Below are 115,343 nucleotides of genomic sequence, written 5' to 3'. Positions count from 1 at the left end.
ATGCTGATCAATAATATAGAATTTCTCCCCGTATTCCACCAGCCAGTAGGTATCGAAGAGCTGTCCCACCAGTCTGTGGCGGTCTCTGGCCTTTGGGGTCAGTAAAGGGCTGTCAAACAGTTCCATCTGCTTTTCTTCCGGCTTTGGATCCGGCGCCTTCGGACTTTCCATCCGGGGTTTCTCCCCGATCTCCTGCCTGACCGGATAAGAGGGTTCTTCTCTTAGCAGGGAAACCTTTCCGGCAGAAACATTCTGATTCAGAGCTTCCTTTCGTTTTGTCTCAAAAGGTTCCGGAACTTCCCCACGGGTCAGTCTCACCGGGGGAGCCTCTTCTTTTTTCTTCTGCAGCCGTTCTTCTTTTGTATCCAGATTCACTTCCGGAATCATCTCCCGTTCTTTTAAAGCACGGGTTACGGTTTCAAAGATTATCCGGTAAACTTCCGGCCCTCTGGCGAAGCGCACCTCCCGTTTGGAGGGATGTACATTCACGTCCAGATCGTTTCCCTCCATGGTAATCTGAAGAGAGACAAAAGGAAACTGATGCTGCATCAGAAAGCCTTTGTAAGCGTCCTCAATGGCTTTGGTTATGATCTTGTCCTTTACGTAACGGCCATTGATATAATAATTTTCAAAGTAGCGGTTTCCTCTGGAAATACCGGGCTTTCCAATATAGCCCTGGATTTTCATAAACTCATTTTCTTCCTGTACCTCCAGAAGTTCTTTAGCCACTTCCCGGCCGTAAATGTGAAAGATCACATCTTTTACCTGATAGTTTCCCGTAGTATGCAGCTTAACCTGGCCGTTCTGAATATATTTAAAGGAAATCTCCGGATGGGATAAGGCCAGTTGTTCCATCAGACTGCTGATATAACCGGCCTCGGTGGTATCACTTTTTAAAAACTTGCTTCTGGCAGGGGTATTGAAAAATAAATTGCGTACCAGCAGGGTAGTTCCGTCCGGGGCACCGATTTCTTCCAGAGATTTCTCCAGTCCGCCCTCAATGAGATAACGGACGCCGCTGATGGCCGTATGGGTTTTCGTAATCAGTTCCACCTGAGATACGGCTGCAATACTGGAGAGAGCCTCTCCCCGAAACCCCAGGGAAGCGATATGTTCCAGATCTTCCACCTGTTTAATTTTACTTGTGGCATGGCGGTAAAAAGCAAGGGGCACCTGTTCCTTTTCCAGTCCGGTTCCATTATCTGTAATCCGGATTAATTTCTTGCCCCCTTCTTTAATTTCCACAGTAATGGCAGTGGCGTCGGCGTCTATGGCGTTTTCCACAAGTTCTTTGACCACAGAAGAAGGGCGTTCCACCACTTCTCCCGCGGCGATTTTATCAATGGTATTCTGATCCAGAACTGCAATCTTTCTCACGGTCTTCACCACCTGTTCTTAATCTTGTTCTGAAGCTGGTATAAAATGTTCAGCGCCTCCATGGGCGTTAAGTTGCTTACGTCCAGCTCTTTGATTTCTTCTATAATATCATTATCCTGTACCGTGTCAAACAGGGACATCTGTGCCATGTCCACGGAATCATAGGTAATTTTCGTTTTCTTTTTGGGTGCGGTTAAATCTTTTACCGCTGCCGTAATATCTGCATCGCTGAGCTCTTCCACCAGTTCTCTGGCTCTGGAGAGAACCGTCTCCGGAACGCCGGCCAGTTTCGCCACCTGGATTCCGTAGCTTTTATCTGCGCCGCCTTTTACGATCTTTCGCAGAAAGACAATGTCGTCCCCCTTTTCCTTTACGGCGATACAGTAGTTGTGAACCCCGGGGATTTTCCCTTCCAGTTCCGTCAGCTCATGATAGTGGGTGGCAAACAGGGTTTTCGCCCCCAGAAGTTTCGTATTACTGATGTGTTCTATCACCGCCCAGGCGATGGACAGGCCGTCGAAGGTACTGGTGCCTCTGCCGATTTCATCCAGAATCAGCAGACTTTTATTGGTGGCGTTTCTGAGAATATTGGCCACCTCTGTCATTTCCACCATGAAAGTACTCTGTCCGCTGGCCAGATCATCGGAGGCTCCCACACGGGTGAAAATCCGATCCACAATTCCGATGTTGGCTTTTTTCGCCGGAACGAAGCTTCCAATCTGGGCCATAAGCACAATCAGCGCCGTCTGGCGCATATAGGTGGATTTTCCTGCCATATTGGGGCCTGTAATAATGGAGACTCTCTGCTTTTGATTGTCCAGATAGGTGTCATTGGAAATAAACATATCGTTTTCAATCATCTGCTCCACCACCGGATGGCGGCCCTCCTTAATATCCAGGACGCCGCTCTGATTGATGGAGGGCCGGACATAATGGTTTCGCTGTGCCACCACAGACAGAGAAGCCAGCACGTCCAGAGCCGCCACGGCCTTGGCTGTCTTCTGAATCCGGAGCACCTGATCTCCCACCCTTTTGCGGACGTCGCAGAACAGTTCGTATTCCAGAGCATAGAGTTTATCTTCCGCTCCTAAAATCATATCTTCCAGATTTTTCAGCTCCTGGGTAATATATCGTTCCGCATTGGTCAGGGTCTGTTTCCTTACGTATTCTTCCGGCACCAGATCCTTAAAGGAGTTGGTCACTTCCAGAGAATAGCCGAAAACCCGGTTGAATTTAATCCGCAGGGTCTTAATCCCGGTGCGTTCCCTCTCCCGGGCTTCCAGATCCGAAAGCCATTTCTTTCCGTTGGATTTGGATTCCCGGTAATTGTCCACGTCTTCGTGGTATCCCTCTTTAATGATCCCCCCGTCCCGCATGGACAGAGGCGGTTCCTCAATGATGGCCCGGTGAATTAAGTCGGTAACATCCTCCAGAGCATCCATATCCTCATAGATTTCCTTAAGAAGAGGACTCTCAAATTCTTTTAACAGCAGGCGGATATGGGGAAGCATGGCCAGAGAACCGGAAAAAGATACCATATCCCTGGGATTGGCGGTCTGATAGCTGATCCGGCTGATGAGACGTTCCAAATCGTAAATGGGAGAAAGATATTCCCGAATCTCCTCCCGAAGCATGGCTTTGTCGTTGAGTTCTTCTATAGCTTCCAGTCTCCGGTTAATCTCCTCTTTGTCAATCAGGGGCTGTTCCACCTGACTTCTCAGCATTCTGGCGCCCATGGCTGTTTTGGTCTTATCCAGCACCCATAAAAGAGAGCCCCTCTTCTGCTTTTCCCGGAGGGTTTCCACCAGTTCCAGGTTCCGTCTGCTGGAGCTGTCAATGAGCATAAACTTCTCCGTCAGATAAGGGGTAATGGAGGTCATATGGGTCATGGCCGATTTCTGGGTTTCCATTAAATACTGAAACAGCGCGCCTGCCGCAATGACTCCGCTGTCATAATCTCCCAGACCGAGCCCTTCCAGAGCTCCCACCTGGAAATGCTCCCGCAGGGTCTGGCGGCAGCGGTCGTCGTCGAAGTACCAGGCGTCCAGAGTATAGATACAGATTTTCAGACGGTGGCGCAGATCTTCCGCGTCAATTCCACTCATTAAAAAGGCGTCGTTGCAGATGATTTCCGCAGGGACGAATTTATTAATTTCGTCCAGGAGATTCTGGGGCTTTTCCAGCTCTGTCAGATAACAGTCTCCGGTGGTAATATCTGCAATGGCACAGCCAAAGCCGTTTTCCACAGAGACAATGGACATCAGATAATTATTCTTCGTCTCGTCCAGCGCCATTACGTCCAGGGTAGTTCCGGGCGTAACCACCCGCACCACTTCCCGTTTTACCAGGCCTTTGGCCTTCTTGGGATCTTCCACCTGTTCGCAGATGGCAACTTTGTATCCTTTTTCAATCAGACGGTTAATATAATTTTCCACAGCATGAAAAGGCACGCCACACATGGGCGCACGCTCTTCTAAACCACAGTCTTTTCCTGTCAGAGTGATTTCCAGTTCCCTGGATGCAGTCAGTGCATCCTCGAAAAACATTTCATAGAAATCCCCCAGACGGTACAGTAAAATACAGTCCCTGTATTCGTCCTTGGTTTTTAAATATTCCCGCATCATTGGTGATAAAGCCATTATTCCTGTTCTCCTATATAATAAAAACCTTTACATTCTTTTAATTTTACCCGTACGGTTTTACCCACCAGGCTTTCCTCTCCCGGGAAATGCACCAACAGATTCTGCATCATCCTGCCCGTTACATAGCCTTTCTGGGAAGACTGCTTTTCTTCCACTAAAACTTCCTGAACCGTATTTAAGAAACGGGAGGAACGTTCTCTTCCTATTTCCTGTACCAGAGCCAGCAGGCGGTCAAACCGGTCTTTCACCACTTCCTGGGGAACCTGGTCTTCCATGGCGGCGGCAGGAGTTCCGCTTCTCTTGGAATAGATAAAAGTAAAGGCCGTGTCATACTGCGCCTTTCTCACCACGTCCAGAGTCTCCTGAAAGTCTTCCTCCGTCTCCCCGGGGAATCCCACAATAATATCTGTAGTCAGGGAAATATCGTCGATTTTCTCCCGGATTTTCTCAACCAGGGACAGATACTTTTCCTTGTCGTACCGGCGGTTCATTTCTTTTAACACCCGGCTGCTTCCCGACTGTAAGGGAAGGTGCAGATGGTGACAGATTTTCCGGCTCTTTGCCATTACCTGAATCAGCTCGTCGGATAAATCCTTGGGGTGAGAGGTCATAAAACGGATTCTTTCGATGCCGTCAATCTTCTCCACCTCTTTTAAAAGCTGTGCGAAGGTAATGGGATTTTTCAGGGTCTTGCCGTAAGAGTTTACGTTCTGTCCCAGAAGCATCACCTCCACAACGCCGTCAGCGGCAAGGCTTCGGATTTCTTTTAAGATGGCTTCCGGTTCCCGGCTTCTCTCCCGGCCCCTTACATAGGGAACAATGCAGTAACTGCAGAAATTGTTGCAGCCGAACATGATATTTACACCGGATTTAAAGAAGTATTTCCGCTCGCTGGGCAGATCTTCCACAATCTGATCCGTATCTTTCCAGATGTCAATAATCATCCGTTTCTCCCCGCGGACTTCCAGGGCATGGGAAACCAGTTCCGGAAGTTTATAAATGTTATGGGTTCCGAAAATCAGATCCACAAAGGAATAACTGGTCTTTAATTTCTCTACCACCTGGGGTTCCTGCATCATACAGCCGCAAAGAGCGATCATCATCTGAGGATTTTTCTTCTTCAGACTATGAAGATACCCCAGTCTTCCGTAGACACGCAGATTGGCGTTCTCCCGTACCGTGCAGGTATTATAGATGACGAAATCCGCCTCCTCGGTATCAATCAGGGTGTATCCCATCTCTTCCAGGATACCCTGCAGCTTCTCAGAATCTTTAAAATTCATCTGGCAGCCGAAGGTTTCAATATGAGCGGTTAAGGGTCTGCTTAACTCCTTTTTCAACTCTTCGGTCCGGGTTCTGGCCAGAGCCATAAAATAATACTGGCGCTCCGGTTCTTCTGCAGGAGCGGCCGCTGTGAGATCGATCTGACTTAAATCTATTTCGTTGAACATATTTTTTCCCCTATTCCATGTTTATCCATATGATTGTAACTGAATCGAAAAAAAAAGTAAAGCCATAAAAGAGAGGATGCCTTATCTGACATCCTGCTCTTTTCGATTCCTGTTCTGTTTTTAGTTGCTTCCTGAAGGAAAATAGGGACGAAGCACACCGGCCACATTGGAAAGAGGCATGGTCTGCAGCCAGATGTTTCCGGGGCCTGTTACAATGGTATTAAAGACGCCCTCTCCTCCGAAGAGCATATTTTTCACTCCGGGTACTGTTACCACGTCAATCTGACAGCTTGCAGACATGGCTGCCAGATACCCGGTATCAACCACCATCTGCTGTCCCGGCTGAAGCTGATACTCTACAATATGGCCGTCAAATTCTGCGAATACCAGTCCGTTTCCGGATACCTTCTGCATGATGAATCCCTCGCCTCCGAAAAATCCGGATCCGAGCTTCTTCTGGAAGAAAACACTCAGATCCACACTGGCCTCAGAAGCCAGGAAGGCGCTTTTCTGAAGGACGTACTCCTGTCCCGGTCCAATCTGGAATACTTTAATGGAACCGGGAAAGCTGGATGCATAAGCAATCAGCCCGTTACCGTTTCTGGCCGTATAAATATTGCGGAACATGGCCTCGCCGGAAAACAGCCGTCCAAAGGCTTTTCCAATGCCTCCGGTATTGGTCTCCATCTCCATGTTGGGAGACATCCAGGCCATGGCTCCTTTTTCCGTTATCATAGATTCCCCGTCTTCCAGTTCACAGATTACTACCGGTAAGGTTTCCCCTTCTATTTTATATCTCATATGTTTCCCCTTTCTGCTGTGTTTTTCGATCCTTTTATATGCAACATTTTAACACAGCAGGAAAAAGTATTTCAACAAAATCGGGAAAATTTCTGATTTAGTCAGAAATTGGAAGTTCCATCTCAATGGTGTGCAAATCCGGACAGATCCGAAAATTCCCGCCGCAGGAGACCACAATCTGTTTGGCCAGATGCAGTCCCATGACATGCACCTTGCCGGGATCGTTTGTCTCTCCCTGAATAAACCGGTAAACCTCTCCGGGAATTCCCACTCCGTCGTCCCGAATCTGAATCTGAAACCTCTCTTCCTTTCTTGTGGCGTTTATCCAGATTCGGCATCCCTGAGGATTGTGGCTGATGGAATTATTCAGAAGATTCTCCACTGCCCGTTCCAGAAGCGACACATCCCCCCGGGCCTGGCAGCTCTCCAGCCGGGGATCAATTTCCAGAAGCAGTTGGTATTTCTCCTCTTCCATCTGATTCAGATAGGAAGTCAGAATTTTTCGGATAAAGGCGCTGGGACGGTAGGTCTGTTTTCTCAGAGGCTGCATCTGATAAGTGAGCCGGGAAGTCAGATTCAAATCCTCGATCAGCTTTTTGATTTTCAGGCTCTGTTCTTTAATCATCCCTGCCTGTCTCTGACTTTCTGCCGGCAGTGACTCGTCGGATTCCAGACTGTCTGCATATCCCATAATCACAGACAGAGGGGTGCGAATATCATGGGAGACCCCGGAAATCCACTCGGTGCGGGCGTTATCCCGGCGTTCAATCTCCTTTCGCTGCTTTTGCAGAAGACGGGAGGTCTGGTTTAATTTTTCCACCAGGTCTTTTAAGGCTCCTTTTGCGTTCAGATGGATGGCTTTTCCCCTGGTAAGATCCTCGATACCGTTGCTTACCGGCAGCAGAGAACGGTAAAACCGTCTTCCCAGAAACAGAAGAATTAAAAGAAATAAAAACAGATTCCACAGCAGGAACAGGGGAATTGCATTCATCAGGGTGGTTAAGTCCTGCATGGAATAAACCATATTATAGCGGGCAACGCTTCCCTTTTCCTTACCTGCCACCAGCAGTCCGTCTTCGGTACTCCAGACATAGACCGGATAATCCATCAGGTACCAGCGGGAAAAAGAAGCCACGTCAGACAGAGAATAGGTTTTCGCAAGCTCCTTAGGAAGATTCCAGGAATAGAGAATCTCTCCCTCCTCTGACAGCAGCATAAGGAATCTGCTCTGATTGCTCTCTACAAACTGTACGCCCTGCGCACTGAGTTTCCAGGCATCTCCATCCCGCTCCAAAATCTCATCCGCCACATTGCGAAAAAAGATTTTTCCGGCTGAATACTCCCCGTCTTTCTCCAGATGGTAAAAGGCGTATCCCATAAAAGCAGTAAAATTTACCACCAGAATTAAAAGAAAGATCAGCAGTGCAGTGACCATATAATTTCGATATATTTTCAGTAATCCTTTCATCCCTGCTCTCCTATTTCGCCAGTTTGTAGCCAAGTCCCCTTACCGTCAGCAGATACCTGGGCGACGAAGGGTTTTCTTCAATTTTCTCCCGGAGACGACGGATATGAACCATCAGAGTATTTTCATATCCATAGTAATTATCTCCCCACAGGGTTTCGCATAAGGCGTCAAAAGTGACAATATTTCCCCGGTTGTCAGCCAGTTTCTGTAAAATCAGCAGTTCCTTGGCCGTCAGGGCTGTCTCCTTCCCCGCCTGCTCCACGGTCCCGCCGGCAAAGTCCACGGTCTTCTCTCCCAGGTGAATCTTTGTCTGCTCCTCCTTCTGCACAAAGGGCTGGTAGGTCCGTTTCAGCACATTGGCCACCCGCAGCACCAGCTCCCTGGGAAGGAAGGGCTTCGTAATATAATCATCCGCTCCCAGCCCCAGTCCCAGAAGACGATCCGCATCCTGATCCCTGGCGGAAAGAAACAGAACCGGACAGCCGGAGACAGCCCGCAGCTCCTGCAGGAACGTAAAACCATCCCCGTCCGGCAGATTCACATCCAGCAGCCAGAGATCGGGAAGGGCAGTGTTCAGTATGTTCCTGGCTTCTTTCAGATTATAGACGCAGCGGGTGTTTTTATATCCCGCTTTCTTTAATATTTCCATGACCATCCGGCAAAGCTCCGGCTGGTCATCTACCAGCAGAATCCGGCTTTCATACAGATCTTTCATAAACTCGTTCCTCCTTATATAAGAATTATAAAGACATTTTCTCAAATCCGCTACCGTTCTTTCTGAAAAGTAAGGTAAAAGTAAGGATGGCTTCATGGGTCTGTAAGGAGAAGGCTCTATAGTAGTTCTTACAGAAACGAAAAAGAAAGGATGAAAACAATGACCTACGCAATTGAAACCAGCGGATTAACCAAATCCTATCAGAAAACTCTCTGTGTCAACCACATTCATTTAAAAGTTCCCTTCCAGAGTATTTACGGCTTTTTAGGGCCAAACGGCGCCGGAAAAAGCACCACCATGAAAATGCTTCTGGGTCTGGTAAAACCTACCCAGGGTTCCGTTTCTATCTTAGGAAAGCCTCTGAATTCCAGAAACCGGCTCTCCATTTTAAAGTCTACCGGTTCTCTGATTGAATCTCCTTCGTATTACGCCCACCTGACCGGAAGAGAAAACCTGGCTCTGGTCTGCATGATGAAAAATGTGCCGGAATCCGACATCGACCGGGTCCTGGCCATTGTCCGTATGGAAAAACAGCAGAATAAGAAGGCCGGGCACTATTCTCTGGGAATGAAACAGCGGCTGGGTCTGGCAGCGGCCTTAATCGGGCAGCCGGATCTGCTCTTACTGGATGAGCCTACCAACGGACTGGATCCTGCGGGAATCCAGGAAATGCGGGAACTCATCTGTTCCCTTCCGGAAAAATACGGGATTACCGTGATGGTATCCAGCCATCTGCTCAGTGAAATCCAGCAGATGACCACCCATACCGGAATCATTCACAAAGGCTCGCTGATTTTCCAGGGAACCATGGAAGAACTGAAAAAACACAGCCAGAGACAGCTCAAACTGAAAACTGACAACAATCCGGCCGCCCTGCACCTGTTGGAGAGCATGGGTCTGACCTGCCAGTCTCAGGAAGGGTATCTGCTGCTTCCGGAGACCAACGACAGAAATACTGCACAACTGGCCGCCTATCTGGTGGAAAACAAAGTGGGACTTTTACGGCTGGAAGAAAAGGAGAAATCCCTGGAAGAAATCTTCCTCTCTCTTACAGGAAGGCAGGTGAGCCTGTGATGATCCACTTTTTTGCAGAATGGAAAAAAATACACCGCAGAAAACTGTGGCTGCTCTATGTGGTGGCCATCCTGATTATCCTTCTCTGGAATACAGCCACCCTGCTGAGAAATCCTTTCTCAGAGCAGGAAACCCTGACCGGATACAATTATCTGATCCTTTCCCTGAGTCTGGTAAACCAGATGTTTCTGCCGGTGATTCTGGCCGCCTGCGCCAGCAGAATCTGTGATATAGAGGCAAAAGGCGATACCTGGAAACTGCTGTTTACTATGCAGAGCAGATCCAGCCTCTTTAAAAACAAAATCTTTATCAATGTCACTTATATTCTGGCAATGAACCTCATTCAGTATACCTTTGTTCTGGTAATCGGCCAGATTATACATGTGACACAGCCTGTACCCTGGAGCTCCTTAAACTTTATGTTTCTTGGATTCTTCTGCATTGATACGGCCCTTTATATTCTTCAGCAATCTTTGTCTCTGCTGATGAAAAATCCGCTGATGCCGCTGTTTATCGGGCTGTTCGGAACCTTTATCGGAATTTTCACTGCTTTTTTCCCGGATCTGCCTTTGCGTTTTCTCTTTCCCTGGGGATACTACATCACCCTGTGTCCGGTGAATTTGCATTACGATAAAGCTTCTGAAACCGCCCTTTACTACCTCATTGACCTGCCCTGGCCATGGCTGGCAATCCTTATGGTCTTTGGAATTGCAGTCTATCTGACAGGAAAACATCTGTTTCTGAAAAAGGAGGTTTAATCTATGCTTACAGTATGTATCAAGGCAGAACATTTGAAATTAAAACGCTCGTTTATCTGGATCGCTTTTTTCCTCTTGCCCCTGATTCCGGCATTGATGGGAAGCCAGAATTATCTGAACAATTTGGGAGTCCTTTCGGCTGAGTGGTACAGTCTGTGGACCCAGGAATCCCTGTTTTACTCCAACTTTTTCTTCGCGCCCATGATTGCCATTTACTGCGGTTATTTATGGAGAGTGGAGAATTTCGGCCACAACCGAAATGCCCTGCTGACTTACCCGGTTCCTGTGCGAAACATCTTTTTAGGGAAAATGGCTGCCGCCTTTTCTGTATCTATTTTGACTCAGGTCTGGATGTTCTTTCTCTTTCTTGTTACCGGAAAGGCCGTGGGACTTACAGGGCTTCCTCCTGCCCCCATCTTTTTCTGGATGCTGCGGGGAACCTTAGCCGCTTTAGCCATCACCGCCCTGCAGACCCTTCTGGCTATGGTTATCCGAAGCTTCGCCCTGCCTGTGGGGCTGTCGGCTGTGGGCAGTATCCTGGGGCTTGTGGCGGTAAATTCCCAAAAAGCCTTCTTATATCCCTATTCTCTGCTGATTTTGGGAATGAACGCCAACCGGGATAAGGATATGGTGGATTCCGGTATATTGTTTTTCGCCAGCAGTCTGTTCTATCTGATACTCTTTGCCTTTCTGGGAATCTGGATCTTAAAAAAATCCGATGTCAAAGCATAACAAAAGGTCAAAATAAAAATGACAGGGGACTCCGCACACAGGGAGCGCTCCTGTCATTTTTGATTTGTGCACATTCTTTATCCGCCGAAAATAGAGAAAGATCCAATGGCATCCTTTACGGTATTTAGGGTATTCTGGAGATCCTGCAGGCTTCCCAGGGCGTCTGCGAGCTGTTCCAGATCCACATCTTCCGTCAGTTTCTGAAGTTCTTCCAGCTGCTGCCGGCTTTCGCTCATTTCTTCTATCAGACCCTGGATTTTCATTCCCGCATAGGTACATCCGCCGCCGATTGCCAGGGCAAGAACCAGCAGCAGGGCGCAGAGTATCCGCAGCAGTTTCTGTTGTTTCTGTACTAATTCCATCAGTTTTTCTTCCTGTTTATTTTCCAACTTTTTCGCCTTCTTTCTTTATTTTTCTTTCTGATAAAACCAGACCAAATAAGGTTAAAAGGGTTCCCAGTCCCGTCATAAAGGTAAACGGCTCATGAAGAATGGGGACTGCCGCCAGAATCGTAATGACCGGAACCAGATAGATGTAGATACTTGTTTTCACCGCCCCCAGAGCTTTCACAGCGAAATTCCAGGTCACAAAACAGGCGGCGGAAGCGCCCAGTCCCAGAAATGCAATCTGAAAAAGATACACCGGATTTCTGAAGCGTTCCAGTTGAAGATGGAAATCCGAAAAATACAGGGCCGGCAGCATAAAAATCAGCCCGTAAACGAAAATCCGCCTGGTGGAAGGAATGGTATCATATCCTTAGGTTCCTATTTTTTTCACAAAATAAGAATAAAAGGCCCAGACTACGGCCGCCAGAATGGCCAGTAAATCTCCCAGGGGATTCATCTGCACTTCCTGTCCGCCCTGGAAACTGATGACTGCAATTCCAGCCATGGCGACCACAAATCCCAGCCAGAAATTCCAGTGGAGTTTTTCCTCTTTGCAAAAAACGGCAATCACAATTCCTGTAAACAGCGGCGCACTGGATAGGATGACGCTGATATTGGATGCAGTTGTATAGGTCAGAGCAATGTTCTCCAGTAAATAATATAAGGTCACTCCGCAGATTCCCGCCCCGGCAAAGACCAGTTCCTGTTTCTTCTCCTTTAAGACCAGCCTGTGCGGGTAAACCAGATACAGGGCAAGAATCCCCAGAAAGAAACGGAAAAATAAAATTTCCACCGGCTGAAAATCCTGTAAAAGAATTTTGGTAGAAATAAAAGTCGTTCCCCAGATTAAAATTGTAAACACAGCGGCAATGGTTCCTGCCCGTCTCGTTCTCTCCATGGTCTCCTCCTGCTGTTCTTCCTTCTTACATGGAAAAAGAACTATCATAGAAATGGTAGTTCTGTAATAGTTCTTTTCCCTTGCTATTCCTTAATTTTCTCTTTAATTTTCAGATTTTTTTCTTCTGCGTACTAACACATATCCACCCGTAGCCAGAGACGCCATACAGAGAACAGTCAGCGGAAGAATCGGAGATTCATCGCCGGTCTTGGTGTTGCTGGCTTTCTTGGTATTGCTCTTGCTTCCCTTAGAGGTTATAGTAGGTTTCTTGGTGACTTTTTTCGTTGGTGTTGCAGTAGGTGCTTTTGTAATCTTAATGGGTTTGGATATTGTATCTGTAGAATCAGCTACTTCTACCCACACACCATTTTCAAATGTTTCTTCCTGGAAAACCACATAAAGTTCATATTCACTATTAACTTTAAAACTGCTGGTTTTTGTGGATATACTTTTACTATAATCTTTTTCTTTATGCTCATCTTCTGTAAATTCTTTTTCGTCAATTCCCTCCACACCCCAGCGTATGGGCTTCCAACGGTTACTTCCTTCAACTAATTTTTTTTCATCAGCATCCATTCCTGCACCGATAGCTTCAAATTTAATGGGCGTATTTTTCGGTACATCCTTTTTCTCAACATCCACTTCATTATCGGAAGCTTTATGAATTGTGGCGCCTGCAGGTGTAGAAGAGGAGTCTCCTTTGGCTAAAGTAATCGGATCCTGAACAGACTGTTTTTCTGAACCAGTGACCCACTCGCCATTTTGATAAGTCTGCTTAATAAAGGTAATTGTAATATTGATAATTATGTATTCATCATCGCCAAACTCTGTATCCTTTGGTGCTTGATAACCACTTATGATATATTGGTTAAGTCCATCGGCCCACACTTTTTCGCTGCTGACGGTGAAACTGTATGGTTTCCAACGGACATCATCTTCTCCAGGTTCTGTATTGTCAAATCCGGCACCAACTACTTCATATTTGATAGATTCCCCAGGTTTATACTCGCTCTTTTTATCAGGAGTAGTGTAATCATTTACATCTGCTACAACAGGAATTCTCTTTATCTGTACACGACCGTCTGTGCCGAGAACAACATCCGCTCTTCCTTCATAGGACAGTTTATTTTCATTGACTGCCGTTTTAATCCAATTGGGCTTATTCGTTGTCTGAACAACGGTATCATCGGCTGATACATCACCGTCAATATGGAACGCCACATTCGCTCCCGCTGTCAATTTTCCCTCTAAACAGAGGACGCTTCCCTTCTTGAGCACTATATTATCTTTTGTTTTATTATCTCTTTTTTGATTATTATATATTTTTGCAGAACCAGAAATATAAATTGTTTTTTCTGAATAGATTGCTCCGCCGTTACCGGAGGTGTTATCTTTAATAACCCCGCCGTTTATATGAAGGGAACCGGTATTATAGATTGCTCCGCCTTTTACCTTTTCAGAAGTTTTATTTCCTGATAAAGTAACGTTATTCTTCATAGTAAGGGAACCGGAAACATTTAAGATAGAACCGTCTGCTTCTCCCTCTTTCAGGGATCCGTTAATAATCAAAACAGGATCTGCGTTATTATCGGTGCCGACAGTTAAACTGCCTTTCACATCAAACATTGCGCCTTTAAATCCTGCAGCTCTTGACAGAGTCACCTGTTTTTCTTTAGCTGCTAACGTTACGGTCACTCCTGCCGGAACGGTAATCGTACTGTCCAGTGCAAAATCTGCATTCACCCGGATTTCTCCGGTTTTATTGGCGGCGGAAGCCAATTTATTAATCTCTTCCTGTAAGCTTTTCGCTGAATTTACTACAGGAACTTGGTCTGCATCTGTATCAGCCTGTTCGGCAGGGACATTTGCCCCTGGTGAATTATTTATACTATTCTCTGCTCCGACATCTTCCGGGTTTGCAGATGGATTGTCAGCCTCGTTTCCGTCTGTCTCTGAAGTGTCTTCTTCCGTAGGTTCTTCCTCTTCAGGATTTCCAGTTTCCTCCTCTTCGGGATTCTCTGAATCCGCAGCCTCTTCCTGGTCACCAGAACTATCTTCCACTCCGGTAGGATCTGCCTCAGCCGCAAAAACTGCCGGTGCAGAGCTTACTGCCAATATACCTGCTAATGCTAAAGCAAATAACTTCTCTTTTCGCATTTTGTGCCTCCTGTTAAACTAATAAAAAATACTAAGTCATAAATCAATACTCTTTCACAGTATACCACACATCTTTTGGAAAATCCATTAAGATTGTATAAACTATTCGTAAAACAGCAGCTATTCTCTGATTTGTCCGTTTCCGTAGATGATATATTTGGTGGTGGTCAGTGCAAGGAGTCCCATGGGGCCTCTGGCATGGAGCTTCTGGGTGCTGATTCCGATTTCCGCTCCGTATCCGAACTCAAATCCGTCTGTGAAACGTGTGGAAGCATTTACATAGACAGCCGCTGCATCCACCTCATCCAGGAATTTCTGTGCATGATCGTAGTGGTTGGTGATAATCGCCTCGGAATGTCCCGTATTATAGCGGTTAATATGTTCAATGGCCTCCTCCACGGAAGATACGGTTTTAATGGAAAGAATATAGTCCAGATATTCTGTTCCCCAGTCTTCTTCTGTGGCTTTCTTTGCTCCCGGAAGGATCCGGCATACTTCTTCGTCGCCCCGGATCTCCACCCTTTTTTCTGCTAACTGCTGTGCCAGAACAGGAAGGAAATCCCCTTTCACGCTTTCATGTACCAACAGAGATTCACAGGCATTGCAGACCCCCACTCTCTGGGTTTTGGCATTGATGACAATGGCTGCCGCCGCTTCCAGATCCGCGCTTTCGTCCACATAAATATGACAGTTTCCTGTCCCTGTTTCAATGACAGGAATGGTGCTCTGATTAACAACCGCTTTAATCAGACCGCGGCCTCCCCGGGGAATCAGAACGTCCACATATTCATTCATTTTCATAAATGCTCCGGTCGTCTCCCGGTCAGTGGAAGTAATTAACTGGATGGCGTCTTCCTCCACCTGGAATTTTCTCAGGGTCCGGCGGATACAGGAGACGATTTCCATATTGGAATGAATGGCGTCGCTTCCGCCCTTTAAAATCACAACGTTTCCTGTTTTAAAGCACAGGCCGAAGGCGTCCGCCGTTACGTTGGGACGGGCCTCATAGATGATGCCGATAACCCCCAGGGGAACTCTCTTCTGTCCGATGAGAAGGCCGTTAGGCCGTTTCTTCATACCTAAAACTTCTCCCACAGGATCTTCCAGATCCGCTAACTGACGAAGTCCTTCTGCCATGCCGGCAATTCTCTCTTCGGTCAGAAGCAGACGATCCAGCAGTCCTTCCGGCATCTGATTCTGCCTTCCGGCTTCCATATCCTTTTCATTGGCCTTTAAAATGTCCTCTGCATGTTTTTCCAGATCTGCGGCGGCCTGTCTCAGAACCTGATTTTTCACACTGGTCTGCAGATTCCGTATGTATTCTTCCGCTTTTTTCGCATTTTTCCCAATCAATGTCAGTTCCTGCATCATGCTAACCCTCCTTAATCAATACTCTCTTCTCCGTTACAACCCAGTCCGGAAAGATGTCCGTAGCTTCATAAGGCACTTCGGGCATTATCTGGCATTCAAAAGCCAGGGCCGCCTTAAGAACCTTCGGATGTTTTTCCAGAAAACGATCGTAAAATCCGCCCCCGTAGCCAACCCGGTGATTCATCGGGTCGAAAGCCACTCCCGGCATTACCATAAAAGCTTCCTCCCAGGTGACAATCTCGCCGTCCTCAGGTTCGGGAATTCCGAAATAACCGGGTTTTAACTGGGCAAAGTCTTTCAGTTTATAAAAGACCATCGCCTCTCCCACCACTTTGGGAACCGCCACCTCTTTTCCCAGGCTCCAGGCTTTCTCTATGAGATACCGGGTAATAACTTCGTGATTATAGTCTGCATAAATATAAATATGCCCGGATTTCTGAAATGCCTCCAGCTGCGCCACTTTTTCAGTAATGGCCTGGCTGAATGTTTCCAGTTCCTCAAGGGTAATCTGCTTTCTCCTGGAAAAGATTTCCTTTCGGATTGCTTTTTTCTGTGTTTTAATGCTTTCTTCCTTTGTCATATTTTTCTCCTAAATTCACGATGGTTCCATCCTTCTCCTGAATGTCAATCTGATCCAACTGGCACCGGAGATTCATCCGGATGGCTGCTATGTATTCGCTTCTTAATTTCGCCTGTTCCTGTTTCTCTTCGGAAGTCAGGCCTTCTTTTTTTGCTTTCCTTGCCAGCACGTTAATCCGGTCGATTTTTGCTTTTTCCATTTATATAAATACTCCTTACAGTAACTTTTCTATGTAATCTACTAAATAAAACTCTTCTTTGGGATTGGCCAGGAACAAAGTTCCCGTCTCTTTTCCATCCATAATTCTGTGAATGTTATGGAAATCCGCTCCGTTGGCTATCACCATGTCGGCTCCTGCCGAGGTGGCGATTTCGGCCGCCCGCAGTTTCGTTGCCATTCCTCCGGTTCCCACCTTGCTGCCGGTGGAGGATTTGCCCATCTCTTTCAGATGTTCATCCAGATGCTCCACAAGGCCGATAAACTGTGCTCTGGAATTTCGATGGGGATCGTCTGTATACAATCCGTCAATATCGGAAAGGAGGATTAATAAATCCGCTTTAATCAGAGAAGCCACTACGGCCGATAAGGTATCGTTGTCTCCGAATTCAATTTCATATGTAGAAATAGAGTCATTTTCATTTACAATGGGTACCACGCCCATTCTCATTAACGCCTGGAAGGTATTTCTGGCGTTTCTCCGGTTCAGATTGTCCACCATGGTATTTTTCGTCATCAGGATCTGTCCTGCCTGGTGTCCGTATTCAGAAAATAACTTCTGATAAATCATCATTAGTTTCGCCTGTCCCACTGCAGCACAGGCCTGTTTCTCCGCCAGGGTCTGGGGTTTATGAGGAAAACCCAGTGCGGTGCATCCTACGCCGATGGCGCCGGAGGATACAAGAACCACTTCTTTTCCCTGATTGCAGAGATCGCTTAATTCTCTTACCAGGACTTCCATCTTTAACAGGTTCAGACGTCCGGACGCAAGATGGGTCAGAGAAGAAGTTCCGATTTTAATGACGATTCGTTTTTTATCTTTCAGTAATTCACGGTAGTTCACGTTACTCGTCCTTTCAATGTATACTCTTCCTTATCTTACAACATTTTTCTGCTTCCGTCCAGACGGAACCTGTGCTTTTGCCGATTCCGGCAGCTTCTAGCTGGAATAGTTCTCCAGGAAGCTGTAGAGTTCTTCCTGGGATTCTACATATTTTCCATTTTGTATTTCTTCCTGCAAATCCTCCGGCAAATCTTTGGTCTGGATCTGAGTGGGTTCGTACAGGGTCTTTCGGTCTCCTTTATAGACCTGAACGACGCCGTTTTCATCTACCAGATAATAAGTTTCATATTCTGTGCGGCTTTGCCGGATGACCACATGTTCCGGAGAAAAGGCTACCAGAGAGTATTGATAATACATGGTCTGGCTTTTCTTTAAAAAGTTCTCCAGTTCTGTCCGATCCATGCCCAGAAGGTTATCTGCCGCCATGGTGGTTTCTTCCTTTAAATTTCCGGAATACCGATCGTATTCTTCAATGGTACACCGGGTATCTTTGGTAATCAGTTTTTCTGCATATTGTGTTTCCCGGGTTTCTTTTTCATCCAGCGCTTCTTCCAGATGAGTCATCTTCATTTTCATATCGGAGATCTTGTATGAACTATAAAAACCCACGGATAGAACACACAAAAACGCAAAAATGCCGATACTAAACAGTACTTTACGCATGGTCCTTTTGCTCCTTTTTCTTTTAGTATCGGCATTTTTTCAGGTTTTATGCAATTGTAATCTGTGAGGTTTTGTCATTGAGAATGATGCAGACCCAGGTTTTTCCTGTATTTAACTGGATTTCCTGACCGTTCCCATCGTAATAGCGGGTAACGCCCCACTCGGAATCCTTCCTCCAGGAAATGTCCTCTGCCTGTCCCCGGGTAATAAATTTCCCCTGGCCGCCGGAGGTGGTATCTATATTTAAGTAGCCGTTTTCATCATAGGGCTGGTAGGAAGCATATTCCAGAATGATATTGTCATACTGAAGCTGCTGTCCGGTCAGCTCGTCAATCTGGGCTTCGCCGTACTGGAACCGGTTGTATTTTCCGGAAGCGGCATCATATTCAAACCAAGGATGGTTGACGCTGTAACAGTCCAGTTTCACTGTCTGGGCCGGGGATGGGTTTGTAAGTGTTACTTCTTCTCCCGGTACGGCAAACTGATAATGCCCCTGATAGTCTGCGCCGTAATTCTGATCGTATCCCAAAAGGCCGATGCCTGTCTGAATCCCCTGGTAGCTGGTATAGGCATTATGAGGCGCTTTCCGGTCAGAGGTACGGTAAAAGACCTGATCCCCAACGGAAGAGATGCCGTTTATATTATGAATGAAGTCCTGTTCCAGATAGGGAAGGGCGTAAACAGCCTGTCCGTAGTGCACGTAAATGGAATCAAATTCCTGGGCATAATGAATGTAGTAATCCCGGCAGCTTCTCATGGAACCAATCTTCTCTAACTGATCATAATCTTCGAAGATTCCCATTAATCGGGTAATATCCCCTTCTGTGGGCGCTTCATAAACCACTCCCGCATTGGCGATTCCACTCTGGGGACAGCCTTCTTTGGCATTGTTCAGCATAACGGCAATGGGCCGCCGTCTCCCAATGGCTTCCGGCACATATTCTCCGGTAAGATAGCTGACCACTTGTCCCGCTTCCGGCTGCGGCTCCTGGCTTTCTTCCTCCTGTCCGCTTTCCTCCCCCTGAGATGTTTCAATCTGTATCTTAGCCTCATCAATCCCCTTGTCCGGCTGTGCATCCTCTTTTTCTTTTCCACATCCGGCCAGCAGTATGGCTGTCAGACAGAAACAAAGCAATCCGAATTTTTTCATAGTACCCCTCCTTTTTCTGCTACCTTGTAATTCCCAGTTCCTCCAGGGCTTTCCTCTGTTTCCCCTCCATAATTTCGGCTTCTTCTTTTTCCATATGATCGTATCCCAGAAGATGGAGAACACTGTGGGCGATCAGAAAGGAAAATTCCCGTTTTACGCTGTGTCCGTATTCTTTTGCCTGCTGAAAAACTCTGGGAACAGAAATCATAATGTCTCCCAGAATTAATTCTCCCGTATCCATGTTAAAGAAGGAATCCTCCTCTTCTGCCAGTTTATAATCCGCCGGCTCTTCAAAGGGAATACTGGGGAAAGACAAAACATCCGTAGGCGCGTCAATGCCCCGGAATTCCTTATTGATCCTCTGTATCTCTTCATTGTCTGTAAGAACCAGGTTCACTTCCGCCTCATAGGGACACTGTTCGTCTTCCAGAACCCGGGAAACCACTTTTTCTGCCAGCTCTCTGTAAGGTATATTCAGCATTTCCTGTGCTTCATACTCAATCTGTACGGTCATTGCAATCCCCCTTTAAGCTTTTGTCTTACGGCGAAAGGAAGTCTTGGAAGTCTTTCCTTTCTCCTGTCTCATCTGTTTTTTCTGTTCTTCTTTTTCAAAGGCTTTGACAATGTCTTTGACGATTTTATTTCGTACCACATCCCGGTTATTCAGCCGCGTAATGGAAATCCCCTCAATTCCGTTCAGTATTTCGGCGCATTTTTCCAGTCCCGAATCCTGGGTTTTCGGTAAATCAATCTGGGTAACGTCACCGGTCAGTACCATTTTCGATCCTTCTCCCAGACGGGTCAGCGCCATTTTCAGGGTGGGAAGAGACGCGTTCTGACTTTCGTCAATGATGACTCTGGCATGGTTGAGGGTTCTTCCTCTCATATATGCCAGGGGCGCAATCTCAATAATTCGTCTCTCTCTTAGTTTTTCTGCTTTATCTGCGCCGAAAATATCATGAAGGGCGTCGTACAGAGGCCGAAGGTAGGGATCCACCTTCTGGGCCAGATCTCCGGGCAGAAATCCCAGTCTCTCTTCTCCTGCCTCGATGGCCGGACGGCTCATGATAATCCGTTCAATATCTCCGTTTTTCAGTTCTCTGGCCGCCTGTGCCACTGCCAGATAAGTCTTTCCGGTTCCGGCAGGACCGATACAGATGGTTACCACATGATCCTGAAGGGCTTTCACATAATTTTTCTGCCCGAAGGTTTTGCACTTAATGGGCGCCCCTTTCTGGGTAATGGTCACCACACTGTCCATGGCTTTGCAGGTTTCATCCAGATTTCCCTCTGCTGCTTCTTCCAGCAGACGGTACACGATACCTTCCTTTAAATTTTCTCCTCTTTTATATAATGTTAATAGAGAATCCATCACTTCTGCGGCGATTTTTGTATTCCGGCCGGGTTCTCCCTTTATTTCCGCTCTGGAATCCCGCAGGCTGATGGAGACGTTTAATTCTTTCTCAATGATTTTTGCAAATTGATCCTGCATTCCAAAGACTGCCTGCTGCTGATCCACGGTGTCAAATTCGATCTGTTCTGTCTGCAACGATTGTTCCCTCTCTTTCCATCTAATGTAAAACGGACAGATTTTGATTCTGTTTTTTCTATTATAGTAAACCTAAGTATCTTTTTCAAGTATCGGGAATCTCCATTTTCTCCACCGGCACAGAGTACCCGGCCTTTTCGATTACCTGCAGGGTTCCTTTGGCAGTACAGAAGCTTCCGTCTGTCTGAATCTCAATATTATTCTGGCAGATTTCCACCCCTTTATCCAGCAATTTTTCCAGGTAGATCTGTATGTTTTCCTGTGCTTTCTTTCGGGCCTCCTCTTCCGTATAGGTGACCTTTTCCATGACGTATTCTTTTTGCACGATGGTTCCATAGGAGAACGGAAGCACAAAGTTTTCCGTTAAATAAAGGTTCCTGGTCTGTGTGACGGTATCTTCCTTTTCATACTGTTTCTTCCTGCTTCCTCCTTCGGCTCTCAGGGAGAAAATCTGGAAGAAAGGCCGGGATTTCTCATTTCCTGTAAAACTCTTTTTTTCATAGGATAATGGAAAGCTGTCGTAATAGGAACAGGTGTGCCGGATATAAATATCCGCGTCGGAGGTTACATAGTCATAACGGATCACTTCCTGGCTGTCGTTTTTTATATCCAGTCTTCCCAGAACCAGAAGATCGCCTTTTTCACAGAAATCCCCCGCCTGAACCTGAGGAGCGCCCTGTCGCGTAATCATTTTTACAATGGTTCCCTCCAGATTGGAGACAATGCTGGACGGAGCTTCTTCCTGTCCGGAATCGGAGGAAGCAGGATTTTCGTTTTCCTGGATGGTTATGGAAAGATTAGTCCCGGAGAGCCGGGCAGACACCCAGGTAATATCGGGAAACTGTTCCCGGATCATAGCGGAAATAAGAGCACAGTTAATCTCTTTTTTGGGAATTCCGTGCCGGACGTCTTTTTCTTCCAGAAATTTTAAAATCTCCTGGGTGGTATTATAGTAGTTTCCCTCTACCTGGATTCTCCATACAAACTGGGACAGAAATATCACCAGGGCAAAACACAGGAAAATCCCAATAAAAAAGGCCTTTCTTTTTTTATTTCTGTAAAAAAAGAAGGGCAGTCCCCAGCGTTTTACCACATGAATTCTGGAATGGGTTTTCTTACATACAGGCTTTAGCCGAAAGAAATCTTTCAGACTTATCTGCATTTCCCAGGTTTCTCCTGCCGGACGGATTTGAGACAGCAGGATCCCCTGCCGGGAACACAGGTTGAGAAACCGTTCGGGTTTGGGACTTATGAGGCGGATTTTCACGTATCCGTTTTTATACTGCAAGAGCTTTTCTATCAAATTCTCTCCCCCTGCCTAAATTTCAAAGATTACCTGACTGATAAAGCCTGTGACTGTCATCTCATTTTCCATATAAAACTGAATTTCCAGATCTTTTCCCAGAATTTTCACCTTGCCCTGATTCAGGGTTACTACGGTCTGCTGACTGCTGAAAATCTGGATGCCCTTATAATTTTCGATGGTTAGCTGTTTCCTGCCGGTGATTCGGATAATGGATTCCCGGTACGCCAAATCCCTTGGGATTTCCATGGAAGATACCAGATGTTCTTTCCATTTTCTTCGCTTTTTCCCCATAAGAAACTCCCGGCCTTTATTTTTCAATTTATGCCGGGAGACTCTTATTTATGTATTATTCTTCCTCTTTCTGGAGAGGACGAAACAAAATCAGTGAAAACCAGAGAATACTGTTTCCTCCAAGGGAATATTCCATCTGCTGCTGTTCCGTCAGTTCCATTACCACCACCCCGTGGCTTTCCAGACAGGGATGCATTTTTTCCGGATAGCGGCAGGGGCTGTCCGGATAGGTGCAGGTGGGACAAATGTCACAGGATTCGGTTGAGAGGATGAAGCAGTCCAGTCCCTGCTTTTTCATATAATCCTGAATCTCTTCCGTAAGCTTTTCATGCTCTTTTCGGGTACTTAACATCTCTTCCATGTTAAACAGATCGGAGACTTCCGCCACGCTGGAAAAGAACAGGCCATGACGGTAGGAATGGATTCGCTCCTGGCATTCCCCCAGGCTCCCGGTTCCGGGAGGACAGGCCCAGGTGGTGCCGTAACGTTCGCATTCCTTCTCACAGACGATCCGTACCCTCTCCTGCACAGAAATCTCACTTGTCTCTAAAATCCGGTATTCAAATACAGGATACTGTGTAATAAATTCATCGAAACCCGGTATCTGCATGTAATTCCTCCTAACTTTCCTTCCCCGTCATCTGCGATTCATAGTACAGGGGAACATTCTGAAATAAATCGTTTACCGCCTCTTCGTATTTTCTGAGGGTTTCCGCTTTTTTAATCCGTTTGATCTGTTTCTTTCCTTCCGGAAACATCTCCCGGAAATAAAACCAGAGTTCTTTCATTTTAAACAGTACGTTTCTCTCCCCGCAGGACACTTCCTGGTAATTTTCATAGATTTCTCTGTGAAAACAGGAAAATGTCTCTCTGTCCATGGGCGTTTTGTTATGCACTTCCTGTAAAAGTCCGGGATTGGCCAGCAGCCCTCTTCCCAGCATGACATGGGTACATGCGGGGTAAGACCCGCAGAACGTCTGATAGTCTTCTTTTGTAAACAGATTTCCATTATAACATACTTTTGCCCGGCTGTGTTCCAGTCCGTAAGAAAAGGCCTCCATCCGGGGCGTATTTTTATAAAAATCTTTCTGAATCCTGGGATGGATAATCAGTTCCTTTAAGGGATACTGGTTATAAATCTCCAAAAGCTTTGTAAATTCTTCCGGATCTTCCAGACCAATCCTGGTTTTAACGGAGATGTCCAAAGAGGTGCCCTGGAAAATTTCCTCCAGAAATTCTCTGAGTTTCTCCGGTTCCCCTAAGAACCCGGCGCCCTTTTTCTTGGTCACGACGGTGGGCGAGGGACAGCCCAGGTTCAGGTTGATTTCCTGATAGCCCAGTTCTTCCAGGGCTTCTGCCAGCTTCAGGAAATCCCCGGCCCGGTTGGTCAGAATCTGAGGAACTAAATGCAGTCCCTCATTGTGATCGGGCCGGATGTCTTCGTATTCTCTGTGGTTAAAACATTTCTTTGTATTGGTTTTGGGCGCCAGAAACGGAGAAAAATATTTTTCCATTTTCCAGCCGTATTTCTGAAAGGCATTCCGGTAAATGTATCCTGTAATCCCCTCCATGGGGGCAAAATATTCATTCATCTTCTGTTTTCTCCAAATAATTCCTGTAATCGTTCCCCGGCGGTCATCTCATACAGGCCTTCCGGATCTTCCAACCCTCCGGGGCCCCGGCGCCAGGTAAACCGTCCGGTTCCTTCTTTCTTCGTATCGGTGTATTGTTCATAAGGCTTTAAGACAACTCGGTATCTTTTGCTCCATCCGGGAAAATATTTCCTCATATAAGAATCCGCAAGCTGATAAGCCATACAGCTTTTGTTTTCTCCCAGGGCGCTTATCTGTACCCCTCCGCCCGGATAGTTCCAGATGCTCTCAGAAGGGGTGGAATGCAGCAAAACCACACTTTCATCCTGGCAGACGCCGAGACAGATCCACACGTGGCCGGGGATACTGATAATGTCTCCGGGAGCGAAAACGTTCCCATCAGGTATCCTCCTTTGAAAGGTTCCCCATCCGAATACCTCCCCGTAAATCCGGGCCATGGTCTCAGCCGGAAATACATATCCCTTTTTTCCGCTCTCTGTTTCCATGAAGTTATAGACACACCAGCCCACATAACCGCTGCAGTCGGCGCCCCAGTCCCGGCAGAGATTCTGCCCGTCCCGGGTGCGAAGGGTCCGGTAGTCATAATAAGGAGTACGGCACTGGAAGAATTTCTTCCATTTGTACGGCACTCCTATGGTACAGGCAGGTCTTCCTGCCCCGGTATCCTGCGGATTCCAGCCGCCCCCGTAGATATAGAGGGTCTGCCCTGCGGGAGCTAAGGCTGTGGTAAGAAATCTCTTTAAAGTGAGTCTGTTTTCCATCAACGGAAACCACTTCCTGCTTTGCCTGTTCTTTCACACTATGCAGATTTTCTTCCTTTTGTTCATAAGTTATTACCGTTTTCCATATAAATAAAAGAAAGCCGATTCAGGTGATTTACATGAAACCACATCCGCAACTGAAAACCGCCGCCGCTTTCTTCGTTCTGTTTGCGGCCGCCTATCTCATCGGCGCCGGAGCCGGTCATCTCTCTTCCCGTTCCCAGACGGTCCAGACGGCTGCCTCTGCCAGTGAAAACTGGGGACTGAGTTTTTCAAAGGAAGGAAGTCCTCCCGCCGGAAACGCCTCCTGCGAAGAGCTGAAGCAGTATCATGCCGGCTATCTGGATGAAACAGAGGAGAAAGTGATTTACCTTACCTTTGACGCAGGGTATGAAAACGGAAACATGCCTGCGATTTTAGAGGCGCTGAAAAAACATCAGGTATCCGCCACTTTTTTCGTTGTGGGAAACTTCCTGGAAACCAGTCCGGAACTGACCCGCCAGATGGTAAAAGAAGGCCATACCGTAGGAAACCACACCTATCATCACCCTGACATGTCTCAGATTTCCACTAAAGAATCCTTCCAGGAGGAGCTTCACCGGGTGGAAGATCTCTTTTTGGAAATTACCGGAGAAGAAATGGCTCCCTTCTACCGCCCGCCTCAGGGAAAATTCAGTGTCCAGAACTTAAAAATGGCCAGTGAAATGGGTTACTATACGTTTTTCTGGAGTCTTGCCTATGTGGATTGGCTGCAGGATGACCAGCCCACCAAAGAGGAAGCCTTTCACAAGCTGCTTCCCCGTATTCATCCGGGAGCTGTGGTTCTTTTGCACAGCACTTCCGATACCAACGGGGAAATTCTGGATGAACTGCTGACCAGATGGGAAGAACTGGGGTATCATTTCGGAACCCTGGAAGATCTGGCCCGGAAGCTGTAATGTTCCCTGTTTTTCAATGACAGGAAGGAGGGATCAAACTGAAAACCAAATGGAAACTTTTCCTGCAGAGTCTGGCCATTCCTCTGGCCACAGGCCTTCTGGCCGGACTTCTGACCAGGAACCATGTGGGGGAATATCAGACGCTGAACCGCCCCTTCTTTGCTCCGCCCGGCTTTGTCTTTCCCATTGTCTGGACGCTGCTGTATCTCCTTATGGGGATTTCCTTCTATCTGATTTTCACCCACAGCAATCCCCGGAAGGAACAGGCTCTTGCCATCTATTATATTCAGCTTGCAGTGAATTTTCTGTGGCCGATCCTGTTTTTTAATCTGCATCTGTATTTTCTGTCTTTTTTATGGATTTTACTGCTTATTTATCTGGTAATTCTAATGATAAAAAGCTTTTCTGCTATCTCCCCTCTGGCCGCCAGGCTTCAGATTCCCTATCTTCTGTGGCTGGTGTTTGCCGCCTGCCTGAATCTGGGGTTTCTCGTGCTCAATAAGTAACAAAGAATCCTGCTCGCAGGATTCTCCGCCTGCTTCCTATTAAAAAAAGGCTGCTGCAAAGGATTCTGCAGCAGCTTTTCACTAGGATTTCTGAGTTCTTTTTTTGGATAATTCTGCCACGGCGGTATATAATACGTCGGTAGAAGAATTCAGTGCAGTTTCGCAGGAATCCTGGATAACGCCCACGATAAATCCCACGCCTACTACCTGCATGGCTACGTCGTTGGAAATTCCGAACAAACTGCAGGCCAGGGGCACTAAAAGCAGGGAACCTCCTGCAACGCCGGAAGCTCCGCAGGCGCTGACTGCTGATAATACACATAAGATAAGAGCAGTTCCGAAATCCACATCAATTCCCAGAGTATTGGTAGCTGCAAGGGCCAGAACAGAAATGGTAATGGCAGCTCCGCCCATATTGATGGTAGCTCCTAAAGGAATGGACACGGAATAGGTTTTCTCATCCAGTCCCAGCTCTTCGCAGAGTTTTAAATTCACCGGAATATTGGCCGCGGAACTTCTGGTAAAGAAAGCGGTAATTCCACTGTCCTTCAGACATTTCAATACCAGCGGATACGGATTTTTACGAATTCCTATAAATACAATAATCGGGTTCATAATTAAAGCAAAGACGGCCATACTTCCCAGAAGAACTGCAATCAGCCTTCCGTAACTAATCATTGCCGTAATGCCCTGCTCCGAAATGGTGGCAAATACAAGTCCCATAACACCGAAGGGCGCACAGCTGATAATCCAGCGGACGATTTTAGACAGGGCCTCTGAAATATCCATAATCCCCTTTTTCATTCCCGGAGAAGCTTTTCTTAAAGCGATTCCAAGCAGTACTGCCCATGCCAGGATACCGATGTAGTTGGCTGTGGAAATAGATTCTATCGGGTTGGAAACCAGATTCATCAGCAGATTCTGAAGAACCTCTCCGACTCCCCCCGGCGCTACGGTATCTGTTACACTCTCTCCCAGGGTCAGAGTAACCGGGAAAAGGAAACTTGCCACTACGGCGATACAGCCGGCCAGGAAAGTTCCAAGCAGGTATAAAACAATAACCCTTGTCATATTTGTCTTTTGTCCCTGTTCCTGTTTGGAAAGAGCCTCCATAACAAGAAACAGCACCAACAGCGGCGCAATGGCTTTCAGCGCCCCTACAAAAAGATCGCCAAGCAGGGAAATTACCGTTGCCTGGGGAACTGTCAGTCCCAGAATAATACCAACAATCAGGCCTACGATAATACGTTTCACCAGGCTGATATTATTCCATTTTTGAATTAAACTCTTCATATCATCCTCCCTCTCTGTTATCTTTTGCACACTGACTTTACTATGTTAACACAAAACTCTGAAAAAGTAAATCCAATGCTTGAATTTTAAGCTTCCTCAGGCTTTTAATAAAGCGTGAGCCTTTTCCATTCGCTCTGCGATGGAAACGCCGAAGGGGCACCGCTCTTCACAGCTTTTACAGCCGATGCAGTCTCCTCCGTTGGCAGACAAGTCCTGATAGTGGGCTTTTAAGGTAGCCGGTACCTCCGGCTGCATCAGGGCCAGATCATAGAATTTGTTGACCATGGCAATGTCAATTCCGGAGGGACAGGGAGCGCAGTGTCCGCAGTACGTGCACTGTCCATAGTATGCATGAGCCGGTGCGTTTGCCAGTACGCTGGCGTAATCTTTCTCTTCTTCTGTGGCTGTTTCATAAGCCACTGCCTCTTCCACATGCTGAGGTGTATCGTAGCCTGCCAGGATGCTGGCCACTGCGGGACGGGTCAGGGCATAGTGGATACATTGTACAGGAGTTAAGGCTGTTCCAAAAGGCGACGTCTCTTTTTTGAACAGTCTTCCTCCGGCATATCCTTTCATTACGGTAATTCCCACGCCTCTCTGTTCACAGATTCGGTAGAGTTCCGCCCGTTTGGGATCGATGCCTTTTAAGCTGTCGTCGTAGCTCTCCTGGAAATAGTCGTCAATGTTTTCTGTTGCAGGAAGCATGTCAAAGGCCGGATTGACGCTGAATAAGAGCATTTCAATTTCATTGCTTTCTGCTGCCAGTTTTCCCACTTCCGGATTGTGGGTACTCATTCCGATATGGCGGATAATTCCCTGCTTTTTCAGTGTTTTGGCATATTCCAGGAATTCTCCTTCCATGATCCGGTGAAATTCACTGACTTCATCTACAAAATGGATCATTCCCAGATCAATATAGTCCGTTCCCAACCGATCCAGTAAGTCCTGAAAAGCTGCCTTTACTTTCTCCAGTTCTCTGGTTCTGACATACTGTCCGCCCTGCCAGGTGGAGCCCAGATGCCCCTGGATAATCCAGTGTTCCCGGTTCCCCTTTATGGCTGCTCCGATATTGGTTCTTACCTCCGGCTGTGGCATCCAGCAGTCCAGAATATTAATTCCGGCTTTCTCACAGCAGGAGATCACCTCCTTAACTTCCTGTGCGTTATGGCGTTCCAGCCATTCTGCTCCCAACCCGATTTCACTTACCTTCAGTCCGGTGTTGCCTAATTCTCTGTACTTCATAGGGATCCTCCTTTATATAATTCTTTTACTGTGTCATCAATTTCTCTTTGCAGTTCTTCGCTGATTCCTTCTTTATGGGCCCGCCTGGAAACCTCCGCCAGTTTCTGGTGAAGAGGATTGTCTTCCTGGAATTCAGGGATGGATACGGGAATATCCGCTTTAAAGGAACGGGCGTCTGAAGAGCTGACTATATAACGCTCTACCGGGGTAGAATTTAACAGTGCGCACAGGTAGTGAGCTTCCTGTGCTGTAATCTCTCTTCCCTCTCTGGTCTGGGAAATGGAACAGGCATGATCCAGCAGAAGATACATCCGGTAATCCCGGTAAACCGGATCCGTCTCTTCAATGACCGCTGCATTCCATTTCGTATTGTTCCGGAATACCACCTTGTTCTTGGCAAAGGTATAGGTTCCCACTCTGGTGAGGCTGTAGAATTCTCCCTTCTTTCCCTGCACCCTCTGGTTGTATTCCGTCTTTTTAATATCTTCTTTAATCTGCCGGAAATACTTCAGCAGATGAGGCGCTGTTTCCTGCAGTTCCTCTGCCGGGATTGGTTTTTTCACATCTTTTGGCCGGTAAGGAAAGGGCGCCACATAGCGGATTCCCCTAATCTTAAATTTCTCTATGTTCGGACCTTCAATTACCGGACAAAGCATCTCTTTTTCCAGCAGAGAGGGCTGGTTTAAGACCTTTCTTTCGGAACGGGGGTTCTGATAGTTTCTCACCAGAGCCAGCTCTTTCCCGTACCGGCAGATGGTTTTCTCAATTTCCATGAGAAAAGCTTCTTTCGGATAGAGACCCAGCCCTACCCGGCCCCGGTAGCTGCAGACTCCTGCAATGATTTTCATCCAGGGAAACCACTGTGCGTCTTCCAGAGAGATAATGGTGAAATGATTATTCTCCCGGGATACCTGACAGGCTTCTTTTTCTTCTGTCCGGTATTTCTGCCGCACGTCTTCATAGCTTCTGTATTTCTTATCGTCGATCCGGGCGCCCCGCTGTTTTATCATTTCCAGAACGGGCACCCGTTCGCCGTCTTCTTTTTGTGTTTCTGGTTCCTCTTCCTTGCGCAGATAGTAGGTCATAAACTTCTCTGTTACCCCTTTAAAGGGATTTCCCGCATACGTCCAGTCCACGAAACTCTCAAAGGTTAAGGGACCGCCTTCTGTCTGCACCAGATTCCGGAAGCCTTTATAGGTGGACTGAAAGATCAGGGACTTGGGCATCAGAATTCCCATAATCCCCCCTTCCTTCAGCCAGGTATTGGCAGCCACATTGGCAATTAAAGCGCAGATATTCAAGTTGATGCCTCCGGTAAACCGGTCTCCGGAGAAAATGTGATGTTCGATGGAGGCCGCTTTTAAGGTCTCCCGGTATCCGTCCGGAAGGGCTTTCCAGTCAATCCACGGGGGATTGGAGGCGATAAAGTCGAATTTTCCAATGGTTCTGGTGGTTAAAATACTAAGTACCGTCTTAATCCAATACAGGCTGTGTCCGTCTTTTAAGAAAGCATTGCACTGCTTTACAAATCCTGCAGCTATCTCCTGTTCTCCTGACGTCTGGCCCTCAGAGAAAAACAACACTTCCGGATTTTCCTCCTGACTTTCCAGTTTCCGGACAAATTCCCTGAAAATCTTCGGGGCGTCTTTTCTCTGAAACACCGACAGCGGAAGGGCGAACCGGTACTGCTGTTCTCCCAGGGCCACTTCATAGCTGACCAGCCTTGTTTCCTCTTCCTGTTCCAGCCGGGGAACCAGTGCAGAATCTCCGATCCGTACAGGAATGGTAATCTCTCTGTCTTCTTCCGGATCCAGAAACCGGGAAAGAACCAGAAAATAATTAATTTTACAGGTCAAAACGGCCAGAGGATTCAAATCATGCCCCTGAATCCGCTCTGTAATGGTCTCTACCAGACTGCGGTTCAGCAGGTTGTTCTGTTCCAGCAGTTGTTCAATCAGTTTCATGACGAAGGTTCCGGAGCCACAGCAGGGATCGATAGCCCTCCAGTCGTCCTTCTTTCCCACTTTGGAAATCCTGTGGCGGATGACATGATCCGCAAGCCAGTCTTCTGTGTAGTATTCGCCCAGAGAATGACGCACCTCTTTGGGGATAAGGGACTGATACAGTTCTTTAAAGAAATCGTGGACATTTTCCCGGCCAAACAGACGCTGCCCCACATCGTATTCGTCCAGCACTTCCATGATTCTCCGCAGAGGAGCTGTCTGAGATTCCTTCCAGGGCTTCTCCAGATACCAGGAGAAAAAGTCTGTCTCCAGAAGATTGGTAAATCCCATCTGTTCGAACATATCTCCGGAATCAATTTCTCTCATCCTGTTTTGCAGAATGTCTGCCGGAAGTCCGGATAAACCGGAAAAGTCCAGACTGAAATCCTTCTTTTTCAGATAAATGTCCACAATCACATTATAAGCAATCAGTTTCAGGATAATGGTATAAGTGGTCTGAAGGGCAAACAGTGCGGCTGATTCGTCGATTCGGGCTTCCTCTGTCTGGAAATACCCGGCCAGTACCCTCTTTCTCTCTTTGATACTCTTTACATTGTTGTCATTGTGGCCTCCAAGCTGAAACAGATTGTTCCACTCCGATACAATTACTTCTTTCCGGTTGATAAGAGCATCATAAAAGGCTTTTGCCATCTGGAGACTTACACTGTCTCTGGCTGAAATGCTGAAGTCTTTTACCAGCTGCCGGGGAGACAGCTCCTTCCTCCCCAGGGAAAGATAGATTTTCAAAAGCTCTTTCATGCTTTTTTTACATAATTTCTGAGGCTGCGACAGGATTCTTTTTTGGCCGCTGTAGGAAATGAATACAATTTCCCTGCCGTCTGTTAAAATCCCATAATATTTATCAATTTTCTGCTCTTCTGTTTCTGCGGCAAGCTCCATATAATCGGTAAGCTGTTTTACATTTTCTTCATAGTGGCTGTGAATATTTTTCTTATATTCTGTGATAATATTCTGAAACCGGGAATCAATTCTGCGGCTTGTACTTTTTCGGTAAGCGGTGATATAGCAATTCTTCTGTTCTGTTTTCAGCACCACTTCCCTGTCCGGAAGAAAAGAAACCCCGAAATAGTTCAGAAGCTCCCTCAGGATCTCTTCCATTCTGAGGGCAATGGTCGCCTCAGAATTTGCCTCTGCGGCCTCCTGATTCAGTATTTCTGTAAGCCGCTCCACTTCTTTTTCAAAATTTTTCCGCTCCAGAATGGATTCTCTGATTTCCTTTTGTAATTTCTGATTCAATGTTCTCTCCTTACGTCTTCCTTCTCCTGCTTTACAACGGCGGAGTTTTTCCTGTACAGTCCGTACAGAAATTTTCCGAAATAGTTTCTCAGAAGTTCCTGATATTCCCGGACTGTGGTGTTTTGTCCATAATACATAAATTCATAAATTACGCCGTATTCCCTGATTTTAAATCCGGATTCCCGGAAACCGTTTTTTCTGTAAAAGTCTTTTCGCTTTTTTCTCTGCTCATAGTTTTCATAGGAAGGATCCACTTCTTCCATATTTAAAACCAGACTGCAGTCTCTGTATTTCTCTTTTAATTTTTCCAGAATCCGGCTCCCGTACCCTCTTCCCCGAAGGCTTTTTTCCACTGCCAGATAAAAGATAAAGACCATGTTTTTATGTCTGACGCAATAGACCATCCCGGCCAGTTTCCCTTTCTCATAGACGCCGGATAAATCTGCCTGCCCTTTCTTTTTTAAATGAAACAGGAAAAAGGGCATTCGCTCTTCTGCCGGAAATGCCTCCAGGTACAGTTTCTTTATTTGGGCTCTGTTTTTTCTGTCTTTACAGGTTTCCAGATGAATCATCTTCTGCCTTCTCCTTTATTGAATATACATATAATTCATGCAGCGCCCTTGTGGCGCAGATGTATTCTCCCTGTGTCTTATAGGGATTCTCTTTCTGTCCCTTAATTGTAAAAACCTGATCAAATTCCAGGCCTTTCGCCAGATAGAAGGTGGTCACAGTCAGTCCTCTGTGAAAAGACTGGCTGTCCCGGTCCAGATACCCGGCAGGAATCCGGCAGTCTTCCAGTTTTTGGTAAATCTTTTGGGCCTCCTCCTCTGTCATGGTAAGAATGGCACGGGTTTCGTATTTTTGACTATCGTCAATCCGGGCAGAAACTTCCTCTATAAGTTCTTCCAGGCTGTCAAAGGCTGCTTCTGTAACTTCTTTTCCATGGCGTTCCAGAAATTCCAGAGACTCGTCCTGTTCTTCTCCCTGAAGTTTTCCGGCATACCGGGCAATCTCCATCGTATTGCGGTAGCTTTTATTCATTACAATTTTCTTCACGTTTTTTCCGAAAATTTCCGGAAGAAAAGCCGTTACATCTCTTACCGTTTCTTCCATGGTCTGGGCCTTATCCCCCAGAATCGTCATCCGGCAGGGGAAAAGCAGATGAAGAATCACATACTGCAGATACGTATAGTCCTGCATTTCATCAATGACCAGATGTTTGATCTGACGGGCGCCGCCTCCGGTTAATCTCTGTTTTAGATAAAGCATGGGAAAGACGTCTTCGTATTTTAAAATCCGTCTGTCAAAGGGAAGGTCCAGGGGGAACTCCTGCCCGCAGCTCTCCATCAGTTTTCCGTAAATTTTATACAAATCCATTGTCACATACATGGAGTCAAACTGTTTCTGAAGAAACTGCATCTCATCTTCTCTCAGATCCCTCTGCCAGAGGGTGGCAAATTCCTCCGCCACATACTCCATCACGGCGTTCATCCGTTCCAGAAGAGGAACATCCTGAAATTTGAAGTAAAACAAATCAATCAGTTCTCTTTCGGTAATGGATTGTCCTTTCAGTTTTATATCGTGAAAATCCATCAGCTCATCTTCCAGAAGGGCCAGAAATCCTTCCACTTCCCCTAAAAACTCCCGGGACTGCTTCCACTCGTACCGGTCTTTTTCTTCTTTACAGAAATGTTTCATGGTCTGTTCCAGAAACTGATACTTATCTTCACAGTCACTGACCGTATCTTTCAGTTCATGATAGGCAAACAAATCAAAACTCATTTCCTGTATGGGCTCTTCTCCCAGTTCCGGAAGGATATGGGAGATATAGTCTGAAAACACGCTGTTGGGAGACAGAATCAGAATATCCGATGATCTTAAATTCTGTCTCTGGTGGTACAGCAGATAGGCAATCCGGTGAAGAGCCACAGAGGTCTTACCGCTTCCGGCCGCTCCCTGAATGACCAGGATTTTATCTCTGGTATTGCGGATAATGGCGTTTTGTTCTTTCTGAATGGTACGGATAATATTCTTCAGTTTTACATCGCCGTTTTCTCCCAGCTCCTGCTGTAAAATTTCATCATCGATTTTCGTATCGCTTTCAAAGGCATAAACCATTTTCCCATTGCGGATTTTATACTGCCATTTGGACAGGATTTCTCCGGTCAGAGTTCCCATGGGGGCTTCGTAGGACGCTTCTCCCCGGTCAAAATCATAAAATAACCCGGAAACAGGAGCTCTCCAGTCGTAGATGAGAGGCTGTCTGCCGGTCTTTTCTGCAAAATTTCCGATTCCGATATAAAAAGTCTCCTCGGTATCTTCTCCGTCATACAGGAAATCAACCCTTCCGAAGAAAGGAGACTGTACCATCTTTTTAAAACGTCTCATCAATTTCTGCTGTTCCTGATTGGCGTTTACCTGATGAAGAAGGGCCTGCTGGTTATCATAGTTCTCATAACCATACTGATCCATCTCCGTATAATTTTCCCAGTAATACTCATGCATCTGGGCAATCTCTTTCTGTCCTTCCTGCAGAGAGCTTTCCACTTCTTTGATTCGGTTTTTCAGCTTTCTGGTTACTTCCTGAAGGAACCATAAGCTGTCTGTTTTTCTGTCATTATGCATTGGTTTTTTTCCTTTCGACTGTCTCTTTTTCATAAAGGTTCCTTCTGTTTTATGCATAACTACTATTATAACGGAAACTTTCCTCCCTGTACAGGACTCCTTTTCATCCATTGGGAGCAAAAAGAGACTATCCTTGAAAAGCCAGAACTCTGTAGAAGTCTGATTTTATCGAATAGTCTCTTCTTTAAACCTTTAGATAGATTTTCTTATTGCATCGGGCACATGACGATGATTCTCTGGGTACGCTTCCCCGTTGCCTATTTCTTTACCTCCATTTTCTTCTGCCGGACAATTTTGGTATAAAACAGGCAGGCAATGAAAACAACTCCCACATAGGAACAGAGCATGTTTACCACCTGCATCAGTACGGCAAACGGTCCTAAGAAGGTAAATCCATAGGCTGCCAGGGTAACTACGATACAAAGAGGTTTGTACCATTTGCTTGTTTCCGGACAAATATTGATAACTACCTGCCAGGCCATGCCTACGGCTGTGGTGTATACTGCCAGCACCAGAATAATTCCATAGAGTTTTCCGAACCACCCTCCCAGCTGAGAGCCTAAAGTTACCACCGGAACCGAACTTCCGGAGATTACAGAAGCGTTTAAAATGAAAGCGAAAATCAGCATGATTTTAAACACAAAGAGGGATCCTTCTCCGCTTACATTTCCCACCAGCAGTTCCTTCTTGCTGGTTCCTTCACGCGCTGCAACCGTTGCCAGGTATCCGGTAGTCATCATAATGACAAGGCCAAACTCCAGAAAACCTGCAGCCACCGGATTTCCGGTAATCCGGATAGACTCTGCAGACTGCCGGATGATTTCACTGCCTTCTGCCATGCTGTCGCTGTGGAATATCAGGCTGTACAGACAGATAATCAGCATAACCACCAGAATTACCGGGGCAATATTTCCGATAATATCTATCAGTTTCTTAGCGCCAAGGATAATGGTTCCGATTACCGCCGCCAGCATAATGACTGTTCCCGCCCAGTTGGGAATACTGTAGGTTTCATGCATGGTCTCTGCCGCTCCTGCAAACATGGTTCCAGTCATTAAAAACAGCATGACAACTGTATACCAGCGGAATATGGTTCCCAGATATTTTCCGCAGTAATGGGAAAACATTCCATCCATACTGTGAAGATGATAGGTTCCGCAGTCTTTACTTACTACATAGATTAATGTGATAGTAAGCACACAGGAAATCAACTGACTTAAGATTCCCCAGACTCCCAGCGCCCCATGATACTGCAGTAAGGAAATGCCTGTTCCGAAGGAAGCGCCTACCCCGTAAGAAATATAAGCTCCTCCCAGTATAATAATTTCTCTTAACCGTATCTTATTTTCTCCCATATCTTACCTCGTATCTCGTTTACCTCCCAAAAGATAATGAGCTACTTCCCCTTTCTCTTAAATTAAATATCCATTGCTGCATCAAATCCTTCCCTGACAGCCGTCCGAATCAGTCCCGGACTCTGACAGTCTCCAATCCAGATGAAATCCAGAGAAGCTTCTCTCAGACGGTTTACCGTTTCCTCATCCGGGCGCATTCCCGAGGCAGTAATTACCGCGTCTGCTTTCAGAAATATCTTTTCTCCTTTTGGATTTTCACACCATGCGCCCTCTTCTGTAACCTCCACACATTTCGTCTGAAGCAGAATCTGAACCTGGTGTTTTTCCGCATTGGATTTCAGTGCGTCTAACTGCATGACTCCTGTGCCGGGAGCCGGGGCGTCCGGACTGGAGGCAATTTCCTCCCCCATTTCAATAACCGTCACTTTTTTCTTTTCCATTGCCAGGCCGATGGCACATTCCACTCCGGCAAATCCTCCTCCCAGTACCAGTACCTGATTTCCAAGAGCCGGCTTCTTTTTATAATATTCCAGTACAGGAACTGCTTTTTCGATTCCCGGAATAGGAAGAAGCACCGGTTTTCCGCCCACTGCAGCAATTACCTTGTCCGGCCGGATGTTTTCTATCAGTTTAGGCGTAACCTCTGTATTTAGTCGTACATCAATGCTGCTCTTTCCTATCATTCGTTCCAGATATTCCCGGTAACGTCCGATTCGATTTTTAAAAGGCTCTGTCTCTATAAGCGTCAGGAGTCCTCCGAGATGATCCTGCTTTTCACACAGAATCACTTCGTGTCCCCGTTTAGCCGCCGTCAGGGCCGCTGTCATTCCTCCCGGTCCGCCGCCTGCAATCAGCACACGCTTTTTCTCTGTACTTATCGGAGGAAAAGCGAACTCCATATCTCTTCCGATTGCCGGATTGACCGAGCAATGCAGCGGCAGATTAAAATATCCTCCGTTATGGCAGCTCAGGCAGCGGATACACGGGCGAATTTCATCGGCGCGGCCTGACATGGCTTTCCTTGGAAGATCCGGATCGGCAATCAGGGCGCTTGCCATTACTACATAATCAATTTTCCCTTCTCCAATCCACTGATCCGCCAGGTACGGGTCACTGACAGCTCCCACGGTGCCTATGGGAATATTCAGATGCTTCTTAATCTCTGCCGCTGCCTGTAAGTTAATTCCTTCTTCTGTGTCAAACCAGCTGGGATGGGACAGATTGGTCGTATCATGAAAATGGAGGGAACCACAGGATACCTGTATCATATCTGCCCCATAGGATTCCAGCATCTTACAGAATTCAATTGTATCTTTTAGCTGACAGCCTTCTGTCTTCCCTTCCTTCCAGGAAACCCGCACTTCTATAGGAAAGTTTTTTCCGCAGTATTTCCGGATTTTCTCCAGTACCATTTTCGTAATTCGGGCCCGGTTTTCCAGACTCCCTCCGAATTCGTCGGTTCGCTTATTTAAAACAGGGGATAAAAACTGGGAAAGAAGCCATCCGTGACCTGCATGTACAATCACCTGCCCGAATCTGCAGTGTTTCGCCCTGAGGGCAGCCTTCCCGTAGGCATCTGTCACTTCTTCGATGATTTCTCTTGGCATTTCCCGGATTTCATGTCTGCGGATACCATATCCGTCTCCCTGATCAAACTCATCCACCATATCGCTGGGGCCGTAATTGATTCGGTTGTCATCATGAAAATGCATCCCTGCATGGTTCAGTTCCAGGGAAGGGACGGCTCCGTGCTGGCGAACGGCTCCCGCCAGATCATAAAGACCGCTTTCGCTTCGGGGATCATAGAGTTTTACTTTATAACTCCAGTCCACACATCCGGTGGGATGAACAACCCCTTCTCCCAAAGCTACACTGGCCGCCCCTCCCTGGGCTTTTCTTTTAAAGTAGAAAATCCCTTTCGTATCCAGATGATTGTGATCGGTAAGCTCTTTTAGCGATGTAGGCGCTGCGAAAATCCGGTTTCGAAAAACCGTGTTTTTTACTTTCATTGGCTGAAATAAATTAGGAAAGTATGGATTCATGAAATTCCCCCGTTCTATCCAAAATAAACTTTGCTGAATTCGTCAATCTCCTCTGTAACCGTTTCATAAACGCCCGGGTAAGTACTCTCCGGTCCGCCCATAGTCAGACAGGGAATCAAATATCTGGTGCCCGCTGTCTCAAACAGCTCTTTCAGTCCGGCATGGATTTCCTCTCTGCTCCAGTCTGGTTTATCGTATTTTCCATTATCCAGTCCTGCCATAATGGAGACTTTTCCCCCGTATTCCTGAATCAGTTTTGGAATGTCGTTTTCCCAGACGGCTCCCTGAAGAATATCTATCTTCATCCGTACAATGTTCGGAAACAGGTTTGCCACATAGGAATCTGAATGGTGAACAATCAGTTTTACACCGTTTTCTTTCCAGAATCCGTAGATTTTTTGATAGGCCGGTTCGATGAATTCTTCAAACATAGCCGGAGAAAGGAAAGAAGAACGCTGACTTCCCCAGTCGTCGTGATGGAAGAGGGCTTCCGGGTGCAGATGGGAGATCACTTCTTTTGCTCCCTGGATTTCCCACTGGGTCAGATAATCAATTAAATCGTGCATGGCTTCCGGTTCTTCATAAAAATTAATCATAGTATCTTCCATTCCCATGAGGGAATGCAGTTTTTCAAATATTCCGTTTCCTACGTAAGCTGTGGCAAATACCTGATTTCGATCGACAGATCCGGCTTCTTTCAGATAGGGCTCCCACTGGCTGCTGCTGAATTGGGTGGGAGGGGCTTTGATCACTTCTTTCCATCTGGTAATATCTTTCAGCAGCTTATCCTCTCCCTCACAGAGAGGAAACTGTCCCGGAGTTCCTTCAGGGAAACAAATCTTTACACCCCAGCCGTTTCTTCCTTCTTCTCCCTGCTTTAAGGCACATCCTGCCGCTTTTCTTACCGGATCGCTCAGAAATCCCATAAAGCTGTACTGATTTACAAACCGATCCGGAGACTGTCCGCGTATGGTCTCCCACAGATTTTCTTTAATGGTAAGCATAAGTACTCCTTTCACATTTCAGGATTAGATATTCATCGCTGCATCATATCCCTGTCTGGCGGCTGTCCGGATTAATCCCGGCTGATAGCAGTCGCCGATTACGGCAAAGTCAATCACCGTATCTCTTAACTCTTCCACTGTTGTTTCGTTTGGCAGAATGCCCGCAGCCACAATGACCCGATCCGCTTTCAGCTCTATCGTCTCTCCGTCTTTCTTCTGACAAATCATTCCTTCGTCTGTAACTTCTACACATTTGGTATTTAACAGGACGCTGACATTATACTTTTCGATGTTGGACCAGAGAGCGTCTATCTGCATAGAACCTGTTCCCGGATAAGGCGTATTGGGGCCGGATGCCAGAGCGTCGGACATTTCCACAATGGTCGCCTCTTTTCCTTCCATGGCCAGGCCGATGGCACATTCCGCTCCGGCCAGACCGCCGCCCAGAATCAGAACCTTCTCCCCCACTTCCGGTTCGTCTCTGTAGTAATCCGTTATGGTGAGCGCTTTTTCAATTCCTTTCACCGGCGGAAGGGCGCCATGGCCGCCTACGGCTGCGATTACGTAATCCGGTTTTAATTCATCCACCAGCTCAGGGGTTACTTCCGTGTTCAGACGGACGTCTACTTTACTTCGCCCCACCATGCGTTCCAGGTATCTTTTATAAACTCCGATTCGTTTCTTAAAGGATTCCTTTTCCACCAGGTTCAGCAGCCCTCCCAGTTGTCCGTTCTTTTCACAGAGAATCACATCGTGGCCTCTCTGGGCTGCGGTAACGGCCGCTTCCATTCCGGCGGGTCCCCCTCCGGCAATTAAGACCCGTTTCTTCCGGGTCGGCAGAGGCTGGAATTTATAATCGCTGTCTCTTCCAATCTGTGGATTTACAGAACAGTGGATAGGAAGATTGTAGTAGCCTCCCGTCAGACAGGCCAGACAGCGCAGGCAGGGCCGGATTTCATCCACTCGTCCATGCATGGCTTTCTTAGGGAGATCGGGATCTGCGATTAACGCTCTGGCCAGAACCACATAGTCTACCAGTCCCTCTTTTATCCAGGCTTCCATGGCATAAGGATCCGTAATGGCCCCCACAACGCCCACAGGGATATGCAGATGTTTCTTAATCTCTGCAGCCGCCTCTACATTCAGTCCTTCCTCCGTATCAAACCAGCTTGGATGGGACAGATTGGTGGTATCGTGGAAATGAAGGGAACCACAGGAGACATGAACCATATCCAGTCCGTGTTCTTCCATCATTCTGCAGAATTCAATGCTGTCTTCTAACTGATAACCTTCTGTCCGGCCTTCTTTCCAGGAAATCTTTGCTTCGATGACAAAGTCCGGCCCGCAGTATTTCCGAATCCGATCAATAACCATCAGAGTGATTCTGGCGCGGTTTTCCAGGCTTCCGCCGAATTTATCGGTTCTTTTATTAAGAACAGGAGATAAAAACTGGGATAGAAGCCATCCATGGCCTGCATGGAGAACTACCGAACTAAAACCGCAGTGTTTCGCCCTGAGGGCTGCTTTCCCATAACTTTCCACTACCTGTTCAACAATCTCTTCCGGCATTTCAATTATCTGGTGACGGTGAATGCCGTTACCGTCTCCCTGGTCAAATTCATCCACCATATCGCTGGGGCCGTAATTGATCCGATTGTCATCGTGGAAATGCATCCCGGCATGTACCAGCTCCATTCCGGCATGGGCTCCCTGGGATTCAATGGCTCCGGCTAAATCGTAAAAGCCGGCCTCGCTTCGCACATCGAAGGCTTTTACCTTATAGCTCCAGTCCACAAATCCGGTCTCATCCACTACCACGTCTCCCAGACATACCATAGCCGCTCCGCCCTGGGCCCTTCTTTTTAAGTAATCAATGTTTTTCAGATTTACATGATTTAAGTCCGTCAGTTCCTTGGAACCGGTGGAAGACCCGAAAATCCGGTTCCGGTAAGTGGTTTTTTTCACTTTCAGGGGACGGAATAAATTTGGAAAATACTGATTCATATGTTTTCCTCCTTTTTAAAAACCTCTTTTGTCATAAGCCTCTTTCAACTGTTCCAGCGCCTGCTTCAGCAGACTTCTCGGACACCCTATGTTTATCCTCATATAACCTTCTCCTTCACCTCCAAACCATTCTCCTGAATCCAGCGCCAGTCCTGCTTCTTTCAGACAAAATGTTTCCAGCTCCTTTCCTTTCATTTTCAGTTTTCTGAAATCCAGCCACAAAAGATAGGTGGCATCCGGTTTCTGGCAGGTAATTCCCGGCATATATTTTTTCAGATATTCATCTGTATACAGATAATTTCCCCAAAGGTATTCAAGAAGCTGTTCTAAATATTCTTCGCATTCCGGATGGGAATATGCGGCTTCGAAGGCCACAGCACCAAAAAGATTGGGAATGTAGCACCGCCGCTGCATTTCTTCTTCAAATTTCCTTTTCAGTTCTTTATTGGGGATGATCAGCGCCGACATCTGAAGTCCCGCGATATTAAAGGTTTTGGAAGGAGCTGTTGCAGTGATGGTCTGACCGGCAATCTCCCCGGATAAGGATGCCAGGGAATAAAACCTGCAGTGGGGAAACACCAGATCATGATGAATTTCATCGGCGGCAATCAATACCTGATTCCGCACACAGATATCTGCAATTTTGAAAAGCTCTTCTTTCGTCAGTACCCTGGAGACAGGATTCAGGGGATGGCAGAACAACAACAGTTTATTGTTTTCTTCCGCCGCCAGTTTCTCCAGTTCATCAAAATTAATCCCCCATTTTCCGTCTTTATAAACCAGATTGTTATTAACCAGGGTACGCCCGTTATTTTCTACCGCTTCCCGGAAAGGATAATATACAGGGGGCTGAATAATTACCCCCTCCCCCGGTTTGGTGAAAGCAGTTACAATGGCGTTTAAGGCAGGGACAATGCCGTTGCTGAAAGTAATCCAGTCCGGATCCACATCCCATCCCCTTCGTTTCTTCTGCCACCGGGCGGAAAGTACGGCGGAATCGCTGCCGATTTTACTGTAGCCGTAGATGGGGTGAGCCGCCCGTTTTACAACTGCGTCCACAATGGGCCCGGGACAGGGAAAATCCATATCGGCAACCCACATGGGAAGCGCCCCTGGATTATCCGGAAAGTTGGTTTCCTGGGCGTCCCATTTCTGGCTCATGGTATCTTTCCGATCGATCCAGTTATCAAAATTGTATTTCATATTTCATCTCCTTATCTATTTAATATATAAATAGTAAACTATATTAACTATTAATATAATAAACTTATATTTTCCCAAAATCAATATTCTATTTTTCACAATTTTCTCTTTCTTTTTTTATGAAATAATTTTTTTTCTGATTTTTTCAGACAGCTAGAATCTTCTTTGACATTCCTCTGCAAATCATGTATAATTTTGCCAAAGAGGATGGAGATTATACGATGGATAATGAACGTTTCAACCAAATTTGCAGTCTTCTGGATGTTTTTGACGAAGGGTGCAAATATGTGGAAGAGTACAATTCCCTGCTGCATGATTACAACGGAATTATTCTGTATCAGGCAGAATCCCAGTTTATCAGGAAAATTGGCGATAAACCAGGAATAACGATTACGGAGCTAAGCGAGTATTTCGGGAAGACCAAGAGCGCCTGTTCCCAGCTTATGTACCGGATGAAAAGAAAAGGATTTTTAATTCAGAAACGAAATCAGAAGAATAACAGAGAATACAATCTGTATCTAACCGGAGACGGGGAAACTCTGTATCAGTCTCATAAAGTATTTGAGAGGGCCTGCTATCAGCGGACAGCTCGTATGCTGGATGAATTTACAACAGAAGAACTGGAAATATACAAAAAGATCCAGACCAAAATGAACGAATCCTTTTTCCTGGATGTGGAAGAAAGCAAGAATCTTGATTTATAATACGCAAAAAACCATCGCCTAAAAATCGAAAGTAAAAGAGAGACTATCCTTGAAAAGCCAGAACTCTGTAGAAGTCTGATTTTATCGAATAGTCTCTTCTTTAAACCTTTAGATAGATTTTCTTATTGCATCGGGCACATGACGATGATTCTCTGGGGTGTGGTCTGAGGCGGAATGCTGAACGTTGTTGTGGTGTAGAAAACTAAAAGCTCCTGATTTTCCGGCCGGCATAAGAACCGCTGGCCGTTCATGGTTTCTATGGGCGTCAGCGGAGACAGATTTAACTGCAGGGAATTATCTGCTGCCGTCATTGAACTGTCAAAGAATTTTAAGGTCACGTCCTGATTCCTTCTTAAAGAAGCAATCAGCTCCGCCTGGTACTGGGGCGGATAAATTGCCGGAGCCGGCAGATTTCCATCGTAAAAGGCTGCAATTCGCATTCCTCTGCGAAGCCGGACATTATCAACCACCATTGTATCTCCTGAAACCACCAGATTCACCGGTCCATCCTCTGTGGTGATGGACACCATCTGGGTACAGCAGGAGTTTCCGCTTCGGATATTCTGGATGACACCAGTCACTTTCATAAAAGACTCAAACGCCATTTCTAAAAAACCTTTTTTTCTTAGCATATGAAAAAAAGAGGTTCTTGTGACCCGAGAGTTATACGGTAGTTTCTTCTTTCATCCATCCTTTCAGGCTAAAAGTTTGAAGCAGGTGTGATAGAAAAAGTAAAGAGAGGCTACTATCATTCCGTCCGTGTTTTATTTCCAAGCTGCCAGAAAGCAACTGCGCTGGCAGCCGCCACATTCAGAGAATCGACTCCGTGGGACATGGGAATCCGTACGGTATAATCACATTGCGCGATGGTGCCGGATGCCAGACCGTCTCCCTCTGTTCCCAGAATCAGGGCCAGTTTCTTTTCTTTCATTAGACGGGGATCGTCAATGGAAACGGATTCCTCGTTCAGTGCCATTGCCGCTGTGCGAAAACCAAGCTCTTGTAATAGCCGGATTCCTCCTTCCGGCCAGTCTTCTTTCTTATCAAAAAATGTCCACGAAATCTGAAAAACCGTTCCCATACTTACCCGGACAGCCCGGCGGTATAAGGGATTGCTGCATGCGGGTGTTAAAAGCACCGCATCCATATTCAGAGCCGCCGCAGAACGGAAGATCGCCCCAACATTTGTGGGATTTACCACATTTTCCAGAACCGCAATTTTAGAGGCGCCTTTGCATACATCCCTGACAGCAGGCAGGGCGGGCCGGTACATAGCGCATAACATTCCCCTTGTCAGGGCAAACCCGGTCAGTTGGGTCAGCACGTCAAATTCTGCTGTGTACACAGGGATTTCCCCGCATCGTGCAATCAGACCCTTCGCCTGATGGCGAAGATGCTTATGTTCCACCAGAAAGGAAATGGGAATACAGCCTCCATCCAGGGCCCGTTCAATTACCATGGGACTTTCCGCGATAAAGATTCCCTTATCGGGCTCATGCCGGTTCAGAAGCTGCACTTCGGACATTCTCGCATAAACATCCAGACGGGGATCTGAGAAATCCGTGATTTCAATTATATTTTCCATATCATTTTCCTTCCTCACATTCGTCAGATGTTATTTCTCTGGTGATGTCAACTCTTTTTGTTCAATTCCCATCACCTCGTCTACAGGAAGGGACATTACGATTCCATGAGCCGGAGTCTTCAGGCCGCAGGATGCGCTGATCGCCGCCATGATCTCCGCTTTCTTCTCCTTGGGCACTACCATTAGAACAAATTCCTGTTCTTCCTGCATGGGAATTCCCAGATATTCCGTTACCTGTCCGGAATTCTGTCTTCTCCCTTTGATAACGGTGCCGCCTCTGGCGCCTGCTGCTCTCGCCGCTTCAATCACTTCTTCGCTGTATCCGCTTACCACGGACGTCCAGACAACAGAAAATTCTCCTGTCTCTTTCACCCTTTCCACCTCTCCTTCGATTTTTGTACGTAAGATCTTTTCCGCTTCTTCGCTAAGCAGATGATGAACGGAACTCTGAACACCGTTTACCGGAATTGTCAGGGCAATTCCCGCCCCTTTTTTGTGAAAGTTCATCTGCCTGTCCAATATCTCAAATATCTCCCGGCTTCTGCATTTCGGCAGGCAGCCCACAGTTATAATCCTGGCAGTGCCGCACACCCCCAGAAGATCCAAAAGCTCCGACGGCGCTGTGCCCTGGGCTCTGCACTGGTGCAGAATGGGCATATGCATCTCCTGGAGCACACGTTTTAATTTCTTTTCCTTCTCTGCATGAGTAATTAGTATCAGAATACGAAGTGACATATTTTTTTCATACTGCACTGTCATATTTCATCTTCCTCCAGTTCCACAATAATATCATCTGACAGATCCCGGGATGGTACTGTATCTCCTCTCATCTTCAGCGAATAGACAATACCCATGACCTGAATCGCGATCAGGGGCGCCAGCGCTACAAGCGCTACAATGCCGAAGGCATCTGTTACCACGTTTCCGCCCAGAGCGGTACATGCGCCCATTGCGAGGGGAAGAAGGAACGTGGACGTCATCGGACCGCTGGCCACACCGCCGGAGTCAAAGGCAATTCCCACAAAAACAGGCGGAACAAACCGGCTTAAAATCAACGCAGCCGTATATCCCGGGATAATGATCCAGTAGATGCTCAGTCCTGTGAGAACACGCATCATGGAAATCCCTACCGCAGCAGAAACGCCGATGGAAAGGGCTATGTTCATCATCGTATGGGATACTGTTCCTCCCGTAAGTTCCTCAACCTGATGGTTTAATACCTGTACAGCAGGCTCCGCTTTGACGATGTAATATCCGATTAGCATACCGATAGGGATCAGAAGCCATTTATAGATTCCTGATGTAATCCCGCTGCCAAGCAGATTCCCCACCGGGGCGAATCCCACGTTTACTCCTGTCAGGAACAGAATCAGTCCGATTACCGTATAAAGCATACCAACGCACATCCGGATAATCTGTCTTCTGTGAAAATGGCGTGTAAAAAGCTGGAAGAGCAAAAATACCCCTGCCACCGGAAGGATGCTGATTAAAACTTCTTCTGTATACTGGGGCAGGGACTGGATGAATATCCGCGCCACGTCCCTTGTGGTTTCCACTTCAGTAACCTCGACCGCCGTGTATGCCGCATCTGTGGGATGATAGAAGATCCCCAGAAGCATAACCATCATAATCGGGCCGATGCTGCACAGCGCAATAAAGCCGAAGCTGTCTTTCTGCCCGTCTTTGTCGCTTCGCGCCGAAGACAGACCAATCCCGATCGCCATAATAAAAGGCACTGTCATTGGCCCTGTAGTCACTCCGCCCGCATCAAAGGCAACCGCCACAAACTCGGACGGCGAGAAAATCGAGAGAATAAAGAGCAGGATATACAGTACTGTCAGCATCTTTGCAAGACTCACATGAAAGAGAATCCTAAGGACTGCCGCCACGGTGAAAATACCGACCCCGGCCGCCACAGTCCAGATAAGCACCGCGTTGGGGATGGAGGCTACCTGGTTTGCCAGTACCTGGAGATCCGGTTCGGATATGGTAATTACCGCTCCCATCAGAAAGCAGATGCCCGCCACTATAAGAAGGGATTTCCCCTTTACCAGTCTGGCGCCTACGCCCTGTCCCAGAGGAGTCATTGCCATTTCAGCTCCCAGCTGGAAGAACCCCATCCCCACAATCAGGAATACGGCTCCTGTTAAAAATAAGGCAAGTGTCCCGATTTCCATTGGAACGATGAGAATACTCAGAATCAGAACAATTCCAGTAATGGGAAGGACACTTGCCAAGGCTTCTCTTGTTTTTTCTTTTAAATTTTCAATCATCTATCTATAGACCAGACCTCCTTTTCTTTTTATGTTCTATATCTATTGTAACAGACTTTTTTACTTCATTGCAACCCTAAATATATTTCCTGACCGGCCGGTCAGGAAATTCTCCCGTATAGAAAAACTGGGCAGTATCTATTTACCTGATACTTCCCAGTTTATTCCGCATTTTATTTAAGTAACTGCCAAAGTGCCTTTCGGTCACTGTCGGAAACGCTCAATACATCCATGGACTGTTCCGCAGACCATCCCATTTTTTCCATAAGGTTCTTAATGTTAGCGAACAGTGTAGAAATTCTTTCTTTCTGAGCCGCTTCCTCATTCATTTGTTCAATTGCCAAACACACATCAATCGCCTCCTCGCCTTCTTTGACTGCTATCTTTGCACCTACGCAGGCATTTAACACATCCACTTCCTCTCTCCCCAAATGGCGGAAAGAATCATCTGCATCTAATACCTTTTTCAACTCATCCTTGTCTCTTGCATACTTGATAAATGACAATACTTCTTTCAAGGAACTCTGGAATTTCCCAAAATCTTTATCCTCTATGGAAACCGGAGCGATCAAATTCACTTTGTAATCCGGAACCAGTGCAAGAACCCTTGCATCCTGCCCGGAAAACATTTCATGGATGGATAACGGGCCGTCCCACTCTTTCGAGTCGAAATATACAACCAGTGTTACCACCGGCAATAAATGATCTTCTTTCATAAAGCCAGAAAGATATTCATCACTGCTGACCCTCTTATAATCGCCGGACAATCTGTGGGAAACGAGCGCTTCTTCCACCTGCTTCGCATATTGAAGCGCATCATAGACCATATTTTTTACCGGCATCGCATAATGGATATTGGACTGGTTCTCAATTGCAAGGAGCAGATATGCGGTACTTTTATCCATCATCGCAACCACGGATTTTATAACATCCCTTGTTTTCTGTACTGGCTGACCGGCACCCTTTTCACCGCCATAAGGGACATCGATCTCACGGGTATCTAACTCTTTCAGGCTTTCAGGATGAATGACCTGCTCTCCGCCATATATAAAATAGTTAAATGCATCCGCAAAGATTTCATTCTGTCTCATATATTTGGTTGTTACCGTATCTTTTACTCCCAAAGGATTCACCACCTTTATTATATGCTTCTGCTAAGCAAATATCCTTTCCTGTTACCTGTATCATACCATAGCAACTCTCGTTTTACAAATCGAAAAATATTTCCTGACCGGCCGGTCAGGAAATTCTTCCGTTATCCATCTCATACACCACATCTGCTAGGTTCATAGTGGACTTCCTGTTGGATACCAGCAGCACAGTCTTATCCCCTTTTCCTTCTTTCAGAGATTTCAGGATAATTCCCTCATTTAAAGAATCCAGATTGCTGGTTGGTTCATCCAGAAGGAGGAAAGGCGCATCATGTAGGAACGCTCTGGCGATCCCGATTCTCTGCTTCTCTCCGCCTGAGAGCGTATCTCCCAGTTCGCCCACTTCCGTATCATAGCCCCGGGGCAGGCTCATAATGAAGTCATGGATGGATGCTTTTTTTGCCGCCTCCATAATCTCTTCCCGGGATGCCCCCGGTTTTCCCACAGCAATGTTGTCTGCAATGGAATCATGGAACAGAACTGTCTCCTGGGTTACATAGGACTCCATTGCCCGCAGGTCGGAGGTGCTAATCTTCCGGACATCCCTGCCGGATATTTTCACCTGTCCGCTCTGTACATCCCAGAACCGCATAAGCAGCTTTAAAAGAGTGGATTTTCCGGAACCGCTTACGCCGTGGATACCAATTACTTTTCCTCTGGGGATCTCTATGGAATAGTTCTTTAAGATCTGTTCTTTTTCATAGGCAAAATCCACCCTGTCTGCTTCTGCATCTGTAAAGGAGATTCCTTCCATCCCCTCCACTTCTTCCACCTGAGGAGATTCTTCCAGAATGGACAACACGCGCTCGCCGCTGGCAAGGGTCTGATTCAGATTATTGGACAGACTGGCAAGGGCAGTCACCGGTCCGAAGGAACCCATCATCGCAATGGTTCCGATAACCATGCCGGTCAGATCCGTTCCTTTTGTCTGTCTCAGATAAATCATCAGAAACAGCATTGCAAAGGAAAACAGCAGAATCGTCAGATTCGTTACCGCTCTCTGAGAGGCTTCCACCGTATTCAGTTCCTTTTGCACTCTGCCTAAAAGGTCGGAGCGTTCCTTCATCTCTTTCCTTCTTTTCTCTCCCTGTCCGTACTGAATGGTCTCATCCAGTCCACGCAGGGAATCCAGAATGAAACTGTTCAGCTCTCCGAAACCGTTTCTGAATTCCATTCCTTTCTCTCTTCCTCTGCTGCCGAAGAACAGGGGGATCGCCGCACCTACCGTAAGGTAGCCTGTCAGCGCAAGGATTCCGGCAGGCAGGGAAAAATGCCCGATGAATACTACCATCACCAAAGATGTCAGAACTGCAATGGCAATGGGGGAGATGGTGTGTGCATAGAACACCTCTAGCAGTTCAATGTCTGAGGTAATGACCGAGATCAGGTTTCCTTTGTCTCTTCCTTCCAGTTTTGCCGGGCAGAGTTTCCGAAGAGCGGCGAATACTTTATGGCGAATGATTGCCAGCAGTTTAAAGGCGATGAAATGATTACAGTACTGTTCGCCATAGTGCAGAATTCCCCGCAGAACAGCCATCACTGCCAGGGCTGCAAACAGAAGGTTCGGTTCCATCACCGGTTCCGGTAAAATATGCATCAGCCCGTATCCTGCAAGGACAGTCAGAAAAATAGCGCACAGATACCCGATTGTTCCAAGGATAACTGCAAGGAGCATCACCGGAAGCAGGGGTTTTACAAGGCCCACCAACTGTCCCATGATGCGGATGCCGCTGCGCCGCGACTGCCCCTGATTTCCCGTCCGGGTTTTCTTTCTACCCCTCATGGTGTCGCCTCCTTCCCGTACCGTTCCAGTTCCATCTGCGATTGGTACAGCTTCGCGTATTCTCCGTCCAGTTCCAGCAGTTTTTCATGATTTCCCGCTTCTTCCACGCAGCCGTCCTTCATCATATAGATTCCATCGGAATCTACCACATTTGCTAGCCGGTGGGAAATCAGAAGAACCGTTTTCGTCTCAGCCAGTGCGTGAACCACATCCATAATCATTTCCTCGCTCTCAGCGTCAATGTTGGAGGTAGCCTCATCAAAGATGTAAACCGGCGTGTCATGTAAAAGGGCCCGGGCAATGGCAAGCCTCTGGCACTGACCGCCGGAGAAATTGCTTCCTTTCTCAAGAATGGGGGTGGCAAGCCCCTTTTGTGCTTCCAGAAATCCCCACAGGTTCACCTTTTCAAGGACTCTTATCATTTCTTCCTCTCCGGCATCTGGCTTCCCCATCCGCAGATTACTTTCAACGGTTCCCTTAAACAGATAGCTGTTATGACTGACCAGGGTGATGCGATCCATCAGACTGTCTTCCTTTATTTCCGAAAGCTCTTTTCCTCCGATCGTTACGCTGCCTTCATACCCCCGGTTTCTTCCCATCAGCACCGCTGCCGCCGTGCTCTTGCCGCAGCCGGAAGTTCCCACAATGGAGGTAAAGCTGCCTGCCGGAAATTCCATGTTGATTCCTTTTAAGATTTCCCGGTCTTTCCCGTAAGAGAAATGCACCTCTGAGAACTCAATATCCATATTTTCCCCCTTCAGAACCTGCTCCTTCTCCTTTGGTTCCGTCAGATCCAGAAGGGCAAAGATTTTGTCGCTTGCGGCCATGCCGTTCATAGCAATATGGAAGAAGGAGCCAAGCAGACGAAGGGGAATAAAAAATTCCGCTGCCAGCAAAATCAGCATCAGCGCTCCGTGGACGCTTACTTTTCCTGCCGTAAACTGGGAAAGGGTGACGATCATTCCCACTGCTGCCCCTCCGTAGGCAATGATGTCCATCACACTGGTGGAATTCAGCTGCATCGTCAGCACCTTCATTGTAATCTGCCGGAATCTCTGGGATTCTTCATCCATCTTTCTGGCCTTGTTTTCATCGGAGCGGTAAATCTTAAGGGTTGTCAGTCCCTGCAGATTTTCAAGAAAGCTGTCTCCCAGCTCTGTATAAATGCCCCAGTATTTATTCAGCAGTTTTTTGGCGATTTTCTGCACTGCCACAATAGAAACCGGAATCAGGGGGACGCAGACCAGAAGTACCAGACTTGCTTTCCAGTTCACAAAAGACAAAATGACAAACAGAGTCAAAGGCGCCAGCAGGCTGTAGAATAGCTGAGAAAGGTATTTTCCGAAATAAGTCTCCAACTGCTCCACACCTTCCGCCGCCATCTGAACCACCTCAGAAGTTGCTGCCTTTTCCCGGTAGGAAGCCCCCAGACGGAGGAGCTTTTCATAAATTTTGTCTCTTAAGATCCGTTTCACATCCACACTGGCATGGTAGGACGCATGAGATGCCTGACGGTCACAGAAAAACCTCAGAAGCAGGGAAAAGATTACAATCCCGCCATAGCAGACTCCAATATCCGTAGAAACTTTCTGAAAAAACGCTTGTTCCAGAAGCATAGATACGCTGTAGATCATCAGTATCTGGCACAGCAGCGCGAGCCACTGCCAGACTACCTGGTATACAATATATTTCTTTGCATGGGATAAAAGTCCCAGAAGTCGTGTCTTAATCATAGTTTCCTCTTTTCCTGTTAATACCTGGATTTATTCCACAGCTTCTTCCGACCGGATGGTTTTCACCCGCAGGAAGAAGTAGAGCAGATGGCAGATCCAGACAACAGCAAGGCAGACTCTCCCCGCAGGCACCCGGCTCATTAAAAGAAAGCCAACTGCCATAACCACGGTTACCGTCCCCACGATCCGAAGCTTCGTCTCCATAGTCATGGCACGCTGTTTTACAAAGCTGTCCAGATGCTTCTTATACAGCCCGGTTCCTATAAACCAGTCGTGCAGCTTTCTGGAACTTTTGGCAAAGCAGAACACCGTGGCCATATAAAACGGCACCGTAGGAAGGATCGGCAGGACAATGCCCACCGTTCCCAGTCCAAGACAGATAAAACCTAATAGGATCCAGAAGATCCTTAGTGGATTCTTTTTCTTCATTTTTTTCACTCCTGTTATACAGTCAGTACAAATTTCTTTCCTTCTATTGTGGTTACTCCCAGGGAGATTCCATACAGTTTCTGGATGCACTCTGTGGTGATAACCTCCCTGGGAGCTCCGTCCGCCTCCACATGCCCGTCTTTCAGTCCGATGATCCGATCAGAGAAATGGATCGCCTGATTGATGTCATGGAGTACCATAATAATCGTGATTCCGTACTCTTCATTGAGTTTTTTCACCAGTTCCAGAATCTCGATCTGGTAGCGGATATCCAGATAGGTAGTTGGTTCGTCCAAAAAGAGAATCTTCGTATTCTGAGCCAGCGCCATGGCAATCCACACACGCTGCCGCTGTCCGCCGGAAAGCCGGCTGACTTCCCTGTCTTTATACTTCTTCACATTGGTAACCTCCATCGCCCACTGGATCAGACGCTCATCCTCCTCGCTTCGCCCCTGCATCAGTTTCATATGAGGGGTACGGCCAAAGGAAACCAGCCGCTCCACAGTGATGTCGTCCGCCGACGAATTATACTGATGGACAATGGATACCCTTCTGGCAAATTCTTTAAGGGCAAGGTTCTGGATATTTTTTCCGTAAAGAAAAATATTTCCTCTGCCCGGGTACAGGTTTTTCGTCATCAGGTTAAACAGAGTGGACTTGCCGCATCCGTTTGCACCCATGATGGTGGTGATTTTCCCTTCCTCAATCCTGAATGACGTATCCTTTAACACTTTGTTTTTTCCAAAGGAAAAGAACAGGTTTCTCACTTCCATGGCAGATTTTTTCTTATCCTCACGCTGCATATTTCTTCGACCTCCTTAACAGAATGATGAAGAACGGGCCGCCGATCACACTCATAATGACAGACGCAGACACCTCGTAAGGCGCCGCTATCGTCCTGCCGATGGTATCGGCCAGCAGGAAAGTAAACGCTCCTGCCAGCATGGAAAAGGGAATCAGCGCCCGGTGATCGCTTCCCACCAGGAGACGCCCGATATGCGGCACAAGCAGTCCCAGGAAGCTGACAGCCCCGGCCACTGCTGTGGAGATACTGGCCAGAAGCACTGCAACCAGGGAAATCAGAATCCGCATCAGATTCACGTTGACGCCCAGTCCCCGCGCCGTCTTGTCCTCCAGCGACATCAGATTACACATCCCGGAAAACAAGATGGCAAGGATCAGTCCTCCTATAACATAGGGGAGGAGAGTCTGTACGTCCTCCCACGTTTTCTGTGTGATATTTCCTTCCACGATAGACGCAACCCCTGTAGAACTGCCTCCGGTCATGGAATTAAGCGCATCGGAAAGTCCGGTAAACACGGTGCTTACGGCCACGCCGGTCAGGATGATACGCAGAGGACTCAGTCCGCCTTTCCACGACAGGCTGTATACAAGGAAGAAGGCCAGCACACCGCCTGCAAATGCAAACAAGGGTGTGAAAAAAAACAGCGACGGAAGGAATGCGGTAATCAAAACAGCGGTAAAACCTGCCCCGCCGGAAATGCCGATAATTCCCGGATCTGCCAGGGGATTCTTAAGAACCGCCTGGAACAGTACACCGGAGACTGCCACCGCTGCGCCTGCAAACAGGGAAATAACAATTCGGGGAAACCGCAGATCGTAGATCGCTGCCACATTTTCGATTCGTTCGATAAACAGTCCCCGGAACAGCTCTGACGGAGATACCCGGAGGCTTCCCATATTCACTGCGGCAAAAATCAGAATTATCAGCAGGACACCCATAATCAGGAAGGAGAATGTGGCCCGCGCCGTCTTTTTCTTTTTCCGGCTCATATCCATCCGATGACTTTCCTCCAGTTTTTTCATGCGATATCCCTCCTACCTGGTAATTTCCTTCAGCGTTTCCTCATTTGTTTTCTCGCTGGCTTCGCTCTCTTCGGCTGCCCGGGCGGCGTTCTCGCTGTTGGATTTCGCCTTCGCCTCGTCTTCTTCGCTTTCCGGATAAAGCATGGGCTGCAGCTCTTCCAATGCTTCCGGATAGCGGAAGGTGGCGCTCATACCAAAGAGCTCATAGGATAAATCATAGACCCTTCCTTCCTGTACAGCGGTGAAATGCTGCCAGATACCGCTGGTTTTAAAATCTTCGTTAAACATCTCAATTACCTGATCCGGAAGAGCATGGGCCGCACGCAGAATCACATCCGGTTCCTTCGACTGCATGTCTTCCGTATTGACAGTCAGAAATTCCTGCTCCGTGCCGGCATAAACGTTCTCTCCTCCTGCCAGTTCTACCAGACTTCCCACATAGGAATTTTCTGTTGCAATAATATAACTGCCGGGAAGCCCCATGAGGATCAGTACCTTCGGATTTTCCTTTCCCTCATTGGCAGTGCTGTAATCTTCATAGAATTCTGTAAACTCATTCACCATCTCCTGGGCCTGTTCCTTTCGATCAAAGATTTCCCCCAGCTCCTGAATGGAGCGGTACATGCCCGGTACGCTGCGCAGATTCAGAAATGCCCAGTCCGTTTCAATAGCCTCATACTTTGGCTGCAGATCTGACTGCAGGCTTGCAGGACTTAAAATCCAGTCCGGAGACAGGGATGCTACAATCTCCATATCGGGGCTCATAGAGGTTCCCACCTGCTCCACATCCGCATACCGATCCGGCAAAGTGGAAATCGTACTGGAACATATGCCTACAAGATCCAGCTTTAGTCTGTCGCAAATATCAGCCGCGGCCGGGGAAGTAGCAATGATTCTGGGTTCTTCTTCCATGGCTGCCACCTTAGCCTTTGCCGCTTCTACCGCTGCTTTTTCCCGGGGATCTGTGATCGCAAGGAGGGTCTCTGCAGCCTGTGCCGTCTCTTTCCGGGCTGCTTCCGTCTCGGAAGCCCCGCCCCTTTGATCCACGCACCCTGTCAAGAGACTGCAGGCCAGCGCTGTACTTAGGACGGCTCCTGCCAGCCTTTTGCTCTTATGTCCTGCTCTAAATTTCATCATCATCGTAACCTCCGCCCCAGCGTCTCCAGTTCTTACGGAAGAAATATACGATTACTGCTGCAGCGCCCATCAGGATCAGGCCGGATACCGTAATGGCTGTCCCAATGGCAAAGGCGCTGGTTCCGCCGGAAGTTCCCGCTGTCCCTTCTTCTGCAGCAGCCTCCGCTGTTGAAAGACTTAAGCCCTGCGCGTCATTGAGTTCTTTATCCGTGACCGTATCCGACGTCGGTTCCGCCGCCAGCTCAATGGAGCTGGACAAGGCCGGAGCCTCGCTTTCGTCCGTTGTATTCCCGGATTCCTTATCTGTCGTTTTATTCGCTGCAGTACTGGTATCAGAGGGGGAAGAACTGTTCTGCGCGGGGGGCTCACCTTCCCCGTTTTCTGCACTGCTTTCTAAGGAAGCCGGCGTTTCCGCAGAACTGCCTCCTGTGGCATTGGTACCGGAAGAGTTATCTGCGGATGCCGCTGTACTGTTTTCTGCGGCGGCTGTACCAGCGGTACCCGTGCCGGAAGAATTGTCTGCGGCGGCTGCCCCACTGTCACTTCCCGAGGCTGACGTCACCATGGTAGCATTCATATCTGTATTATTTCCTTCTGCATAGTCACTGGGATAAAGATAGAAAACCACATCTCTCCCCATAGGCTCCACGTACATAGAGCCGCGGACTACGCAGTTCTCGCTGGGAACCTGCATACAGATATCCGCTGTGTCTCCATTATTGTCTGTACCTGTACCTGTTATGCCCATCGCCGGACTGGACCAGCCGGAATCCCCCACATTCTGCACCCAGAACGTATGACCGCTGGTATATCCCATCAGACTCATCCGAATGGTCAGGTAATATTCTCCGCTGTCCGTCAGTTCAAGGATGCCTGTGGTATAGACTGCTCCGTCAATCATCCCCTGTCCGGTAGCATAGGAAGCTTCCCCTCCGGAATCCTCGATTACCCCGGTGACCGGATGTGCGTAACAGGGATGAATCACACAGGTATATACATTGCCGCTTGCCGCCTGCACCTGCACTGTACCGGCCCCAATAAGGACAAACAGGAACAGTCCAAGCAGTCCGGCAAGGATTTTTCTCATTCTTTTTACTGTTTTCATTAATCTCTCCTGTCTGCTCTCTCTGTTTTCTTCTTCATACTCTCTTCCTCCACCCTTTGGGATTGAAAATTGTTTCTTTCCGATTCCCGTAATCTTTTATAGCGCAGGTTAGGAAGGACTACCCATATAATATGAGTTAGTTGCGACTACCTCCTTTAGGTATAACATGCTAATTATTTCCTGTCAATACAGAATTTTTTATTGTGTTAGTTTTCGCTAACCTTCATATTGAAGAAATTCCTGTCAGTTTTGATTATTATTGCTTCTGGAAATAGTATATGGTCGCTGACAACAGACATATCTTTCGATATAGGGATATTTGCAAACAATATGCAGGACTTAACACCTGCAGCTCAGGAATTTGTACACATAATCAAACAGATTATTTAGCTCCGTGACTGGAAGGGCATACCGCCAGCCACAGTGCAATGCTAAACAGAGGATTTGTTATGAGAAACTGCAAATCTGCATCGCAGCGCCATCTTTCATCATCTGAAATCCGAATTGTTCATAAAACGCAGCATTTTTGCTTTCTTCCGGCATAACTTCAAGATACGGAAAATCTTTATATTTTTCCTTAACCTGATTTATCATTGTTCCCGCAATCCCTTTTCCCTGATAGGAGGGATGAACAAGCACATAATGTATGTACGCAAGCATTGATGAATCATCTAAGACTCTGACAAGGCCCACCAACTGTTCCCTGTCCCATGCAGTGATTACAGTAGAAGAATGTTTCAACGCTTTATATAATCTGTCCGGATACCGGCCGGAAATCCATCCTACAGATAAAAATAATTCGGTTACCTGTTGCTGTGTAAAAATTTTCTCATCCGTATACTGAATCTTCATTTTCTCTCTCCCTGTCACATTTTACTGATTCATAATTCCCCACGCGCAATAAAACAGAAACAGCGCAAGAATGGAATTGATCAGACGATAGTACTTTTCATAACCCGATTGAAGCCTGACTCCTAAAAACGCCCACACAAGGGAAGCGGCGCTTCCCACAGCAGTTACTATAATTCCTGCTGTCACAAGCATGAACAGATTTTCCATATATGGAATAAGATACACGGTTAATAAGGTACTAATATAAAAATAGATTTTAACATTCACAAGCTGCAATAAAAAACCTCTGAAAAAATCAGGGGCTTTATCTAAATTCTTTTTTTCCGGACGGCTGAGCAAAATATGAATTGCCAGCCAGCACATATAAACAGCGCCAATATACTTTAACAGTGATAATACCGGAGTAAGCAGTGTGTTCAATTCATATAATGCCAGCGTACAAATCATCTGAACTGTAAAATATCCGCAGCAGATTCCCAAAATCAGCTTCTTTCCTTTTCCCCATCCGTACTGTGTTGTCGTATTCATGGCCAGTATATTGCCCGGACCGGGAGTGAAGGAATTAACGATCATATAGAAAGACAGTGTCCCTAACACGGAAAAGGTCATATCTGTTTTTCTCCTTTTCAAACTGATTCAAGCTTTTATAAGTGGTCACATTTCTGGCACTGTGTCATGGTATGTTCACTGTCTTTTTTATAAAAAATCCCAGACCATTTACAAATATTCTGCAGAATCGGAACAACCGATTTTCCCTTTTCCGTAAGTGAGTATTCAACCTTCGGAGGAATTTCATCGTACGATTTTCGGATAACAATTTTATCTGCGATTAATTCCTTTAATGTTGATGACAAAACCGCATCGGTGATATTGCACATTTCTTTTCTGATTTCACTATATCGCAGTTTTTCCTTAGCAGCCAGTACACATATAATTCTGGATTTCCATTTGCCTCCGAAAACATCCAGACCGTATTCTAACGGACACCGTATATCTTCCTGCATTTTTTTCTGATACATAACATACAGCTCCTTTCGATTTCCATTGTATCATATTTTATTCTGCAAGGATAGCCGCCATAAAAAAGCTAGGTTTCTGAAATTTTCTTTTGCCGATTCCTATTCCCGATTTTTTTATAGAACTTTCCGGAATAGGTACGCCGAATTTCTGCACAAAGTACCGCAAAAGAGCAGCGCCTGTAGGTGTACAGATTTCTCCTTCAATTTCTCCTTTTTCATAAGGAATTCCCCGAAGCAGATTTGCAGTTGCGGGAGCAGGAACATCGAGAACTCCATGGGCACAGCGTACCGTTCCATTTCCCACATGGACGGAAGAAGAAATAATATTCTCCGGCTTAAGTTCATCCAAAAGCATACAGGCGGCACTAACATCAGCAATCGCATCCAGTGCCCCAACCTCATGGAAATGCACTTCCGTCACCTGGCAGTTATGTGCCTCAGACTCAGCCAGGGCAATCATCTGATATATCTCCAGAACCATCTTTTTAATATGCTGCGGTACTTTAAGGTTTCCCACAATTTCACGGATTGTTTCCATAGTCATATGCCGATGAGCTGTATGGCCATGTTCGGAAAATGCCGTTTCCTCCGTTTGCTCACCTATTTCTACCGTCATGGAAAGTCCTTCCATCTCATAGCGTTTTGTATTGTTTATCAGAAACTTTGCTCCGGGAATCCCCATGTTGTTCAGTCGTTTTACCATAGCTGCCTTATCTTTTATAAGTCCGAATAAAGCGGCGCAAATCATATCTCCTGCCGCCCCTCTTTCGCAGTCAAAATAAACTGTACACATCGTTTTCCTCCTATCTGTGATTGATCATGCTGGCAAAGCAGCCCGCGCCAAATCCATTATCGATATTCACTGTGGCAACTCCATTGGCACAGGAATTTAACATAGATAAAAGCGCTGCAAGACCATGAAAAGAGGTGCCATATCCTATACTTGTAGGAACTGCAATAACCGGACAATCTGCAAGACCGGCGATTACACTTGCAAGCGCTCCTTCCATACCTGCGATTGCAATGATTACATTTGCTTTCATAATATCTTCCATATGTGCCAGAGTACGGTGTATGCCTGCAACGCCTACGTCATAAACACGCTGTACCCGGTTTCCCATGACTTCTGCCGTCCATGCCGCTTCTTCAGCAACAGGAATGTCGCTTGTTCCTCCTGTCATAATCAGTATGGTACCTTTTCCGTCGGGGGCAGGTTTCTCTCCTGAAAATCCGATATGTGAATCGGGATCATAATACAAATCAAATTTCTCTTTTATTTTTTCAGCCGCTTCCTGGTACAGCCTGGTGATTAAAATCGTATTCTGTCCCGCTGCTTTCATAGAAGTAAGAATCCCGATTATCTGTTCCGCAGTCTTCCCCTGTCCGAAAATCACTTCGCCATATCCTTGTCTTAATTCCCTGTGGTAGTCAATTTTCGCATACCCTAGATCTTCAAACGGCATCTTCTTCAGTTCAAAAACCGCCTCATTTACGGGAAGTTTTCCTTCTTTTACTTCATTTAAAATTTCATACAGTTCCCTTTTTTTCATTTTTTCTCCTTTGTCTGAAGAAACACAGCGGCATCTCTGCCGCTATGCTCCTTCTTTTTATGGGATTCAATTAAAAGTAAGATGTCTGCATAAATTCTGCGATTTCAGATGCCAGAATACCTGCCTCTGTGGCATGTGCTTTTGCCCCGGGTATTCCCACACTTATATAAGCAGCCCGTTCCGCTTCTTCTGCCAGGACAGACGGGTCATTTAGTTTCAGAGCAGATGCCACTGCCACAGGGATTACCACATTTAAAATGTTACAGCCTGCAAGTGCAAGTTCATCCATGACTCCTGCCGCAAAGGGGACAGCCCAGGCTACATCCTGACATTCTCCCTGGCATACTCTTGGAATGATGTCATGAACAAATCCTTCCATGACAGCCTTCTTTTCTCCCAAAGTTACCGTCATATCCACGTAGGGATCAAATGACCAGTATTTTTTTACTAATTTTGCGGTTCTTCTTGCAGCACTGTGAAGATTTTCTACTTTTACAGTCACTTTTTCTCCTGTCATCTCACTGAAAAGAGCTCCTGCCTGGGTTTCCACTGTCAAAAGTCGTTGGTCATCCAGGGCTTTTACAACTTCTGCCAGACTTTTTCCTTCTTTTAACTGGTCATAGGTAAAGGAGGCTTTTGTAAAAATCGCCTTTGTACGCATAGGTTCTGTCGCCCTAATCATCAGCCTGGTCACTGGTCCGAGCCTTACCTCATCTGCTTTTCTCGCTATAATATTGATACTTACCAGAGCCGATTCCGGATTCAGAGAGTTTGCGGTTCGCTCCTGAACGAGCTGTTCTGCAATTTCCTTTGGATCTGCATTTTCTTCCAGAAGAGCTTTCATAACAGCAACGGCATAGGAACCCTGGTGTCCCAGCGGCGCATTCACCGGGCCGGAAGAAAATCCGCTGGAGATTCCTTCCTTAAAGCAGGCCAGAATTTCAGCCAGAGCCATCATACCAATGACAGAAGGTCCCCCAATATCTTTTAGAATTAATCCTATATCTCCCACAAGCTGTGCCGTATCAAATTCCTGATTGGTCAGATGCATATGTATTTTTTCCGGAAGTCCTGCTGTTTCAGCTGCCGCTTTTCCCACAAGCCGCACAGATGTGGTTCTTCCATATCGTCCTTCTCCTTCCGGTACTTCCGCATCCGGATGAATCACCTCAAGGATTGCCGCCGCACCGAATAAAGCGGCATGAAGGGGATCCGGACGTATCCCTGCTCCTGCCATAGCATCCAGCATCGCCTTTGTTCCGATCTCCGCTCCTTTTTTTGCGATTCCCGGCCAGATAATATCCTCTCCTAAGGCACTGTGACCATATAAAGGACTTCCGCCTACATTCTGAGGGACATCTCTTCCATTAATGGGTGATAACGTTCCGTCTAACATTGCCTGATTGACTGCCAGAACAGCCGGAAAAGCAGAAATTTTACTATTCATTTTAGATGTGGGAATTGCGCTTACACCACTGCGATCCACTCCTGCCAGCATACGGCAGGTTGCTCCCAGTTTCCTGTTTCCTGCGGGGATTCCTACCTGGGCTGCAGTTCCTGCAAGATACATCAGTACCGCCGTCAGCAATGCTGCATTTGCACCATCTGCCCCGGAGGCTTTTGCTGTATCGATTGCCTTTTTTATAATATTTTCCACTGGCAGTTGACGGGCATCTGCAAACCGGATGGCAATGCTGCCTCCTCCAAGAAGCTCTTCTGCTATAACATTGGCTACTGTATGGATTGCAATATTTACCATTCCGTGCCCTCCGGCAAGAGCTTCAATCCGGTCGTTTGTTAAATTTGAAATATTTGATACCGATGCCATTTGTGCGGCAGACAGTATCTTTGCTTTGTTATTATTTTCCATAGATTTCCTCCTAAATAGTCAGTTCATTTTTTTCCTCATAAAACAACATGGACAGGTAGTTTTGAATATTTTTCACCGGAATTGAAATTCCTTCTTTTTCGAGAAGAAGTTTTTTAAGTTTTATACAGTTTTCATATTCCGGTCTGGCATGTTTCCAGTCATCGTTAATGACCTTCCCTTCTGCCTCAAAATTGTAATATCCTTTTTCTGTCCGGATTTTTATTTGTTTCTTCTGAACAGAAACATTGGTATGACGGTGACAGGTAGAAATTCTGTGCCAGCCTGAGGATCCACACTCTTTTATAATCACATTTTCTACTTTATCTGCTTTTTGGAAGGGGACATCGATAAAAATCATATACGCCGGACGGTTTTTCTTTGTAATGGCACTCACTATCTGTACATTTTTTGCCCCGGCATCATAAAAATCTTCTATTACATTGCCTAAAAGTTCGCCGCTTAGATGATCAATCTGTACCAGTATCAGAAGACCTTCTTTTGAATATATGTCCATTCCTTCTTCCCCTCCCTTTCTGCATTTTACATATGAATGGATTCGCTCCAGTCATCTTCATCATAAATAAAGTGAAAAACTTCCATATCCTCATCTTCTTCTGACATCTCTCCGGATACCATACGATGATATGCTTCTTTATTAGACATCTCATCTTCTTCTGACTGCGGCTCTGCCATCAGAGAGGCGCCGTACCATTTCAAAGGCGCCCACCACTCCGTTGCTGCTCTCTCCTTCTCCGGCACATCCTTTCTCCGTCGCTGAAGGAAAAAATCCGTTGTTTCTTTTGCCTGCAAAATACGTTTCATGTCCACTTGAAACTGCTTTCCCGTGTACTCATAGGTACGTAAAATTTCATCTCCAAACTCATAGTAAAACTGTTTCCGAATCCCTGCCTGCCATAAAATCCGAGCCGCTTCCGTTGAAGGATTTGTATACTTCTCCAGATATTTTTTTCTGTTTTCCGGTAAGAGATGAATGATTTCCGCTGCTCTTTTCATTGATTTAACCTCCCAGACATTTTATATTGTCTATTATAAAAGTTAATTGGTTCTTTTCAATATACTTGCAAATTTATGATACACTCATAAATTTCATAGTAAAAAAGAATTGTAATCATACTATCTTTCTATGAGATACAATTCCAAATAATTCTGGAACGTAGCACAGCAAAAATTAAAAGCTGTAATACTGCCACCAATCCACAGGCGACACCGACAACCTGCATTGTTTCCGCAATGTAAATCACACCTGAAACAAGCATAATCCGGTATGTTGTAAATGCTCCGACAAGACAGCCAAAGACAGTGGGAATGAAATAGACAAAGACCATTTGCCTTGTGATAAGACGCCGTATCCCGCGTGGCTTCATGCCTAAACGCCGGAGATTTTCGTACACGGCTGCATCGTCCCATATTGTACTGACAAGTTTAAGACCCACCACCATGATAGAGGACACAAAGGCTACAATTGCAATAAACAGCATGAGCATGAGATAGATGGCAAACGCCTCAAACTGTGTTGTTGCACTGGAGAGCTTTGACAGGGGATAAAGGGCCCATACACGGGCAATACGGGTTTCGTTCCCAATATAAGACAAATACTCCGCTTTACTTCCTGTCTTTTCAAAGGTTGCGCTGTTATGCCAATTTGTGAAAATCATCTCGTCATTGTCAGAGATTACTTCTTCCAATATGCGGTTCTGAAATACTCCTGTGCTGCGCCAATCGGCAACATTCAACAGGAATGTAGTTGCCTTATATTCCGCCCCAAGCGTCGATGAAATGTCCATATAATCATCGTCATTGAGGATTAAAAAGGACGAAAAGAAAGAGCGGGAATTCACCAGCCTGTCAATAGAAATCGGCTCATTCTGCGTATAAACGGCCTCGTCCCCCGTGGTCGGATTATAGAACAAGCTGCTGCTGCTATGAAATGCATTTCGCTTATACTGCATGGAACCATCAAAACAAAGAGTATAGCTTCCTTTTGGTACGGTTACTTCCTGTCCGCAAAGTTCCTCGAATGTGCTTTCACTCACAATTACACGGGAACCCCAATCGGTGGATCCGTCTTTGTAGGTGTTTTCCACCCCAATCAAAAGGCAATCCAGCCGGATAATTTCTGTAATTGCCGTGTTTGTTTCCTCCGCAATAGAGGAAATGCGCTGTTGCGTTATTTCCGTTCTGTCCGCCGTGGTGCTTATCGTATAGTCATATGGTTCATTGAGCGCCACATTATACCCATCCACAAATCCGGCAGCGATAAAGCCAATACCGAAAATAGTAAAGGTAATAAGCAAAGACGCAGCAAAAATAGAGCGGGTATATTGCCTGATTTTCTGCTTTAAGAGGTTATAAAATACAATGTTTTTGTAATAGGCCTGAACGCAAAATCTTTTCAGAATATCCCCGATTGAAGCGCATTGAATAATCAGAATATAAACACCCCATACGGCAGCGGCAAGGCCCATAAAGGCAAGAAGCGCGTTCAGGAAGCCTCCCATATTCTGCAATGTGAAAAAGGCTATGATGCCCACTGGAACAAGAGCAGCCCCCAAAATCAGAAAAAGCAGATTTCCGCTTTTTGTGCCTTCGTTTTCATCAGAACTTTTTAATATTTTCAAAATATCAAGGGTACAAATATATCTGCGGTTGACCTCACGCAAAATCAGCCAGGATAGGACGGAAAAGACAAGGGCAATTAGCAGTCCTCCCCAGCCAATCGAAAATGCCGTTTCCTGTGTTTTCAAAAAAATGTTCAGTGACGTCCAGCACAAAAACGCAAAGGGAACGGACAAAATCAGCCCCAGCAAGGCGGCAATCTGAAACAAGGTTGTAAACTCCCTGATAATGATTTTCTGTACGCTGCGGCCGTCAATCCCAAGCGAAAGGAAAATCCCGATTTCCCGCGACTTATATTTTAGAAATAAAACGTCCGCATAAACAAGGAAAACGACAATACCAAGCATAGAGCCGAAAAACATTCCTTGTGAAATGGTCTGCGTGGAACCGCCGTCTGCCAGTACATTTGTAATCGTGGGGCTGTATTGCAGTACGCCGTATGCCCCGGTCATTATGATGGAAAAGAGAACGGAGAAGAAAAAAAGCGCATACTGCTTTCGGTCATTCTTTATGAGCTTGCGGCTGATCTCATTAAGCGTCATATCCATCACCATTAACCTTTCGGATAAAGTCCAGCAGTTCATCCAAAAACTGCTTCGGCTTTCCATGCCGCACAAGCTCACCAAATACAATTCCATCCTTTAGTGCAATTACCTTATCAGCGTAGGAAGCGGCAAATGCGTCATGAGTTACCATTAGAATGGTAGCGCCCATGCTTTTGTTTGCAGCTATAAACGCCTCAATAACCGCTGCGCCTGATTTGGAATCAAGATTTCCTGTGGGCTCGTCTGCTAAGATGACAGAGGGACTATTCGACAATGCTCTTGCAATAGCGGCCCGCTGCTTTTGACCGCCGGACACTTCAGCAGGATATTTCGCCGCAATGTCCCCAATCCCGAACATGGAAAGCAGACTTTCGGTTTTTCTTTCCATGCTCTTTGCGGGCCTTCCCGCGATTATTTGCGGTAAAAACACATTCTCCCGGATTGTCAATCCATTAAGGAGCATAAAGTCCTGAAAGACAAAGCCGAGTTGGCGCTGCCGGATTTCGGCAAGGATATTTTCATCCCCTGTCAATATGTCTTCCCCGTCCAGCAGGACACTTCCACTGTCCGCAGAAGTAAAGCCAGACACCACATTGAGCAGCGTTGTTTTACCACTGCCGGACGGTCCCATGATTGCGACGAATTCACCATCTGAAATACTTGCTGATACACCTTTCAAAACGGGAAAGTCCATCCCATTTGAACGGTATGTTTTCGTAATTTCCCTGATTTCTAACATAATGTTATCTCTCCTTTTCTGCTGCTTATGGGGTTACGAATACAGCTTACCGCCCAATTTTCAAATATCTGTCAATCAAAAAAATCCCCCGGTGGATTTCCACAAGGAGATTTTTTATTATCTATACTTGTTATTTTTTCATATCAAAGCTGGTACAAACTATGGCGCCTTTTTTCGCTCCGTTTGACAGCAATATATTTCCGCCGTGACGCACGCACAGGATTTTGCAAATATTTAGACCAATCCCTAAATGCTGGTTTTCTCCGTCCCCGGTAGTGTAAAAAGGGTTTGTTGCCGATTTGAGCGCAACATCATCAAAGCCTTTGCCATCATCGCCTACGGAAAGAAATAGTGTGTTTTGCTCTGTCCGGCATTGTATGGTGACGGCTTCATCCGCATAGCGGACGGCATTTGACAGGAGGTTTTCAAACACCTGCATAACGATTTCCGGGTCAAGAAAAAGCGTTGGAACCGTCGCCTCATTAAGAAAGATAAGCTGCTTTCCATTACATACGATTTTTCCGGTATCCCGTAACTGACCAATAAAATCTGCTGTTGGGATACATTCTCGATTGATTGGTATATCTTCCAACCGCTGCAGGGTATTCATTGAGGCAACATAAGTTTTTAATCGTTTCATCTGCCCGGCCATTACTGTATAGGTATCTATTATGTCGTTGGATGATAGTTTTCCGTCTGGCACATATTTTTGAAGAATACCTAAATGACCCTCCAACACGGTGAGTGGTGTCCGCAAATCATGAGAGAACGCGGCATTTAATCGCTTACGCTCGTCCATTTGCCGCCACATTTCGCGATTATTTGTCTCCAGAGCAGAACGCATTTTTTCAAATGCCACACACAATGTACCCATTTCATCATGGCTGTCGTATTGAAGCGAGAAGTCCAAATCATTGTCTGCAATCCGTTCAGAAGCCACAGTCAACAAGGCAAGCGGTGTTTTGATCTTACTCCGATAAAAAGTCACCCCCGCCATAAAGAAGCAGATAAGATAGGTAACAGGCGGCAGCAGCCACAGGCACATTTCATACAGCCACATCCTTCTGCTATCCTGTTGAGAAAGCCAAAATACTGCCTGATTGCCCCAAACCTTTTTAGAATTAAAGCCCTCTACGATATTGGAGTACTGGAAAGCTATCTCTGTCTGAGCATTGGATAAAATCGTCTTTTCAACCTCAGCCAACAACATAGCAAGCAGGATAAAGACGATTGACAATAATATGAAGGTCGGCAAAATGGAGAGGTCTCGCAGTTTGTGCTTTATTTTTGCCATTTATACCCCACCCCCCAAACTGTTTCGATGTACTGCTTTGCACCTATGGCTGCAAACTTCGCCCGGATTTTCCGAATATGCTCTGCAACAACAGAATTATTCCCCATACCGTCTAAGCCCCACGCCGCTTCATAAAGCCGCTCTTTATCAAAGACCTGTCTGGATTTTGCGAAAGGACTTCGATTATATCGAACTCCTTTTTCAAAAGTGGGATTTCCTGTCCATTCCAATAGGCGGCCCTTTCTGTATAGTCAACAGCAAGACAATCATTGAATAGTACCCGCGCTTTTACTTTACTGCGGCTCTCCCGCCGCAGATGTGCGGATACTCTTGCGCCTAATTCATCAATGGAAAACGGTTTTACAATGTAATCATCCCCTCCTGCGCCAAAGCCTTTGATTTTGTCGCTGTCTTCCACATTAGCGGTCAGGAACAGAATGGGGCATGAAATAAAGTCCCGTATGCTTTTGCATAAAGAGAGGCCATCTATATCCGGCATATTTATATCCAGCAGAATAATGTCCGGCTGAAGCGACAATTTGTTTCGTGCGTCCTGTCCTCCGGCTGCTGTAATCACATCGTAGCCATCAAGTGTAAAATAGCGTTTTAGCATATTCCGTATTTCTATTTCGTCGTCTGCGACAAGTATTTTCGGCGCCATAAAATCACCCCCCTACAAATGATACTACCCTCTCTTTTTCAAATTTCTATCAACCTTTTGCTTTCCTTAGGCTCTTATTCTCAAAAACATCTCTTCCTGCTTAGCTGGTCTCTTAAATACAGTATATTTTCTTCAACCTGACGCATGACATTCCGAAAAGCGTCATCGTCCTTTCCCGTTGGATCCTCTAATCCCCAGTTGACCATCTTTCTGCCGGGAATGTTCGGGCATGACACATTGCACTCCATGGATACATAAATATCCGCTTCCGGTATGTCCTGAATCAGCTTGGAATACTGTTCTTTTTCCATGTCTATCCCATACTCCTGTTTCATCAGCCTTACCGCATCCTGATTAATCTGCGGTTTCGTCTCCGTTCCGGCAGAATAGCAGTCACAAAAATCTGATAAATATTTTTTCCCCAACGCTTCCGCTATCTGACTCCGGCAGGAATTATGGACACAGATAAAAGCAATCTTCTTTTTCCTTTCGCAGAATGGACAGCGTTTCCCGATGCACTGATTATTCTGACGGCTGTACGAGCAGCATATTTTCGGTTTTTCCATAAAAATCCCTAGGTTCTCTCTGACAAAATCAACGGCCTGAAGAATTGAAAGATAAGAATCCCTTTTGCAGCATCTGGGACCTCCGACTTCTCCGATTGCTCCCAGGGCTTTTGCCGTCATCTTATTGGACAATCCGAAATTCTCCTTTCCCAAAGGCGTAGACCCCGTAGCAATGGAAAGAAACATTCCCGTACTGATTCCTGCCCCACAAGCTCCCCAGAAACCGCATGTCCCTCCCGGGACAGATCGTCCCCTGCTGTTCATTTCTATCAGCGCATTCTTCAGATCAAGATCCCCTCCGGAATTTCTGTACGCTGTCAGAAGCGCCATTCCAACCATGATATGATGCTCCGGCCCATGCATATGGCAGAAGGGCTGAGCCATCATTTGGTTCAGGATAATCGCCGGGTTTTTGGATGTCTCCCCCATGCATATCCCAATGAGACTGTCAATCCCCTGCATATGGCATTCATTGCAGACATAATGCCCATTGATACATCTCGTTTTGCTTTTTTCTTTTTTATGGCACAGTTCACACTCCATTTCTACATCTTCCTTCAGATATTCCAGGGGTGCTTTACAGATCAAACATTCTTCTTTCATAAATTCCACCGCTGTTCCAGTTGATTTTCAGAACCCTTTTCTTTTTATTACGCAGGCAGTGAGCCAGGCAGACATGCTTGCATGTCTGATCTGATTATAGCAAAGACCTTATGCTGCTTCAATCAGAACCTGTCCATATCCTCCTGGGTAGCCACCACTACCATGCCGATGGTATGAAGAAGGTATTGAACCATCCAACCATTCCTTTCTAATCATAGATAGCACATTTTTCATTCAAGAATACAGCTTTGGATTAGCAGATATCAACCTAGTAACTCTATTCACACCATCTCAGAAAACAGGAAAAGCGCTGGCATCTCTTGATACTCCCGCCTGTTTTGCAATTCTGTCCAACCCCACAGCCGCAATGGTTACGATACTTTCCCCATGAATAAAATCTGTAGCACTGGCATCAAAAAGAAGATTTCCCTGCGATGGAAATTCCTCATCTCCCTCCCAAAAAAGGAATCGAACCGGAATACATTCGAATGCATTTAATTCATACCCTACATCCGACCATGTTATTTTTTTACCTCCCATCTTCTGAAGAGCTTCTTCTAATTCTCTCGTATGCTCATGGAACATTCTTGAAAAAGGATCTATGATTCCCTGCTGAAATGCCTTTGAAAACGGAGCTGTATTCTTTAATTTTTCAAACTTTACCCACTCATTTTTGAAATATGCCAACGAAGTCACATACCCGAATAAAGTGTAAATATTCAATTTTTCATAGCAGGTTACCGGCTCGTCATCCTCCATCGCCCTGATATTTCCAATATCTTTATGAATCCCCAGTTTTCTTCCAAAATGACAAATTGTCAGCCAGTCGCCTTCTTCTTTTAATTCCGGCAGCAGTATTTTTAATTTTTCCTGGTCCATATCCAGAAATTTTTCCCGCCACTGCTCACACCATTTCTCATAATTATTTGTCTCTTCTGCTTGAAACTCATTCTTCATTTCTATCTCCTCCTACTGCTTTTTTTATTTGTGCGTTCATATGCGCCATAAGCTGTGCCAGTGGCAGCTTTACAGGGCAAACGTGGTCACAGGCATGAAATTCATCACAGCCCTCATATACATACCTTCGATATTTTTTCAGCATCAAATCTTTTTCCTTTCCTTTTGAAACAGAAAAAATTCTGACAGAGGGAGCAAGTACCGCCATTCCCAGGAACTCATCTCCACCCGTATAGCTGGTACAAATTTCCAGACAACATCCACATTGCAGACATTGCGAAGCGCAATAAGCCTCCTTCTGGTTTTCCTGTTTTACCGGACCTTTTCCTTTTATCCAAACCTGCATTTTCTTTAAATTTTCAAAAACTGAACTCCTATCCACGATCAAATCCTTCACAACAGGAAATTTCTGTAAAGGCATCAGCTCCACTGTGTCCATATGAATATCCAGTTTTTCTTCACAGGCTAATGCCGGAAAACCATCGATCAGCATTGCACAGGCTCCGCATTTTCCCTGCTGGCAATTACATTCCCATTGAATAGGTTCTGCTTCTTTTCCTTCTATGTCCTTCAAGGGACTCCTTTGATTCAATTCCAAAAGCACATGTGCTATGGAAATCTGCGATTTATTTGTATCATAGCAGAACGTTTGCCAGAAAGTGTTTTCTTGCTGCTTCCGAAGAATTTTTATATATTTTCTCATCCTACATCCACCTCGTCTTCACTAATCTTACGAAACAGAATTTTCACCTTTCCCTTCTCAAACCGGGCAACCGTAATCCTCTGAAAGTCTTTTTCTTCCCTAGGATAATCTGCTCTCCAATGAGCACCTCTGCTCTCTCTTCTCTCCAGTGCCGACTTCACCATAGCAATTCCCAGAAGCAATTTATTCTGAATCACCCATGAATCTGTCTTTACAAACCATTCTTCCAATTCGCACAAAGCGCTCCGCAACCTATCTTCATTCCTCATAATCCCCATACACTTTTCAAGAATTTCTCCTAAGCGCTTTGCCTTATCCATAGCTTCTGGTGCCGAAAAATAACCGGTATCATCCTCAATTCTTTGCATTTTAAATTGCCGGATTTCCGATACCGCTGTCTCTGCTGCTTTTTGTCCTCCATAAATCGCACCTAAGATAGAATTACCGCCTAATCGATTAGCCCCGTGGTACTGGCAGGCACATTCTCCCGCTGCATATAAAAATTTTTTATTCGTGCGGTGATTTTTATCTGCTAAAATGCCGCCCATGAAATAGTGAATTGCAGGTTCCACTGGAACAGAATCTTTTTGGGGATTTATTCCCAAGAACTTTTCACACATACCCCGAAGCTCAAAAAGCTGTTCTTCCCATACTTTTTTGTTAATTCCCGTCATATCTAAATAGATGGGAAGCTCACAATCCTCTCTTTCACTGACCTCCTGCATCTTTTTCACCGCCGTGTCCCTCGTAACCAAATTCCCTTCCGGTCCATAAAAATCCTCCAGAAAATACCAGTTTTCCGTTCCTCGTTTTATAAATAACCTTCCACCATGGCTTCTGGCAGATTCGCTGACCAGCAACTTCTTCCCGGCGCCTGTAACCGCAGTAGGGTGGTATTGGATAAATTCTAAATTCCCCAATTCTACTCCCTGGCGAAATACAGATGCCGTTACGTTCCCGTCATTTTCCAGCCCGCCTGTTGCCTTTCCCGGAAACAGGCCGCTCATACCGCCAGATGCTAAAATCACCGATCCATATAATGTCATTTTCTGTCCAGAATAACAATCGCGTATGATACAACCCTGACAGTTCTCTCCATCCAGAAGCAGACTCTCAAAAACATGATGCGGCAGTCGTTCCACAATTCCCAGAACCTCTTTTTTTCTCACTTCATCAATTAACGCTGTCATAATAACCTTTCCCGTACTGTTTCCTGCAAAACTGGTACGTGCCCGGCTATGTCCACCCAACTTTCTCAATGCCGCAGTTCCGCTTTCCATCTGAAAAGGTGCCCCCAATGCTTTTAACTGCCGGATGATTTCCGGTGCGAATTGTACCATACGCCGCACTGCATCGCTATCCGCCAAATCACATCCTGCTTTCATCGTATCCTGATAATGAGAAAAAATATCCTCTGCATCCTGGGAGAGCGCTCCGCTGATTCCACCCTCCGCCAGCACGGACTGCGCCCGTTCTGACGGCTGCCTGGAAACTAAAACACATTTGCAGTCTCTCTCCGCCAATGTAAGGGCTGCGGACAGTCCCCCAAATCCCGCACCTATAATAATAATGGTTTCATTCATAATTTTTTGCCCTTTCTGCTGCCAATTCATAAAAGCTGCCATCAGCTAGGCTCAATGCAACTTTCAATTTTTCCTCCATCGAAAGTTTCCGTTTTCCCAAGTTCAACATTCTATCTTTGACTCTTCTTTTGTATTATTTTCTGGAACCCATAGTTTAGACTCTTTTTATCTCATAATGTTATTTTTAAATTAACATCTTTTCCAACAGTATAACGCTTAAAACCCTCTTTGTCAATATAATGTTATTTTAAAAATAACATTATATTTCCCATAAAAAACAGGTGAATCTTTGCTTTTTCTCTAATACAAAGATTCACCTGTTTCTAATCTGCTATAATATTCCCGAATAATATCTGCTAATGTGATCTGTTCCATTTCCCGCTCTGCAGTTTGTTGTATCTCATCATAGTATCGCTGCAGAGCAAGCTGAATATTGACTCCCGCGGCACATTCCGGATTTGTATGCGTGTCCAAATGCAACAGTGGTTTACTCCCTTCAATCGCCCGATAGACATCCAGCAAAGATATCTTTTCCGGTTCACGCAGAAGTACCGGTTTGGCTTTCCCCCGTGTCCCGGACAGCAAGCCCGCTTTTTTTAGAAGCATCATAAGCTGGCGGACATATCCCGGATTTGTATGGATGCTTTTCGCAATAGCCGTACTGCTCAGATCCATTGTGGGATTGATCACAATAAAGGCCATGACATGCACCGCGTCACTTAATTTTGTTGAAAATTTCATTTTCCCTCCTCTATGTATTTTATAAACTTCTTGTTATTCACAAAATAACATTTTGGAAGAAAATTGTCAACTGTGACTTTCCACTCCTGCTATCCTTTAAATTCTAATACCTCTAGTTTCACCCGTTTGGAAACGTGCGCTGCCAGGCACACCACTAAAAAAGAAAGTCGCTGATTCTTAATGAATCAGCGTCTTTTCTTTCTGCTTTTATTTCATAACAATATTAATAATTTTCTTTGGTACGTAAATTTCTTTTATTACATTTCCAGTCAGCTTATCTGCAATGGCTTCTTTTCCCTTTGCAATGGCTTCTTCCCTGGAGCTTTCTGCCGGGATTTCAATTACGGCTTTTGTCTTTCCGTTAATCTGTACCGGCACCTTGATTTCATCGTCTTTCATTGCCTCTTCGTCTGCTTTTGGCCACTGGGTATGGAAAACAGAATCTGTATTTCCCAGTTTCTCCCAGAGTTCTTCTGCAATGTGAGGTGCGAACGGCGCAAGAAGAATGGTTGCCGTCCTGATAGTCTCCAGATCCATTCCGCCTTCTTTCTTTGCAATCTCCATCATCTTATTGGTATATTCCATAAAACCGGAGATAACCGTATTCAGGCTGAAGCTTTCCAGACGCTGGGTAATATCATACACCATTTTATGGCGGATTTTTACCATCTCTTTTGTCTCTGCCGGATTCTTTTCAATGCTGTCGCAGGCCAGAGTCCAGAAACGTTTTAAGAAACGGTATACGCCGTCGATTCCGCGGTCATCCCACTCTGCATCCAGTTCCGGCGGTCCTACGAATAATTCATACATACGCAGGGAGTCACAGCCGTAGTCTCTTACCAGATCGTCCGGGGATACCACATTTCCTTTGGATTTACTCATCTTGATTCCGTTTTTACCGGTAATCATACCCTGGTTAAACAGCTTATGGAACGGCTCGTCAAAGTCAATTGCTCCAATATCATATAAAAACTTGGTATAGAATCTGGAATACAGAAGATGAAGAACTGCGTGTTCTACTCCTCCGATATACATATCTACCGGAAGATACTTATCTGCTTTTTCCTTGGATACTAGTTCTTTATCATTCTTATTATCCACGTATCGCAGGAAATACCAGGAAGATCCGGCCCACTGAGGCATGGTGTTTGTCTCTCTCTTGGCAGGAGATCCGCAGCACGGGCAGGTGGTATTTACCCACTCGTCAATGGCTGCCAGGGGGGATTCTCCGGTTCCGGTAGGCTGGTAGCTGTCTACCTCCGGAAGGGTTAACGGAAGCTCTTCTTCCGGTACGGGAACAGCTCCGCACTTAGGACAGTGAATAATCGGAATCGGCTCTCCCCAATAACGCTGACGGGAGAATACCCAGTCGCGGAGTTTGTAATTTACAGTCTTTCTTCCGATTCCTCTCTCTTCGATCATGGCCGGAGCTTCTTTTTTCAGAACAGCGGATTCCATGCCGTTCCACTCTCCGGAATTGATCATGGTTCCGGAAGCTTCTGTGTAAGCTTCTGTCATATTTTCGATTTCTTTTCCGTCTTTTGCAATTACCTGAATAATCGGAATCTGGAATTTCGTTGCAAATTCAAAGTCGCGGTCGTCATGGGCAGGTACGCACATAATGGCTCCTGTACCATAGTCGGCCAGTACGTAATCGGAAAGCCAGATGGGAACCTTCGCTCCGTTTAAAGGATTGATGGCATAGGTTCCGGTAAATACACCTGTCTTTTCTTTATCCTGAAGACGATCCACATTGGATTTCATAGAAGCATCATAAATGTATTTTTCTACGGCTTCTTTGTTCTCCGGGGTTGCCAGAGAGGCTGCCAGCTTATGCTCCGGCGCCAGTACCATAAAGGTGGCTCCATGGAGGGTATCTGGTCTTGTGGTGTATACGGTAATCTTTTCCTCTCTTCCTTCTACCGGGAAATCTACCTCCGCACCATAAGATTTTCCAATCCAGTCCGTCTGCATCTTCTTTACTTTCTCCGGCCAGTCCAGTTTATCCAGATCATTTAAAAGACGGTCCGCATATTTGGTAATACGAAGCATCCACTGACGGAGATTTTTCTTGGTAACCGTAGCGCCGCAGCGTTCGCAGCAGCCGTTTACCACTTCTTCATTGGCCAGTCCTGTTTTACAGGACGGACACCAGTTAATGGGGAATTCTTTTTCGTAAGCCAGTCCTTCTTTGAACATCTTTACGAAAATCCACTGGGTCCATTTATAGAAATTGGGATCTGTGGTGTTGACTTCCATATCCCAGTCATAAATAGCGGCAATGTCATTAATCTGTTTCTTAATATTTGCCACGTTCTGAGCCGTTGATTTGGCCGGATGAACGCCCATTTTAATTGCGTAGTTTTCTGCGGGCAGTCCGAAAGCGTCCCATCCCATGGGATGAATCAGATAATATCCCTGCAGCATTTTATAACGGCTCCATACGTCTGAAATTACATATCCTCTCCAGTGTCCTACATGTAATCCATTGCCGGAAGGGTATGGAAACATATCCAGACAGTAATATTTCGGTTTTTTTCCATCATTGACGTTTACCGGATTTTTTTCCCAGTTTGTACGCCATTTTGCTTCAATCGCTTTATGATTGTAAGGTACACTCATGACTTCTCCTCCTGAATTATAAAATAAGAAAAAAGAAGCCCTCTGTCGCTAATCTCTTAGAGACGAAAGGGCTTAATTTTCCGTGGTACCACTCTAATTCATCTGTCTTCTTTCTCAACAGACGCACTCATTTTCCGATAACGGGGAAATAACCGCCGCTGCCTACTCTTCTTTTCGGCAGTGAAGCTCAAAGGCCAGTTCAAAAACTTCCGCTGCTGCCTTGCACCTGCCGGCAGCTCTCTGAAAGACATCCGTTTTTTACTCTTCCTTTTCCTTGCCTTTCTCCTGTAAAACTATTGTCATTTTAACGAGCGGTTGTCTGTTTGTCAAGTATTAACCTGAGATTTTGTGGCTTTTTCGTAACTATTCAGCCGGGTAAGCGGCGGTAGAGCAGCGGCAGCTGCGAGAATCCGAGATGCATGGCTGAATAGTTACGCTTTTTCCTGTCTTTTGTACTAGGATTGTGTTTCTTCGCTTTCTGCGGCTGTTTCGTCTGTTTCCTCTTCTGTACTCTCTGTTTCTATTTCCGCCCGGGCATCCCCGGAGGCTCCGGTAACAGAGGTCACTTCACAGGCCGGTTCTCCCTCAATGTAAGTAAGAGTAATCGTATCTCCCACATCGTATTTTACAATTCCCAGAAAATCGGTAATAGGAACATCATATATGCGATCCTCATTTTCCAGCATCAGATAATAATGGGTATTTCCCTCCACGACCGCCTGGGCCATCCGGGAAATCACTCCTTTTGCTTCTTTTTCTTCTGACGACTGAGCCGCTTTCTCATCATCCAGCATTCCATTGTCTACCAGAAGTTCCAGATATTTCTCCTCACACTGGGAAACCGTATCTCCGATTGCCACGTTCTGATATTTCTGGATGTTTACCATAGCATACTTTTTCACCAGACCGGCATTATCCTTTAATGCAATCAGATATGTGGGTTCGTCTGCGATGTTTAAAAGCAGAGGGAAGGCTGCGGTATACGCCAGGTTCTGCACCTGCCCTTCCGCAGATTCCATGGCGGAAAATTCTTCCGCTCCCGGGATTTCATAGTATTTCGTTTCTCTGGTTCGCTGATTCATCAGCACAAATCCCACATTGGATTTATCGCCGCTTACAGAAGTAACTCCGGTATACACCCAGACATCATCGTCAATGGCCAGGTAATTATATCCTTCCGTTGTTTTCAGACAGCCTTTCTGTCCGAAAACGCTGTTGAAAAATCCGTTAATTAATTCTCCGTGATAATCATACATCTCAATGAGAAGATCCGCCGGATAAACCCGGTCTATCCAGGTAGGGCAGTCTTCCACATCCATATCCGTACATTCACCGGTTACAGCGTTGCACAGAACCACTTTTCCGATGGTCTGGCCGCCGAATAAGCCGATAGTATATTCTTTCACCGGACAGATCCAGAACGGAGTTCCCTCTTCATCAATTTCAAAACTGATCTGATCGAAAATGTAAGTTGGATAACGGAATCTTAAATGCCGGTAAATATTCCGGTTAAAATATTCCGATTCCGTATATTTCATTCCTTCTTTTAACTTCACCAGTTCTGTATTCTGGGTTGTCATGTCAATGGTGATGTAAGCCGGAATTCCCTCTTTCTGATTGGTCAGCCATTTAATGGGGCTTGCATAGGTAAGAGGCGTTACACGCACCGGTCTCCCCTGATAATTAATCTGGGAGTAAATGGAACTTACTTCGAACTGGGATACCATATCCACCATGCTTCCCATCTTCCTGTTTCCCAGAAGTGTGGCAGAGTCCTTGTCTAAAATAGGAATCTGATTGTAGCTGATCTGCTCAATATCTTCTGTGAAATCACTGGTCTCAGGAGTTATCAGTTCCCGGTATTTCTTTGCATTTATAATCGGGGAAGACAACAGTGTCCCGATTAAATAGACGGCCACTACGGCCACAATGATTCCGAGGCCGGCTTTGATTACCTTATTGGTTTTAAATTCTTCCGGAGAGCGCACTTTCCGGATGCCGTAAAGAAACAGACATAATACCAACAGTGCAATCAGGAAAATCCAGAAACCTGTGGCGTGAATGTTAATCGCAGGAATCGTCACGTAGTAATAAATTCCCGCAATAATCAGAACAGCTAAAACGGCAATGATCTTTCCTTTTTTACTTTTCATAGTCTCCTTCTTTCTTTTCGTCTTTTATCTTAAAAGCCCTTCTATGGTATCATTTTTCCCGTAGAAATACAATTAAGATTCTATAAATATTTTCCAGGAGAAAAACATACGGAAGGCTGTCGCACTACTGCGGCAGCCTTCTATAAAATCCCCCAATTTCAAAGAAATAAAACTGTATTAATCGTCTGCTCCTTCTTCCACTTTGCTTGCTCTTGCGGCAATCTCTTTCTCCTGAATATCATTTGGAGCCTGCTCGTAGCGGGCGAATTCATAAGAAAATTCTCCGCTTCCGCCGGTCATGGAGCGCAAATCTGTGGAATAACCGTATATCTCAAGCATTGGTACATCTGCTTCTATTACAGTAAGACCGCTCTTTTCCGGGGACATTCCCAGAACACGGCCACGGCGCTTATTCAAATCGCCCATAACGTCTCCGGTATATTTATCCGGAACTGTTACTTTCATAGATACAATCGGTTCCAGAAGAACCGGAGATGCCTCCATAAATCCCTTCTTAAACGCTAAAATAGTTGCCATCTTAAAGGCCATTTCGGAAGAGTCTACGGTATGATAAGAACCGTCATATAAGGTAGCTTTCACTCCTACTACAGGATATGCGGCCAGTGGTCCTTTCTGTACACATTCCTGAAGACCTTTTTCCACTGCCGGGAAGTAGTTCTTGGGAACGGCTCCGCCCACTACAACCTGTTCAAAGATGTATGGAGTCTCCAGATCGCCGGACGGCTCAAAACGCATCTTTACATGACCATACTGTCCGTGTCCTCCGGACTGTTTTTTATGTTTGCCTTCCACATCGGAATTTTTGCGGATAGTCTCACGGAAAGGAACCTTCGGTTTGGAAAGCTCAATTTCCACTCTGTAGCGCTCTTTTAATTTGCTGCAGATAATATCCAGATGCTGCTCGCCCATACCATAGAGAAGAGTCTGGCGGTTGGCAGAATCGTTCACATTGCGGATGGTCAGATCTTCGCTCATCATTTTTGCCAGTGCCTGGGAGATCTTATCTTCATCTCCTTTGTTCTTTGCACGGTATCTCTTATATGTATAAGGAACGGAAATGGCTGTCTTCGGATACAGGATTGGATTTGCCTTGGTAGATAAAGTATCTCCGGTCTGTACGCTGTTTAATTTTGCAATTGCTCCAATATCCCCCGCATGCAGCTCCGGAACTTCCACCGGTTTGGAACCTTCCAGCACATACAGCTTATTCAGTTTCTCTTCTGTTCCTTTTTCTGTATTATACAGAACGTCGTCGGATTTAATAACGCCCGATGCCACTTTCACCAGGGAATATTTACCCAGGAAAGGATCTACGATAGTTTTCCATACATAAGCAGATTTTGCTTTTGTGAAATCATAGTCCGCAGAGAAAATTTCGTTGGTCTTCTGCATGATTCCTTTGCATTCCCGTTTATCCGGTCCGGGGAAGTAACCGCAAATATCATCCAGAAGATTGGATACGCCCCGCAGGTTGATTGGGGATCCCATACATACCGGAACAATGCTTCCGTCCTGAATATTATTGGCTAATGCAGCGGATACTTCTGTAACAGAAAATTCATCTCCCTCAAAATATCTTTCCATGAATTCCTCACTGGTTTCTGCCACAGATTCCATTAAGATTTCATGATATTTATCCAGGTATTCCTGAAGATGTTCCGGAACCGGGCATTCCTGTTTTCCGGCTTTATCCACGTATTTTCTTCCGGCCTGTTTTACCACGTTTACGTATCCCACGAATTTTCCGTCTTCACGAATGGGGAAATGCAGAGGCGCAATTCTCTTTCCATATAATTCAGTAAGGTCTTCTACTACTTTCCGGTAGCTGACATCGTCCACGTCCATGTCTGTTACAAAAATCATACGGGGAAGTTTGTATTTTTCACATAACTCCCAGGCTTTCTGTGTTCCCACCTGTACGCCGGCTTTTCCTGATACCACGATAATTGCGGCTCCTGCTGCGCTTACGGCTTCTTCTACTTCTCCCACAAAATCAAAATATCCGGGTGTATCCAGTACGTTGACTTTCATTTTGTTCCATGGTACTGGTACCAGAGTTGTGGAAATAGAAAAATGTCTCTTCATTTCTTCTTTATCATAATCGCTTATGGTATTACCGTCTTCCACTTTTCCAAGCCGGTTCGTAACACCTGCTAAATATGCCATTGCCTCCACTACTGTGGTCTTTCCTGCTCCGCCATGACCTAATAAAACTACATTTCTTATTCGGTCGGTTCTATAAACGTCCATCTGTAATACCTCCCTGTAGTATAATATGTTCATATTTTACTAAAAAAGTTGAGTAATTTCAAGTAAATTATATAATTTTAACAACTTTTTTTCGTGATATTTTTCCGATTTCTTTAATTTTTGCTGTGCAATTGACATTTATAGCGGATTCTCTTAAAATAAACCATGCGCGTTAACGTATTATAGAAAGGATGCATAAAACTTCAATGAATGTAACAATTGGCTTTATTGGTTTAGGTTTGATCGGAGGCTCTCTTGCAAAGACCATCCGGAAATATCATCCGGAGTACTGTCTTCTGGCCTACGATGTAAATAAAGAGGCACTGGCAAGCGCCCTTTCTGACAACATTATCAGTGGTGTCTGCGAAGCAAAAGACCCACGTTTTAAAGAATGCGATTACATTTTTCTGTGCGCCCCCGTTTCCTGCAATCTGGAGTATCTGAAATACTTAAAGCAGGTCATCAAAGATACCTGTATTATCTCTGATGTGGGAAGCGTAAAAGGAATTATCCATCAGGCAGTAACGGAAATCGGGCTGGAGAAGAATTTTATCGGCGGACATCCTATGGCCGGTTCAGAGCGCAGCGGTTTTGAACATGCCAGCGATCATCTGTTTGAAAATGCCTATTATATTTTGACTCCTTCTGAAGAAATTTCTCTGGATAAACTGTCTTCCTATACGGATTTGGTGACTTCTTTCGGCGCCATTCCTTTAGTCCTCACCTATGAAGAACACGATTATATCACTGCGGGAGTCAGCCATCTTCCGCATATTATTGCTTCTTCTCTGGTAAATCTGATTCATTCGCTGGACAATGAAGCCGAATATATGAAAATGATTGCAGCAGGAGGATTTAAGGATATTACGCGAATTGCTTCTTCTTCCCCTGTGATGTGGCAGCAGATTTGTCTGGAAAATCCCGGAAATATCTCCTCTGTCCTGGACGATTATATACGGATGCTGATTCAGATTCGCTATTATATTAATGAAAAAGACGGGGATGCTATTTTCCAGATGTTTGCAGATTCCAGAGACTACCGGGATTCCTTCGATACCGTTGCCCATGGTCCTTTAAAATCTTCCTATCGTCTTTACTGCGATATTGTAGACGAGGCCGGCGGAATCGCTACCATTGCAACGATACTGGCAATGGATAAAATCAGTATTAAAAATATCGGAATTATCCATAACCGGGAGTTTGAAGAAGGCGTTTTAAAAATTGAGTTCTACGATGAAGCCGCCCTGGAAAGGGCAGCCGCTCTGTTAAGAAAACGAAATTATATCATTTACGATTCATGAGGGAGGATCTTATGGTTATCAAAAAAGTATCCCGCCTAAAAGGGGAAATAACAGTTCCGGGTGACAAATCGGTTTCTCACCGTGCCGTAATGTTTGGTTCCATTGCCCGTGGAACTACGGAGATCACCGGGTTTTTAAAGGGTGCAGACTGTCTCTCTACCATTGACTGTTTTCGGCAGATGGGGATTGACATCTCTGTTCAGGGAGATCAGGTACAGGTACATGGAAAAGGTCTGCGGGGTCTGAAGAAACCATCTCAGATTCTGGATGCGGGAAACAGCGGAACTACGGTGCGTCTGCTTTCAGGAATTCTGGCCGGACAGGATTTTACCAGTGAAATCACCGGAGATGCTTCTATTCAGAAACGGCCTATGCAGAGAATTATAACTCCTCTGGAACAGATGGGAGCTTCTGTTTCCAGCCAGAAAGACAACGGCTGCGTGCCCCTCACCATCCAGGGAGGAAACCTTCATGGAATTCACTATATTTCCAAGGTAGCTTCCGCCCAGGTGAAATCCTGCGTCCTGCTTGCCGGCCTGTATGCGGACACTCCTACCAGTTTTACTGAACCTTCTCTCTCCAGAAACCATTCGGAACTGATGCTTCGTCACTTCGGAGCGCAGGTCGCCTCCCATGGCACCACCGCCACCATTCTTCCGGATCCCTGTCTGGAAGGACGCAAGATTATAGTACCCGGAGATATATCTTCTGCCGCTTATTTTATCGGCGCCGGACTATTGACTCCGAATTCTGAGATTTTAATTAAAAATGTAGGGATTAATCCTACCAGAGACGGTATTTTAAGAGTACTTAAAAAGATGGGCGGGGATGTTACCCTTTTAAATTCCCGTCTGGCCGGGGAAGAACCGGTGGCAGATCTGCTGGTTCGCTCTTCCGAACTGCATGTTGCGTCCATAGAAGGCGATCTGATTCCGACACTGATTGACGAAATTCCGTTAATTGCTGTTCTGGCCGCTTATGCAAAGGGAACCACGGTTATCCGAAATGCAGAAGAATTAAAGGTCAAGGAATCCAACCGTATTGACGTAATGGTCGATAATCTCTCCCGTATGGGTGCGAAAATCTCCGGAACCAAAGACGGGATGATTATTGAAGGGGGACATCCTCTTCACGGCGCACAGATTGATACGCACCTGGATCACCGGATTGCCATGAGCTTTGCCGTGGCCGGACTGATCTGCGAAGGTGAGCTGACCCTTCAGGGCGCAGAGTGTGTAAACATTTCCTATCCCGATTTCTATCAGGATTTATACGGTCTGTCTGAATAGTATATAAGGATGTCCCTTTCCTGTGAATTCTTGGTTCAACAGAAAAGGGACATCCTCTTTTTATACAGGGACTTTAAAACAGCATTTTCACTCTTTTTCCACGATATCTGCCGGGTTTGCAAAAGAACAGGGGACGCCGCACATGCATTTACCACAGGCATCGCCATCACCAATGGGGTATCTGGGAACAATTTTATCATAAATTTGTTCATTGCACCGAAAACGATCGTACACGGTTTCGAGCCCCTGTAGGGAAAAAGCCTGATTGACGCATCTGTCCATACATTTTTTACAGATGCCTTGGCGTTTATAAAGGCAGTATTCCTCTTCCTTTCGACGGGTAGGAGAAAGTTCCATATCTGTTATGACGCTTCCGATCCGTCCGCAGCAGCCCTGGCTGGTAATTAGAAGCTGATGAATTCCAAATTTTCCGATGCCTGCAATATATGCGGAGCTTTTATGGGACCATTTGCTGACCAGTCTTTTCTCATCGTACTGATAGGTAGGCGGCAGGTTGGAGGCGTGCCATCCCATATCCGTTATGGTCCGGTACAGCTCATGGCAGAGATCACGGATAAGCTGATTGGTTTCAATACATGCATAGTCCCATTCCCGCGAACTTTCCTCACCTGAAATATTACTTTTTATAATCTCTTTAGAGAAGGGAATAAAAAATACAATCACGGATCTTGCACCGGGAACGATTTCTGAAGGAAGAGCGTGGCCGGGGCAGATTTTTTCTTTCAGTTCCCTGTACAATGGGTCAAGGGCGTCTGCCACTCCGATGACCGGGCTGCGCCAGTGCGTTTCCGTGTGATGGAGTTTCTGGTACGTGCTTACAAAATCTGTAATTTTCTGTTCTATCATCAGCCGTTTCTGTGTCATATTACAGTACCTCCCGGAAAAATAAAATCAATTTCAATTTTCTCGGTTCTTAAAACTGGAATTTATTTACTTTCTAGCTTGTAGTTCAACAAGTGCTGCATAATGCTTAATATCAAATTCTTCTGGTGCTATTTCTGAAAGCATTTTTAGATGTTCAGCCTCCCATTCTTTCAATTCTTCTTTAGAAAGTGAAGCGCCCACACCACGACAGGCTTTCATTCTTCCATTCCATGTATCTCTGGAAAAATGCACATTCAAAAGGTATTCTTCACGGTAAAGCACCTCAAAACACAATTCATAACAATCTGGAATTTGAATTGGATGAAGCGTTTCCCCTGCGCCACTCCATTTCGGGCTATATTTCAAAACAAGCTCTTCGCTTTTTCCAGCTATTTTATCCTCATAGGGAAGCCATGCCATATACAAAACCAACAATTTACCATTAGGTTTTAACATTCGATATAAGTTTGACATGACATTTTTATGATCGAAATACCAAAAACACTGACATGCGGTAATAACATCAAAAGTTTCCTCCGGGAAATCTATGTTTTCTGCTGCTTCTACAAAATAATCAATACCCATTCCCACCGATAACTTTTTTGCTTGCTGAATATCTGTACCAATCCATTTTGCCCCATAAGAATACATATTTCTCGGCAGAACACCTGTACCCGTGCCGAGATCTAAAACCTTTTGTCCATCTTTGCACAATCCTAAGTCAAGAATCTTTTCATAAAATTCTTTTGGATAAATATCTCGATATTTTGCATATTCAGAGGACACTTTTCCCCAATCAAATCCCTTTCCATTATCTATCATTTTATTTTTGATAATCAAAGGGCAAACACTTCTCTTTCTTTATCTATTGCTTTTGCCATTTTGGAATCCTCCTTTTTCGTTTTTTGTTACTTTCTGCATATTGTGTTTCCTAAAATGATAATTACAACGACATCAACCAAAATAATCCCCAGTGAAATATATACAAAAAATGCTGGTAAAGCATTTTCAAACAATCCCATAATCAGAAGAAGAATTGCTATAACAGACATTCCTATTCCCATTGTTCGACATAACTTCTTTTCATTATATTTTGCCTTTTCTTCTTTAGAAGCCATATTGTATCCGGAAATAAAACAGCTCCCATGCCCAGAAACCAAAATAATAGAAAGTACAGCAAGTATAAAAAAACCAATCCATACTATCCAATCTGGTCCCGTTGATAAATCCGCCAATTTCATTTTAGATATCCCTCCACAACTTCTAAATTTGTCTTCCTGATTTCTTTTATTATACCATTCGTTTCTTTCTCTGTCATTGTATTTGATATTATCGCAGCAAAGACATACTTCCGGCATTTTCTTTCCCAGGGTAATTCCCATAATTGCCGCCGTATTTGCAATCAGGCCCATAGGCAGATGTTCGTCAATCACCATCACACATTTTTCATTTTGCAAGTCCATTTCGATTTCCTTCTTTCCTAAATTGTTTTCTTTCGGAGAGCAGCAACCCGGCCAGTGTCAGAACGGTTCCGGTCCCGGTCAGCCAGGTAAACGGCTCGTGCAGGATAAGTACAGATGCCACCACCGTGATAACAGGAACCAAATAAATATAAATGCTGGTCTTTACTGCTCCCAGCAGCTTAACCGCAAAATTCCATGTAACGAAGCAAAGTGCTGACGCCCCAAGCCCCAAAAAGATTATGTTCAGCAAATAAGTCAGATTGGCAAATCGCCTCAAATCTAACTTGAAATCAAAGAAGAACAGTGCCGGTATCATAAATAGTACCCCGTAGAAGAACACCCGTCTGGTGGTCTGGATGGTATGGTATCCAAAGTCACTAATCTTCCTTGTCAGGATGGAATAACAGGCCCATAAGAGAGCAGCCAGCAGCGCCAGCAGATCCCCCACGGGATTGAGCTGCAAAGAGGAACCGTTGAAACTGATCAGCGCAATTCCCACCATGGCCACAAGAAAGCCAATGAAGAAATTGGCCCGCAATTTCTCGTCCTGTTTCAAAAAGATATGGGACAAAATTGCGGTAAAGAAAGGGGCAACGGAAATAATTACTCCCACATTGGAGGCCATCGTATAGGTCAATGCGATATTTTCCAGCAGATAATAAAGGCACACGCCGCACAGCCCCGCCCCGGCGAAGGAAAGTTCCTGCCTGCCCGTCGTCTTTGGCATACGGTGAGGATAAACGATTAAAAGTGCCAACAGTCCCATGACAAAACGGAAAAATAAGATTTCTATGGGCTGAAAGTCTGCCAACAGCACTTTTGTAGAAATAAAAGTGGTTCCCCAAATCAAAATCGTAAGCAGCGCAGATACGTGCCCGATTGCTTTATTATGCTCCATGCCGTTCCCCTCCTGTTTCCTCTTTCTTTAGGAATATTTCACGGTAGGCGCCGGGAGACAGACCAATAAAACTGTTAAAATAATTGGTGAAATGGCTTTGATCGGAAAAACCCGTCTGCATAGCCGCCTCAATGGGGGCAGCGCCCTGTTCCAATAATTTTTTTGCTGCGCCGATCCGGATATTTTCCAGATAGCGGTACGGCGTAACGCCTTTCGCTTTTGCAAAAGCCCGAAGCAATGTGGATTTACTTAAATTCGCACTCCGGCAGATCTGGTCTAAGTAAATGCGCTCGGTATAATGCTGCTCCATAAAGGCGCAGGCTTTTTCAATTTCTTTCCGGCACTCTGGAATACATTCTTCAAAAGGCTGTCCGTAACGCTGAATCAGAACTGACAGCAACAAAAGAAGATGCTCTTCTTTGTCAAATTCCATAGAACCGTTCATGATCCGTTCATGGAGAGGTCTAAGATAACAGGTAATTTCTTCATCAGAAATGACCGTCTTTGAAAAGCCCGGTAGTAAACGCTTTCCGGTGACTTCCCCAGCCAAATCCAGCATGGTTTCCTTTGTGATATTAAACCCCCGATAATCCAGGGTTCTGTCATCGGTCTGGACACAGGCGTGATTATCGCCAGGATTGAACAGAACAATATCGTTTCGACCAATGGTGTACTCTCGATTTTTGCAGGACAGGCACCGTTCTCCATCTTCTACAAATCCGATGACATAGTATTCATGGAAATGGTTCGGAAACGGCTGCACAATTCCTTCAAAGCGGTAGGCTTCGATACGCAGTTCATCATCGTAGACCACCGTTCTTGTTTCTTTCTTCATGTGCATTTCCTCCTTAAACGTTTCCATTGTATCACTGTGAATTTCAAAAGGCTTGTAAAATATCTTCATTTTACATCATAGAAAAACCGCCGTTATGGTATTACCCATAGCCGCGGCATACATAGCATTTGTAGCTGCTAAATTAATGGTTGTATTTTTTTGATTTGTTTAAAAAAATATAAATTCCAATCAATACCAAAGTAGTGATTCCAAGTATCATATACATTGTTTCAATATTTACTTCACTTCCAAAAAAATAAAGATTACAATCAAGGGAATCTTTTAATTTCTCAATAACCTCTGTTGGAATACCTTGATTTTGCATTTCGGCAAGTGCCCCCTGCATTGTATGATTTCGGATAAGTGATGTACCATAAGTCCCCGGCAAAAATGAAATTATTTTCTGCAATCCTTCGCCAAATGAAGAAATAGGCATATATGCACCACAAATGAACCCATATCCCGCACTGATGATTGTACCTACCGCTGAAATTTGTCCTTGTGTTGATAAGAAAAAATTAATAATCGACGATAATGCTGTTCCAAACAAAACGAGGAGTAAAATATCAAGAAATAAAAAGAGTACATCTGCGAGTGACATATACCAACCGACAATAGCCACATAAGCAAGGCAGATACCCGTTGCAGCAAAGCAAATAATAAGTGTTGAAAGCAAAGTTGCAATATAATAACTCAGCGAAAGCGCAGCTGACTTCACAGGAGATATTCTTAAATCTCTTATCGTACCATTTGCTTTATCTTGCACCATTAAAAAATTAGAACAAAAAGCAACCGTTACACACGAAACAGCAAGAATAGATGAGATAAGTTGACCGCCTACCAGTCCCTCTATTATACTTTCTGATAGTTTTAATGAGTTAGGTAAATTAGATACAAAACTATCCCGATACACATTCCCAAGAAAAGTCACATAAAGTACAAGCAATATAGCAGGCGTTATCAAAGAGGTAAAGAACATTCCCTTATCTTTGAAAAACAATTTGATGTTTCTTTTGATAAGAATGAAAGCCATACTCATTTTTCTGCACCTCCCACCAATGTTTTGCCTGTAACAGCAAGAAAAACATCGTCCATTTTTCCTTTTGTTATTTCGTAATCATTAAACAACTGCGGATTACGAATAATCAATTCAGTTGCAGCCTTTGTATTCGGGACAGAAAGCCGATAACCGTTTCGGATCTGCTCATATTCTACATTAAGTGCTTTAATAGCCTTTTCATCTACACCGTAAATGGTGATGTAATCTCCAGTATAGATATTTTTTAATTCAAGCGGAGTACCCTCTGCGGATATTTTCCCATCATCAATAATTACAACATAATCCGCTTGTGCAGCTTCTTCCATATAATGCGTAGTTAAAAATACAGTCATATTTTCATCTTTGCGAAAATTTGATATAACATTCCAAATCAGTCGGCGTGTCTGCGGATCAAGCCCTGTTGTCGGCTCATCAAGAATAAGGATTTTAGGTTTATGAAACAAAGCCCTTGCAATATCAATTCTCCGGCGTTGTCCTCCTGATAATTTACCAACGGTGCGTTTCAACAAGTTTTCAAAATCTAATATTTGGGCAAGTTCCGTAAGCCGTTTCTTAAATTCCTTTCCAGTAATGCCATATAAAGCGGCACGGCTTTCCAAATTATCATAAACAGAAATGGCTGAATCCAAGACAGATGATTGAAAAACCACACCCAGTTCACGCTTAATATGGTCCATATCCTTATCTAAATCGTGTTTATCAATAAAAACGCTTCCACTGTCTTTTGACAGTTGTCCGCACATAATATTGATTGTAGTTGATTTTCCTGCCCCATTGATACCAAGAAAGGCAAACAACTCCCCTTCTTTCACACGAAAACTCAAATTCTGAACAGCATTTACACTTCCAAAACTCTTGTTAAGATTATTGATTTGAATAATATTGCTCATTCAATTGCCTCCTATTTTATTATCCTCTGTCCAGACAATCAAAGAGAGACCGTCAAATTCTTCGATATTTCCATTATCCATTTTGTTTTTAAAATACCACTCCACAATGGTTTGATCACCTTGAAAAAAAACTGTTTAATCTCCCAAAGAAGAACCCTTCCGCGCGTATTCCATTCATCAAACCATAATCGGATTATTTCTTCTCTCTCGTTCATAAGGCACCTTTTTCTCATTACGTTATACTCCTCTCTTTACTATTGTTAATTTTCGCTTTAAATCCCGGTCTTCTATAAAACTCGGATTTAATGTTACAAATTTATAGCCATAATATATTCTTCATTATTTTCATTAACAACAGTAAATCCAGCTTTCTTATACATTTTTACAGCGTAATTACTTTTCTGAACAGATAAAGAAATTTTTGGATAACCAGCTAATCTTTCTACTGACAATAGTTGTTTCAATAATGAAGTTCCGATTCCTAATCCTCTGTATTTTTTATAGATAGACATAGCAAGGGATGGAGTATCATTATCAATATGTCCATAGTCATTCATTATTCTAGCCCAAATAGCTCCTACCACATTCTCTTGAATTTCTGCAACTAAGGCTTTATCATGTTTTCGTTTTCCAAAGTCAATGATATATTCTTGTAATTCAGGACAACCTATTATGGATTTGGGTGGAGCTTCAATACCGTCTGGAATATAAATCGCTTCGTATAAAAAATTGTCTAACAAACAATATTCTTCATTTCTCATTTCTCGTATTACATATTCCATCTGCTCACCTCTTTATGATCTAAATTCTCCGACCCAAACTACATTCCTGTCTCCACATCTCCCGAAAGTTCCAATTTTGAGAAACCGGGATTGCTGTTATTGCTGAAATATAAAATCACAAATTATATCTGCGGCCTTTTCCGCGTTGGAAAAGAGAGCCGGGTGGCCTCCGTCCGGGAACAGATATACGGAAGCCTTTGAAACCATAGATGCCATTTCTCTATACTCTTTTTCAATGTCGTTTCGGCAGCTTTCGTCTTCTAAACTTCCCATGAATAAAACAGGCGTTCTTAATTCCTCCAATGGCTTATGGAACAGCGGACGCTTTTCCCACGCGCACTTCAATAATGCTTCCGTATCAAGCTCAACTACCTTTTCCCAGTCTGCTCCCTGACACCATTCGTAAAATTGCCTTGACTGTGTATTTTCTTTTGCCGCTTTCCTTTCAGCTAAAAGGTTAACGGAAAAATTTTGATCAAGAGTGCGTCCGTCAAAACTGTCTGCTACGACTGCCCGAAATAAGTCGGGACGTTCCAGTGCCGCATTAACAGCCACCCATGCACCGCCGCTTGTTCCGATAAGGCTGACCTTCCCGCATCTCAAGTGTTCAGCGAGGGCAATCGTCTGCAAGGCTTCATCATACCACATATCAGGCGAAAATTTCTTTACCCGGTCTGACTGCCCGTTGCCTAAAAAATCAATCAGAATACATCTGAAATTTTCCACATACAGCGGCATGAGGAGCTGGGACATTTTAGAAGAAGCAGTATTGCCATGCAGGAAAATCACCGGCTCGCCCTGCCCGTATTCTTCATAGTAAATAGATTTTTCCCGGTATTTAAAATATGCCATTATCTCACCCCTTCTTACGCTTTTATCGGTTTACTTCCTGTTGGGCTTTCTTTTTATTCCCAACAGCCTGACAAAATCCTCAAACAAAGCTGTATCCGTTGGCTCAAACATCAGCCATTTTCCATCATGGTAGGTTTTAGTTTCATCATAAATTTTTTGAACTTCTTCTGAATAACTATTTCTATCTGCATCGAATTTTAACCGTTCATCTTTCCCTAAGATAATCATAAATCCTACACAGTTTTCTCTTGCGTACAACGCACAAAGTGTTTTCCCGCCGCGACGGTATTTATACTCATAAGTCCACGCTTTACCGCCTTTGTTCCACAAGCATTCCATGTCATACTTTTCATCAATTAAGGTACACAGTTTATTCCATATATCATACAATGATCGCCCTACCAAAGCAGTCATTTCCTCCGCATCAGGTATTTTATCCAGCATACTTATTCCCCCTAGCGCGTTCTTTTAAATTCGTTTCGCAATCTCCAAAGCAATATAGAATTTATCCATGTTATGGTTGGCATCGTTGAATCCTTCCATCTCATATTTATCTTCCGACAGCACATCCCCCGTCACAAGAAAATCATATAGATCAAAGCCGTAGAAGTCACAAACAGACTGCACACCTGCCAGCTCCATATCTACCGCAATACAGCCTAATAACAAATCTCCCTTGAGTTTTTTCTTTATCAAGACTTCCCGCCGAGCCAAACATGATAAACTTCTCAGCACCGGTCAGCCAATTTGCCTCAATACAATATTCGGATGTTCCCGTTGCACCGATCGCGGATAAATAGAAGGCCATTTCCTTTCCACTATAGCTGAATTTATAGATGGGAACAGCCCCGTTCGGTGCATTGATTTCCGCAATTTTTGTACAAATATAAGTGGTGAGTATTGTCTCGTAAATCTCTTTGGAAAAAATGATAATACAGGTATCGAGGATCTTTTTTCTCTCTCCATAAAAATCCTGCAGCGTAAATATAGGTTCAGTTTTATCGTCAAATGAATCCGTAATCATACTCTTAATCCTTCCCTGTCCTGTGATAGTTAGGTATAGTCCTGCTTGTCCTTTCGGCAGCCTCTGATTTTCTCAATTCTACAAGCTGGGAGTTCCTCAAACGCCTTGTCTTTACATTTTAGGCATAGGCGCGGTATAAAAACCTAATTTATGGAAATTATACCAGTCTGATATTTTATCTTCACTTGCTACATTTAAAGCAGACAAAATCTCTTTTGCAAATTCCATCGGTGCCGTACCGTTCGCGGTTATTATATTTCTGTCTCTAACCGCCTGTTTCGCAATATACTTTGTTTCCCCTGCATAGGAAGAGCCAGCCCATTGTTTTAAGTCATTTACATCATTACCTGTATGTATCACATCATTCAAAACACCGGCTTTACCTAAAAACGCAGATGCATCACAAATCCCGCCTAATACTTTGCCTTTTTGATAACACTCTTCTACAAGTACTTCTATTTGCTGTGTATTTTCTGTTCTCCATGTCATTCCGCCAATTAAAACCAGTGCTTCATAATCCTTTGGAACAGATTTAATATCATAATCGGGCAATACCCGAAAACCACCTATAGACTGGACATAATCTTTCGATAATGATACTGTTTTTATATCGTACTGCCCTTGTCCTAACATAGTTATTGCAGACGATAAATATGCAGCTTCCCAATCCGCATATTGCTGTAAAATCACAAATAAAATCGTTTTTTTCATTTTAATATACTCCTTCATAACTTCTAATTTTCTCAGTTCTACAACCTGGGATTTTGTTATTTAGATTTATCCTTAAAGAAGCCAATTAAAATTAAAGCAATACCGAGAATTGCTATTGGAATATAAATAATATTAGGTATATGATAAACAAATCTATCAATTCCAGACATAACAATATAAATAATAATTCCCACACTGATTAAAATGCTTTTATCTTTCATAGTCGGTCTCCTTTACAACTTCCAATTTGTCTTTGTGTACATTGTAGCATGATATTTTAATATCGTCATTTCTTTTCTGCTTTTTAAAATACTAAAACATACGAGTCTCCCTCAGAGTACAGGTTCTTCCTGTTCAAACTGTCTGAAAAAGTGCGTTGAAAATAATCCTATCAGGCATACAATCACTCCGCTTGGAATCAGTACCCAATAGGCGCTGTCCGTAAACTGATCGAACAAAGCTCCGTAAATAATCTGTCCCACCGGCTGTGCACACATAGAGAGGGTAAATACACAGGACATTACCTTCCCCATCAAATGCTCCGGCGTCCGTTCCTGTATGATAGAAATAGCATAGGTAGAAAACAGGCTGCAGCCAAGCTGGCAGACGCTGAACATTACCAGCAAAATCAGGTAACGGGTAAAATCAATTGCCGGCAACAGAAACGCGATTCCACACGGAATGAGGCATATCCCAAAGGATATTAAAACAATGGCAAGATGGTGCGCCTGGAGCTTTTTCGCCAGTATCACAACACACAGACTTCCTAAAATGGAGGCAACACCCATAGCACTTTCTGCAATTCCATAATGAGCAGCGGAGAGCCCCAGCACAGTGCGGACTAAATAGGGAAGACCTACCACAGCAATACCCGCCACAAACAGGCTTACCGCCGCCGCCAAAAGAAGAAGTTTCATAATCCCCGGCTGTTCCCGACGTAAAAAATGCATACTGACAGAGAAATCTTCCCTGATAACTGCACCAATCCCTGTTCTTTGTCCCGGCTTTTTGTAATCCAGTTGAATAAAGCATTCCAGTAAAGCAGTCAGAAAGAAGCATACGACTGCTGCACAAAATACAGTCCGGATTCCGAATGCGGTATAAAAAAAGCTTCCCAGAAACGGAGTAATCAGAGATGTTATTGAGGCCACCTGACTGATAACAGCATTTCCTTTAATGATATTATCCCCGGACAGCATCTGCGGTACACAGGCCTGCACAGTGGGCGATTCAAAAGCGCCCAATACCGACAGAAAAATCAGCAGTGCGCCAATGACAAAAATATCCTTCCCCATTGTAATAACAAAACCGGCAATCAGTACCGACATTCCAGAAAGAGCATCCAATGCAACCATGATATTACGACGGTTTGCCCGATCTGCAAGAATTCCTCCAAAAGGGGATAAAAAGATTACAGGAAGCATAGACAACGCCAGCAATCCCGCAAAAACCGACGCAGATCCGGTCTGCTCCAGTACGTACATGGACAGGGCAAATTTTAACGTGTAATTGCCAATCAGGGAACTGACCTGCCCTAAAATTAAAAAAGTAAAATTCCTTGTAAAAAGTTTCCGATTCATTTCTTTGTCTGTTTTCATTTCTCCTCCTTTCAATACCATACGACGGTATGTAAATAAATAAAAAAATTACTCATCCCAAATGAGTTTTCTTTTACATTCGTTTGGTATGTATTATATTCTACGTCACCTTATCTGTCAAGATACATTCGTTTGGTATTTAAATCCGGAAGAATTTCCCATTACATAAAAAAGAATCCTGCTCGCAGGATTCTCCGCCTGCGGCGGGGCGCAAAGCGCCTTCTTCCACTCCGACGCAGTGCGATCCACGCGGAGCGTTTTGTTTAATAGGGAACGCAGCTTCCTATTAAACAAAAAAGAATGCCGGACATAAGGACTCTGACATTCTTTTCGTTTACTTTGTTATTCTGTTTCTTTCGTATACAGGTGTTTTGGCAGCTTTATTTTTTCTCTGACATTTTTTCAATAAATTCTTCCACCAAAACGTAGATAGAATCATCCATAAGAGGAACTCCCATTTTCTCCAGCATATCGCCAAGGAAATAAAACTTCTTCTTCATTCCTTCTTTATCAGAAGGAAACACCGATGGCAGCAGCCACAGGCTGGTAAGGAGCGGTATGAGTTCCGCAATTTCCCTGACATACTCTGTATGCAGGGAACCGTCCCTGTTTCCCTCTTCCAGCAGCTCCTGAAAATATGGAGTCAGAATACGCCGGTTAGATTCGATCATTTCCACCAAAAGCCGGGGATTTCTCGTCAGGGGAATGGATTGTATTGTCATATTGGTCTGGTTCTCATCCGCCTGATTCAGATGAATGGCCTCCCGCAGTTTCTGCAGGCCGTTTAAGTCCGAACGCTTCCGGACTTTCTCAAAAGGATTATTTGCTGAAAACATCCGGTCGCCCACCGCATCCATAATTTCCTCTTTAGACTTAAAATGATGATAGACCGCTCCCTTGGATAATCCATCCAAATGATCCACAATGTCCTGAATGGTGGTGTTATCATATCCTTTTTCTAAAAACAGCCGCTGCGCCACATCCAGAATTTTTTCCACGGTTACCTCGGGGTATTTGTTTCGTGCCACAGGATCCCCTCCTTCTTCAACATACGTCTGGTATGTATGAATTATACCGTTCACTGTATGGCCTGTCAAGGTGCCTGTCGATTCCGGCTGTATCATACTCTGTCTTTTCTTTCAATATCATAAATATCTCCAAACGGAATTTTTGTATTTACTACTTTCAATATCCCCGCAGTGGGATCCATGCGGGATACCATCCCCGTAACTTTTAAGTATTCTCCCCGGCAAAAGTAGATCACGGAAACCATATCCTTTCGCTGAATCCCGTGGAGCTTCCGATCCAGCACTTCCCCGTATTCTTCAGACAGCTCCCTCTTTGGCACTATAATCTTCTCTTTCCTGCGCAGCGCCTCCGGATACCCTTTTAATGCAGCAAAAGGCATAAACTGCTTTGCACGTTCCTCACGGCTCATTTTCCCTCTAAACGCCACTTTTATGCCCTCCTATCTGACCATTTCGTTCCATTGCAGTCGCACTCTCCTGCAGGTTCATTCCTTTTAAGATCGCATTCTTTCCAAACTTTCCCTTAATGTCCAGCATTGCGGTCTGCAGCCGATGTTCCCGTTCCATCTCTGCCGGATCGGTAAACAAATCATACTGTTTATACGCTTCGTCCACAACATGATTAAATGTAACATTCATACGCCGGACAGATACATGAGGATTTACAATCCTCTCAAAGAGTTTCTCTGTATATGCCATAATCTGACGGGCGGAGCTGGTAGTCACTGTCATGGTAATCGTTCCGTGGGCCGGCTTTCTTTCCAGTCGGTTGGAATATCCCACATGCAGCGTGATGGAATCTGTCACCAGTCCTTTTTCCACCAGTTCCAGCGCCAGAAGATCCGCCATCTCCTTTACTGCCAGTCTGGCTTCCTCATAACTGTAATCCCGGGGCAGCACCTGTCCGCTTGATACGGAATTGCTTTTTGGCTTGTATGACTTAATGTCTGCCATTGTCACAGGTTCTCTTCCCCATGCATGGTCAATCAAAAGCTCCGCGTCAATCCCAAACATCTGATAAAGCATATCCTCATCTGCATGGGCAATTTCTCCCATGGTGCTGATTCCGGATCTCTTTAGTCGGCCGGCAACACCCTTTCCGATTCTCCAAAAATCTGTCAGAGGCTTATAATCCCACAATGTATTGCAGTAGCTTTCTTCATCCAGAATCCCAATATGATCCGCTGCATGTTTCGCTGTAATATCCAGAGCTATTTTTGCCAGATACAGATTCGTCCCGATTCCCGCCGTGGCAGTGATTCCTGTTGTCTTTATAACATCGTCCATAATCATCAACGCCAGCTCCTTTGCGGTCATCTGATACATTTCCAGATAATCCGTAACATCCATAAAAACTTCATCAATGCTGTAAACATGGATGTCTTCCTTCGCGATATATTTCAAATAGATTTCATAAATCTCAGCGGAGTAATCAATATACAGCTGCATCCGGGGCGGCGCCATAATATATTGGATTCCTGCCGGGATTTCAAACACCCGGCATCTCCCGGGAATCCCCAGAGCTTTCATCGCCGGAGATACTGCAAGACAAATGGTTTTCTCCGTCCGTTGAGGATCCGCTACAACAAGGTTCGTGTTCATGGGATCCAGGCCTCTCTCCCTGCATTCCACCGATGCATAGAAACTTTTCAAATCAATACAGACGTATATCCGCTTCTTTTCCATTCACATCATCTCCCTTGTTATTGTAAATCCTTTTCTTTTTAATTATACCAGAACATTCGTTCTGTTTCAAGAAGGATAAAAATGGAGTATAATAAACTCAGTAATCAACAGAATTTGGGAAGTGCTGACATGACAAAAGATACACTGGAAAAGTTTTTTCAACGGTACGAACGCTTTTTTATGCAATCACTTAACGGAGAAATTGATGGTGACGAAATGTGGGAGCTATACGCTCCGGAATTTATTGCAGCTTCACCGATGGGAGTTCTGGCTGGAAAAAATGATACCGATTTTCGGCAGGCTCTGTCCGCCGGCTACGAGCAATACCGAGAAATCGGAACAAAAGGGATGCATGTTCGGGGTGTAGGAATGTCACAGATAGATACGTTTTTAATTTTCGCAGCACCATTTCACAATCTGTACAATTAGCTCTTCGGGAAGCGACTGACTGTATTTGAGATAAACAGCCGACTTTTTACATTCATATTCGCGCAAATCTGTGGAAAAATGCTCTATTGCCTTTTCCCCCACATAAAGGCTGGCATGATTTTTACAGGCTGAAAACTGCACAACAATCTTCTTTTCCCCATATGTTGGCATACTCCACGCAATTCTCTGTTTCCTGTCGGGAACCGCATCACTGATCACCTGATGGAGTTTCCGGAAATAATTCTGTAAGGGCTGCTCTTGCTGCAGTATCCATTCCTCGATGGTTTTCGGAGCTTCCCCGCAGTAATGAGACTGATTGTTCCGCTTAAATTCTCTGTTGCATTTAGGACATATCCACATCATAGAATCTCCCGTTTATAGACGTAAATGAACGTGTAACTGTGAATCTATTATACCGGAGGATTTTTAACCGGACAAGGTTTTACCTGAAATTTTTCAGCAGGGTCTTGCTTGTGACCCTGCGTAATGATTTATAATAGGTATCAGGAGGTAACGGATTATGGCAAAACACAGAGCAATTCCGGAAGGGTTTCTGACAGTTGGCGAAGCGGCAAAGAAAATGGGAGTTACCGTCCGTACTCTGCAGTATTACGATAAAGAAGGACTTCTCTCCCCGTCGGCGGAAAGTGAAGGCGGACGCAGGCTTTATACCGATAGAGATTTGGTTACACTTCATCAGATTCTCTCCCTGAAATCACTGGGATTTTCTCTGCATGATATAAAACAGCGGCTGATTGCTTTAGAGACGCCGGCTGATGTTGCAACCGCTCTTTCCGAGCAGGCAGAGGATATACGCCAGAAAATAGAGCAGCTTAAAACTTCTTTGACGGCAATCGAACAGTTAAAAACCGAAGTTTTGCAAATGCAGACCGTCAGCTTTAAGAAGTATGCAGATATTATTGTAAATCTGCAGATGAAGAATGACTCTTATTCTCTTATTAAGCGTTTCGATGATGATACACTCGACCACATACGCAGTCAGTTTGATAAGGAAAGCGGCCTGGATTTTATGGACAGATTTAACCGCCTGAGCGATAAAATCGTACAGCTTCAAAGGGAAAATGTATCCCCTGAAAGCGAAAAATGTCAGCAGGTTGTAAATGAATACTGGAATCTGATTATGGAGTTTACCAACGGGGATATGGGGATGCTTCCCAAATTGATGGAGTTCGGTAACATTGATACCGCCACAAACGCCTGGGAAGAAAGGCAAAAAATTGTAAACGAGTATTTAGAACCGGCTTTACAAGTCTATTTTTCAAAGCTTGGAACGAATCCATTTGAGGAGGAAAAACAGTGAAAGAAGCAATACAGGTCCTTGAATTAAAGAAAAGTTACGGCAGCCATAGGATTCTCAGGGGAATTGATTTCCGAATTGAAAAAGGAGAAATTTTCGCCCTGCTCGGCATAAACGGAGCAGGAAAAACGACAACTCTTGAATGTATCGAGGGTCTGAGAAACTATGACAGTGGTACGATTACTGTAAATGGGAAAATGGGGATTCAGTTACAGTCCTCCTCTTTACCAGGCTATATCAAGCCAATGGAGGCTATTAAACTGTTTGCAAAATGGAATAAAACAAAAATTGATTATGCCATGCTTAACAGCCTTGGTATCAGAGGAATGGAAAAGAAGCAGTATCTGCAATTGTCCACAGGACAGAAAAGACGGTTACATCTTGCCCTGGCACTTATCGGCAATCCCGACATTATTTTTCTTGACGAACCAACTGCAGGGCTTGATGTGGAGACAAGGCAGTCTCTCCACGGACAAATCCGCAAGCTCAAATCAAAGGGGAAAACTATCGTTCTGGCAAGTCACGATATGGCAGAAGTAGAAACTTTATGTGATCGCATTGCCATTTTAAATAAAGGAAAGATTAACTTTTGCGGTACCGCTTCAGAACTGGCTGATAAAATCGGGAGAAAATATTTCATCCATATCAAAACACAGCAGGGAGATGATACTTTTGAAACGGCTAATATCGAAAATACTTTGCTTTCCCTGCTTGGCGATTTAAAGCAGAAAAACATCCATGTACAGGATATTAAAATTGACCGGGGCACACTGGAACAGCATTTTATGGAAATAGCAGGGAGGGAAACTTAAATGAATGGTTTTTTATATGGTCTGGCATTGCAGTGGAAAATGGACATACGCAGTAAATCTTTGTTTGTGACCTGCTACATCATTCCCCTTATTTTCTTCCTGCTGATGGGTGGTATTTTTACTTCTGTTATGCCTGAAATGAAAAATACACTGATACAATCTATGATTGTGATGAGCGTTTCCATGGGAGCCTTTATCGGGTTACCGCCATCCCTGGCTGAAACTTATGGAAGTGATATAAAAAAGATTTATAAAGCAAATGGAGTACCTTTGTATTCAGGTCTTCTCACTCTGTACCTTTCTGCATTTGTCCATTTAATGATTAGCTGCGTCATTCTTCTGCTGCTTGCCCCTGCCCTGTTTGAGGCAGTTTTGCCGACACAGCTTCCCCTTTTCCTTTCTGCGCTTGCCGTATATATTCTTGTATCACTGAGTACCGGAAGTATCCTGGGACTGACTGTAAAAAATCAGGCAAAGCTGACGATGACTGCACAGCTGGTTTTTTTACCCTCGATTATGCTTTCAGGGACTATGTTTCCTGTCGGCCTGCTTCCTGATTTTCTTGAAACCACAGGGCGCTTTTTCCCCGCCTACTGGGGATACCGGCTGATGCTGGAAAATGGTTTCCGCTCTGAAAATCTATGGTATTTCATTTTTGTTTTTTGTGTGTCAGCAATTCTATGCGCCATACTTTTAAACAAACAAATATCCGGATAGACAGAAGAACCCGCTTCTGGGATAATAAATCCAAAAGCGGGCTTCTTTATTAAGCGGTTACTTCATTGGGACTTTCTTTTCCTTCCATAAAGTCCTTGGCATTGTCCAATGTGGTTTTTGCAATGGCAGAGAGCGCCTCCTCTGTAAAAAATCCCTGGTGGGAAGTAATCATTACATTGGGGAAAGATAACAGTCTGGCCATGGTGGAATGGGGCATAATTCTTTCTGACATGTCTTCATATACGAAGTCGGTTTCTTCCTCATATACGTCAAGCCCTACGGCAAAGAATTTATGATCCCGGATTCCATCCACTAAATCATCTGTTTTTATCAGACCGCCCCGGGAGGTATTAACTAAAATAACTCCGTCTTTCATCTTGCGGATAGATTCTTCATTAATCAGATGATGTGTCTCATCGGTAAGAGGACAATGGAGACTGATTAAGTCACTTCTTTCAAATAATTCATCCAGAGAAACGTACTCCAGAAAATCCAGGTTCTGATTGGGATAGGCATCATAGCCTATGACTTTCATTCCGAAACCGTGACAGATCCGGGCCATTGCCTGTCCGATTTTTCCGGTGCCCACAATTCCTGCTGTTTTCCCATAAAGATTCACACCCATCAGGCCGTTTAATGCGAAATTGTTTTCCCGGCATTTAATATAGGCCTTATGCATGTGTCTGTTGGCTGTAAGTACCAGCGCCATAGCATGCTCTGCCACTGCTTCCGGAGAATAGCTGGGCACTCTTAAAATTTTTATCTGGTATTTGGCTGCTGTTTCCAGATCCACATTATTATAGCCTGCACAGCGCATCAGAATCAGACGCACCTGGCAGTGGTGAAGGGCTTCTATTACATCCTTTCCCAAATCTGCATTTACAAATGCACAGATCGCGTCATATCCTTTTGCAAGGGCTGCCGTCTCCTCATGGATATTCGCCTCGATAAATTTCATTTCGATTCCCGGATACTGTGGAAGCAGTTTTGTAAAAAACTGTTCATCATAACTTTTTGTACCATAAAACAATATTTTCATAACAGAACACCCCTTTGATATATTTTATAAGTTCATTATACCACAGTTATACTGCTATCCTTCCCTGATTTTTCTAAATTTATTCCGATTCTTCTTTATACGCTTCCCGAAGCATCTTAATTTCTCTGGCCCAGCCTTCTTCATCGTTGGGTGTTTCCAGAATAAAGGGAATTCCTCTTAAGGAAGGGTGATTGATAACCCTTACCAGAGCTTCCAGGCCGATTTTGCCTTCTCCGATTTTCGCATGGCGGTCCTTATGGCTTCCCAGGTCATTCTGACTGTCGTTCAGATGAATGGCTTTCAGACGGTGCAGGCCGATGATTCTGTCAAATTCCTCCAGTACTTTGTCTAAATCTTTTACAATATCGTATCCCCCGTCCCACACATGACAGGTATCCAGGCAGACTCCCATCTTTTCCTGGAGGTTTACCTGCTCTAAAATTGCCTGCAGTTCCTCAAAGTTTCTGCCTACCTCCGTTCCTTTTCCGGACATGGTTTCCAGCAGAACCGTTGTAGTCTGTTCCTCTTTCAGCACTTCATTGAGCACCTGGGCAATCAGCCGGATTCCTTTTTCAGCTCCCTGACCCACATGGCTTCCCGGATGGAAGTTGTAATAGTTTCCGGGGGTGTATTCCATTCGCCTTAAATCATCTTCCATAGTTTCTCTTGCAAAAACTCTCAGCTCCTCTTTTGCCGCACAGGCATTAAGGGTATAGGGCGCATGGGCCACTAATTTCCCGAACTTCTCTTCTTTGGCCAGTTTTAAAAACTTCTCCACATCTTCTTCCTGTATGGCTTTCGCCCGGCCCCCTCTGGGATTTCTGGTAAAAAAGGCAAAGGTATTCCCGTCTTTTTTGGCTGTTCTCTTTCCCATTGCCAGATAACCGGCAGAGGAAGAGGTATGATTTCCTATATAAAGCATTCTGCAAATCCTCCTGTATCTTATCCTTTCATCTTTTTCCTGCCTGCTTATTATAGCAGACTTCTGTTCATACGCCTACTTTTTCCTTTTTTTCTCTAAAATATTGACAAAATTCGGGAAGATCAGTATCTTGTTATTAGCGTAAAGCAATTTTGAGGGAGGATTGTAACAGGAATGAAAAAATTAAAGAAGAAAACGCTTTCTGCCTATCAGGAAACGAAGTATGGGAAACAGGATCGGAGGAACAAAATCATTGCTCTTTCATCTGCCGGCGTTGTTCTCGCTCTGATTGCGGGTATCCTTCTCTTTACTGTTTTTAAGGACTCCTCTTCGGGGAAACCCGCCGTTTCCCGGGATATACAGGAAACTGCCAAAGATACCTCTTCCGGCCAGGCAGAAACTTCTACGTCTCTGACCCCTGTCCCCCAGCAGACAGAGCCGGTCTCTCTTACCCTGTCTCTGGTGGGCGACTGTACCCTTGGCACAGACGAAACTTTTGACTACAGTACCAGTCTGAATGCGTACTATGAAAGTCAGGGAGCAGATTATTTTTTCCAGAATGTTCGTTCTATTTTTGAAAGCGACGATCTGACCATCGCCAATTTCGAGGGTACCTTAACCACTCTGGATACAAGGGAAGACAAACTGTTTGCCTTTAAGGCCGATCCCGAATATACCCAAATCCTTTCAGGAAGTTCTGTGGAGGCTGTCAATATGGCCAACAACCACAGCCACGACTACGGGGATCAGAGTTATACAGATACTCTGTCTGCCCTGGATGCCGCGGGAATTGTCCATTTCGGTTATGACGAGACTGCAGTCATGGAGGTAAAGGGAGTCAAAGTAGGACTGGTGGGAATCTATGAATTAAACGATCACATGGAACGGGCGCAGCAGTTAAAAGATAACATCGCAAAAGTAAAAAACGAAGGGGCGCAGCTTGTGATTGCTGTCTTTCACTGGGGAAATGAAAAAGAAACCGTGCCCGATGAAAACCAGAGACAACTGGGACATATGGCCATTGACGAGGGCGCCGACCTGGTTGTGGGACATCATCCCCATGTGCTGCAGGGAATTGAAGTTTACAATGGAAAAAATATTGTTTACAGTCTGGGAAACTTCTGTTTTGGCGGTAATGCCTACCCCAGCGACATGGATACCATCATCTTCCAGCAGACCTTCACGGTAACCACAGAAGGCGTACAGGAAGATAATGTAACCAATATCATTCCCTGCTCCATTTCATCGGCCTCAGATTATAATAACTATCAGCCGACTCCGGCAGAGGGAGAGGAAGCCTCCCGTATTCTGGACAAAGTCGGGGAATTATCCCAGATGATTCCCTCTGATACTCAAAGCGCCGACACTTCTTCCCAGGAAGAAGATGCTGAAACCAGTCAGGAGTGACAAGCTTTTACACTTTGCACGCCGCTTCCATACTGCAAAAGGGACTGCCACATGACAGTCCCTTTTTCGTTTTTTATTCTTTTATTCTTTTATTCTTTTCATCCGTTCTTTCTTAATAGTTTCCAGTATGATCTTCCGGGCGTTTTTCGCCTCTTCTTTAGACATACTTTCTACTCCTTCCAGGGGATAGGAAAGTCCCAGTTCTTCATATTTTTTTATCCCCATGGTATGATACGGCAGCACTTCCAGCCCTTTCAGATTGGGGTAGCGGCTGATTAATGTACCGACGCCCTCTAATTCCTCTCTGGAATCTGTAATCCCGGGCACAATCACATGCCGGATAATCACAGGCACCTTTGCTCTCGCCAGAGCATCGGCAAATTCCAGCACCGGCTTTTGGGGCTGCCGGGTCAGCTTCAGATGTCCTTCTTCCCGGCTGTTTTTTATATCTAAAAGAACCAGATCCGTCACCTGAAAAAGATTCTGAAATGCTTCTTTCTTCTTTTCTGTATACAAAATGCCGGAAGTATCCAGGCAGGTATGAATCTGACGCTTCTTCGCCTCGGTAAACAGCTCTGTCAGAAACTCCATCTGCATCAGAGGCTCTCCTCCTGTTGCCGTAATTCCCCCTGTTTTATAAAAGCCCTTATTTTTTTCGTACTCTTTCAGTAATTCCTCCACCGTCATTTTTTCCCCGCCCCCGGGATTCCAGGTATCCGGATTATGACAGTACTGGCATCTCATGGGACATCCCTGAAAAAAGATGACAAAACGAATTCCGGGACCGTCAACGGTCCCGAAACTTTCAATGGAATGGATGAATCCTTCTTTAGATTTCATCATGGAAGGTTCTGGAAATAACCTCGTCCTGCTGCTCTTTTGTCAGCTTGTTGAAGTTTACTGCATATCCGGATACACGAACAGTCAACTGAGGATATTTCTCCGGATGCGCCTGGGCATCCAGAAGGGTTTCTTTTGTAAATACGTTTACATTTAAGTGGTGGCCGCCTTTTTCTGCGTAACCGTCTAATAAACCTACCAGATTATCAATCTGAGCATCACTAATCTTCATATCGCAGTCTCCTTTTCTTTTTTATATTTATTCTTCTTCGTCTACTGTTAAATTAGGTTCACAGCAGGCGCAGTCAGGTTCCAGTTCAAAAGCAATGTCGTCAAAGAATACAGCGTCGTCCTTTCCAAGAGCCCCCGGAATGATGGAGAAGGTATTGGAAATTCCGTCCTGTGCATCTTTAAACGGAAGTTTGGATACAGAGCTTAAAGAAGCGACTGCTCCGTGAGAATCTCTTCTGTGCATGGGATTTGCTCCCGGTGCGAAAGGTTCTCCGGCTTTTCTTCCGTCCGGTGTGGATCCTGTGGCTTTTCCATAGACCACATTGGAAGTAATGGTCAGAATGGAAGTGGTAGGAATTCCTCCCCGGTACGTATGGTTTCCTTTTACATATGCCATAAAGTCATGGACAATATCGTAGGCAATGGAATCTACCCGGTCATCATCGTTTCCGTATTTCGGGAAGTCTCCTTCTACCTGATAGTCAACCACAATTCCGTTTTCATCACGGATTGTTTTCACCTTGGCATATTTAATTGCGGATAAGGAGTCGGCTACAACAGAAAGTCCTGCAATTCCCGTTGCAAACCAGCGGGTGACGTCTTTGTCATGCAAAGCCATCTGAATTCTCTCGTAGCAGTACTTATCATGCATATAGTGAATGATATTAAGAGTATTAACATAGACTCTTGCCAGCCATTTCATCATATCGTGGAATTTCTTCATTACTTCGTCGTAGTCCAGATATTCGGTAGTAATCGGACGGTATTCCGGTCCTACCTGCTTTTTGCTGACCTCATCCACACCGCCGTTGATGGCGTATAAGAGGCATTTTGCCAGGTTTGCCCTTGCTCCGAAGAACTGCATTTCTTTTCCTACTCTCATGGAAGATACGCAGCAGGCAATGGCGTAATCATCTCCGTGGGTAACGCGCATCAGATCATCATTCTCATACTGAATGGAAGAAGAACTGATGGAAGTCTTCGCACAGAAACGTTTAAAGTTCTGAGGCAGTCTGGTTGACCAGAGAACCGTCAGGTTTGGTTCCGGAGCTGTTCCCAGATTTTCCAGAGTATGCAGATACCGGAAGGACATCTTGGTTACCAGTGTACGTCCGTCAATTCCCATACCTCCGATGGATTCGGTTACCCAGGTAGGATCTCCGGAGAACAGTGCATTATATTCCGGTGTTCTTGCGAATTTTACCAGACGCAGTTTCATGATAAAATGGTCGATGAACTCCTGAATCTGCTCTTCGGTAAAGGTTCCGTTCTTTAAGTCTCTCTCTGCATAAATATCCAGGAAGGTGGAAGTACGTCCCAGAGACATAGCCGCTCCGTTTTGTTCTTTAATCGCTGCAAGATAACCGAAGTACAGCCACTGAATGGCTTCCTGCACGTTCTTCGCCGGTGCAGAAATATCAAAGCCGTAAATCTTTCCAAGCTCTTTGAGCTCTTTCAGGGCTTTAATCTGCTCGGACAGCTCTTCCCTCTGTCTGGTTACATCGGAATACATAATGGTTCTTGTGGTATCTTTCTGATGCTGCTTATCCTCAATCAGACGATCGATTCCATAAAGAGCCACTCTGCGGTAGTCGCCGATAATACGTCCCCGGCCATAGGCATCCGGAAGTCCGGTAATAATATGGCTGGAACGGCACGCTCTCATCTCCGGTGTATATGCGTCAAATACTCCTTCGTTGTGTGTCTTTCTGTGCTTTGTAAAAAACTCTACAATTTCCGGATCCACATGATAACCGTTGTCTTCGCACGCTTTTACAGCCATACGGATTCCGCCATAGGGCTGTAAGGAACGTTTAAAGGGTTTATCTGTCTGGAATCCTACAATGGTTTCTAAATTTTTATCTAAATATCCGGGGCCATGAGAGGTAATTGAGGAAATAATCCGGGTGTCCATATCAAGCACTCCGCCTTTTTCTCTTTCCTGCTTTGTTAAATCCATCACCTGGGCCCACAAAGTTTTCGTACTCTCTGTTGCTTCCGTTAAAAAACTTTCATCCCCTTCATAGGGTGTGTAGTTTTTCTGGATAAAGTCTCTGACATTAATTTCTTTTTCCCAGATTCCTTCCTGAAAGCCTGTCCATTCTTCTCTCATAAATTACCTCCTGTTTTTTCTTTTATGAAACACAGATTTCACATAAAATCCTGCTGGTTCCTCCTGTATTTCAGGTTTCCCAAAAAGATTCTGCACTCATAACGTCCAATTTCATGCAATCCCCGTTGTTTCCTGATGTTATCTCTTCCTAACACGCACATATAGTACCATTACTCTTCAAAGAAATCAATATCTTGTAGCAAAAAAGAATGTATCTTTTTGTATACAATATTCATTCGGGCCGGATGCCCTCTTTCCTGACATCCGGCCCTTCTTCTTTTCGATTATAAATTTCCGATTTTCTTAATCACAATTCCGATTTCTGCGTAAAGGAAATTTTCTCCTTCTCCTATTATTCTGATGGTATTGGGTACCCCCGATACCTGAATAATCTGAGTAAAGGCGATATTTTCATTTTCCAGACTTGTATGGAAAATGTGACTCACAGCGGCGCCGGGAACAAGAGTTCCCTGCTGCTGCAGATAAATAAGAATGGAAACCGGGAACTTCGTATTTTTCACAGAAGCTATTGTTCCATGGAAGGATACACAGTAATATCCTGTCTCGTTCAGAGTAAAATCCGTACTTCCTTCTGTGTGCGTCACTGCATTTCCAAATGTCACCCCGTTTTTATCAAAAACCAGGGCTCCTCCTGACGTTCCGGGATGTGCCGGAGTAGAATACGCGGTCAGAAATTCCGGAGGCAATGCACTGGCTCCTGTATCTCCTTTGGGAATTACGAAATCAAATATAGCATTCTTCTCATCCCCACTGTTGGTTACTGTAGCACTTGATCCCGGTTCTCCTGTTGTTACCGTTCCTACTGCAATGGTGGCTGCTTCTCCGTCGTCTCCGGTGGGACCTGTTGGGCCGGTTGGACCGGTTGGACCCGTTGGGCCTGTTGCTCCACTTGGACCTGTCGGGCCGGTCGGACCTGTTGCTCCGCTTGGACCTGTTGCTCCACTTGGACCTGTTGCTCCGCTTGGACCTGTTGCTCCACTTGGACCTGTTGCTCCGCTTGGACCTGTCGGGCCGGTCGGACCTGTTGCTCCGCTTGGGCCTGTTGCTCCGCTTGGACCTGTCGGGCCGGTCGGACCTGTTGCTCCACTTGGACCTGTTGCTCCGCTTGGACCTGTCGGACCCGTTGGACCAGTTGGACCGGTCGGACCTGTTGGACCCGTTGCTCCGAATTCGCCGGTTGGACCGGTCGGACCCGTTGGACCTGTCGGGCCTGTTGCACCAGTTCCTTCGCCTGATCCGGTCGGACCGGTCGGACCTGTCGGGCCGGTTGGACCTGTTGGACCCGTTGGGCCGGTTGGGCCAGTTACATTAGGAGGACAGGGCGGCGGGCAGGGCGGTTTCGGCTGACAGCAGCACCGTCTCTCCTGCTCCTGCATCTCCTGATTTTCTCTTCTATTTTGAAACCATGTCATATGATTAACCTTCTTCTTTTTTGTTTCTTTATATCATATGTCCATTTTTTCAATTTGCCCCTGAGTTCTCTTTTTTCTTAAAATACTCCTTATTTTGCAGATAATACGGGGATTCTGGTTTGTATCTTCCGGCAAGTTCATTGTAAATTTCTGCCTTTTTCTGATCTCCCATCCGATCATAACAGATACACAGAGAGATAGCCGGAAGGAATCCATAACAATCCTCCTCAACAAAAGCTCCGGTAGTCTTATTCTTTTTAGAATAGAGTGCCTGCTGATACCAGAATACTGCCTGCTCATATTGTCCCTGATTCAAAAAGTGTCTTCCCAGAGCACAACAGGTCTCTCCCCGTGGTACATCATACGCCAGTCCTTCCAGCAGCGCTTTCAGTGCCTCTTCTTTTCTTCCGGTCTGTTCGTAACAATAAGAAAGCTGGCGGGTGGCATCGATTTTATTTTCAATCCATCCGTCCGGAGTCTTCAGAAAAGCAGTCAAAATTCGTATCCCTTTTTCATATCTTCTATGAGTAAGTAATTCTCTTCCGTAATAATAGAAATCCCTTGGAGAAAAATTTTCTCCCTCTCTTTCCATTTCTTCATAGATATTCAGGTTGCGTAAATGGTCCCCTTCTTTTGTTTTCTGATGCCTGACAGGTATATCTGCATAGAAAATCTTCCCTGACAGAGCAATGGCTTCATGAACCCGGCCTTTAAAACGAAAGTTCTCCTGATTTTTCACAATCCGTTCTCTGTAATAACTGAATACAGGCGCTCCGGTTTCATCAAACGCCGTTTCGTAAGGCATCATCACAATATCTGTTTCTGTTGTCAGTTCCTGCTTCAGTTCCAGCAGTGCCTGTGCATTTTCTGCAGAAAGTATATCATCTGCATCCATCCACATACAATATTCTTTGGTGGCTTTGGAAAATCCATAATTTCTGGCGGCGGAAAAATCCTTTATCCATGGAAAGTCATAGAGTTTATCCGTATATTTTCCGGCAATGGCCTTTGTATTGTCTTTTGAGCCTGTATCTACTATGATTATTTCGTCCACACATTCCCCCACTCCTTCCAGGCATCTTTCAAGAGTGTCTTCTTCATCCTTTACTATCATGCAGAGACTTATGGTTATCATCTCAATCGCCTTTCTGAAATTACACTTCCCTTTATTCTATGAAAAAATTTCAGCCATTCCCAAAATTTTGTAATTATTCAGCCATGCGGCTGCTGATGGCAAAAATACAACGCAAGCTTGCTTGCAGAGGAATTTTGCCATCAGCAGACATATGGCGTTTAGCCGTAATCGAGGATTCAGCCGCGTAAGCGGCGGTAGAGCAGCGGTAGCTGCGGGAATCCGAGATGCATGGCTGAATAGTTACAAAATTTTAAGGCAATCTTTTGTTTTCTCTTGCACTCTTCCCCGGAAAACTATATAATTATAGAGGATATACATAGCTTTTTATGTGTTCCTCTATACAAAAGAAGCCCCGAATACATAGTTCGAAGCCGTTCTATGTATCCGGGGGTTTATAATGCCATGGCAATATCTTCAATAAATTTTAAAATCACTTCCAGTTGTTTCCCTTTGCACTGGCTCAGAAGATGATTAATATCCTGCCGTAACTGGCTGTCTTCCAGTTTGTCATACTCCAGTGTAATCAGACTTTCTATGGGAATATTGTAAACTTCACATACCTGAAGAAGTTTCGCCAGACTGATTGGCTGTTCTCCTCGTTCAATCAGACCCCAGTATTCGCTGTTTTCTCCCAGAGACTCACAGAACTTCTCCCTGGTCAGACCTTTCAGTTCCCGTATTTTACGCAATTTTACCGCAATTTCCTTGATTTTCCCATTCACACTATTGTCCACTTTTCTGCCCTTCCTTAGTAATCGTTCTCCTTTTAGAATATTTTATCGAAAATGTCACAATCTATGAAGTGATAAATTTATAGGATAATCATTCGCTTTTATATAAACAATTTACAATATTTTTTTATTTATGGAATTAATACTTTTTTAAATTTATGTAAAAATTTACTGACAAATTATGATTCCCGAACCAGGGCAGCACCAATTGCAAAAGGACATTGCAGCTTTCTACAATGCCCTTCTCATATAAATCGCGTCGCTCATGGGATTTTCATAATACGGCTCGCATTCCTGAAATCCAAATTTCTTATACAGATGAATAGCTGCATGCAGCGAAACAATAGAATCCAGTACCATTTCCTGATAGCCGGCCGCTTTTGCATGTTCTATCAGTGTCTCGATCAGCCGTTCCCCTGCGTTTCTTCCCCGATACTCCGGATTTACATACAATCGTTTCATTTCACACCGTCTATCTGTATGTCTGTGATAGGCAATCATCCCGATAATCCGGCCGGCTTCCTCTGCCACCAACACTTCTCCCTGAGGCGGAGTATATTTTTTGGCCGGATCCCGCAACTCTTCTTCCAGATTCTGAAAAGTCAAATCTCTCCCCAGCCAGCTGGTATATTCTTCAATCAGTTTCCGAATCTGCGGGATATAAGGTCTTCCGTCCAGTATTTTCATAACCCCTCCCTGTTCATCCTATAAACATCGCATCCCCGAAAGAGAAGAAACGGTAACGCTCTTTCACAGCTTCTTCATAGGCATGCATGATCTTTTCTTTGTCCGCAAAGGCGGATACCAGCATTAACAGGGTGGACTCCGGCAGATGGAAGTTGGTGATCAGACCATCCATGATTTTAAACTGATAACCGGGATAGATAAAAATGTCTGTCCATCCGCTTCCTGCCTTTAAATATCCGTCCTTTTGGGCGGCGGATTCCAGTGTCCGGCAGCTTGTGGTGCCTACACAGATAATCCTTCCTCCTGCTTTCTTCGTTTCATTTATCATCTCAGCCTGATCTTCTTCCACAATGTAAAGCTCAGAATGCATGTGATGTTTCTCCACGTCCTCCACTTTCACCGGACGAAATGTGCCCAGTCCCACATGAAGGGTGACATGGGCGATCTTTACACCCATGGCCTCTACTTTTTCCAGCAGTTCTTTGGTAAAGTGAAGGCCGGCTGTGGGCGCTGCCGCAGATCCTTCATGCTTTGCATATACCGTCTGATAACGGTTCTTGTCTTTTAGCTTATGGGTGATATAGGGGGGCAGAGGCATCTCTCCCAACTGATCCAGGATCTCTTCAAAAATCCCTTCATAAGTAAACTGTATCAGACGGTTTCCCTCTTCCACAATATCCAGCACTTCTCCCTTTAAAATCCCGTTTCCGAAAACAATTTTAGCACCCGGGCGGGCTTTCTTTCCCGGTTTCACCAGTGTTTCCCAGATATTATTTTCCCTGCGCTTCAAAAGCAGAATCTCTATCAGAGCTCCTGTGTCTTCTTTATGTCCGTAAAGGCGGGCCGGGATTACCTTTGTATCATTAATTACCAGACAATCCCCCGGATTCAGATACGAAAGAATATCGGAAAATACTCCGTGGTCTATTTTCCCGCTGTTTCTGTCCAGGTGCAGCAGTCTGGAAGAACTCCGATCTTCCAGAGGATCCTGCGCGATTAACTCCTGGGGTAAATCATAGTAAAAATCAGATGTCTTCATTCCTGTGTACCGAACCTTTCACAAATTAATAATAGGTCTTATCTTCTTCCAGAAAGACCGCTTTTTGGTCTTTTACCTCCAGAATGTTCACGCTGCAGTTAGGCGGGACCTTTCCGTGCCAGAAATCCCCGGTTTCGCCGTAAGCCGTCTGAAGCAGCGCCCGTACTGCACATCCGTGGGCAGTAATCAGAATGGTTTTTTCCTGATATTCAGGAATCCGTATCAGTTCATCCCAGAATTCTTTGGTTCTGGCACAAATATCCCAGATACTTTCTCCTCCTTTGGGCGCCTGAAAGGCAAAGGGCATCTGGAAAAATCTTTTGTAGTTCTCTCCGTAAGCGCCTTTCATCCCGTCTTCAATACTGCTGCCTTCCATTTCTCCGAAATCAATCTCCCGGATACGTTCGTCTGTATAGATGGGAATCTCTCTTCCTTTCAGAACCAGCCGGGCAGTTTCCACTGCCCGGCTTAAAGGACTTGAAACAGCGAAGTCAAAGGGAACCTCCGCCAGAGCCTTTCCGGTGATTTCGGCCAGACGGATTCCGTTTTCATTTAAAGGGATGTCGGCTGTCCCCTGCAGTTTTCTCAGACTATTCCATACCGTCTCCCCGTGACGCATAATATATAATTTCATATCAACTTCTCAACTCTATTCCAAGACCTGTCAGTCCGTTTAAGATTTTCTTCATGGCACCATTGATTTCTGATTCTTCCAGAGTTTTGTCATGGGCTCTGAAAACAAGGGAATAAGCCATTGATTTATAACCGTTTTTAATCTGGCTTCCCTCGTAGATGTCAAATAAACTGCAGCTTTCCAGAATTTTTCCGCCCCGCTGTCTTAAAATATCTTCAATCTGTCCGGCCAGAACTTCTTTGGGAACTACCATACTTAAATCCCTTGTGACAGCCGGATATTTGGCAATTCCCGTATATTTGTGACTGAAAGAAGCATATTCCAGAACTGTGGGAATATCAATCACTGCCACATACGTTTTTTCTCCGATTCCATAAGTCTCAGCCACGACAGGATGTACCTCGCCTAAATATCCTACGACAGTTCCCTGATAGAAAATATCAGCCTGTCTTCCCGGATGCAGGAAGGGTTTTCCGCTATTGGGATCGTAAGTAAATTTGTCTTTCATTCCCACTTTTTCAAAGAATTCTTCGCAGACGCCCTTCATTTCGAAGAAATCACCTTTTCCGTACATGCCAAGGGTGAATTTCATCCGTTCGTCAGGAAGTTCTTTTAAGGGAAGTTCTTCAGGAAGGTAAACATTCCCCAGTTCATAAAGACGCACGTCTTTGTTTCTGCGGTTATAATTGGTAGCCAGGGAAGTCAGCATTCCGTTTAAGGAAATCGTTCTCATAATACTGTAGTCTTCTCCCAGAGGGTTGCTGATGGGAATGGCCTGTCTAAAAGGACTGTCCTGGGGAAGCAGCAGCTTGTCAAATACTTTCGGACTTTCAAAAGAATAGGTCATTCCCTGAGAGAATCCGCAGTATTCTGCAATATCTCTGGCAATCTCTTCGATTCTCAGTTTAAAGGACAGTTTTCCTGTGGTAGCCTCTCCGGTCGGCAGAGTTGTAGGTACTTTGTCATAACCGTAGAAACGGACAATTTCTTCTGCCACATCTGCCATGCAATGTATATCCTGACGGAAAGTAGGAGCCACGATTTCATTGGTTTCTTCATCATAAGAAAGCTCTACCCGATTCAGGTAGTCCAGCATTTCTTCTTTCGTAAGGCTGGTTCCAAGAAGAGCATTGATTTTCTCCGGCTCGAATTTTACCCGGGAAGGCTCTCTCGTCTCGCTGCATACGTCTACAATTCCGCCTACAACTTCACCGGCGCCCAGCTCCTCCATTAACTGGCAGGCACGGTCAATGGCTGCCTGTGCATTGTTGGGATCCAGTCCTTTTTCGAACTTTCCGGAAGCGTCTGTACGAAGACCGATTTTCTTAGAAGACAGACGGATATTGGTTCCGTTAAAGCAGGCTGCTTCAAATAAAACAGTTTTTACCTGGTCGGTAATCATAGAGTTTTCTCCACCCATGATTCCGGCAATTCCCACGGCTTTTTCTCCGTCGCAGATCATTAAAACAGAATCATCCATCTCTCTTTCCTGACCGTCCAGGGTGACAAATTTCTCATTTTTGTCTGCCCGGCGTACAATAATCTCTCTGCCTTCGATGGTATCCAGATCGTAAGCATGCATGGGCTGTCCATATTCTTCCATTACATAGTTGGTAATATCTACCAGGTTGTTAATGGGACGGATTCCGTTGGAAGCCAGACATCTCTGCATCCATTTAGGAGAAGGACCGATTTTCACATTTTTTACTACTCTGGCGCAATATCTGGGGCAGAGCTCCGGATCTTTGACTGTTACTTTGATATAATCCTCTGCTTTCTCGCTGTTTCCAGTTTCCTGTACCTCCGGCATATGGAACTTTTTATTAAAGGTCGCTGCAGCTTCTCTGGCAATTCCCAGAACTCCGTAACAGTCTACACGGTTTGAGGTGATTTCGTATTCAAAAACTACGTCATCCAGTCCCAGAGCCTTTACCGCACTCTCTCCTACAACCGCATCTTCCGGGAAAATATAAATTCCGTTTTCCGGAGCTTCCGGATACATTTCCCGGTTGCTTCCCAGTTCCTCGATGGAACACATCATACCGCAGGATTCCACGCCGCGCAGTTTGCCCTTTTTAATTTCAATTCCGCCCGGTGTCTTCTTTCCATCGTGGCCTCCGGCCACTCTTCCGCCGTCCAGTACCACCGGAATCTTATCGCCTTCTTTTACATTGGGCGCTCCGGTTACAATCTGAACGGTTTCCTTTCCAACGTTTACCTGGCAGACAATCAGTTTATCTGCATCCGGATGCTTCTCAATTTTTTCAATCTGGCCGATGATAATTTTATCCAGGTCGGCATCTAAAATTTCATAACCTTCTACCTTTGTACCGGATAATGTCATTGCATCCATATATTCCTGGGCCGTGACATCCAGATCCGGCACATACATTTTAATCCATGATAATGAAGTATTCATTTTTCCAATCCTCTCTATTTCATTCTTTACCTATAAGCCTGGTCGTCTGTTCTCTTAGAACTGGTTCAGGAAACGAATATCGTTTTCGTATAAGAGACGCATATCATCAATTTCATATTTCAGCAGGGCAATTCTCTCAAGACCCACACCGAAAGCAAATCCGGTGTATTCTTCCGGGTCAATTCCGCACATACGCAGAACGTTTGGATGCACCATGCCGCAGCCCAGAATCTCAATCCATCCGGATCCTTTACAGAAACGGCATCCTTTGCCGCCGCATTTGAAGCAGGAAACATCCACTTCTGCACTTGGCTCTGTAAACGGGAAATGATGAGGACGGAACTTGGTCTTTGTTTCCGGTCCGAATAATTCTTTAGCAAACTCTTCCAGGGTTCCCTTCAGATCTGCAAATGTAATATTTTTATCAATCACAAGTCCTTCAATCTGATGGAAAGAAGGAGAATGGGTCGCGTCCACTTCGTCAGAACGGAACACTCTTCCCGGCGCAATCATACGAATCGGGAGTTTTCCCTGTTCCATGGTACGCGCCTGTACCGGAGACGTCTGAGAACGCAGACAGATTTCTTTATTAATGAAAAAAGTATCCTGTTCGTCTCTGGCAGGATGATCCTCCGGGATATTCAGTTTGGTAAAGTTGTAGTCCTGGTATTCCACTTCCGGACCTTCTACCACTTCATAGCCCATTCCCACGAAAATACGCTCTACTTCTTCCAGTGCGATGGTATTCGGATGGCGGTGGCCGATTCTTGCTTTCTTAGCGGGAAGTGTCACATCAATCACTTCTGCCTTTAACTGGGCTTCCCGTTTTGCGTCTGCCAGCGCTTTCTTATGGTTTTCCAGAAGTCCTTCAATCCGGCTTCTTGTCTCATTGACAAGCTGTCCTACCTTGGGACGGTCTTCCGGCGCCACATCCTTCATACTTTTTAAAATAGCTGTCAGTTCGCCTTTTTTTCCGAGATAGGCAACTCTCACTTCATTGAGTTTATCCAGGTTTCCCGACTCCATAATCTTTTTCCTGGCTTCCTCATGAAGCGCTTCCAGTTTCTGCTTCATATCCATGTCTCTATTCTCTCCTTTACTTTTTTAACAATCTTTTAAATAAAAAAGAATCCTGCTCGCAGGATTCTCCGCCTGCGGCGGGGGCGCAAAGCGCCTTCTTCCACTCCGACGCAGTGCGATCCACGCGGAGCGTTTTGTTTAATAGGGAACGCAGTTTCCTATTAAATAAAAAAGCTCCATCCCCAAAAGGGACGAAGCTATCTCGCGGTACCACCCTGTTTCCTGCATATCTTCTTTGCTTATGCAGGCACTCATCTGCTTAACGCGCAGCAAACGGCATCTCCTACTGTTTTCAGAGAAGCAGCTCCAGTGGGAATCTCAAAATAATTCTGAACTAAAGGTGACTTTCAGCCGATGATCTCCTCTCTCTGATAGAAAAATTATTTCTACTGACACTTTCCTTGCTTTTTCTTATTTATACTTTTGTTATTTTATCTGTAAAAAGAAATTCTGTCAAGTAGCAGATTTCAGGATTCCTTCCGTTTCTGTGATTTTTCTTTCTTTTTTTTCTGCTCCTCCTCGAAAATCCGGTCAAAGACATCCTCCAGTTCCATCTCTTTTTCATCTTTGCCTTTCTCCAGAAACTCTTTTGCCATCTCCTGAGCCTGGCCGGGAGTTTGACAGTTGAATAAATGAAAAATCACTTGTAGGCCTTATAAAACCTGCTTTTTTTGTGTCAAATTTTTA

At 45.1% G+C, this 115,343-nt stretch carries 106 protein-coding genes, 5 pseudogenes and 2 other annotated features (1 of these 113 running past the window's edge); of the genes and pseudogenes, 13 read left to right on the top strand and 98 right to left on the bottom strand.

Going from position 1 to position 115,343, the window contains the following annotated elements; genetic code table 11:
• The 6 genes from mutL to B5F53_RS04415 all read right to left on the bottom strand — a co-directional run.
• A protein-coding gene (mutL, locus tag B5F53_RS04440; protein ID WP_087220374.1) for a DNA mismatch repair endonuclease MutL crosses the window boundary here: on the bottom strand, positions 1–1,377 show its 5' portion. Its footprint begins 492 nt before the window's first position; only the first 1,377 of its 1,869 coding nucleotides appear in the window; its start codon is at positions 1,375–1,377; its stop codon lies beyond the left edge, outside the window.
• 5 nt (positions 1,378–1,382) lie between these two features.
• Positions 1,383–4,016, bottom strand: coding sequence for a DNA mismatch repair protein MutS (mutS, locus tag B5F53_RS04435; RefSeq protein ID WP_087220371.1), 2,634 nt, complete (start codon positions 4,014–4,016; stop codon positions 1,383–1,385).
• Positions 4,016–5,470, bottom strand: a complete 1,455-nt coding sequence (miaB, locus tag B5F53_RS04430; RefSeq protein ID WP_087220368.1) for a tRNA (N6-isopentenyl adenosine(37)-C2)-methylthiotransferase MiaB — start codon at positions 5,468–5,470, stop codon at positions 4,016–4,018. Before miaB ends, mutS begins: the two co-directional genes overlap by 1 nt.
• Positions 5,471–5,590: 120 nt before the next feature.
• Complete coding sequence (locus B5F53_RS04425) at positions 5,591–6,271, bottom strand: TIGR00266 family protein (RefSeq protein WP_087220366.1); 681 nt, start codon at positions 6,269–6,271, stop codon at positions 5,591–5,593.
• Positions 6,272–6,368: 97 nt separating this feature from the next.
• A complete protein-coding gene (locus B5F53_RS04420; protein WP_087220363.1) occupies positions 6,369–7,739 on the bottom strand; it encodes a sensor histidine kinase in 1,371 nt (456 codons plus the stop codon).
• Between the two features lie 10 nt (positions 7,740–7,749).
• Positions 7,750–8,454, bottom strand: coding sequence for a response regulator transcription factor (locus tag B5F53_RS04415; protein WP_087220360.1), 705 nt, complete (start codon positions 8,452–8,454; stop codon positions 7,750–7,752).
• Positions 8,455–8,613: 159 nt separating this feature from the next.
• Between B5F53_RS04415 and B5F53_RS04410 the strand changes: the two genes are divergently transcribed.
• Genes B5F53_RS04410 through B5F53_RS04400 form a run of 3 tightly spaced genes read left to right on the top strand, consistent with a single transcriptional unit; the run spans position 8,614 to position 11,018 of the window.
• On the top strand, positions 8,614–9,528 hold the full coding sequence (locus B5F53_RS04410) for an ABC transporter ATP-binding protein (protein WP_087220357.1): 915 nt from the start codon (positions 8,614–8,616) through the stop codon (positions 9,526–9,528).
• The gene (locus tag B5F53_RS04405; RefSeq protein WP_087220354.1) at positions 9,528–10,286 is read left to right on the top strand and encodes an ABC transporter permease; all 759 of its coding nucleotides are present in this window, start codon (positions 9,528–9,530) and stop codon (positions 10,284–10,286) included. The genes B5F53_RS04410 and B5F53_RS04405 overlap by 1 nt, the downstream gene beginning before the upstream one ends.
• Before the next feature lie 3 nt (positions 10,287–10,289).
• On the top strand, positions 10,290–11,018 hold the full coding sequence (locus tag B5F53_RS04400; RefSeq protein WP_087220351.1) for an ABC transporter permease: 729 nt from the start codon (positions 10,290–10,292) through the stop codon (positions 11,016–11,018).
• Between the two features lie 77 nt (positions 11,019–11,095).
• Here the strand turns inward: B5F53_RS04400 and B5F53_RS04395 are convergent, their stop codons facing one another.
• The 16 genes and pseudogenes from B5F53_RS04395 to B5F53_RS04320 form a co-directional block, all read right to left on the bottom strand.
• A complete protein-coding gene (locus B5F53_RS04395) occupies positions 11,096–11,407 on the bottom strand; it encodes a hypothetical protein (RefSeq protein WP_087220348.1) in 312 nt (103 codons plus the stop codon).
• Positions 11,397–12,302, bottom strand: a pseudogene (locus B5F53_RS20825) (DMT family transporter). The gene B5F53_RS04395 and the pseudogene B5F53_RS20825 overlap by 11 nt, the downstream one beginning before the upstream one ends.
• 102 nt (positions 12,303–12,404) lie before the next feature.
• Positions 12,405–14,459 carry a hypothetical protein gene (locus B5F53_RS04385; RefSeq protein ID WP_087220345.1) on the bottom strand — a complete coding sequence of 685 codons (2,055 nt, stop codon included), beginning with the start codon at positions 14,457–14,459 and terminating at the stop codon, positions 12,405–12,407.
• Between the two features lie 120 nt (positions 14,460–14,579).
• Positions 14,580–15,830, bottom strand: a complete 1,251-nt coding sequence (locus tag B5F53_RS04380) for a glutamate-5-semialdehyde dehydrogenase (RefSeq protein WP_087220342.1) — start codon at positions 15,828–15,830, stop codon at positions 14,580–14,582.
• A gap of 1 nt (position 15,831) precedes the next feature.
• Complete coding sequence (locus tag B5F53_RS04375) at positions 15,832–16,410, bottom strand: 5-formyltetrahydrofolate cyclo-ligase (protein WP_087220339.1); 579 nt, start codon at positions 16,408–16,410, stop codon at positions 15,832–15,834.
• Positions 16,388–16,609, bottom strand: coding sequence for a DUF896 domain-containing protein (locus tag B5F53_RS04370; RefSeq protein WP_087220336.1), 222 nt, complete (start codon positions 16,607–16,609; stop codon positions 16,388–16,390). The genes B5F53_RS04375 and B5F53_RS04370 overlap by 23 nt, the downstream gene beginning before the upstream one ends.
• 15 nt (positions 16,610–16,624) lie before the next feature.
• The gene (proB, locus tag B5F53_RS04365; protein ID WP_087220333.1) at positions 16,625–17,470 is read right to left on the bottom strand and encodes a glutamate 5-kinase; all 846 of its coding nucleotides are present in this window, start codon (positions 17,468–17,470) and stop codon (positions 16,625–16,627) included.
• Between the two features lie 96 nt (positions 17,471–17,566).
• Positions 17,567–18,046, bottom strand: a complete 480-nt coding sequence (locus B5F53_RS04360) for a BofC C-terminal domain-containing protein (RefSeq protein WP_162610524.1) — start codon at positions 18,044–18,046, stop codon at positions 17,567–17,569.
• 133 nt (positions 18,047–18,179) lie between these two features.
• Positions 18,180–19,283 (bottom strand): DUF3048 domain-containing protein, encoded by a 1,104-nt coding sequence (locus B5F53_RS04355; protein ID WP_087220327.1) that lies wholly within the window; start codon positions 19,281–19,283, stop codon positions 18,180–18,182.
• 19 nt (positions 19,284–19,302) lie between these two features.
• A complete protein-coding gene (ybeY, locus tag B5F53_RS04350; protein ID WP_087220324.1) occupies positions 19,303–19,797 on the bottom strand; it encodes an rRNA maturation RNase YbeY in 495 nt (164 codons plus the stop codon).
• Positions 19,798–19,809: 12 nt separating this feature from the next.
• On the bottom strand, positions 19,810–20,832 hold the full coding sequence (locus tag B5F53_RS04345) for a PhoH family protein (protein WP_242970242.1): 1,023 nt from the start codon (positions 20,830–20,832) through the stop codon (positions 19,810–19,812).
• Positions 20,833–20,917: 85 nt separating this feature from the next.
• Entirely contained in the window at positions 20,918–22,135 is a 1,218-nt protein-coding gene (yqfD, locus tag B5F53_RS04340; protein WP_087220321.1) for a sporulation protein YqfD, read from the bottom strand.
• A 15-nt stretch (positions 22,136–22,150) separates the two neighbouring features.
• On the bottom strand, positions 22,151–22,429 hold the full coding sequence (locus tag B5F53_RS04335; protein WP_140398203.1) for a YabP/YqfC family sporulation protein: 279 nt from the start codon (positions 22,427–22,429) through the stop codon (positions 22,151–22,153).
• A 55-nt stretch (positions 22,430–22,484) separates the two neighbouring features.
• Positions 22,485–23,039, bottom strand: coding sequence for a DUF2284 domain-containing protein (locus tag B5F53_RS04330; RefSeq protein WP_087220315.1), 555 nt, complete (start codon positions 23,037–23,039; stop codon positions 22,485–22,487).
• A gap of 10 nt (positions 23,040–23,049) precedes the next feature.
• Positions 23,050–24,021, bottom strand: a complete 972-nt coding sequence (locus B5F53_RS04325) for a tRNA dihydrouridine synthase (protein ID WP_087220312.1) — start codon at positions 24,019–24,021, stop codon at positions 23,050–23,052.
• Positions 24,018–24,806, bottom strand: coding sequence for a hypothetical protein (locus B5F53_RS04320; protein WP_140398202.1), 789 nt, complete (start codon positions 24,804–24,806; stop codon positions 24,018–24,020). Before B5F53_RS04320 ends, B5F53_RS04325 begins: the two co-directional genes overlap by 4 nt.
• Positions 24,807–24,922: 116 nt before the next feature.
• Between B5F53_RS04320 and B5F53_RS04315 the strand changes: the two genes are divergently transcribed.
• Complete coding sequence (locus B5F53_RS04315) at positions 24,923–25,741, top strand: delta-lactam-biosynthetic de-N-acetylase (RefSeq protein WP_087220306.1); 819 nt, start codon at positions 24,923–24,925, stop codon at positions 25,739–25,741.
• 32 nt (positions 25,742–25,773) lie between these two features.
• Complete coding sequence (locus B5F53_RS04310; RefSeq protein WP_087220303.1) at positions 25,774–26,247, top strand: TspO/MBR family protein; 474 nt, start codon at positions 25,774–25,776, stop codon at positions 26,245–26,247.
• 81 nt (positions 26,248–26,328) lie between these two features.
• On the opposite strand, the gene sstT is transcribed toward B5F53_RS04310, so the two are convergent.
• The 10 genes from sstT to B5F53_RS04260 all read right to left on the bottom strand — a co-directional run bounded on the left by sstT (position 26,329) and on the right by B5F53_RS04260 (position 42,275).
• Positions 26,329–27,540, bottom strand: a complete 1,212-nt coding sequence (gene sstT, locus B5F53_RS04305; protein ID WP_087220300.1) for a serine/threonine transporter SstT — start codon at positions 27,538–27,540, stop codon at positions 26,329–26,331.
• A 96-nt stretch (positions 27,541–27,636) separates the two neighbouring features.
• Positions 27,637–28,782 carry an aldo/keto reductase gene (locus B5F53_RS04300; protein WP_087220296.1) on the bottom strand — a complete coding sequence of 382 codons (1,146 nt, stop codon included), beginning with the start codon at positions 28,780–28,782 and terminating at the stop codon, positions 27,637–27,639.
• The gene (locus B5F53_RS04295; protein WP_087220293.1) at positions 28,779–32,042 is read right to left on the bottom strand and encodes an N-6 DNA methylase; all 3,264 of its coding nucleotides are present in this window, start codon (positions 32,040–32,042) and stop codon (positions 28,779–28,781) included. Before B5F53_RS04295 ends, B5F53_RS04300 begins: the two co-directional genes overlap by 4 nt.
• Positions 32,039–32,614, bottom strand: a complete 576-nt coding sequence (locus B5F53_RS04290; RefSeq protein ID WP_087220291.1) for a GNAT family N-acetyltransferase — start codon at positions 32,612–32,614, stop codon at positions 32,039–32,041. Before B5F53_RS04290 ends, B5F53_RS04295 begins: the two co-directional genes overlap by 4 nt.
• Positions 32,592–34,667, bottom strand: coding sequence for a HelD family protein (locus B5F53_RS04285; RefSeq protein WP_087220747.1), 2,076 nt, complete (start codon positions 34,665–34,667; stop codon positions 32,592–32,594). Before B5F53_RS04285 ends, B5F53_RS04290 begins: the two co-directional genes overlap by 23 nt.
• Positions 34,668–34,924: 257 nt before the next feature.
• A complete protein-coding gene (locus B5F53_RS04280) occupies positions 34,925–36,022 on the bottom strand; it encodes a YkvI family membrane protein (RefSeq protein WP_087220288.1) in 1,098 nt (365 codons plus the stop codon).
• Positions 36,023–36,084: 62 nt separating this feature from the next.
• On the bottom strand, positions 36,085–38,064 hold the full coding sequence (locus B5F53_RS04275) for an oxidoreductase (protein ID WP_087220285.1): 1,980 nt from the start codon (positions 38,062–38,064) through the stop codon (positions 36,085–36,087).
• Between the two features lie 14 nt (positions 38,065–38,078).
• Entirely contained in the window at positions 38,079–39,068 is a 990-nt protein-coding gene (locus B5F53_RS04270; RefSeq protein ID WP_087220282.1) for a uroporphyrinogen decarboxylase family protein, read from the bottom strand.
• Positions 39,069–39,092: 24 nt separating this feature from the next.
• Entirely contained in the window at positions 39,093–41,072 is a 1,980-nt protein-coding gene (locus tag B5F53_RS04265) for an oxidoreductase (protein WP_087220279.1), read from the bottom strand.
• Positions 41,073–41,087: 15 nt separating this feature from the next.
• A complete protein-coding gene (locus tag B5F53_RS04260; RefSeq protein WP_087220276.1) occupies positions 41,088–42,275 on the bottom strand; it encodes a MalY/PatB family protein in 1,188 nt (395 codons plus the stop codon).
• A gap of 221 nt (positions 42,276–42,496) precedes the next feature.
• On the opposite strand from B5F53_RS04260, the gene B5F53_RS04255 reads away from it, so the two are divergent.
• Positions 42,497–42,979, top strand: coding sequence for a MarR family winged helix-turn-helix transcriptional regulator (locus tag B5F53_RS04255; RefSeq protein WP_087220273.1), 483 nt, complete (start codon positions 42,497–42,499; stop codon positions 42,977–42,979).
• Positions 42,980–43,101: 122 nt separating this feature from the next.
• Here B5F53_RS04255 and B5F53_RS04250 read toward each other — a convergent pair whose 3' ends face one another.
• The 32 genes and pseudogenes from B5F53_RS04250 to B5F53_RS04095 all read right to left on the bottom strand — a co-directional run bounded on the left by B5F53_RS04250 (position 43,102) and on the right by B5F53_RS04095 (position 79,368).
• Complete coding sequence (locus B5F53_RS04250; RefSeq protein WP_087220270.1) at positions 43,102–43,584, bottom strand: hypothetical protein; 483 nt, start codon at positions 43,582–43,584, stop codon at positions 43,102–43,104.
• Positions 43,585–43,727: 143 nt separating this feature from the next.
• Complete coding sequence (locus B5F53_RS04245; RefSeq protein ID WP_087220266.1) at positions 43,728–44,564, bottom strand: TrmH family RNA methyltransferase; 837 nt, start codon at positions 44,562–44,564, stop codon at positions 43,728–43,730.
• 30 nt (positions 44,565–44,594) lie between these two features.
• Positions 44,595–45,323: a hypothetical protein gene (locus B5F53_RS04240; RefSeq protein WP_087220263.1), complete on the bottom strand. Its 729-nt coding sequence runs from the start codon at positions 45,321–45,323 to the stop codon at positions 44,595–44,597.
• Positions 45,320–46,837 (bottom strand): DUF1538 domain-containing protein, encoded by a 1,518-nt coding sequence (locus tag B5F53_RS04235; RefSeq protein ID WP_087220260.1) that lies wholly within the window; start codon positions 46,835–46,837, stop codon positions 45,320–45,322. The genes B5F53_RS04240 and B5F53_RS04235 overlap by 4 nt, the downstream gene beginning before the upstream one ends.
• 173 nt (positions 46,838–47,010) lie before the next feature.
• Complete coding sequence (locus B5F53_RS04230; RefSeq protein WP_242970251.1) at positions 47,011–47,970, bottom strand: Rpn family recombination-promoting nuclease/putative transposase; 960 nt, start codon at positions 47,968–47,970, stop codon at positions 47,011–47,013.
• A gap of 106 nt (positions 47,971–48,076) precedes the next feature.
• On the bottom strand, positions 48,077–49,771 hold the full coding sequence (locus tag B5F53_RS04225; RefSeq protein ID WP_087220254.1) for an amino acid ABC transporter ATP-binding/permease protein: 1,695 nt from the start codon (positions 49,769–49,771) through the stop codon (positions 48,077–48,079).
• The gene (locus B5F53_RS04220; protein ID WP_087220251.1) at positions 49,768–51,504 is read right to left on the bottom strand and encodes an ABC transporter ATP-binding protein/permease; all 1,737 of its coding nucleotides are present in this window, start codon (positions 51,502–51,504) and stop codon (positions 49,768–49,770) included. The genes B5F53_RS04225 and B5F53_RS04220 overlap by 4 nt, the downstream gene beginning before the upstream one ends.
• 30 nt (positions 51,505–51,534) lie before the next feature.
• A complete protein-coding gene (locus B5F53_RS04215; RefSeq protein ID WP_087220248.1) occupies positions 51,535–51,933 on the bottom strand; it encodes a YbaN family protein in 399 nt (132 codons plus the stop codon).
• Between the two features lie 14 nt (positions 51,934–51,947).
• Positions 51,948–52,736: an ABC transporter ATP-binding protein gene (locus tag B5F53_RS04210; protein WP_087220245.1), complete on the bottom strand. Its 789-nt coding sequence runs from the start codon at positions 52,734–52,736 to the stop codon at positions 51,948–51,950.
• Positions 52,726–53,760: a FecCD family ABC transporter permease gene (locus tag B5F53_RS04205; protein WP_087220242.1), complete on the bottom strand. Its 1,035-nt coding sequence runs from the start codon at positions 53,758–53,760 to the stop codon at positions 52,726–52,728. Before B5F53_RS04205 ends, B5F53_RS04210 begins: the two co-directional genes overlap by 11 nt.
• Positions 53,761–53,772: 12 nt before the next feature.
• On the bottom strand, positions 53,773–54,900 hold the full coding sequence (gene isdE, locus B5F53_RS04200) for a heme ABC transporter substrate-binding protein IsdE (RefSeq protein ID WP_242970241.1): 1,128 nt from the start codon (positions 54,898–54,900) through the stop codon (positions 53,773–53,775).
• On the bottom strand, positions 54,884–56,002 hold the full coding sequence (locus tag B5F53_RS04195; protein WP_087220238.1) for a heme-binding Shp domain-containing protein: 1,119 nt from the start codon (positions 56,000–56,002) through the stop codon (positions 54,884–54,886). The genes isdE and B5F53_RS04195 overlap by 17 nt, the downstream gene beginning before the upstream one ends.
• A gap of 447 nt (positions 56,003–56,449) precedes the next feature.
• Positions 56,450–56,854 (bottom strand): GNAT family N-acetyltransferase, encoded by a 405-nt coding sequence (locus tag B5F53_RS04190; protein ID WP_087220235.1) that lies wholly within the window; start codon positions 56,852–56,854, stop codon positions 56,450–56,452.
• A gap of 21 nt (positions 56,855–56,875) precedes the next feature.
• A complete protein-coding gene (locus tag B5F53_RS04185) occupies positions 56,876–57,463 on the bottom strand; it encodes a LysE family transporter (RefSeq protein WP_087220232.1) in 588 nt (195 codons plus the stop codon).
• Positions 57,464–57,498: 35 nt separating this feature from the next.
• A complete protein-coding gene (locus B5F53_RS04180) occupies positions 57,499–57,873 on the bottom strand; it encodes a winged helix-turn-helix transcriptional regulator (protein ID WP_087220229.1) in 375 nt (124 codons plus the stop codon).
• Between the two features lie 37 nt (positions 57,874–57,910).
• Positions 57,911–58,666, bottom strand: a complete 756-nt coding sequence (locus tag B5F53_RS04175; RefSeq protein WP_087220226.1) for a LarC family nickel insertion protein — start codon at positions 58,664–58,666, stop codon at positions 57,911–57,913.
• Between the two features lie 10 nt (positions 58,667–58,676).
• On the bottom strand, positions 58,677–59,423 hold the full coding sequence (gene larB, locus B5F53_RS04170) for a nickel pincer cofactor biosynthesis protein LarB (RefSeq protein ID WP_087220223.1): 747 nt from the start codon (positions 59,421–59,423) through the stop codon (positions 58,677–58,679).
• A 70-nt stretch (positions 59,424–59,493) separates the two neighbouring features.
• Positions 59,494–61,293 (bottom strand): hypothetical protein, encoded by a 1,800-nt coding sequence (locus B5F53_RS04165; RefSeq protein ID WP_087220220.1) that lies wholly within the window; start codon positions 61,291–61,293, stop codon positions 59,494–59,496.
• A gap of 10 nt (positions 61,294–61,303) precedes the next feature.
• Positions 61,304–61,807, bottom strand: coding sequence for a nickel insertion protein (gene larC, locus B5F53_RS04160; protein ID WP_087220217.1), 504 nt, complete (start codon positions 61,805–61,807; stop codon positions 61,304–61,306).
• A 26-nt stretch (positions 61,808–61,833) separates the two neighbouring features.
• Positions 61,834–62,307 carry a hypothetical protein gene (locus tag B5F53_RS04155; RefSeq protein WP_087220214.1) on the bottom strand — a complete coding sequence of 158 codons (474 nt, stop codon included), beginning with the start codon at positions 62,305–62,307 and terminating at the stop codon, positions 61,834–61,836.
• A 128-nt stretch (positions 62,308–62,435) separates the two neighbouring features.
• Positions 62,436–64,472: an FtsX-like permease family protein gene (locus B5F53_RS04150; RefSeq protein WP_087220211.1), complete on the bottom strand. Its 2,037-nt coding sequence runs from the start codon at positions 64,470–64,472 to the stop codon at positions 62,436–62,438.
• Positions 64,462–65,214: an ABC transporter ATP-binding protein gene (locus B5F53_RS04145; protein ID WP_087220208.1), complete on the bottom strand. Its 753-nt coding sequence runs from the start codon at positions 65,212–65,214 to the stop codon at positions 64,462–64,464. Before B5F53_RS04145 ends, B5F53_RS04150 begins: the two co-directional genes overlap by 11 nt.
• Before the next feature lie 130 nt (positions 65,215–65,344).
• On the bottom strand, positions 65,345–66,508 hold the full coding sequence (locus tag B5F53_RS04140) for a HAMP domain-containing sensor histidine kinase (RefSeq protein WP_087220205.1): 1,164 nt from the start codon (positions 66,506–66,508) through the stop codon (positions 65,345–65,347).
• A pseudogene (locus B5F53_RS04135) lies at positions 66,496–67,169 on the bottom strand (response regulator transcription factor). Before B5F53_RS04135 ends, B5F53_RS04140 begins: the two are co-directional and overlap by 13 nt.
• An 80-nt stretch (positions 67,170–67,249) precedes the next feature.
• A complete protein-coding gene (locus B5F53_RS20955; protein WP_442856289.1) occupies positions 67,250–68,164 on the bottom strand; it encodes a DUF5714 domain-containing protein in 915 nt (304 codons plus the stop codon).
• A 465-nt stretch (positions 68,165–68,629) separates the two neighbouring features.
• The gene (locus B5F53_RS04125) at positions 68,630–69,295 is read right to left on the bottom strand and encodes a DUF3786 domain-containing protein (protein ID WP_087220199.1); all 666 of its coding nucleotides are present in this window, start codon (positions 69,293–69,295) and stop codon (positions 68,630–68,632) included.
• Positions 69,285–69,998 (bottom strand): 2Fe-2S iron-sulfur cluster-binding protein, encoded by a 714-nt coding sequence (locus tag B5F53_RS04120; protein WP_087220196.1) that lies wholly within the window; start codon positions 69,996–69,998, stop codon positions 69,285–69,287. The genes B5F53_RS04125 and B5F53_RS04120 overlap by 11 nt, the downstream gene beginning before the upstream one ends.
• The gene (locus tag B5F53_RS04115) at positions 69,995–71,581 is read right to left on the bottom strand and encodes an FAD-dependent oxidoreductase (RefSeq protein ID WP_162610523.1); all 1,587 of its coding nucleotides are present in this window, start codon (positions 71,579–71,581) and stop codon (positions 69,995–69,997) included. Before B5F53_RS04115 ends, B5F53_RS04120 begins: the two co-directional genes overlap by 4 nt.
• A gap of 300 nt (positions 71,582–71,881) precedes the next feature.
• Positions 71,882–72,322 carry an Rrf2 family transcriptional regulator gene (locus tag B5F53_RS04110; RefSeq protein WP_087220189.1) on the bottom strand — a complete coding sequence of 147 codons (441 nt, stop codon included), beginning with the start codon at positions 72,320–72,322 and terminating at the stop codon, positions 71,882–71,884.
• Between the two features lie 207 nt (positions 72,323–72,529).
• Complete coding sequence (leuS, locus tag B5F53_RS04105) at positions 72,530–74,944, bottom strand: leucine--tRNA ligase (protein WP_087220186.1); 2,415 nt, start codon at positions 74,942–74,944, stop codon at positions 72,530–72,532.
• A gap of 55 nt (positions 74,945–74,999) precedes the next feature.
• Positions 75,000–75,228: a binding site (T-box leader), on the bottom strand.
• 171 nt (positions 75,229–75,399) lie between these two features.
• Positions 75,400–77,097 carry a hypothetical protein gene (locus B5F53_RS04100; RefSeq protein ID WP_087220183.1) on the bottom strand — a complete coding sequence of 566 codons (1,698 nt, stop codon included), beginning with the start codon at positions 77,095–77,097 and terminating at the stop codon, positions 75,400–75,402.
• A gap of 177 nt (positions 77,098–77,274) precedes the next feature.
• The gene (locus tag B5F53_RS04095) at positions 77,275–79,368 is read right to left on the bottom strand and encodes an elongation factor G (protein WP_087220180.1); all 2,094 of its coding nucleotides are present in this window, start codon (positions 79,366–79,368) and stop codon (positions 77,275–77,277) included.
• Positions 79,369–79,574: 206 nt separating this feature from the next.
• Here B5F53_RS04095 and B5F53_RS04090 point away from each other — a divergent pair, with 206 nt between their 5' ends.
• Together B5F53_RS04090 and aroA are read left to right on the top strand one after the other, a co-directional pair.
• Positions 79,575–80,669: a prephenate dehydrogenase gene (locus B5F53_RS04090; RefSeq protein ID WP_087220178.1), complete on the top strand. Its 1,095-nt coding sequence runs from the start codon at positions 79,575–79,577 to the stop codon at positions 80,667–80,669.
• A gap of 11 nt (positions 80,670–80,680) precedes the next feature.
• Positions 80,681–81,958: a 3-phosphoshikimate 1-carboxyvinyltransferase gene (gene aroA, locus B5F53_RS04085; protein WP_087220175.1), complete on the top strand. Its 1,278-nt coding sequence runs from the start codon at positions 80,681–80,683 to the stop codon at positions 81,956–81,958.
• An 87-nt stretch (positions 81,959–82,045) separates the two neighbouring features.
• Here aroA and B5F53_RS04080 read toward each other — a convergent pair whose 3' ends face one another.
• From B5F53_RS04080 to B5F53_RS03995, 20 genes and pseudogenes are all read right to left on the bottom strand, one after another.
• Entirely contained in the window at positions 82,046–82,843 is a 798-nt protein-coding gene (locus B5F53_RS04080) for an epoxyqueuosine reductase (RefSeq protein WP_087220172.1), read from the bottom strand.
• 66 nt (positions 82,844–82,909) lie between these two features.
• Positions 82,910–83,683 carry a class I SAM-dependent methyltransferase gene (locus B5F53_RS04075; RefSeq protein ID WP_087220169.1) on the bottom strand — a complete coding sequence of 258 codons (774 nt, stop codon included), beginning with the start codon at positions 83,681–83,683 and terminating at the stop codon, positions 82,910–82,912.
• Positions 83,684–83,751: 68 nt separating this feature from the next.
• Positions 83,752–84,084, bottom strand: coding sequence for a DUF3784 domain-containing protein (locus B5F53_RS20810; protein WP_087220741.1), 333 nt, complete (start codon positions 84,082–84,084; stop codon positions 83,752–83,754).
• Positions 84,085–84,192: 108 nt separating this feature from the next.
• Positions 84,193–84,306: pseudogene (locus tag B5F53_RS20805) on the bottom strand (DUF2000 family protein); the annotation flags it as partial.
• Positions 84,290–85,204, bottom strand: a complete 915-nt coding sequence (locus B5F53_RS04060; protein WP_087220166.1) for a DMT family transporter — start codon at positions 85,202–85,204, stop codon at positions 84,290–84,292. The gene B5F53_RS04060 and the pseudogene B5F53_RS20805, both read right to left, overlap by 17 nt.
• Positions 85,194–86,039 carry a helix-turn-helix domain-containing protein gene (locus tag B5F53_RS04055; protein WP_087220162.1) on the bottom strand — a complete coding sequence of 282 codons (846 nt, stop codon included), beginning with the start codon at positions 86,037–86,039 and terminating at the stop codon, positions 85,194–85,196. The genes B5F53_RS04060 and B5F53_RS04055 overlap by 11 nt, the downstream gene beginning before the upstream one ends.
• A 142-nt stretch (positions 86,040–86,181) precedes the next feature.
• Entirely contained in the window at positions 86,182–87,078 is an 897-nt protein-coding gene (locus tag B5F53_RS04050) for an ABC transporter permease (RefSeq protein ID WP_204246904.1), read from the bottom strand.
• Positions 87,075–87,989, bottom strand: a complete 915-nt coding sequence (locus tag B5F53_RS04045; protein WP_087220159.1) for an ABC transporter ATP-binding protein — start codon at positions 87,987–87,989, stop codon at positions 87,075–87,077. The genes B5F53_RS04050 and B5F53_RS04045 overlap by 4 nt, the downstream gene beginning before the upstream one ends.
• Positions 87,990–88,001: 12 nt before the next feature.
• Positions 88,002–88,174, bottom strand: a pseudogene (locus tag B5F53_RS04040) (nuclear transport factor 2 family protein); the annotation flags it as partial.
• A 123-nt stretch (positions 88,175–88,297) separates the two neighbouring features.
• Positions 88,298–88,771 (bottom strand): GNAT family N-acetyltransferase, encoded by a 474-nt coding sequence (locus B5F53_RS04035; RefSeq protein ID WP_087220156.1) that lies wholly within the window; start codon positions 88,769–88,771, stop codon positions 88,298–88,300.
• A 96-nt stretch (positions 88,772–88,867) separates the two neighbouring features.
• Positions 88,868–89,623, bottom strand: a complete 756-nt coding sequence (locus B5F53_RS04030; RefSeq protein ID WP_087220153.1) for an alpha/beta fold hydrolase — start codon at positions 89,621–89,623, stop codon at positions 88,868–88,870.
• A 30-nt stretch (positions 89,624–89,653) separates the two neighbouring features.
• Positions 89,654–90,067: a DUF3788 domain-containing protein gene (locus B5F53_RS04025; RefSeq protein ID WP_087220150.1), complete on the bottom strand. Its 414-nt coding sequence runs from the start codon at positions 90,065–90,067 to the stop codon at positions 89,654–89,656.
• 24 nt (positions 90,068–90,091) lie between these two features.
• A complete protein-coding gene (locus B5F53_RS20275) occupies positions 90,092–90,250 on the bottom strand; it encodes a hypothetical protein (protein ID WP_242970240.1) in 159 nt (52 codons plus the stop codon).
• Positions 90,234–90,647, bottom strand: coding sequence for a hypothetical protein (locus B5F53_RS04020; protein WP_242970239.1), 414 nt, complete (start codon positions 90,645–90,647; stop codon positions 90,234–90,236). Before B5F53_RS04020 ends, B5F53_RS20275 begins: the two co-directional genes overlap by 17 nt.
• Positions 90,648–90,758: 111 nt before the next feature.
• Positions 90,759–91,358 carry a type 1 glutamine amidotransferase family protein gene (locus B5F53_RS04015; protein ID WP_087220147.1) on the bottom strand — a complete coding sequence of 200 codons (600 nt, stop codon included), beginning with the start codon at positions 91,356–91,358 and terminating at the stop codon, positions 90,759–90,761.
• 56 nt (positions 91,359–91,414) lie between these two features.
• Positions 91,415–91,579 carry a hypothetical protein gene (locus B5F53_RS20070; RefSeq protein ID WP_204246903.1) on the bottom strand — a complete coding sequence of 55 codons (165 nt, stop codon included), beginning with the start codon at positions 91,577–91,579 and terminating at the stop codon, positions 91,415–91,417.
• Positions 91,580–91,690: 111 nt separating this feature from the next.
• Positions 91,691–92,956, bottom strand: coding sequence for an MFS transporter (locus B5F53_RS04010; protein ID WP_242970238.1), 1,266 nt, complete (start codon positions 92,954–92,956; stop codon positions 91,691–91,693).
• Between the two features lie 380 nt (positions 92,957–93,336).
• Complete coding sequence (locus B5F53_RS04005; RefSeq protein WP_087220731.1) at positions 93,337–93,984, bottom strand: TetR/AcrR family transcriptional regulator; 648 nt, start codon at positions 93,982–93,984, stop codon at positions 93,337–93,339.
• 92 nt (positions 93,985–94,076) lie between these two features.
• Positions 94,077–94,394, bottom strand: a complete 318-nt coding sequence (locus B5F53_RS04000) for a YolD-like family protein (protein WP_087220726.1) — start codon at positions 94,392–94,394, stop codon at positions 94,077–94,079.
• Positions 94,395–94,401: 7 nt separating this feature from the next.
• On the bottom strand, positions 94,402–95,670 hold the full coding sequence (locus B5F53_RS03995) for a Y-family DNA polymerase (protein ID WP_087220144.1): 1,269 nt from the start codon (positions 95,668–95,670) through the stop codon (positions 94,402–94,404).
• A gap of 81 nt (positions 95,671–95,751) precedes the next feature.
• Between B5F53_RS03995 and B5F53_RS03990 the strand changes: the two genes are divergently transcribed.
• Positions 95,752–96,099: a hypothetical protein gene (locus B5F53_RS03990; RefSeq protein WP_087220141.1), complete on the top strand. Its 348-nt coding sequence runs from the start codon at positions 95,752–95,754 to the stop codon at positions 96,097–96,099.
• On the opposite strand, the gene B5F53_RS03985 is transcribed toward B5F53_RS03990, so the two are convergent.
• Positions 96,061–96,462: an iron chaperone gene (locus tag B5F53_RS03985; RefSeq protein ID WP_204246902.1), complete on the bottom strand. Its 402-nt coding sequence runs from the start codon at positions 96,460–96,462 to the stop codon at positions 96,061–96,063. The genes B5F53_RS03990 and B5F53_RS03985 overlap by 39 nt on opposite strands.
• Before the next feature lie 157 nt (positions 96,463–96,619).
• On the opposite strand from B5F53_RS03985, the gene B5F53_RS03980 reads away from it, so the two are divergent.
• The 3 genes from B5F53_RS03980 to B5F53_RS03970 are packed head-to-tail and all read left to right on the top strand — an operon-like array spanning position 96,620 to position 98,946.
• Positions 96,620–97,420, top strand: a complete 801-nt coding sequence (locus B5F53_RS03980; protein WP_087220135.1) for a MerR family transcriptional regulator — start codon at positions 96,620–96,622, stop codon at positions 97,418–97,420.
• On the top strand, positions 97,417–98,229 hold the full coding sequence (locus tag B5F53_RS03975) for an ABC transporter ATP-binding protein (protein ID WP_087220132.1): 813 nt from the start codon (positions 97,417–97,419) through the stop codon (positions 98,227–98,229). The genes B5F53_RS03980 and B5F53_RS03975 overlap by 4 nt, the downstream gene beginning before the upstream one ends.
• Positions 98,230–98,946: an ABC transporter permease gene (locus B5F53_RS03970; protein ID WP_087220129.1), complete on the top strand. Its 717-nt coding sequence runs from the start codon at positions 98,230–98,232 to the stop codon at positions 98,944–98,946. It begins immediately after the preceding gene.
• Positions 98,947–98,995: 49 nt separating this feature from the next.
• Here the strand turns inward: B5F53_RS03970 and B5F53_RS03965 are convergent, their stop codons facing one another.
• Both B5F53_RS03965 and B5F53_RS03960 read right to left on the bottom strand, forming a co-directional pair.
• Positions 98,996–99,985, bottom strand: coding sequence for a 2-hydroxyacid dehydrogenase (locus B5F53_RS03965; protein ID WP_087220126.1), 990 nt, complete (start codon positions 99,983–99,985; stop codon positions 98,996–98,998).
• Between the two features lie 79 nt (positions 99,986–100,064).
• On the bottom strand, positions 100,065–100,907 hold the full coding sequence (locus B5F53_RS03960) for a deoxyribonuclease IV (protein ID WP_087220123.1): 843 nt from the start codon (positions 100,905–100,907) through the stop codon (positions 100,065–100,067).
• A 174-nt stretch (positions 100,908–101,081) separates the two neighbouring features.
• Between B5F53_RS03960 and B5F53_RS03955 the strand changes: the two genes are divergently transcribed.
• The gene (locus tag B5F53_RS03955; protein WP_087220120.1) at positions 101,082–102,314 is read left to right on the top strand and encodes a CapA family protein; all 1,233 of its coding nucleotides are present in this window, start codon (positions 101,082–101,084) and stop codon (positions 102,312–102,314) included.
• Between the two features lie 81 nt (positions 102,315–102,395).
• Here the strand turns inward: B5F53_RS03955 and pflA are convergent, their stop codons facing one another.
• The 11 genes and pseudogenes from pflA to B5F53_RS20530 all read right to left on the bottom strand — a co-directional run bounded on the left by pflA (position 102,396) and on the right by B5F53_RS20530 (position 115,252).
• Positions 102,396–103,157, bottom strand: a complete 762-nt coding sequence (gene pflA / locus B5F53_RS03950) for a pyruvate formate-lyase-activating protein (protein WP_087220117.1) — start codon at positions 103,155–103,157, stop codon at positions 102,396–102,398.
• Positions 103,144–105,498: pseudogene (grcA3, locus tag B5F53_RS03940) on the bottom strand (autonomous glycyl radical cofactor GrcA3). The gene pflA and the pseudogene grcA3 overlap by 14 nt, the downstream one beginning before the upstream one ends.
• Before the next feature lie 284 nt (positions 105,499–105,782).
• Positions 105,783–106,205, bottom strand: a complete 423-nt coding sequence (locus B5F53_RS20270; protein WP_242970237.1) for a hypothetical protein — start codon at positions 106,203–106,205, stop codon at positions 105,783–105,785.
• 775 nt (positions 106,206–106,980) lie between these two features.
• Positions 106,981–108,066 (bottom strand): tetratricopeptide repeat-containing glycosyltransferase family 2 protein, encoded by a 1,086-nt coding sequence (locus B5F53_RS03930; RefSeq protein WP_087220105.1) that lies wholly within the window; start codon positions 108,064–108,066, stop codon positions 106,981–106,983.
• 392 nt (positions 108,067–108,458) lie between these two features.
• On the bottom strand, positions 108,459–108,800 hold the full coding sequence (locus B5F53_RS03925) for a helix-turn-helix domain-containing protein (RefSeq protein ID WP_162610522.1): 342 nt from the start codon (positions 108,798–108,800) through the stop codon (positions 108,459–108,461).
• A gap of 228 nt (positions 108,801–109,028) precedes the next feature.
• The gene (locus tag B5F53_RS03920) at positions 109,029–109,484 is read right to left on the bottom strand and encodes a GNAT family N-acetyltransferase (protein WP_087220100.1); all 456 of its coding nucleotides are present in this window, start codon (positions 109,482–109,484) and stop codon (positions 109,029–109,031) included.
• A 13-nt stretch (positions 109,485–109,497) separates the two neighbouring features.
• Positions 109,498–110,523 carry a tRNA preQ1(34) S-adenosylmethionine ribosyltransferase-isomerase QueA gene (gene queA, locus B5F53_RS03915; RefSeq protein ID WP_087220097.1) on the bottom strand — a complete coding sequence of 342 codons (1,026 nt, stop codon included), beginning with the start codon at positions 110,521–110,523 and terminating at the stop codon, positions 109,498–109,500.
• Positions 110,524–110,548: 25 nt separating this feature from the next.
• On the bottom strand, positions 110,549–111,157 hold the full coding sequence (locus B5F53_RS03910) for a histidine phosphatase family protein (RefSeq protein ID WP_087220094.1): 609 nt from the start codon (positions 111,155–111,157) through the stop codon (positions 110,549–110,551).
• Position 111,158: 1 nt separating this feature from the next.
• Positions 111,159–113,576, bottom strand: coding sequence for a phenylalanine--tRNA ligase subunit beta (gene pheT / locus B5F53_RS03905; protein ID WP_087220091.1), 2,418 nt, complete (start codon positions 113,574–113,576; stop codon positions 111,159–111,161).
• Positions 113,577–113,630: 54 nt separating this feature from the next.
• Complete coding sequence (pheS, locus tag B5F53_RS03900) at positions 113,631–114,650, bottom strand: phenylalanine--tRNA ligase subunit alpha (protein WP_087220723.1); 1,020 nt, start codon at positions 114,648–114,650, stop codon at positions 113,631–113,633.
• 190 nt (positions 114,651–114,840) lie between these two features.
• Positions 114,841–115,067: a binding site (T-box leader), on the bottom strand.
• Between the two features lie 56 nt (positions 115,068–115,123).
• Complete coding sequence (locus tag B5F53_RS20530; RefSeq protein ID WP_275532191.1) at positions 115,124–115,252, bottom strand: hypothetical protein; 129 nt, start codon at positions 115,250–115,252, stop codon at positions 115,124–115,126.
• Between the last annotated feature and the right edge of the window lie 91 nt (positions 115,253–115,343).

It is taken from the genome of Blautia sp. An249, assembly GCF_002159835.1.
GTDB classification, from domain to species: domain Bacteria; phylum Bacillota; class Clostridia; order Lachnospirales; family Lachnospiraceae; genus Blautia_A; species Blautia_A avistercoris.
The sequence above is the reverse complement of the archived record's forward strand: the minus strand, read 5'-3'. Positions and strand labels throughout refer to the sequence as shown.

Bases quoted from the DNA above. Each gene is read 5' to 3' on its own strand.
- mutS (WP_087220371.1), bottom strand. From the start codon at position 4,016: ATGGCTTTATCACCAATGATGCGGGAATATTTAAAAACCAAGGACGAA.
- miaB (WP_087220368.1), bottom strand. From the start codon at position 5,470: ATGTTCAACGAAATAGATTTAAGTCAGATCGATCTCACAGCGGCCGCT.
- B5F53_RS04425 (WP_087220366.1), bottom strand. From the start codon at position 6,271: ATGAGATATAAAATAGAAGGGGAAACCTTACCGGTAGTAATCTGTGAA.
- B5F53_RS04420 (WP_087220363.1), bottom strand. From the start codon at position 7,739: ATGAAAGGATTACTGAAAATATATCGAAATTATATGGTCACTGCACTG.
- B5F53_RS04415 (WP_087220360.1), bottom strand. From the start codon at position 8,454: ATGAAAGATCTGTATGAAAGCCGGATTCTGCTGGTAGATGACCAGCCG.
- B5F53_RS04410 (WP_087220357.1), top strand. From the start codon at position 8,614: ATGACCTACGCAATTGAAACCAGCGGATTAACCAAATCCTATCAGAAA.
- B5F53_RS04405 (WP_087220354.1), top strand. From the start codon at position 9,528: ATGATCCACTTTTTTGCAGAATGGAAAAAAATACACCGCAGAAAACTG.
- B5F53_RS04400 (WP_087220351.1), top strand. From the start codon at position 10,290: ATGCTTACAGTATGTATCAAGGCAGAACATTTGAAATTAAAACGCTCG.
- B5F53_RS04385 (WP_087220345.1), bottom strand. From the start codon at position 14,459: ATGCGAAAAGAGAAGTTATTTGCTTTAGCATTAGCAGGTATATTGGCA.
- B5F53_RS04380 (WP_087220342.1), bottom strand. From the start codon at position 15,830: ATGATGCAGGAACTGACATTGATTGGGAAAAATGCGAAAAAAGCGGAA.
- B5F53_RS04375 (WP_087220339.1), bottom strand. From the start codon at position 16,410: ATGACAAAGGAAGAAAGCATTAAAACACAGAAAAAAGCAATCCGAAAG.
- B5F53_RS04370 (WP_087220336.1), bottom strand. From the start codon at position 16,609: ATGGAAAAAGCAAAAATCGACCGGATTAACGTGCTGGCAAGGAAAGCA.
- B5F53_RS04360 (WP_162610524.1), bottom strand. From the start codon at position 18,046: ATGAAAATGAAGATGACTCATCTGGAAGAAGCGCTGGATGAAAAAGAA.
- B5F53_RS04355 (WP_087220327.1), bottom strand. From the start codon at position 19,283: ATGAAAAAATTCGGATTGCTTTGTTTCTGTCTGACAGCCATACTGCTG.
- ybeY (WP_087220324.1), bottom strand. From the start codon at position 19,797: ATGACCGTACAGATTGAGTATGAAGCACAGGAAATGCTGAATATACCT.
- B5F53_RS04335 (WP_140398203.1), bottom strand. From the start codon at position 22,429: ATGGGGAAAAAGCGAAGAAAATGGAAAGAACATCTGGTATCTTCCATG.
- B5F53_RS04330 (WP_087220315.1), bottom strand. From the start codon at position 23,039: ATGCAGATACCGGGTTTCGATGAATTTATTACACAGTATCCTGTATTT.
- B5F53_RS04325 (WP_087220312.1), bottom strand. From the start codon at position 24,021: ATGAATGAATATTTTGCCCCCATGGAGGGGATTACAGGATACATTTAC.
- B5F53_RS04315 (WP_087220306.1), top strand. From the start codon at position 24,923: ATGAAACCACATCCGCAACTGAAAACCGCCGCCGCTTTCTTCGTTCTG.
- sstT (WP_087220300.1), bottom strand. From the start codon at position 27,540: ATGAAGAGTTTAATTCAAAAATGGAATAATATCAGCCTGGTGAAACGT.
- B5F53_RS04300 (WP_087220296.1), bottom strand. From the start codon at position 28,782: ATGAAGTACAGAGAATTAGGCAACACCGGACTGAAGGTAAGTGAAATC.
- B5F53_RS04290 (WP_087220291.1), bottom strand. From the start codon at position 32,614: ATGATTCATCTGGAAACCTGTAAAGACAGAAAAAACAGAGCCCAAATA.
- B5F53_RS04285 (WP_087220747.1), bottom strand. From the start codon at position 34,667: ATGCATAATGACAGAAAAACAGACAGCTTATGGTTCCTTCAGGAAGTA.
- B5F53_RS04280 (WP_087220288.1), bottom strand. From the start codon at position 36,022: ATGGGAGAAAATAAGATACGGTTAAGAGAAATTATTATACTGGGAGGA.
- B5F53_RS04275 (WP_087220285.1), bottom strand. From the start codon at position 38,064: ATGAATCCATACTTTCCTAATTTATTTCAGCCAATGAAAGTAAAAAAC.
- B5F53_RS04270 (WP_087220282.1), bottom strand. From the start codon at position 39,068: ATGCTTACCATTAAAGAAAATCTGTGGGAGACCATACGCGGACAGTCT.
- B5F53_RS04265 (WP_087220279.1), bottom strand. From the start codon at position 41,072: ATGAATCAGTATTTTCCAAATTTATTCCGTCCCCTGAAAGTGAAAAAA.
- B5F53_RS04260 (WP_087220276.1), bottom strand. From the start codon at position 42,275: ATGAAATACAATTTTGATAACTGGATCGATCGGAAAGATACCATGAGC.
- B5F53_RS04255 (WP_087220273.1), top strand. From the start codon at position 42,497: ATGGATAATGAACGTTTCAACCAAATTTGCAGTCTTCTGGATGTTTTT.
- B5F53_RS04250 (WP_087220270.1), bottom strand. From the start codon at position 43,584: ATGGCGTTTGAGTCTTTTATGAAAGTGACTGGTGTCATCCAGAATATC.
- B5F53_RS04245 (WP_087220266.1), bottom strand. From the start codon at position 44,564: ATGGAAAATATAATTGAAATCACGGATTTCTCAGATCCCCGTCTGGAT.
- B5F53_RS04240 (WP_087220263.1), bottom strand. From the start codon at position 45,323: ATGACAGTGCAGTATGAAAAAAATATGTCACTTCGTATTCTGATACTA.
- B5F53_RS04235 (WP_087220260.1), bottom strand. From the start codon at position 46,837: ATGATTGAAAATTTAAAAGAAAAAACAAGAGAAGCCTTGGCAAGTGTC.
- B5F53_RS04225 (WP_087220254.1), bottom strand. From the start codon at position 49,771: ATGAGGGGTAGAAAGAAAACCCGGACGGGAAATCAGGGGCAGTCGCGG.
- B5F53_RS04220 (WP_087220251.1), bottom strand. From the start codon at position 51,504: ATGATTAAGACACGACTTCTGGGACTTTTATCCCATGCAAAGAAATAT.
- B5F53_RS04215 (WP_087220248.1), bottom strand. From the start codon at position 51,933: ATGAAGAAAAAGAATCCACTAAGGATCTTCTGGATCCTATTAGGTTTT.
- B5F53_RS04210 (WP_087220245.1), bottom strand. From the start codon at position 52,736: ATGCAGCGTGAGGATAAGAAAAAATCTGCCATGGAAGTGAGAAACCTG.
- B5F53_RS04205 (WP_087220242.1), bottom strand. From the start codon at position 53,760: ATGAAAAAACTGGAGGAAAGTCATCGGATGGATATGAGCCGGAAAAAG.
- isdE (WP_242970241.1), bottom strand. From the start codon at position 54,900: ATGATGATGAAATTTAGAGCAGGACATAAGAGCAAAAGGCTGGCAGGA.
- B5F53_RS04195 (WP_087220238.1), bottom strand. From the start codon at position 56,002: ATGAAAACAGTAAAAAGAATGAGAAAAATCCTTGCCGGACTGCTTGGA.
- B5F53_RS04190 (WP_087220235.1), bottom strand. From the start codon at position 56,854: ATGAAGATTCAGTATACGGATGAGAAAATTTTTACACAGCAACAGGTA.
- B5F53_RS04185 (WP_087220232.1), bottom strand. From the start codon at position 57,463: ATGACCTTTTCCGTGTTAGGGACACTGTCTTTCTATATGATCGTTAAT.
- B5F53_RS04180 (WP_087220229.1), bottom strand. From the start codon at position 57,873: ATGTATCAGAAAAAAATGCAGGAAGATATACGGTGTCCGTTAGAATAC.
- B5F53_RS04175 (WP_087220226.1), bottom strand. From the start codon at position 58,666: ATGTGTACAGTTTATTTTGACTGCGAAAGAGGGGCGGCAGGAGATATG.
- larB (WP_087220223.1), bottom strand. From the start codon at position 59,423: ATGAAAAAAAGGGAACTGTATGAAATTTTAAATGAAGTAAAAGAAGGA.
- B5F53_RS04165 (WP_087220220.1), bottom strand. From the start codon at position 61,293: ATGGAAAATAATAACAAAGCAAAGATACTGTCTGCCGCACAAATGGCA.
- larC (WP_087220217.1), bottom strand. From the start codon at position 61,807: ATGGACATATATTCAAAAGAAGGTCTTCTGATACTGGTACAGATTGAT.
- B5F53_RS04155 (WP_087220214.1), bottom strand. From the start codon at position 62,307: ATGAAAAGAGCAGCGGAAATCATTCATCTCTTACCGGAAAACAGAAAA.
- B5F53_RS04150 (WP_087220211.1), bottom strand. From the start codon at position 64,472: ATGACGCTTAATGAGATCAGCCGCAAGCTCATAAAGAATGACCGAAAG.
- B5F53_RS04145 (WP_087220208.1), bottom strand. From the start codon at position 65,214: ATGTTAGAAATCAGGGAAATTACGAAAACATACCGTTCAAATGGGATG.
- B5F53_RS04140 (WP_087220205.1), bottom strand. From the start codon at position 66,508: ATGGCAAAAATAAAGCACAAACTGCGAGACCTCTCCATTTTGCCGACC.
- B5F53_RS20955 (WP_442856289.1), bottom strand. From the start codon at position 68,164: ATGGGGGAGACATCCAAAAACCCGGCGATTATCCTGAACCAAATGATG.
- B5F53_RS04125 (WP_087220199.1), bottom strand. From the start codon at position 69,295: ATGAAGAATGAGTTTCAAGCAGAAGAGACAAATAATTATGAGAAATGG.
- B5F53_RS04120 (WP_087220196.1), bottom strand. From the start codon at position 69,998: ATGAGAAAATATATAAAAATTCTTCGGAAGCAGCAAGAAAACACTTTC.
- B5F53_RS04115 (WP_162610523.1), bottom strand. From the start codon at position 71,581: ATGAATGAAACCATTATTATTATAGGTGCGGGATTTGGGGGACTGTCC.
- B5F53_RS04110 (WP_087220189.1), bottom strand. From the start codon at position 72,322: ATGAAATTTTCAACAAAATTAAGTGACGCGGTGCATGTCATGGCCTTT.
- leuS (WP_087220186.1), bottom strand. From the start codon at position 74,944: ATGAGTGTACCTTACAATCATAAAGCGATTGAAGCAAAATGGCGTACA.
- B5F53_RS04100 (WP_087220183.1), bottom strand. From the start codon at position 77,097: ATGAAAAGTAAAAAAGGAAAGATCATTGCCGTTTTAGCTGTTCTGATT.
- B5F53_RS04095 (WP_087220180.1), bottom strand. From the start codon at position 79,368: ATGGACGTTTATAGAACCGACCGAATAAGAAATGTAGTTTTATTAGGT.
- B5F53_RS04090 (WP_087220178.1), top strand. From the start codon at position 79,575: ATGAATGTAACAATTGGCTTTATTGGTTTAGGTTTGATCGGAGGCTCT.
- aroA (WP_087220175.1), top strand. From the start codon at position 80,681: ATGGTTATCAAAAAAGTATCCCGCCTAAAAGGGGAAATAACAGTTCCG.
- B5F53_RS04080 (WP_087220172.1), bottom strand. From the start codon at position 82,843: ATGACACAGAAACGGCTGATGATAGAACAGAAAATTACAGATTTTGTA.
- B5F53_RS20810 (WP_087220741.1), bottom strand. From the start codon at position 84,084: ATGAAATTGGCGGATTTATCAACGGGACCAGATTGGATAGTATGGATT.
- B5F53_RS04060 (WP_087220166.1), bottom strand. From the start codon at position 85,204: ATGGAGCATAATAAAGCAATCGGGCACGTATCTGCGCTGCTTACGATT.
- B5F53_RS04055 (WP_087220162.1), bottom strand. From the start codon at position 86,039: ATGAAGAAAGAAACAAGAACGGTGGTCTACGATGATGAACTGCGTATC.
- B5F53_RS04050 (WP_204246904.1), bottom strand. From the start codon at position 87,078: ATGAGTATGGCTTTCATTCTTATCAAAAGAAACATCAAATTGTTTTTC.
- B5F53_RS04045 (WP_087220159.1), bottom strand. From the start codon at position 87,989: ATGAGCAATATTATTCAAATCAATAATCTTAACAAGAGTTTTGGAAGT.
- B5F53_RS04035 (WP_087220156.1), bottom strand. From the start codon at position 88,771: ATGGAATATGTAATACGAGAAATGAGAAATGAAGAATATTGTTTGTTA.
- B5F53_RS04030 (WP_087220153.1), bottom strand. From the start codon at position 89,623: ATGGCATATTTTAAATACCGGGAAAAATCTATTTACTATGAAGAATAC.
- B5F53_RS04025 (WP_087220150.1), bottom strand. From the start codon at position 90,067: ATGCTGGATAAAATACCTGATGCGGAGGAAATGACTGCTTTGGTAGGG.
- B5F53_RS04020 (WP_242970239.1), bottom strand. From the start codon at position 90,647: ATGATTACGGATTCATTTGACGATAAAACTGAACCTATATTTACGCTG.
- B5F53_RS04015 (WP_087220147.1), bottom strand. From the start codon at position 91,358: ATGAAAAAAACGATTTTATTTGTGATTTTACAGCAATATGCGGATTGG.
- B5F53_RS20070 (WP_204246903.1), bottom strand. From the start codon at position 91,579: ATGAAAGATAAAAGCATTTTAATCAGTGTGGGAATTATTATTTATATT.
- B5F53_RS04010 (WP_242970238.1), bottom strand. From the start codon at position 92,956: ATGAAAACAGACAAAGAAATGAATCGGAAACTTTTTACAAGGAATTTT.
- B5F53_RS04000 (WP_087220726.1), bottom strand. From the start codon at position 94,394: ATGAGCCGTGAGGAACGTGCAAAGCAGTTTATGCCTTTTGCTGCATTA.
- B5F53_RS03995 (WP_087220144.1), bottom strand. From the start codon at position 95,670: ATGGAAAAGAAGCGGATATACGTCTGTATTGATTTGAAAAGTTTCTAT.
- B5F53_RS03990 (WP_087220141.1), top strand. From the start codon at position 95,752: ATGGAGTATAATAAACTCAGTAATCAACAGAATTTGGGAAGTGCTGAC.
- B5F53_RS03985 (WP_204246902.1), bottom strand. From the start codon at position 96,462: ATGATGTGGATATGTCCTAAATGCAACAGAGAATTTAAGCGGAACAAT.
- B5F53_RS03980 (WP_087220135.1), top strand. From the start codon at position 96,620: ATGGCAAAACACAGAGCAATTCCGGAAGGGTTTCTGACAGTTGGCGAA.
- B5F53_RS03970 (WP_087220129.1), top strand. From the start codon at position 98,230: ATGAATGGTTTTTTATATGGTCTGGCATTGCAGTGGAAAATGGACATA.
- B5F53_RS03965 (WP_087220126.1), bottom strand. From the start codon at position 99,985: ATGAAAATATTGTTTTATGGTACAAAAAGTTATGATGAACAGTTTTTT.
- B5F53_RS03960 (WP_087220123.1), bottom strand. From the start codon at position 100,907: ATGCTTTATATAGGAAATCATACCTCTTCCTCTGCCGGTTATCTGGCA.
- B5F53_RS03955 (WP_087220120.1), top strand. From the start codon at position 101,082: ATGAAAAAATTAAAGAAGAAAACGCTTTCTGCCTATCAGGAAACGAAG.
- pflA (WP_087220117.1), bottom strand. From the start codon at position 103,157: ATGATGAAATCTAAAGAAGGATTCATCCATTCCATTGAAAGTTTCGGG.
- B5F53_RS03930 (WP_087220105.1), bottom strand. From the start codon at position 108,066: ATGATAACCATAAGTCTCTGCATGATAGTAAAGGATGAAGAAGACACT.
- B5F53_RS03920 (WP_087220100.1), bottom strand. From the start codon at position 109,484: ATGAAAATACTGGACGGAAGACCTTATATCCCGCAGATTCGGAAACTG.
- queA (WP_087220097.1), bottom strand. From the start codon at position 110,523: ATGAAGACATCTGATTTTTACTATGATTTACCCCAGGAGTTAATCGCG.
- B5F53_RS03910 (WP_087220094.1), bottom strand. From the start codon at position 111,157: ATGAAATTATATATTATGCGTCACGGGGAGACGGTATGGAATAGTCTG.
- pheT (WP_087220091.1), bottom strand. From the start codon at position 113,576: ATGAATACTTCATTATCATGGATTAAAATGTATGTGCCGGATCTGGAT.
- pheS (WP_087220723.1), bottom strand. From the start codon at position 114,650: ATGAAGCAGAAACTGGAAGCGCTTCATGAGGAAGCCAGGAAAAAGATT.
- B5F53_RS20530 (WP_275532191.1), bottom strand. From the start codon at position 115,252: ATGGCAAAAGAGTTTCTGGAGAAAGGCAAAGATGAAAAAGAGATGGAA.